Here is a 110,316-nt window from a genome sequence, read left to right as displayed (position 1 = left end):
CGTCATCGCGGATCACGTGGATGGTCTCGGAGATGTCATCGGTATCCAGCAGCTCGTTGCGCTGCTCGTAGACCACCTTGCGCTGGTCGTTGGCCACATCGTCAAACTCGAGCAGGCTCTTGCGGATGTCAAAGTTGCGACCTTCCACCTTGCGCTGGGCGTTCTCGATGGCCTTGGTCACCCAGGGGTGCTCGATGGCTTCGCCCTGCTCCATACCCAGCTTCTTCATCATGCCGGTCACGCGATCGGAGGCGAAGATCCGCATCAGGGTATCTTCCATGGAGAGATAGAAGCGGGAGGAGCCCGGGTCACCCTGACGACCGGAACGGCCGCGCAGCTGGTTGTCGATACGGCGGGACTCGTGGCGCTCGGTGCCGATGATGTGCAGACCACCAGCGGCCAGTACCGCGTCGTGACGCGCCTGCCAGGCTGCCTTGATCTCACGGATCTGTTCGTCGGTCGGGTTCTCCAGCGCGGCGATCTCAGCCTGCCAGTTGCCACCCAGCACGATGTCGGTACCACGACCGGCCATGTTGGTGGCGATAGTCACGGCGCCGGACTGGCCAGCCTGGGCAACGATCTCCGCCTCCATGGCGTGGAACTTGGCGTTCAGCACCTTGTGCGGGATCTTCTCCTTGGTCAGGATACCGGAGAGCAGCTCGGAGTTCTCGATGGAGACGGTACCCACCAGTACCGGTTGACCCCGTTCGACACAGCCACGGATGTCGTCGATGATGGCAGCGTATTTCTCATTGGCGGTCAGGTAGACCAGATCGCCCATGTCCTTGCGCACCATCGGCTTGTTGGTCGGGATTACCACGGTATCCAGGCCATAAATCTGCTGGAATTCAAAGGCTTCGGTATCGGCGGTACCCGTCATGCCCGCCAGCTTGTTGTAGAGGCGGAAGTAGTTCTGGAAGGTGATGGAGGCCAGGGTCTGGTTCTCGTTCTGGATCTTGACCCCTTCCTTCGCCTCGACGGCCTGGTGCAGGCCATCGGACCAGCGACGACCCGGCATGGTACGGCCGGTATGCTCGTCGACGATGACGATCTCGTCCTTCTGGACGATGTAATCCACGTTGCGCTCAAACAGGGTATGGGCACGCAGACCGGCGTTGACGTGGTGCAGCAGGCTGATGTTGGAGGCGGAGAACAGGGAGTCGTTTTCGTCGAGCAGCCCCTCTTTCTTGAGCAGCTCTTCCACGAAGATCTGGCCGTTCTCGGTCAGCAGCGCCTGGCGGTTCTTCTCGTCCACCGTATAGTGGCCGTCGCCTGTGTACTCTTCGGTGTCTTCCTTGTCCTGCTTGACCAGCAGCGGGATCAGCTTGTTGACGCGGATGTAGAGTTCGGAGCTGTCTTCGGCCGGGCCGGAGATGATCAGCGGGGTGCGGGCTTCATCAATGAGCACGGAGTCCACTTCGTCCACCAGGGCGTAGTTGAGCGGACGCTGCACGCGCTGTTCCGGCGAGAAGGCCATGTTGTCGCGCAGGTAGTCGAAACCGAATTCATTGTTGGTACCGTAGGTGATGTCGGCAGCGTAGGCATCGCGCTTCTGGGATGCATCCATGCCCGGCACGTTGCAATCCACCGTCATGCCGAGGAAGGTGAACAGCGGGCGGTTCGCCTCCGCGTCACGCTTGGCCAGATAGTCGTTCACCGTCACCACGTGCACGCCGCGACCGGAGAGTGCGTTCAGATAAGCCGGCAGGGTGGCGGTCAGGGTTTTACCTTCACCCGTCTTCATTTCGGCGATGCGGTTGGAGTTCAGCACCATGCCGCCGATCAGCTGTACGTCGAAGTGGCGCATGCCAAATACCCGCTTGGAGGCTTCGCGCACGGTGGCAAACGCTTCCGGCAACAGCTGCTCCAGGGTCTCGCCCTGCTCCAGACGCTGACGGTACTCGGCGGTCTTTGCCTGCAGTTCGGCGTCGGACAGCGCCTCGAACTGCGGCTCCATCGCATTGATCTGTTTTACAATTTTGCGCAAAGCCTTGAGCGTTCTGTCGTTCCGGCTGCCGATAATCTTGGTAAGCAGTGTGCTAATCATGGGTACCAACTATTTCTGGTTATAAAAGCGTTCCGTCACTGGAACCTGAAGAAAAAAACCTAACCCCGGCTGGCACTCAGAAAGCGTGCGGGGTTGACCTGACGACCGTCTTTCAACACTTCGTAATGCAGATGGACGCCGGTCGCGCGACCGGTACGCCCCATCAAGGCAATCTTCTGACCCTGATCGACCAGGGTACCAACTTCGACCAGCAACTTGGAGTTGTGGGCATAGCGGGTCACCAGGCCATTGCCGTGGTTGATCTCCACCATGTTGCCAAACTCCGGATGACGACCGGCCCATCTCACCACACCCGGGCCCGTGGCCAGGATGGGGGTGCCCACCTTGCCACGATAATCCACCCCTTTGTGCATCTTGGCCCGACCGTTGAACGGGTCGACCCGTCCCCCGAAGCCGGACGACACCCAGACCCGCTCCTGCTGGACCGGCGTGCCGGAGATGAAACCGGCATCGGTTATATGGTGATTCATGATGAAAGATTCAAGTACCGACAGCTGCTCTTCACGACTGCTGAGCTGCTGGCTGAGGTGTTTCATGGAGTCCTGCAGCTCATTGAGGCTGACTTCCAGATCTTCATCGTAGGAAGGACCGCCCATGGGGGGCAGTTCCTTGAAATTGAACTCCTCGGGATCGAGGTCTGCCTGCTCGGTCAGACGTTCACCGAGGGCATTGAGGCGCCCCAGCTGCCCCTGCATGGTGCCCACTTGGGCCGCCAGCATGGCAAGTTGTTCACGGGCTTCGTCGCCACTCTGTTTGGCGGATTGCTGCTCGGCCATGGCCAGCGCCAGTTCCAGCGCGTCCATTTTCTGCTGCCAGCTCTGCCAGAGCCAGCCGCCACCAAGGGCCAACAGGGAGAAAATGATACCGCCGACCCAGGCCAGACGCTGTTTGGGTACGTGCAACTTGCGTCGCTGCTTGCCGTGGAGGATCAGGGTAATGCTCATAGAAATCTGTCTGCTCGGTCAGGTACGGTCCAGGGACTGCACGGGAAATAAAACCGGGAGATAATCGGTATTGAAGGATGGAGTAAACAAATGACGGAACGTCGGTGCGGAGAGAGGACCGACGTTCCGTTGCACAGCTATCAGGCCAGAACCAGACCGTTGTCGTAGTAAGCGATAGGCGCTTTGTCGCCCTCGCCTTCGAAGGTCACCAGTTCCCACGCCTCCTGCTCGGCCAGCAAGGCGCGCAGCAGCTTGTTGTTCAGGGCATGGCCGGTCTTGTAGGCACGGAATTCGCCGATGATGCTGCGGTTGCACATGTAGAGGTCACCGATCGCATCCAGCATCTTGTGCTTCACGAACTCGTCCTCGTAGCGCAGACCATCTTCGTTCAGCACCCGGTAGTCATCCAGTACCACGGCGTTTTCCAAGCTTCCGCCCAGCGCCAGGTTCTGGGAACGCAGGTACTCGATATCACGCATGAACCCGAAAGTACGGGCACGGCTGATCTCTTTCACGAAGGAGGCTCCGGAGAAGTCCAGTACGCAACGCTGGTTGCGCCCTTCAAACACCGGGTGCTGGAAATCGATCTCGAGATCCATCTTGAAGCCGTTGCGATAGGGGTGGAATTCCGCCCACTTGTCGCCGTCTTCAACCCGGATGCTCTTCTTGATCCGCACAAACTGCTTGGCCGCATTCTGTTCACGGACCCCGACTTCCTGCAACAGGTAGATAAAGGGGTGTGCACTGCCGTCCATCACCGGGATCTCGGGTGCGTCAACTTCGACGTAGAGGTTGTCGATCCCCATCCCGGCAAGGGCTGCGGAGAGGTGCTCAATAGTAGAGACACGGACACCGGCTTCGTTGACCAGTGCGGTACAGAGTACGGTATCGCGCACCTGATCGGCATTGGCTGGCAGCTCCACCACAGGATTCAGGTCGGTACGCAAGTAAACGATCCCTGTGTTCACAGGAGCCGGACGGAATGTCATGGTGACTTTCCGGCCCGAATGCAGGCCGACGCCAGTCGCCTGTACACTCGTTTTCAAGGTTCTTTGTCTAATCATGGGTGTACCCTAAACAGCTTAAAATCCGGACCAGATGGTCGTTGGCAGGCCATCTTAGCACATTCCTTAAGCAACAAACAAACCAGCCCCATAAGAGGCTTAGTCAGCCTGCTTGCGCAGGAACGCCGGAATATCCAGATAATCCGGTTCGCGACGAGCCTGCGGCTCGGCGTTGACCACCTTGGCCGGCGCCTCTTCCATCACGCGGCCCTGCATCATGTCGCTGACCAACGGCTGGCGCACCGGGCGCTCTTGCACCTGGCTGCTCTTGACCAGGGTGATGTCCGGCTTGCGCTCGGCACCGATACCGGTGGCCACCACGGTCACACGCAGCTCGTCGTGCATTTCCGGGTCGATTACGGTACCCACCACCACGGTGGCGTTCTCGGAGGCGAAGGCCTTGACCGCATTACCCACGGTCTCGAACTCTTCGATGGTCATGTCCATGCCGGCGGTGATGTTGACCAGGATGCCACGGGCACCGGCCAGATCCACGTCTTCCAGCAGCGGGCTGGAGATGGCTTTCTCTGCCGCTTCTTCGGCACGATCGTCACCGGAGGCGGAACCGGTACCCATCATGGCGGTACCCATTTCGCGCATGACGGTACGGACGTCCGCGAAGTCGACGTTGATCAGGCCCGGACGGGTGATCAGCTCGGCGATGCCCTGTACCGCGCCCAGCAGCACGTCGTTGGCAGCCTTGAAGGCGTCCAGCAGGGAGATACCGCGGCCCAGCACCTTCAGCAACTTGTCGTTGGGGATGGTGATCAGGGAGTCGACATTCTTGGACAGCTCTTCGATACCATGCTGGGCAAAGCCCATCCGCTTCTTCCCTTCGAAGGAGAACGGCTTGGTAACCACCGCCACGGTCAGGATGCCCATCTCGCGAGCCACTTCGGCCACGATCGGCGCAGCACCGGTACCGGTACCGCCGCCCATGCCGGCCGCGATGAAGACCATGTCGGAACCGGTCAGCAGCTCACGCAGCGCTTCCCTGTCTTCCATGGCGGCGTCACGACCCACTTCCGGGTTGGCGCCAGCGCCCAGACCCTTGGTGATGCCACCGCCGATCTGCAGGGTGGTGTTGGCACTGGAGTTGCGCAGTGCCTGGGCGTCGGTGTTCACCGTGATGAACTCTACGCCCTCGATGTTCTGACGCACCATGTGCTCGACGGCGTTGCCACCGCCGCCACCGACACCGATCACCTTGATGACGGCTTCGTCAGTATGGCTATCCATGAATTCAAACATATCGTCTCTCCGCTTTATTTGCTGACTTCAGCAAAATTCTTAGAACTCGCCACGCAGCCAGTTGCTGACCCGTTTGACCAGACCACCGACACTTGCCTTGGCGGCATATTCTTTGTTGCTACCTGTCGCCTGATGAGTACGGCCGTACTGCAACAACCCGACCGCAGTCGAGTAGACAGGCGCCTGCACGTAATCGCTCAAACCACGTATATTCATGGGCTCACCCACCCGGACCTGGCACTGGAAGATCTGCTCTGCGCACTCCACCACGCCTTCGATCTGGGCCGCACCACCGGTCAGAACCACACCGGCAGCCAGCTGATGCTTGACCCCTTGCGCTTTCAATTCGCTTTGTACCCGCACCAGCTCGTCATTCACCATGGAGAGCAACTCGGTGTAACGGGGTTCGATCACTTCAGCCAGTGTCTGCCGCTGCAGGCTGCGCGCCGGACGGCCGCCGACACTGGGTACTTCAATATTGTCTTCCTTGCTGACCAGTCGGCCGAGGGCGCAGCCGTAGCGCACCTTGATCGCCTCGGCGTCCAGCGGCGGTGTGCCGAAGGCGTAAGCGATGTCGCTGGTGACAGTGCTGCCGGCATACGGGATCACCTTGGTGTGACGCAGGGCACCGCCGGTAAACAGCGACATGTCCATGGTGCCACCGCCGATGTCCACCACGCAGACACCAAGCTCCTTCTCGTCTTCGGTCAGCACCGCATAGCTGGAGGCCAGGGCGGAGAAGATCAGCTGATCTACCCGCAGACCTACCTTCTCCACGCATTTTTCGATGTTGCGAGCCATGTCGTTGTGGCAGGTCACCAGATGAACCTTGGCCGCCATCCGCACGCCGGAGAGGCCGACCGGGTTCTTGATCCCTTCCTGGTAATCGATGGCGAACTCCTGGGGCAGCACGTGCAGCACCCGCAGCTCGTCAGACAGACGCACCGATTTGGCGGTGTGGATCACGTTGTCCACATCCTCCTGGGTCACCTCCTCGTCGGAGATGGGCACCATGCCGGTCTCGTTGCGACAATCGATATGCTTGCCGGACAGACCGAGGTAAACCGAGCTGATCTGGCAGTCGGCCATCATCTCGGCCTCTTCCACGGCACGACGCAGAGACTTGACCACGGAGTCGAGATCGTTGACCCCGCCCTTCTCCATGCCGCGGGATGCGTGACTGCCCATGCCGATGACGTTCAGTTCGCCGTCCGGCAATACTTCCCCGACCAGAACCGCCACCTTGGTAGTGCCGATATCCAGTCCGACAATCAAATTCCTATCTGCGGTGTTGGTCATGCACTTTCTCTTCGCTCTTCTTCCAGCCAACCGCCATTCCGGTGTCGTATCGAAGATCCACGTACGCAACCTGCGAACGGGGTTCGATCACCGGGAAGGCATCGATAAACCGCTGCAACCGGAGCGCGATGTCGTTGCGTCCGAGGAACAGCTTGATATTGCCATCCAGGGTCAGTTCCCAGGCATGGCGGGGAGTCAGATTCACTCCCAGCAACTTGTATCCTTTGGCAGCCAGTTGCGACTCGTACTGCCGGCTCTCTTTCAATACCCGGGCCGCCTGGTCATCCGGTCCTGACAGCTGCATCAGCGCTACCTTGACCCGATCCGGAGCACTGAACACCTTGCCTTGGATATTGACGAAGCGGTTGCCATTCCAGCGCGCCGCCACATCCTGTTCGGTGAGGTAGACCTTGATCTTGTTCGGCCACTTCTTGCGGACCGACACCGAGGCCACCCACGGCAGGGCATTCAACCGCCCCTGCAATTCGTTCACATCCAGCTCGAAGAAGTTGCGCGACTCGGCACCATCCAGCACGGCCTGCCGCAACTCCTCTGTCTGCAAATACTGATGTTGCCCCTGCAGCAACAACTCGCTCATGGGCAACCGATTGGCGTCAGTCAGCCAACCTTTAACATCCAGCGCCGTCCGGTAGCAGCCCCATATCACCAGCAGGAAAAACGCCACTCCTGCGATGAAGCCACCCTTGGTGCGCCCCTGTGCCCTTGACTCCACCCGATCGATCCCCGTGTAACGCGCTAAACCGGCCTTTTGGCAGACCGGTTCGCCATTATATAGGCCCCGGCTTGGCGGTCAAAATACTCATTGGGCCCTCAAGCACCAGATTTCATGCTCTCTATGCTCAATTTCATCTCACCGAGACGACGTGCCAGGGCACCGACGTTGCCGGCCCCCTGGGTCAGCACCAGATCCCCCTCGCCAACCAGGTCGGCCAGCACCGCCGGCACGTCATCCGGCGTGGCCACAAAGATGGGTTCCAGGTTGCCACGAGAGCGGATGGAACGGCACAGGGCTCGGCCATCGGCGCCGGGGATCGGCTCCTCGCCGGCAGCATAAACCTCCAGCATCACCAGCACATCGACCTTGGAGAGCACATCGGCAAAGTCTTCGTAGAGATCGCGGGTGCGGGTATAGCGGTGTGGCTGGAACACCATCACCAGTCGCTTCTCGGGCCAGCCGGCACGAGCCGCGTTAATGGTCACCTTCACTTCGCTCGGATGGTGACCGTAATCGTCCACCAACATCGCCTTGCCACGACCGGTCTCGAACTCGCCATATTGCTGGAAGCGGCGGCCCACCCCCTCGAATTTGGCCAGCGCCCGGATGATGGCCTCGTCGCTCACCCCGTCCTCGGTCGCGACAGCTATCGCCGCCGCAGCGTTCAGGGCGTTGTGGATCCCCGGCAGATTGAGGGTGACATGCAGCTCACCCGCCTCTTTGCGGCGTACCCGGAAGCAGCTGTGATTGGTGGTCTGGACAAAATCCAGCACCTGGACGTCGGCATCGTCCGACAGGCCATAGGTCAGGGTCGGACGGGCAATCTCCGGCAGCAGGCCGCGGATCACCGGATCATCGATGCAAACCACCGCCAGTCCGTAGAAAGGCAGGTTGTGGAGAAACTCGATGAAGGTGGCCTTCAGCTTGGCGAAGTCGCCGCCGTAGGTGTCCATGTGATCCGCTTCGATGTTGGTCACGATGGACACCATGGGTTGCAGATGCAGGAAGGAGGCGTCGCTCTCGTCCGCTTCGGCGATCAGGTAACGGCTGCTGCCCAGGCGTGCATTGGTGCCGGCGCTGTTGAGCAGGCCGCCGATGACGAAGGTCGGATCCCGGTCCGCCTCGGCATAAATGCTCGCCACCAGGCTGGTGGTGGTGGTCTTGCCGTGGGTACCGGCGATGGCGATGCCATGGCGGAAACGCATCAGCTCGGCCAGCATCTCGGCACGGCGCACGACGGGGATGCGCAGCTCGCGGGCCGCCAGGAGCTCGGGGTTGTCCTGCTTGATGGCGGTGGAGACCACCACCACGCTCGCTCCGGCGACGTGCTCGGCGCTGTGGCCGACGAAGATGTGGGCACCCAGCGACGCCAGCCGCTCGGTCACTGCATTGCGTGCCAGGTCGGAACCCGTGACCTGATAGCCCTCATTGGCCAGCACCTCGGCAATCCCCCCCATGCCGGCACCACCGATGCCGATGAAGTGGATGCGACGCACGCGGCGCATTTCGGGGATAACGGTACGCAGTTTTGCCAGTTCAACCTTGGTCATAATCGTCTCTTTATTCTGCCGCAAGCCACTTGCATTCACCGGCAACCCGCCCGGCGGCATCGCTATATTCGGGGATCGCACGGCACGACTCGGTCCGTGCAATCTTGTTCATCACGCGTGCTCGCCCTGTTTGGTGGCGAGCCGTTTGCATTCATCCGCAACCCGCTCTGCCGCATCGGTAATGGCGACGCGACGGGCGGCCTGGGCCATGTTAAACAGGGTTTCCCTGCGCCCTGCCAGCCAGGAGAGGCGCGCAGCCAGCGAGGCCGTGGTCAGCTCGGACTGGGGCAGGAATTCAGCCGCACCGCCGTCGACCAGGGTCAGGGCGTTGCGGGTCTGGTGATCGTCCACCGCATGGGGCAGCGGCACGAAAATGGCGGCTACACCGGCAGCAGCCACTTCGGAGACGGTCAGGGCCCCCGCCCGGCAGACCACCAGGTCGGCCCAGGCATAGGCACCCGCCATGTCCTTGATAAATTCACTCACGTCGGCGGTCAGGCCCTCTTTGGCGTAGGCCGCGCTCACCGCCTCGCCATTGCCCTTGCCACACTGATGGCGCACCGCAATGGGGATGCCGGCAGCTGCCACCGCGGCGGGCACCTGCTCGTTCAGCACCCGGGCCCCCAGGCTGCCGCCAACCACCAGCAGGTGCAGCGGTTCGCTGTCACTGCGCAGTTCGGGATCCGGCAGCGCCACTACTTCGGGGCGCACCGGATTGCCGACCACGGCGGTGCGCCGGTTCGGTGCAAAAGCCCCGGGGAAGGCCATCAAGACGCGTCTGGCGATGCGGGCAAGCAGCTTGTTGGTCATGCCGGCAGCGGCGTTCTGTTCGTGCAGCAGCAGCGGAATGCCGGCGAGCCAGGCCGCCACACCACCCGGGCCGGAGGCAAAACCGCCCATGCCGAGCACCACGTCAGGGCGCACCGTCTTGAGCACCCGGCGCGCCTGCAGGATGGATTTGATGATGCGATAGGGCGCCACCAGCAGCCGCTTGATGCCGTTGCCACGTACCCCCTGAATATCGATGAAGGAGATGGGGTAGCCATGGGCGGGCACCAGCTCGGCCTCCATCCGGTCGGCGGTACCGAGCCAGTGGATGGTCCAGCCCTGTTCCTTCAATCGATCGGCCACGGCCAGACCGGGGAACACATGGCCCCCGGTACCACCTGCCATCACCAACAGCGTCTTGCTCACTAAACCTCCCGCACGCGCGCCTGGGCAGTCGCCTGGCGCAATTCAAAATCGATTCTTATCAGCATGCTCACCGCCACCGTCATGATGATGAGACTGGAGCCGCCGTAACTGACCAGCGGCAGGGTTAACCCCTTGGTCGGCATCATGCCGCTGGCGGCGCCGACGTTGACGAAGGTCTGGAAGCTGAACCAGATACCGATGCCGATGGCCAGATAGCCGTCATAGAGGCGGTCGGCCTGCAGGGCGCGATGACCCAGCTTGAGCGCCTTGACCGCCAGGGCAAAGATGAGGAACAGGGCGCCCAGCACGCCGATATAGCCCAGCTCTTCACCCAGAATCGCAAACACAAAGTCGGTGTGGGCCTCCGGCAGGTACTCCATCTTCTGGATGGAGTTGCCAAGCCCCTCGCCGAGCCAGCTGCCACGGCCAAACGCCATCAGAGACTGGGTCAGCTGGTAGCCGCTGCCGAACGGATCGGCCCAGGGATCCATGAAGGAGGTCACCCGGCGCATCCGGTAGGGCTCGACGATGATCAGCAGGATCACGCCCCCCAAACCGCCACCAATCAGGATCATGAACTGCCACAGCTTGGCGCCGGCCAGAAACAGCATGCCGAACGAGGTGACGAACATCACCACGGTGGAGCCCAGATCCGGCTGCAACAGCAACAGGATGGCCAGCACCCCGAACACCGCCAGCGGTTTCAAGAAGCCGAGCCAGGCCTCGCGCACTTCGTTCTGGCGACGCACCAGGTAGCCCGCCAGATAGACGAACAGCGCCAGCTTGCCGAATTCGGCAGGCTGCAGGTTGAACGGTCCGAGCGGCAGCCAGCGCACCGCACCGTTGACGTTGCGCCCCACCAGCAGCACCAGCACCAGCAACAGGATGGCCAGCAACAGCATGGGACCGTTGTGCTGTTGCCAGCGCGCCATGGGCACCTGCAACACAAACCAGGAGATACCGAGCGCCATCACCAGGAACATGCCGTGACGCTTGACGAACATGAAGGGATCATCGCCCAGGGCAATCCCCTCCGGGATCGAGGCTGAGGCCACGATCACCACCCCGACCGCCATCAGCGACAGCGCCAGCAGTACCAGCTGCCGATCGTAGAGACCGGCGGGTCGCGCCGGCAACAACCAGCGCTGGAACAGGCCTGCGACTGCGCGAAGGGCGTTCATAGGGCCATCACCATTTCGGTGAAGCGGTCGCCACGCACTTCGAAGGATTTGAACTGATCCAGGCTGGCGCAGGCGGGCGCCAGCAGCACCCAGTCACCGGGCCTGGCATCGGCGGCCGCCTTGGCGACGGCGGCTTCAAGGTCCGCCACCCGCTCGGTCTGCTCACCCAGGGCCAGCAGCACCTCGGCATCCTGACCGAAGCAGTACATGTGATCGATCTGGTTGCCGAGCAGCGCCTGGATGGGGCCGAAATCCTGCCCCTTGCCCTGGCCACCGGCCAGCAGCAGCAGACGCCCTTTTACGGATTCGCGCACCCCGGCCACAGCGGCCAGGGTCGCCCCCACGTTGGTGGCCTTGGAGTCGTTGATCCAGCGTACCCCGTTCACCTCGCGCACGAAGCGGGCACGGTGCGGCAAACCTTCGAAGCGGCGCAGCACGGCGAGCTGGGCATCGCGGGGGATGCCGACCGCATCGCACAGGGCCATGGCGGCCAGGGCGTTGGCCTGGTTGTGGGCACCGACAATCTTCATCTCGTCGACCGCCAGCAGGGGCTCACCATGGAGGGTGAGCCACTGACGGTCATCCAGCAGGCAGCGGCCGTAGCCGTTGCAGTCGAGGCCGAAACTCTGCCACACCTGACCCACATCGGGCAGGGTCTGGGCATCGTCACGGTTGACCAGAATGTGTTGGGAGTGCTGATGGATCTCCATCTTGGCGGCGCGATAGTCGGCCATCCCCTGATAGCGATCCATATGATCTTCGGAGAGGTTGAGCACCACGGAGGCCGCGGCGCGCAGGCTGTAGGTGGTCTCCAGCTGGAAGCTGGAGAGCTCCAGTACGCAGAGATCCATCGGTTGCTTGAGCAGCTCCAGTGCCGGTGTGCCGATATTACCGCCCACACCGACCTTGAGCCCGGCCTCGGCGATCATCTCGCCCACCAGGGTAGTCACCGTGCTCTTGCCGTTGGAACCGGTGATGGCGATCACCGGCACTTCGGTGTCGCGCACGAACAGCTCGATGTCGCCGATGATCTGCACGCCGCACTCGGCAGCGGCTTTCAGCTCGGGAGTCGCCAGCGCGATGCCCGGACTCGCCACTATCATGTGCGCCTGCTTGAGCCGCTCTGCATCGAGCCCCTGGACCAGCTCCACCTCGGGCGGCAGCTGATCCTTGCCCGGCGGGTTGGCGCGGGTGTCCATCACCAGCGGCGTGACGCCACGACCGAGGAAGTAATCGACGCAGGAGAGTCCGGTTTTACCCAATCCGATGATGATGACCATGGCCTTATCTCACCTTCAGGGTGGCAAGACCCAACAGCACCAGCACGAGGGTGATGATCCAGAAGCGCACGATGACGCGCGGCTCCGGCCAGCCCTTCTTCTCGTAGTGGTGATGGATCGGCGCCATGCGGAAGATCCGCACGCCGCGCAGCTTGTAGGAACCGACCTGCAGGATCACAGAGACGGTCTCCATCACGAAGACCCCGCCCATGATCACCAGCAGGAACTCCTGGCGCACCAGCACGGCGATGGTACCGAGCGCGCCACCCAGTGCCAGGGAGCCCACGTCTCCCATGAAGACCTGGGCCGGATAGGTGTTGAACCAGAGAAAGCCCAGACCGGCCCCAACGATAGCGGTACAGACGATCACCAGCTCGGAGGTGTAGGGCACATAGGGGATATGCAGATAGCTGGCGAAGTTGACGTTACCGGTCGCCCAGGCGATCAGGGCAAAGCCCCCCGCCACCATCACGGTGGGCATGATGGCCAGGCCGTCGAGACCATCGGTCAGGTTGACTGCGTTGGAGGTGCCGACGATGACGAAGTAGGTCAGCAGGATAAACATCAGGCCGAGCTGGGGCATCACATCCTTGAGGAAGGGTACTACCAGCTGGGTCTGGCCATCGTGGGTCGCCGTGGTATAGAGGACGACCGCCACGATCAGCGCGACCGCCGACTGCCAGAAGTACTTCCAGCGGGCGATCAGACCGTCGGTATTCTTGCGCACCACCTTGAGGTAGTCATCGGCAAAGCCGATGGCACCATAGGCTCCCAGCACGAACAGCACCAGCCAGACATAGGGGTTGTCGAGGCGGCACCAGAGCAGCACAGAGGTGAAGATGGCGGCCAGGATCATCAGACCGCCCATGGTGGGGGTGCCACGCTTGCTGAGGTGGGACTCGGGACCGTCGTTGCGGATCACCTGGCCGAATTTCAGGATCTGCAGGCGGCGGATGAGACGCGGCCCCAGCCAGAGCGCGACCCCCAGACCCGTGATGATCGACAGGATGGCGCGAAACGTCAGGTAGGAGAAGACGTTGAAGAAGGTGAAGTGCGGGGTGAGCAGTTCCGCCAGCCAGACTAGCATGAGGCTGACTCCTGACGGTCTTTGACCATCTCGACGATATCTTCCATACGGGAGCCGCGAGCCCCCTTGACCAGAATTGAAATTTCCTGATTTTTATCAATCATTTGCGCAAGCACTTCGAACAACGACGCCTTATTGTCAAAATGTCGGCCAGCCGCGGCATCTGCGGTATGGCGACTATGTTCCCCTACTGTCAGCACGGCATCCAGACCGCACTCGCGGGCATGACGGCCGACCCGGGCATGTTGCTCGGCAGACTCCTCACCCAGTTCCCGCATGTCACCGAACACCAGCACCTTGAAGCCACCCATGGCGGTCAGGGCATCGATGCCCGCCAGCACGGACTCCACGCTGGCGTTATAGGTATCGTCCACCAGGGTGAGGCCACCCCAGCGCAGGGCGCAGAAACGCCCCTTGACCGGCGCCATTTGCTCCAGGCCCGCCTTGACGGAGGCCAGTGATGCACCCAGCGCCAGGCAACCCACCGCCGCCGCCAGGGCATTGGCCACGTTGTGGCGGCCCGGAATGGCCAGGGTCAGTGCCACTTCACCCTGTGGTGTCACCATCACGAATTCGGCACAGCCCTGCCCGTTGATCAGCAGATCGCGGGCATGAAATGGCTGGCTCTGATCGTCGATGGAGAAGGCACAGGTAATGCCGCGCTCGCGCCACTTGGGCCAGAACTCGTTGTCGGCATTGACGATGGCGGTGCCACCCTCGCCCAGCCCCTCGAAGATCTCGCTCTTGGCGTGAAACACCCCTTCCAGGGAGCCAAAACCCTCCAGATGGGCAGCCGCCACGTTGTTGATGAGGGCGGCGTCGGGTCTGGCAAGGGACGTGGTCCAGGCGATCTCGCCCGGGTGGTTGGCGCCCAGCTCCATCACCGCAAATTGGTGTTGCGGCTCCAGGCGCAGCAAGGTGAGCGGTACCCCCACCTCGTTGTTGAAGTTGCCGGCGGTGGCCAGCACTTCCCCTTCGTGGCGCAGGATGGCGGTCGCCATCTCCTTCACCGTAGTCTTGCCACAGCTGCCGGTGATGGCCAGCACTTTCGGATTGATGCGCTCGCGCACCAGCTTGCCAAGCAGCCCCAGCCCCTTGAGGCTGTCGGCAACCACCAACTGGGGCACGGCCAGCGGCAGTTCACGCTCCACCAGCAGGGCGGATGCCCCGGCGGCAACGGCCTGCTCGCAAAAATCATGGGCATCGAAACGCTCGCCACGCAGGGCGACAAACAGGGCTCCGCTACCCAGAGTGCGGGTATCGGTACTGACTGCGGTGATCTCACTATCTTCACCAATCAGACGGGCATCGAGCGCCTGCGCCAGGTCGGCAAGCCTGAGGGTCATCATGTGAATGACTCCAATAATGTATGCAAGGCGGCGGCGACGGTTTCCCGGTCGCTGTAGTGCCGCTTGTCGGTTCCAATAATCTGATAATCCTCGTGGCCTTTGCCGGCCACCAGGATGATGTCCTGCTTGCTCGCCTGTCCAAGTGCCAGGTTGATGGCCCTGACCCTGTCGTGTTCCACCTGCACCGTCGCGGGATCGCGAAGACCCGCCACCATGTCGGCCATGATCCGGGCCGGATCCTCGGTGCGGGGATTGTCGTCGGTCAGGATCACCCGATCCGCAAACTGTTCCGCCACGGCGGCCATCATGGGACGCTTGCCGCGATCCCGGTCGCCACCACAGCCCACCAGACACCAGAGCTGGCCCTTGCAGTGCACCCGCAGGGCCTGCAACGCCTTCTCCAGGGCATCCGGGGTGTGGGCATAATCGACCACGGCCAGCGGCGCATCGCCACCGCCGAAACACTCCATGCGGCCAGTCACTGGTTGCAGTTGCGGCGCGGTGGCCAGCAGGGCATCGAAGTCGTAGCCCAGCACCAGCATGACCCCCATGGCCGCCAGCACATTGCTGACGTTGAAGCGGCCGAGCAAGGGGGCGGATAATACACCATCCCCCCAGCTGGAGTTAATCCGTGCACGGAAACCTTGCTGATGAAAATCGAGTTGCTGCGCCGTTAACTGACGGCCAGGATGGTTCTCAACCGGGCCATGGACGCTGAAGGCGACCGCATCCGGGTATTTCGCCAGCCATTGGGCACCCAGTTCATCGTCCCGGTTGATCACAGCATGACGTTCATCCACCAGTTGCAACAGCAGCTCCTTGGCGGCGCCATAGGCCTCCATGGTGCCGTGGTAATCGAGGTGATCCCGACTCAGGTTGGTGAACACGGCGGCAGCAAATGGCAGGGCCGCGACCCGGTATTGCACCAGACCGTGGCTGGAGACCTCCATCGCCGCCAGATCCGCCCCCTGCGCCTGCAGGGCGGCCAGATTGGCCTGCACCTGGACGGCGCTGCCTGTGGTGTTTTCCGCCTCAATCAGCTCGCCAAACAGGCCGTTACCTATGGTGCCCATCACCCCGGCCTTGCCCCCCAGCAGGGTGCGCCAGTTGGCGACCAGCAGCGCGGTCGTGCTCTTGCCGTTGGTGCCGGTGATCCCCACCAGTTGCAACTTGTTCGCCGGCTGATCGTAGAAATAGCCCGCCAGCTCGGAGAGACGGGCAGGCAGATCCGCCATGCCGATACAGGGGGTGGAAGTGGCAGGCGCGACGAATTCACCGTCCTCCTCATACACAACAGCGGTCGCTCCCTGAGCCACCGCTTGTTCGATAAACCGTCTGCCGTCGACCTGATGCCCGCGAATGGCGATGAAGAGAGAGCCCGGGCCGACCCGCCGACTGTCCAGCTGGATGTCGGTCAGGGGAAGCGCCGGCGCCTCGATTCCGAATGGGCGCAGCAACAGATCAAGTGCGCGGGACTGCATTGTTAGCCTCCGTACGGGCAAGTTTGGTGGGAACTGATGGCGGTACTGCATCGGGACGAATATTGAAGAGCTGCAGCACCCCTCCCATGGCCTCGGCAAAGGGCGGCGTCGCCACGGCGCCACCATAGTAGGCCTTGCCTTTGGGTTCGTTGATCACCACCACCATGACGAAGCGGGGATCGCTGGCCGGGGCAAACCCGGCAAACCAGGCCATGTAATCCTTGCCATAACCGCCAGCCACGGCGACCTTGGCGGTACCACTCTTGCCGCCGACCCGGTAACCCGGGATCTTGGCCTTGGGAATGGCGTTGTCGACCACGTATTCCAGCGCCTGCAGCATGGCGGCGGCGTTGTTGTGATCGATGACCTGCTCACCCTTGGGCGGCTTGGTCACCTTGACGATGGAGATGGGTACCCGCTTGCCCTTGTTGGCCAGGGTGGCATAGGCGGACGCCAGTTGCAGCGGAGTGACCCGCAGACCATAGCCGAACGACAGGGTCGCCCGCTCGATATCGGACCAGCGACGACGCTGGGGCAGCATGCCGCTGCTCTCCCCCATCAGGCCGCTGCCGGTATCCATGCCGAAGCCGAACATGCTGAGGGTGTTGATCATCTCCTGGGCCGGCATCCGCAGGGCGATGCGTGACATGCCGATGTTGGAGGAGTAACGCAGGATGTCGTACAGGTTGGTCGCCTTGTGGATACTCACGTCACGGATTTGCTTGGCCCCGATATAAAGCGGCCCGCCCGGAATGAAATCCTTCCAGCTGGTGACGCCTGCCTGCAAACCGCTCAGCAAGATCAATGGCTTGATAGTGGAGCCCGGCTCGTAGGTATCGGTCACCACCCGGTTGCGCACCCGGAAGCTCTGGTACTGACCGCGGTTGTTGGGGTTGTAGGAGGGGGTGTTGACCATGGCGAGCACCTCGCCGGTCTTGATGTCCAGCATCACCATGGAGCCGGAGGTCGCCTTGTTCTCGTCGGTGGCGCGCTTGAGGGCGCGATAGGCCAGCGCCTGCACCCGCTGATCGATGCTCAGCTGCAGATCGTTGGCGTTCTTGCCCTCCTTGACGATCCCCAGCCGCTCGATGACCCGGCCCTGCCTGTCCTTGCGCACCCGCATCTCGCCCGGGGTGGCGGTCAGCCACTCGTTGTAGCTGCGTTCGATCCCCTCGATGCCGCTGCCGTCGATGTTGGTTACCCCCACCAGATGGGCACTGATCTCGCCGGTCGGGTAGAAACGGCGTGACTCGGGACGCAGGTAGACGCCCCCCAGCTTGAGTCCCTTGATGTACTCGGAGACCGCCGGCGTCACCTGCCGCTGCAGGTAGACGAAACGCTTGTTGGGGTTGGCGATGCGCCGCTTGAGGGTGTTGATGTCGAGCTTGAGTACGGCGGAGAGCGCCAGCCAGGCCCGCTCGTTGTTGATGGCGCCTGACTCGTGCACCGTCTTGGGATCGGCCCAGACCGCCTCGACTGGCACGGAGACCGCCAGCTGTTCACCGTTGCGATCGGTGATCATGCCGCGCACCGCCTGGGTGGAGGTGGTACGCAGGGAGCGCATGTCCCCCTCCTGGCGCAGGCGATCCGGATTGATCACCTGGATCCACGCCAGGCGCAGGATCAGGCCGACAAACGCAATGCCGATGAAGACCACCAGAGTGCGAAAGCGCCATGGATAGATGGAGGGCGCCTTGATATTCGCTTTGGCCGATTTGGCTGTCGCCTTGCGTTTCATGGTTGGGTTATTACCTTCTCGGTGGTCACCAGCGGGCGAGCCATCTGCAACTTGTCCATGGCCAGACTCGCCACCCGGGAGTGTTCCGCCAAAGTGCCCTGTTCCAGCAGGAGGTGACGCCACTCGATGTTGAGGCGATCCTCTTCCGCCATCAGATCGTTCTGCTTGGCGGTCAGGCCGCGAGTCATGTTGGTCACCAGGATCACGGCAAAGGCGGTCACCAGCACGGCGACCGACAGAAAAATCTGCAGCTTGTGCCGCCAGAGATCGCTTGCGATCTCCTTGGCCAGATGAACGCGCACCTCACTCATGGTTTAATCCGCCAGACGCTCGGCCACCCGCAGCACCGAGCTGCGCGACCGGGTGTTTTCAGAGACTTCATGATCGGAAGGTTTGAGCGCCTTGCCGACCGACTTCAACTTGCGGCCACCCGCCAGCTGCGCCTCGGTGAGCGGGATGCCGTGCGGCACTTCCGGCCCCTTCTCGTGCTTGCGGATGAAATGCTTGACCAGCCGATCTTCCAGAGAGTGAAAGCTGATCACCGACAGGCGGCCATGAGGTGCCAGCACCTCCAGCGCGCCATTCAGTGCAGTTTCAATCTCGTCCAGCTCGCTGTTGATATAGATGCGAATGGCCTGGAAGCTGCGAGTCGCAGCGTGCTTGCCCTTCTCCTTGCTGGGATTGACCCGGGCAATCATCTCCGCCAGCTGGCGGGTGCGCACATAGGGTTCGGTGACCCGATCGTGCACGATGGCGCGGGCGATCTTCTTGGCAAAGCGCTCCTCGCCGAAGGTTTTCAATACCCAGGCGATGTCATCCACGTCGGCCTTGGCCAACCACTCAGCGGCGCTCTGGCCCGTGGTGGGATCCATCCGCATGTCGAGGGGGCCATCTTTCATGAAGCTGAAGCCGCGCTCGGCGTCATCCAGCTGGGGAGAAGAGACGCCCAGGTCAAGCAGGAAGCCGTCGACCTTGCCCAGCAGGCCACGCTCTGTCAAATAGCCGGTGATGCCGGAGAAGGGGCCATGCACGATCTCGAAGCGGGGATCCTGGATCTTGGCCGCTTCGGCGATGGCCTGGGGATCGCGGTCGATGGCGATCAACCGGCCATTGGGGCCCAGATGCTGGAGGATCAGGCGAGAATGACCACCACGGCCAAAAGTACCATCGACGTAGACACCGTCCGGCTTGATGGCCAGACCTTCGACGGCTTCGTGCAACAGCACTGTGATGTGTTCAGCGGCTTGGGTCATTTATAAAGAGAAATCCTGTAGTCGTGGCGAGCTTGCCCAATCGTCCCCGGGCAGTCCCAAGATGTCGTCATTGACCTGTTGCTGCCAGCGGGCTTCATCCCACAACTCAAACTTGTTGAGCTGGCCCACCAGCATGATCTTCTTGTCCAGCCCGGCATGGTTGCGCAGCGGCTGGCTGAGCAGCAGACGGCCATTGCCGTCCAGCTCGCATTCGGTGGCATGTCCCAGCAACAGGCGCTGCAAGCGGCGCTCCTGGGGGTGCATGCTGGAAAGGGTCCTGAGCTTGCGCTCGACCTCTTCCCATTCGGTCAGGGGATAAAGGAGCAGACAGGGGTGGGCAATATCGATGGTGCAGACCAGCTGGCCGTCGCTTTCATCGCGCAGCCAGTCACGAAATTTGGTCGGAATCGCCAATCGCCCTTTGCTGTCCAGGCTGATGGCGTGAGCGCCACGCAACAAATTGAAGTCCCTGAAAGGTAAATGAGTGGCTGGATGCCCCTCTAAAAACCACTTTGATCCACTTTTCCCCACCCTGAAGTTTAAGGACGTGCAGGGGGCTTTTCAAGCAAGGAGATGGGACAGGGGGAACATATTGACGCGGCGTTTCCGTAGTGCCGATTAAATGAGTTGATTTTTCACAAGTTATTTATTTGGAAACCGGTGAAGATTAATTTTTGCCAAGGAAGTCGCGACCACTCATGGCGCAATAATGAAGCGGAACAATACGACTGCACACAAAATAATGCTTACGCCTACGACCGGATAAATGATGTAACTATCACTGAAACGGCGGGCTCGCAGGCACACCAGCTGGCAGAGCAACAAGTTGTACACAATCAGCAGCAGGGTGAGCAGGATATTCACACCCAGAGTCAGTTCACCGGCATGCCAGATGTACAGCCCCATCAATACAAAATTGGCGAGGATCAGGTAGAGCAGGAACTTCTGGATTATTTTCCCCGCTTTGGGTGACTTTTTGACTCGTGCTATCATGTTTTACATCCTTGACTCCACATGACCTAGCGACTAAACCCATCAAAAACTGTTGAGATATATCATGTTTTTTCCATTATGCCTGCATTTCCCCGGCAACAGAAAATGACATTCCCAAGATTGTATCTGGCCCTGGGACTCTTTTTATTCTCTTCAGTTTGTCTCGCTTACGATAAATATCACTGGCAAAGCGGCTTTCCTGCCCCGATCCAGGGGGAAGGAGCTACTCTGGTTGCCCAGCAGCACGAATATCTGCTGAAGCAGAAATCCTATTTGCAGCGCCGACTGGCGGACAACCAACCCGTGATCCGCTGGATATCCGAGCGGGTCAAAAACCGCCATCTTCCCCCCTTGCTGGCGTTTGTTCCCCTGATTGAGAGCAGCTATCGCCTCGATGTCGTCTCCGCCGCCGGCGCAGCGGGCCCATGGCAGTTGATGCCGGACACGGCGACCCGTTTTTCCGTGCCCATCACCCGCGAGTTCGATGGTCGCTACTCGCTCCCGCTGGCTACCGAGGCAGCCCTCACTTATCTGGGCTGGCTCTATCGTTTCTTCGGTGAAAACTGGCTGCTGGCGCTGGCGGCCTATAACGCCGGCGAGGGGCGTGTCTTGAAAGCGGTCATGAGGGCGGAGAGCCGCAACGTCTGGGAACTGGACCTGCCGACCGAAACCCGGCTATATGTGGCGCGGTTCGTCGCGCTCGCCAATCTGCTCGACCGGGCCGAACGTTTCCAGTTGCAACTGCCGCCCTGGCAAGCAGGATCCGATGTGCAGGTATTCCAGAGAGTCGCCAATTGCTCTCTCATGGCGTGGGCTTCGGCAAAAGGCATCTCGATGAACCAGGCACTGCGCTGGAACCCGGCCTGGCAACTGCCAGAGGCCAGCGGCATCGGCAACTGTCCTGTGGTATATCGCAAGGAAGAGAAAGTCATGGTCGCCGGACAACCAGTCCGGCCGCAGGAGAGAAAGGCGGTCTCCCTCGAGAGCCTGCACGATCCCTTGTTGCTGCGGGCTGCCCGGGGATTGGACATGACCCGCAGCGAGATCAGGCTGCTCCCTTCTCCGGATCCGTTGGGGATGGGTCAGACGAGGCCTCTGTTCTGAGCGCCCTGAAGCAATGGCGCCAGTGGCTGAGCAAGGGAGCCAGATCCACCTGTTCGGGCTCGCTCCAGCGAGCACCATAGAAACGCAGGTAGCGGCCGATGCCCCGGCGATGAGTGATATGGCAGGTCAGGGTCATGGCGGGAGCCAGCTTCAGGGTCACCTGTTCGGGTAACTCGAAGCGGGCCGGTGCAAGAAATCCGACGCCTCCCGGCCCCAGATCCTTGATCACCGCCCGACCTATGCTGCGGTCAAACAACAGGCCCGACACCAGCAGACGGGCCGCGATACCGCAGCTCTGTGACTCCAGCGGCGTGGTGCCGTCGTGCAGGTACCAGCGCGGCAGCTTGCGTCTGGGATCATCACTGCTGTTTTGAAACAACAGATCAGTTTCTTGAATTTCCATGGTTAAGGGCATCCTTGGCCTGCTGGGCAGCAGCCTGGGTTTGGGAACTGAACAGTTGTTTCAGGCTGTTTTCCGCCTGGGTCGTCATGATCAACAATTCGATACGGCGATTCTGGCTGCTGTGGGGATTCGCCCGATCTTCCAGCATGGTATCCGACATGGCGCTTACCTGGCCAACCCGATCGGGTGGCATGCCGCCCGCCTGCAGTACCCGTCTCGCCATCATGGCGCGATCCGACGACAACTCCCAGTTGCTGTAGTTGTCGCCCGCAAAGGGGGTGCTGTCGGTGTGGCCCGATATCATGATCTTGTTCTCGATGCGCTGGAACACGGGTGCCAGTGCCAGCAGCATGTGGCGGAAGAAGGGGGTGATACGCGCGCTGCCGCGGCTGTACATCTCTCGCTGCTCGTCGTCCCGGATCAGGATCCGCAATCCCTGTGGCACCAGCTGCAGTTCAAGGTTGTTCTTGGCCTGCACCTCATCCGCCAGCGAGCCGATGAAACCTGCCAGCTGTTTCATCTGTGCTTCCCCTTCGATCTTGCCGACCAGCAGGCTCTCGTAGCCATTCTTGCCTTCATCCGAGAAGATGCTCCTGTTGCCCGAGATATGTCTTGGCATCGGCTGGCCTTCGGTCTGGTATTTGGGCATGACTTCGTCAAGCACGGAGGGGTTGCCCCCGAGATCGACCGGGTAGGGGCTGTTTCTGATATCGAAGGGGTTCGCCTCGCTGTCCATGATGCTGTAGTCGCGCAGACGACTGGCCACCACTTCCCGCTCCTCCTGGTTGGAGACGGCCAGGATCCAGAGCACCATGAAGAAAGCCATCATGGCCAGGGTGAAATCGGCGAAGGCAACCTTCCAGGCGCCCCCGCTCTTGGGACCGGTGTTGCGACGCTGCTGGCGCTTGACGATGATCTGTTCGTGATTGCGCATTACATCGCCCTGTTGGTCACCCAGTCTTCCAGCTCGAGGAAGCTGGGCTTGACCTCAGGCTCCAGGATCTTGCGGCCGGAATCCACCGCCAGCAGGGGAGTCTTGCCACGCAACTGGGCCAGCAGAATGGACTTGATGCACATCAGCAGGCCGATGCGACGCTTGACCATCTCTTCCATGGCGTTGCTGAGGGGTTCGAGCAGGCAGTAACAGAAGAAGATGCCGAGGAAGGTGCCGACCAGCGCGGCAGCTACATGCACGCCTATGTTGCTGAGCGGACCGTCCAGCTGCTGCATGGTGATGATGATCCCCATGACCGCGGCCAGAATGCCAAAGCCCGGGCATGCCTCACCAGTCTTGTGCAGGGCATGGGCCGGCTTGAGCATATCTTCCTCGATGGCCATGATCTCCTGCTCCAACAGGGTATCGAGCTCGTGAGGAGTGATCTTGCCCATCCCCAGCAGGCGCAGGTTTTCGACGATGAAGCCGAGCAGCTGGGGATCTTCAGAAACCTGGGGATACATCAAAAACACCGAGCTCTGCTGGGGATTCTCAATGTGTTCATCGAGGGCCTTAATCCCCTTGCTGCGGGTCTCTTCCAGCAACTGGTGCATCAGGGTCAGCAGCTCGCGGTAGACCTCTTTCTCTTCCTTGTTCGGCTTGAAGCACTGTTTGATCTGCCGCCACATCTCATGCATCACCTCCTTGGAATTGCCCAGAAACATGGAGCCAGCCGCCGCGCCAATAATGATGATGAGTTCCGAAGGCTGCCACAGCGCGATCGGGTTGCCCCCGGCCATCATGAAGCCTCCCAGCACACATATTAAAGTGACACCGATGCCGATCTGTTTTTGCATGAATGCTCCCGCACAATTGAACGAACCCCACCCGCCAGGGGGAAGAGACTACTTATATGGAGTCGACCAGTCTCTGCTTTAGCTGAAGCACGCATTGCTTGTGCAGCTGACAAACTCTGGATTCCGTGAGCCCGAGCACCAGCGCAATCTCTTTCATGTTCAGTTCGTGCTGGTAGTAGAGGGAGAGCAGCAGCTGCTCGCGCTTGTCCAGCGACTTGAGCACCTTGCTGATGGTCATGGCGAGATCCGTGTCATCCGACTCGGCGGCCGGAGCCCGGCCACCGTTTTCGAGCCAGTCCTCGAGGCTCTGCAGAGCCTCCGCCTGACTGGCATAGGCCAGCTGGCGCACCTCATCGACGGAGCAGTCGAGGGCCTGTGCCAACTCTTGTTCCGTTGGCACGCGCCCCAGGCGGTTGTGCAGCTCCCGCTGCATCTGGTTGTGGCCATGAACCTGCTGGCGCAGTTGGCGAGGGCGCCAGTCGAGCCTGCGCAACTCGTCCAGCATGGCACCACGGATCCGTTTGAACGCATAGCTCTCAAACTGGGCATCCGGCTCACTGCCGTAGCGACGCCAGGCCTCCAGCAGCCCCATCATGCCGACCTGCTCCATGTCTTCCTGGTCGAAGGCGGCCGTCACCTGACTGCGCAGGTGGCTGGCGGCACGCTTAACCAGCGGCAGATAACGGGTGAGGATGGTCTGTTCGCTCGTGGCCGGCGCACTGGTGCCGAACTCGTGCTGCATATCCCAGGCGGAGTCGATCATGAGGGGTTACTGCACCAGTACCTTGGTGATCAGCACCTCGTCGAGATAGGGCTTGTAGCCATAGCTCTGCAGGGTTGTGACCAGTTTGCCCAGCAGGGAGGTCTGCAAGGCAGTGATATCCTTGAGCTCCTTCTGGACATCGTCATTGGAGCGGTGACTGAAGTACTGCACCATGGCGTTGCGGATAAGCGGGTTGAGCACACGCAGCTCCTCCAGCTGGGCAGGATTATGGGTCACCAGCGCCAGCTCCAGCACCAGATAGTGGGACTGGGAATCCCCCTCCAGGCTTATCACGAACCGATCCAGCGGCTTGAACAGCGGCTTTTCGCTCAACTCGGGTTTGGGCTCTTCCAGCCCCAGCCAGACGGCGATCAGATCGCGCTTGAGATAAGCACCATAAGCCAGGGCGGCCAGCAAGACGATCGCCAGCACGACTATCATCAACCACTTCATCACTCGCCGAATCATATCAATCCACTCTCTCTTTGCCTGAAGGCAACGGTTACACCAGGGTATTCAACCAATCGGGACGGCTCTTGCCGCTCTGCTCCAGCTCATCAAGCCACTGTTGGCGTCCGGCCAGGATCTCGTCTCCCTGCCAGCGCTGTTTGGGGTTCTGCTCCCCCCCTTGCCCGACATTGACGTCGACGCCGCCAGAGTGGTGGGGAGCCAGGCTCATGCGCAGCCGCTCCATCGACTGGATCAGGGCATCGCGCACGGCGGGGTTGGTCGCATTGAGCTGCACGTTGAGGCGATCGCCCTCGACCCGCACGGTCAACTCCAGCCGACCCAGCTCGGGAGGATCGAGCCGGATATGCGCTTGCTTGACCTGCTGGTTCACCTGCAGCTCGACCTTGTCATGAAGCAGGCTCATCAGTTGCTGCCCCCACTGGGCCTGATTGTCCGGCAGCTTGACCGGGGCCCACTGGTATTCGGCAGGCTTGCTCGGCGCCAGCTGGCTGGCCGGCAGCACCATGAGTTTCGGATCAAGCGCCACCGGCTCCCGCTCGCCGCTCTGGGGCTGGGCATTGAGCATGGGTTGCAGGGTGCTGATCAGCCTGGCCTGCACTCCTTCCCGTACTGCCCCCTTGCCATCCCCTGCGGCGCGAGCCTGCTCGGCCACGGGGGCTGCAGAGGCATCCTGACCGGGCAAGGCACTCTCCTTGAGCTGGGGAGCAGCATTGCTGAACGCAACGCTCCCCTGTTCAGCCAGCAGGGTGCGCTGCTGCAGGCCACGAAACGAGAGCGGTGGCTGGGTCAGGGCAACCTCTTCCACCATCTGTGCCGGTGGCACGGCTCCCTGGGACGGGATCGGAGACACGGCTCCGCTTGCCGACTGCTGGACACGCTCTTCCAGCAATACGAAGGAGGGCAACATGCGGCTGAATGCCTGCAACTGTTCGCTCGCCCCCTCCAGCTGTTCCCCTTGCACTTCATCGGTCACTGGGGCCTGTACGAAGCCAGTCACCGGCTCCGCCTGCAACTCTTCCTGCACCAGGGCATCCGCCTGCAGGTAGGAGTCATCCCCCTCCTGCGACGACTGGTTCAGTCTGTGTTTCGCAAATGATTCTCGGGTCGGTGCGAGTTCACCACCCGCCAGCGGGATCATTGCCATTGTTGTACCTCGTCATAGGCTGCCAACCCCTCGCGCTGACCATTGAGCGCCTGCCACGCCCCCTTGAGGCGATCGGTCTCGTGCTGGCAAAGGGTGATGGCACTCTGATAGAGGGTTCTGACCTCTGCTCTCGTGGTGGCCATCGCCGCCCAGCTTTGCGGGTGCTTGTCCGCCATCTGGCTGGCAAAACGTGCCAGCCTGGCATCCGTCTCTTTCAGGACTTCCCATTCCCCTGCCTGCGCCTGCTGCAACAGCAGACGCGCCAGTCCGAGCACTTGCAATGACAACCGCTCCTGTTCCTGAGGGGACAGGGGTCGTGCTGTATCAAGGGACATAAATGGGTACCAAATGAGATTCTTTTGCTGACATGCCCAGAGCTAAGCAAAGAGCACGCCAGAATGATATTGCGCCCCGCATCGCGGCGGAGCGCAAGATCCGGGGAACAGGCGGGAAACTGCACTTCCGCCTTAACGGGGTTGACGGGCCATGACTTCCCATCCGTCCTTCAGTTCACCCAGAATGCTGCGCACTTCGGCAAAACCGGCCACATTGTTGGACACGCTGATCTCGAACAGCTTCTGTCCGCAATAGTCATAGAGACGATGCAGATTGGCGGCCAGCTCACCCCCCTTCTCCATGTCCAGAGCGCTGTCGAGCCCTCCCAGGATCTGCAGGCACTTGCTGATCGCCTGTCCCTTGCGCTCAAACTGCTTGGCCAGAATGTGCCCCTCAGCCCTGGCAATCTCGTCCAGCAGGCCATCCATCAGCATCAGCACCAGCTGGTGCGGATCAGCGCTGGCCGCCTTGGCCTGGGTGGCAGCAAACTGGTAAGCATCATAACCATCTTGAGGTTCAAACATCTCGGACTCGCTCGATTAAGGTTCTGCGACAAAGTGGCGACGTCAGAACGCCCCCATGCTCTGCAGCATCTGGTTCATAGTGGTGAACTGGTTGAGGTAGCGTTTATACGCGGCTTCCATCTTGCGATCCAGCGCAGCCATCCGGTCATTGACCCGTTTTTCATTGGCATCCAGACCGGCGTTGCGCGACTTGAGCACGCCATCACGCTTGACGTAAGGATCGAGATCCGTGCTCATCCGCTTGAGCAGACCATCATCCCCCAGCAGTGCCTTGCCCAGCAGCTCGGGATCCTTCTCCAGCGCCTTGTTGAAGTCGGTCTCGTTGAAGGAGAGCTTGCCGTACCGGTCGGTCTTGATCCCGAGCGAGCCCAGGGTCATGCCGTTGGGCAGATCCCGCACGCTGTTTCCCAGCATGCTCTTGAGGCTGCGGATGCCGCTGTCCGAGGCCAGCGCTCCCGGTGATTTGGGGTCGCTCGAAGTCATCTTGGCCAGCTCGTCCACCAGCTCGTTGTAGCTGTCGACAAACTTCTTGAGTGAACCGGTGACCGCCTCCTTGTCCTGGGCGACTACCACCTGCAGCGGCGCCTCCCCCGGCTTTTGCGCCTTGGTCAGCTCCAGGGTCAGGCCGTCGATGACGTTCTCCACCTTGTTGCTGGCGGAGACTATGGTCAGCGGGTTGTCCCCCCCCATCTGCAGCTTGGCATCCTGCGCCTTGGTGATGTCTCGCTTGCCGGCCAGGGCCGTGCCCAGCATGTCGCCCGCATCGCCGGAATAGTTGATGGCGATGGCGTTTTCGGTACCGGTTTCGGTGCTGGTCAATACCAGGTTGACCTTGCCATCGGAGCGTACCAAGGTGGCCTTGACCCCGGGATTGTCCTTGGCGTCATTGATTTCGGACACCAGGTCCTTGACGGTGGAACCGGCGGGCAGGCTGGCCAGATCGATCTCCAGCTTCTTGCCCTTCACCTCCAGCGAGAGGGTGCCGGTGGCGGGCAGCTGGGCGCTCTCGCTATCCAGGGAGAGGCCGACCTGATGGGCCTGGGCAAGCTGCTCGACGAAGAGGTTATACTGGCCTGAGCTGGCGGTGCCATCGCTGGTCACCTTCATGAACCCTTCTTGCGAGACCGTCCCTTTCTGGGCCTGCAGGTTGGAGGCCTTGTTGAGATCCTTGAGCATGGTCTGGAAGCTGGAGAGCTTGGTGTGCAGGGCTGTGAGCGCCTTGCGCTGACCCGTGATGCTGTCCATCTGCTTTTTCAGCAGCTTGTCCATGTTCTGCCGCTCAAGGGCGACCAGTTGCATCGCCGTGCTGGCGGGATCGATCTGCATTCTTCATACCCTTCTTGAAAGCTTGATGGCATGTCTGTGGCAAAAGGCCGGTTTCCCCTTTGCCCCAGACACGGCAAGAAAACGGGCCACCCGCAGGCGGCCCGCCACACCATTAACGCAGCAGGGAAGTTACCATGCCGGTCATCTGGTTGGAGTTGGACAGCACGGACATGCCAGCCTGCATCAGCATCTGGTTCTTGGTCATGCTGGTGGTTTCCTGGGCGAAGTCGGCATCCATGATGCGACCGTTGGCCATGTCGGTGTTCTCTTTCATGTTGGAGAGGTTGTTGATGGTGTGGTCCAGACGGTTGATGTTGGCACCGAAGGTGGAACGGGCTTCACCAATCTTCTCCAGCATGCCTTCCATCGCGGTGATCTGAGCAGAGGCAGTGCCAGCAGTCAGGTCGGCAGCGGCAGCGGTACTGATGGCGGTGTTGACGCTCTGAACCTTGGTGGAAGCGTCCATTTTCAGCACTTCATCCTTGCTGCCACCGATCTGGAAGGAAACGGCTTCTTTCTCGAACTTGCCATCTTTCTTCAGCAGAGCAGTGCCACCGAAGGTGGTGTTGTCACGGATGTTTTCCAGCTCTGCGCCCAGCTCTTTGAACTCGGCGTTCATGGCTTCGATGTCTTTGGTGCTGTTGGTGCCGTTGGCAGCCTGGGTAGCCAGATCTTTCATGCGCTGGGTGATATTGGTCATCTCGTCCATGGCGCCTTCGGCGGTCTGCATCATGGAGATGGCATCCTGGGCGTTGCGCATACCGACTTTCTGGCCATTGGACTGGGCCTGCAGACGGGTGGCGATTTGCAGACCGGCTGCGTCATCGGCGGCGGAGTTGATACGCAGACCGGTACCCAGACGCTGCATGGCGGTGCCCAGCATCTTGTTGGTGCTGTTCAGCTGGCTCTGGGTGGTCATGGATGCGAAGTTGGTATGAATGGACAAGCCCATGGTGATTTCCTCTATGTGGGGCTGCGCAGCAGCTTGTTTGGTTGACAAAGAGTAAGGACGACCATGGCCCGCCAAAAATTGAGAGTCCGGACCAGTTTTTTTTTCACCCTGCAGCCGCACACGGCCTCCCAAATAAAAATGCCGGCACCGGGCCGACATTTTCTCTTCTTTGCCAATCCGTCCCTATGACAGCTCGGCGGCCAGCCGGTCCAGCAGCACCGGCAGTTCAAACTCCAGATAGTCGCACAGGCCGAACCAGTCATGGCGCTCCTGACACTGCAGCAGCAGCTTGGAGAGGGCCAGCATCTCCTCCTGCACACCGGCAGACATCTGGGGCATGAAGGGGATCAATAGCTGCAGCATGCGACCGCACTCATAGCAGGCGGCCTCATCCTGACCGGCCCGCAGCATGCTCGCCAGCGCATCCGCCCCTGACTTGAAGCTCTCGATATCCAGCATCAGGCGAACTCCTCGTTATAGGTGGTACCCAGAATGCGGGCCCCTTCCCGGCTGCTGTTCATAAAGCGCACCCCGGGCTGCATCTTGATGTAGAGCTCCATATAGTTCAGATAGATACAGAAGCTCAGCAGGGTTTTTACCGGTGCACCATGACCGTTTGGTACGGTACGACGACCGTAATGGGACTGGGCCCCCAGCTGCCCCTCATCCCAGCCGGTGTGGCTCTTGTCTCTCGGATAGGCAAAGTCGGCCCCGAACAGGGTGATCTGCCGGGCTCCCATCTTCACCGCCAGATCGGTGGCGGGGTGGATCACGCTGCCCCCGGTAAACAGAGTGGCCCGTGGAGCGACCTTGTTGAGCTCGGCATAGCTATCCAGCTGTTCGTAGGCGCCGTAACGCGGCCCCTTCCAGCCGGAGAGTACGGCCTTGCTCACCATGGGGATGTAGACCAGGGCAATATCGTCAGACCACTCGGGGTGCAGGATCCCCTGGTGAATGTTGATATCCACGCTGACCACTATGTCGGGCCGGATCCCGTGCTCCAGCAAGGGACGCAGGGCAGTATCCACGCTGATGAACAGGGGGCGGGTCGCCTGCTCCCTAATTTGCCTGAGCTTGGGTAGATGATCCGCCAGAGTGGGGCCGGTCGCCAGGACATAGACTTCCCGTCCCTTCAGGGTGTTGAACAGGCTGGCCACATCCCGATCCTGGCGCAGCAACTCGAGGTTGTCGTGCAGGCGATTGACGATCCTGTCGCTGGCATATTCGGCGTTGAACAGCTCGCGGCGGCTCTGGATCAACACCCGATCCCGGATCTTGGAGCTCTGTTCGTCGGCCAGCTCCAGCTCGGAGGCCAGGAACAGGAAGGGGGACATCACCAGCTCGTTCTCTTCCGGCAGCATCAGCCGCACCCTGGGGTCGGCCAGCCAGTCCCCCTGATCCGTCAGGTGCAGCACCAGCGCAAAGACGGCGGAGTTCATCACCTTGATGTTGAGCCGACGCAGCCGTTTGCGGCGCAGCAACACCCTGGGCAGATCTCCGAGTCCGGTCCCGTACAGGGTCAGCTCGCCGAGATCCTCGGGAGCACCTGCGGCAATTTTTTCGGCCTCGCGTACCCTGTCATGACGGCTGGTCAGCTGGATGCCATTGATGACGAGGGTGGAGCTCAACCCTTCAATGAGTTCGGCCGGTACGGCATTGATGTCACAGCCTTGCAGATGGGCCAGCAGGCGCGGCCAGCGCCTGGCCAGCACCTCGGCGTGCTGCGGGAAGTAGTCAATCATGGTTTTGCTGCCACTTGATATGAGGTATCGGAAGAGCGTCTCTTCAGCTCAGGAGTGCCACTACGTTCTGGCGGGAAACATTGGCCTGGGCCAGCAGGCCCGACATGGTGCCGGCAAAGCCCCCTTCCCTGAGCTGGCTGGCCAGCAGCGACTGGATCTGCTCCAGCTCCGCCGGGGTGGCCGACTGGGTACGCGCCTTGACCTGGGCCAGCTGCTTGACCATCTTCTGGCGAAACTGTTTGAGATCGCGCACCGAGTGTTCGATCTCCGCCAGCATCCGTTGCAGCCGTTGCCGCTCCTGGCGCAGCTCACCCTGACTGATCCCCTCTCCCAGCCGGGTCAGCTGACCCGCTGCGGCCTTGAACTGGATTGGCACAGGGTTGCCCGCCGGGATGCGGATCCCCTCGCCACTGATCAGCACGGGTTCATCGAGCTTGCGCCGCTGGTTGTCGGCGATGGAAAGCTCCAGCTTGCCCAGTTCGTTGAGCCGGGCCTGGATATGCTCCTTGCGCAGCGCCTGATCGAGGCGACCGACGGCCTCCTTCTGGCTGGCGCCGGCCGGCAGTTGCACTTCCACCGCACTGCCGCTCTGGGGAAAGGAGAAGACCAGTCGTTCGCTGCCATTGCGGGGGGAGAGCAGATCCAGCTGATCAGCACTGTAATTAATCCGGCTTTCGCTCGCCGATGCCAGCAGGCGCGGCTTGAGTTCTGCGGTCAGCGGCCCCTGGGGCTGGATGAGCTGGGCTTCCATCTGTTTGAGACGGCTGGCGATATCGCTGCCGGCCACACTGCGCTGTGACAGCTGCTGCTCGACCCGCTTGAGCTCGCCCCAGATACGGCTGAGGGCCTGTTCGCCCCCCTGGGCATGGGCGATCCTTTGCTGGGCCACGCTCATCAGGGCCCAGCGATCCAGCTTGGTGACATCGGGGGCCCGAAAAGAAGATTTCTTGCCAGAATGAAGGGGTTGCTCAGCCTCCGTCCGCCCCTGCAATCTGGGGTGCGCGGGGGTCTCTGCTATCCCGCCGGCTCGGGTGGCCTGGATCTTCATCATGGTTTCTCACTTGTTACGGCATGTAGTTGAACAGGCTGAGCCCGTTCACTTTGACAAACGCCTGCTGCTGTACTTGCAATGCCATCAGGACATGAGCCTGCTTGGTCACCGCACTGGCATAGTCAAGGGACTCAATCTGGTTGCTGAGTTCCTTGCTGTAGATGCCCTTCTCTTCATGACCTTCATCGACCTGATCGAGCAAGTTCATGCGGGCGCCTATATTACTCACCATGTCGCTGATGTCATCCTGCAGGGTGGCACTGCGATCCAGCATGGCGCCCGCTTTCTCTCCCGCATCCGGGGCGCCGCTCTCCAGCGCCGCCACCGTCTCATCGAGCTGTTTGAAGAAGTCGCCATCATCGATGAACAGCTTGTCGGCGGTCTGGTTCAACCCTATGGTGACCCCCTTGGCGATAGTCACCTCGCGCACCAGGCCATCACCCTTGTAGCTGTAGCTGCCATCGGCCTCTTTCACTATGGTGGTGTTGTTCACCTGGCTGCCGGCAAACAGGCTGGAGCCACTCTCGTTGCGCGCGTTGGCCAGATCCAGCAGACCATCCTTGATGATGGCCATTTCGCTGGCGGCGGCCCGGCGGTCCTCATCGGACATGGAGCCGGTGGCCGCCATCTGGGTCAGATCCCGCAGGCGCATCAGCATATTGGTCATGCTGTCGAGCTGGATCTCCCCCTGGGAGAGCTGGCTCTTGGCGTTGGCGATGTTCTTCTGGTACTGCTCCATCGCACTCTGTTCCTTGTGCAACCCCAGCAGGCGCACGCTACCGACCGGATCGTCGGACGGCTGCAGAATCCGCTTGTTGCTGGCGATCTGGCGATCGAGGCGGGCATAGTCCCCCAGTCCCCGTTGCAGGTTGTCGAGCATGCCAAGCTGGATCTGGTTGGTACTCACGCGCATGACGATGCTCCTTAGAACAGGTTGAGGATGGAGCCGAACAGCTGGTCGGCGGTGCTGATCACCTTGGCATTGGCCTGGTAGAGCTGGGTGTAGGACATGATCTTCATCCCCTCTTCATCCAGGTTGACGCCGCTGACGCTGCTGAGGTTGCGGGCCAGCTGCTTCTCCATGTTGGCGTCCGCCTCCATGGTGGCCTTGGCCTGACCGCTCTTGACCGCCAGGTCCCCCAGCAGGGAGCTGTAGGCGTCATACTGGGCATCCTTGATGGTCAGCATATCCTGCAGGTTACTGTTGTCCCCCGCCCCACCGGTCTTGGCGAAGGCCAGATCCGAACCGGTGAAGCCATCGGCCAGACGCAGGGTCCCGGCAGGGTCCAGCGGGTCATAGACGAACATCGCCTTGCCCGGCTTGCCGTTCAAATCCACCCCGGCGGTCTGCACCTTGTTGAAATCATCCGCCAGCTGCTTGGCGATCTGGCCGATCTCGTCCCGCATCGGGCGCAGGGTGTTGGCACGATAATCGAGGATGCCCGCCAGGCTTCCCCCTTGCAGGGAGGGGATCTCGAAGGTTTGTCCGGCAAAATCCAGCTTGAGCTTGTCGCCGGTCAGAGCGAGGCGGCTGGCGCTGCCCCCCACCACCAGCGGCTGGCCTTGCGGCAGGCTGAGGGCATAGGAGCCATCACCCTGGCGGTTGACCCGCACTTCCACCAGACCGGAGAGTTCGCGCACCACCTGATCCCGGCTGTCTTCGAGGGCCGAGGTGTTGACCCCCTTGCTCTGCTGATCGGCGATCTGCTGGTTGAGCTCGGCAACCTGGTTCAGGTAGCTGTTGACCTGCTTGACCGAGCTGCCCAGCTGGTCGTCGATCTGCTTCTCCTGGGTCAGCAGACTCTCGTTGAGCTGGCCGAAGCGGTTGATCAGGGCACCCGCCGAACTGACAATCTGGCTGCGCTGCGCCGGGGTTTCCGGGCTGTCCACCGCGGCACTCAGGGCCGAGAAGAAGCTGTCCAGCCCCTTGGAGATATTCATCGACTCGCTGCCCAGCAACTGCTCGGCGGTGTTGATGTACTGATAATGAGAAAGAGAGGAACCGACGGCAGACATGCCGCGCCAGTGCTGGGTCACCATGTAGGCATCGGTTATCCGGCGAACACCGTTGACCGCCACTCCCATGCCGTTGTCCATGCGGCCGAAACCGGCCAGGGTGCCCATGGTGGCCTCCTGGCGGCTGTAGCCGGCGGTATCGACGTTGGCAATATTCTGGGCGGAAACGTTGAGGGCTATTTGGGCCGCGCTCAAACCGCTAAAACCGATATTGATCAGTGACATCAGTCAACCTTCTTCATTTTTGCCGAATTCAGAGGCTGGCTGAATGCAGCCAGGGTCTGGGAGTCTGAAGCGACCACGGGCTCGACATTCTTTAGCGCGCCCCCCAACTGGCTGACCATATGTTCCTTGAGCCCCAGACCGCCGCGCTTGACCATGCTCATGGCCAGCTGGCTGTCGTACATGTCGCGGTAGAGGCTCTCCCCCTTGATCAGCTTGTCCTCTTCATCCTGCAGGGCATCACTGGCCGAGCGCATGTGCTTGAGCACGGTTTGCAGAAAGCTCACCTCGAATTGGCCTGCGGCCGCCTCGAGGGCGGCCCGCTGGTCCGGATTGCTTTTGATCTGCTGAAGTTCGTTGAGATCCTGATAGAAGCCAGGCTCGCTCGTAATTCTGGTCATATGAATCCTTAAATAACCACCAACTCCCCTTCGAGAGCACCCGCTTCGTCCAGCGCCTGCAGAATTGCCATGATGTCATCCGGCGTGGCGCCAAGGGAGTTGACTGCCTTCACGATCACCTCGAGGGAGGTGCCTTCCGGCCAGACAAACATGTTTTTGCGTTCCCGATCGACCTGCACCCGGGAGTTGGGCGTCGTAGTAGTCTGGCCGTTGGAGAAGGCATTGGGCTGGCTGACCGTCTTGCTCTCGCCTATGGTCACCGTCAGGCTGCCATGGCTGACCGCCGCCTTGCGCACCTTGACCCCCTGCCCCATCACCACGGTACCGGTACGGCTGTTGAACACCACCCGGGGACGTTCTTTGCCCGTATCGACCTGGATATCCTGCAGCAGGGCCATGAAGGAGACCCGCTGGCTCTCGTCCTTGGGGGCCATAACCTGGATGCGCCCCGCACTCACCGCCCGGGCGACCTGCCCTAGCTGCTGGTTGATGGCACGCTCGACGTTACGGGCCGTCTTGAAGTTCGGCTGATGCAGGTTGAGGGTCACCTCCGGCTTCTCGGTGAAGCTGCTCTTTACCTCCCGCTCTATGGTGGCCCCGTTGGGGATGATACCGGCGGTCGGCACATTGATGGTCACCGACGAGCCGGACTGGCCTTCCGCCTTGACCCCGGCCACCACCAGGTTGCCCTGGGCGACCGCATAGACTTCGCCGTCAATGCCCCGCAGCGGCGTCAGCAGCAGGGAGCCCCCGCGCAGGCTCTTGGCATCCCCGATGGACGTGACGGTCACGTCCACCAGCTGCCCCTTGCCCGCCAGCGCTGGCAGGGTGGCCTGTACCGAGACCGCCGCCACGTTCTTGAGCTTGGGATCTATGTCTTCCGGCAGCTGAACCCCGAACTGCTTGAGCATGTTGGTCATCGACTGGCCAGTAAACTTGACCTGCCCCTTGTCACCGGTACCGGACAGGCCGACCACCAGGCCGTAACCCACCAGCTGGTTGGTGCGCATCCCCTGCACATCGGCGATGTCCAGCAACGGCCGCTTGGCCGGCGCCGGTGCAGCCGCCTGGGCCAGCCAGGGCAGGCAGAGACAAATCAGGGGAATAAACCACTTTTTCATGTCAAACCTCAAAATGGCGCGAAGGCCGAGCTGAAGAACCTCGCCAGCCAGCCCATCTGGTTGCTGTCGGCCAAGGCGCCGCGCCCGGCATAGGTGATCCTGGCGTCGGCGATGCGCTGGGAAGAGATGCGGTTGCTCTGGTCGATGTCTTCCACCCGCACCATGCCCCCGAGGCGGATATATTCATCCCCCTGGTTGAGGCGGATCCACTTCTCGCCGCGGATTTCGAGCACCCCGTTGGGGTAGACATCCGCCACCGTCACCGTGATGGCCCCCGCCAGGGTATTCTGCTGGCTGGAGGTGGCGCCGCCGTCGAAATCCCGATCGGCACTGACGCTGGCCCCCCAATCCGGCCGCAAGGTACCACCGATGGAAGGGGCAGGCACATTCATGCTGCTGTTCTTGCTCATGCTGGTGTTGGCCTTCTTGCTGGACTGGGTCCGCTCCTCCAGCATCACGGTCAGGATGTCGCCCACCCGGTAAGCGCGGCGATCCTGGAACAGGGTCATCATGTAGTCGCCACGGTAGAGCCCGCCGTCTTCACCCTGGACGTTGGCGATCATCTTGGATCGGGAAGGAGCCCACTTCTCGTCACCGGGCTCGGGCGCCTTCAGTTCATAGGTGGCACAGCCCCCCAGCAGCAGTACCAGCCAGATATAACGCAGCAACGCCATCATCAGAGCGCCTGGGTCACGAACTTGAGCATCTGATCGGCCGCAGAGACCACCTTGGCGTTCATCTCGTAGGCACGCTGGGTAGTGATCATGTCGACCATCTCCTCCACCACGTTGACGTTGGAGCTCTCCAGGGTGAACTGCTTGATGGCTCCCATTGCCTCCTCGCCCGGCACCCCTTCGATGGCCTCGCCGGAAGCACCGGTGGCACGGTACAGGTTGCCCCCGAGGGCTTCCAGACCCGCCGGGTTGGCGAAGTTGGTCAGGGTGATGCGACCCAGTTCGACGTTCTCCTGCTGGCCCGGCAGGGTGGCGCTGACGGTACCGTCCGTACCGATCGACACCTTGGTGGCGTTGTCCGGGATCTCGATCTGCGGCACCATCGGCAGGCCGTCGGCGTTGACCAGCAGGCCGTCGGCATTGCGGTGCCACTGGCCGTTACGGGTATAGGCAGTCTCGCCGTCCGGGCGCTCAACGCCGAAGAAGCCAGCCCCCACGACCGCCATGTCCAGCTCCTGGTTGGTGTTCTGGAACTGACCGGAGGTGAAGACCTTCTGGGTGCCAACCACCCGCACACCATTGCCCATCTGGATACCGATCGGGGCCTCGTTCTGCTGATCCTGCTGGGCACCCGGTTGGCGCTGAACCTGATAGAACAGATCTTCAAACGCCACGCGATCGCGCTTGAAGCCGACCGTGTTGACGTTGGCCAGGTTGTTGGAAATGCTGGCCATCTTGGTATCTTGCGCGGCCAGACCCGTCTTGCCGACCCACAGTGCTGCGTGCATCTTGTCTCTCCATTCGTTTGCTGGCCGCCAGACCCTTGCCCGGCGACCGGAATAATCCGGCTATCAGCCTTGACCCGAGATGAGGCGTGCCCCCTGGCGGGCCTGATCATCGGCGCTCTTCATCAACTTGACCTGCAACTCGAAGTTGCGAGTCAGCGCCATGCTGCTGACCAGTTCGTCCACGGCATTGACGTTGGCCCCTTCCAGAAATCCGGAGGCCATCACCACCTCGTCACTCATCTCGGCATCCTCGCCCTGACGCTGGCGGAACAAGCCGTCCGGCCCCTTCACCAGTTCACGGGTGTCCGGATTGACCAGCTTGAGCCGGCCGACTTCGAGGCGGGCACCGCCCCCCGGCGGGGTGACGCTGAGGGTACCGTCCTTGCCGAAGTGGATGTCGCGGTAGGCGGGCAACACCAACTCACCGCCATCACCCAGCACGGGGCGACCGTTGAGGGTGAGCAGGCCGTCGGCATCCTGGGTCAGATTGCCGGCCCGGGTGTAGGACTCCTTGCCATCGGCGGACTGTACGGTGAAGAAGCCATCGCCACGGATCGCCACGTCCAGCGGACGACCGGTCTGCATCAGGACACCGGCCTTGAAGTCGGTGCCGGCCAGCTCTTCCCGCGCCATCACGCGACTCTGGTAGCCGTCGCCTGTCAGGGCCAGGGCCGAGACGCGCTCGAAGTCGGCCCGAAAGCCGGCCGTGTTGACGTTGGCCAGGTTGTTGGCCCTGATCTGCTGTGCCATCAGGGTGTGTTGCGCCCCCGACATGGCGGTATAGATAAGCTTTTCCACGGTTCAGCCTTAGAAGGAGTTGAACAGGACCTGGGTCATCTTGTCAGCGGAGCTGATGGTCTTGGCGTTGGCCTGATAGTTGCGCTGGGACGTCATCAGGCTGACCAGTTCACCGGTCAGATCCACGTTGGAACCTTCATAGGCACCGGCGGTCAGGTTGCCCAGGGTGCCCGAGCCGGGAACCCCCAGCACCGGCTGGCCGGAGCTGAAAGACTGCTGCCAGGTAGTGTTGTTGGTCTGCAGCAGGCCGTTGGGGTTGGCGAAGTTGGCCATCACCACCTGCCCCTGCAACAGGCTCTGCCCGTTGGTGAAGGTGGCATACACGCCGCCATCGGCATCCACCCGCACGCCGGTCAGGTCCCCGGCGGTGTAGCCGTTGGACTGGTTGCGGGTCGCGTTGAAGTCGGATGCGTACTGGCTCACCTTGCTGATGTCGACGGTGAGTTCAAGGGGGTTGGCACCCGGCGGGGTCAGGGCCAGCTTGGGCATGGCGGTAGGCGTGGCCAGGGTACCATCCTTGTTGAAGGTCAGCGCGACCGGCGCCTTCAGATCGGTGCCATTGAAGGTGTAATGCACGGTCCAGCTGTTGTCGCCTGTTTTGACGAAATACTGGGTCACGCTGTGTTCGCTGCCGAGGGAGTCGTAGACCTTGCTGGTCTGGGAGTAGCTGTAGCTCTCGCTCTTGGCCGGATCGAACGGGTTGGCAGTCGGGTCGATGACGCTGGCATCAGCCTTCAGGTTGGCGACGAACTCCAGGGTATCGGAGGCCTTGGCAGGCAGGCTGCCGGCCTGAACCTGAATATCCCCGATCACCCCGGCCTGCAGCTCGCCTGCCGCGTTGGTGGAGTAACCCTGCAGGCGGGCACCGTTGGCAGCCACCAGATGGTTGCTGGCATCACGCTGGAACATGCCGGCGCGGGTGTAGGAGCTCTGGCCGTTGGCCTCTTTCAATACGAAAAAACCGCTGCCGGAGATGGCCAGATCCAGCCCGCGTCCGGTGCGCATCAGGTCGCCGTTGCGCTCGAAGTTCTGGGAGACGTTGTTCATCTCCACCCCGCCCGCTTGGCCACCGCCATAAATGGCGGCGAATTCGGCACGGCTGGATTTGAAGCCGGCGGTGCTGGCGTTGGCCACGTTGTTGCTGATGACGCTCAGCTCCTGGTTTACGGCGCGCAGGCCGCTCAATCCGATATTGAAAGACACGGGTTCAATCCTCTGTTAGTTACGCCGACTTGCCAAACTGAACTGCGCTGAAGAGGGGAACTTCACCCACCCCGGCGACCTGCAACATGATCTCGCCCGTTCCCGGTAGCGACACGCGTTCCACTGTGCTGGCAACATAATTCTTGGTAGTGACCGCGGCCCCATCCATGGATGCCTTGACCTCGAAGCTGTACTTTCCGGGCGGCAGCGCGGGCAGTTCATAGTCGATCGCCCCCGGTTTGCTCTCGCCCCAGCTCTGGCTGGCCACCTGCTGGCCATGCTCGTCGAACACCTTGAGCTCGATCTGGTTGGCAGTGCTGGGCAGCTCGATCTGGCCGCGGATCGCCTGCTCTTCGGAGAGCTCCAGCGTACCGCTGGGTACCATCACTTCCTTGTCGATAAGGTCGGTGCTCTGCAGTACCTGCTGGGTGTCCATCATGGCGATGGACTGCTGCTGCAGGATCTTCAACCCTTCGACCCCCTCCACCATGCTGAACTGGGCCAGCTGGGTGACGTACTGGGCGCCGTCGAGGGGATTGGTCGGATCCTGGTTCTGGATCTGGGCCACCATCATCTGGAGAAATTCATTGCGCAGCTGAACGCCCTGGCTGCCTTGGGAACCCTGATTTCCCTCGGTTTGTCCCGCATTGTTTGAGGCTATCTCCGGGGTGGCGCCAGCGCGCTGGCTGCCCCGAGCACTGTCCAGATTGCTGACTTGTGGCAGGCTCATCGGTTAGACCCCCTGACCAAGACGCAGCAGCCCCTGCTGCATGCTGTTGACCCGGTTGATCACCTCGACCGAGGTCTCGAAGCCACGGGAGGCGCTCATCATGTCGGCCATCTCTTCCACCACGTTGACGTTGGAGTAGTAGACATAGCCATCTTCATCGGCGAGCGGGTTGGTGGGCTCCATGCGCTTCTCGACCATGCGGTCGGACTGCACTATGCCGGCGACCTGTACCTGGGCCGCGCCCAGTCCTTCAGCGTCCTGAACGCGCTGGTAGAGGGTGGAGAAGACAGGTTTGATCGCACGAAAGGCGCTCTCTTCGCTGCTCGCGGCGCTGTCGACGTTGGCCAGGTTGGAGGCAACGGTGTCGAGTCGTACCGTCTGAGCCCGCATGGAGCTGCCCGCGATGTCATAGATCTTGTTGAATGACATGATTAACGTCCCTCGATCGCCTTGGCGATCCCGGTGATTTTCATATTGAGAAAGGTCAGGCTGGTCTGGAAATCGGTGGCGTTGTTGGCAAACTTGCTCTGCTCAACGCTCAGTTCGGCCGTGTTGCCATCCATGGATGGCTGATAGGGAATGCGGTATAGCGGGTGACGCATCTCGTCGGCCATGCTGCCCTGAGTGATGGCGGCGCTTTCGTCACCGCGCGCAACTTGCCGTGCGACCCCGTTCAAAATCGTCTTATAATCCACATCCCGCGCCAGATACCCAGGGGTATCCACGTTGGCCAGGTTGCCAGCCAGAATACGGGCGCGATCCGCTCTGACTTCAAGCGCATAGGGGTGCACGCCAAGGGCGCGGTCAAACGAGAGGCTCATGTTTTATCCTTTTCCATCAATCGGACCGATGCGGGTGTTATCAAGAGTCATGCCAATCCTGACAATCCACGCCAAGGGCGGCCTCGCGCCGGTCCGGGGGCAAACCGGCAACCAAGAGGTGGAAGCCAGACTTCCTGCATGGAAATCCGGGCTCGCTCTCTTCCTGCTGCTCGGCAGCGTTCATGCACACGCGGCCCAGACTCTGGCCGACGAGCTGGAGGATGCCCTGATCCGGGACGCCCGTACCACGCTGGAGGAGTACGTCACGCAGCAAGGCTGGCCCACCCCGACCGCTGACTATCAGGTCTGGCTCTCGTCGGCGGTGGCCCACCTCCCCCCCTGCGAGCAGCAGGTGCAGTTGCAGGCGGGTGGTCAGTATCGCCAGCCCTGGGGACGCCGCCCCTATCTCATCACCTGCCTGAGCCCGAGCTGGCAGTTGCGGGGCCGGGTGGAGGTCAATCTGACCCTGCCGGTCTGGGTGGCCGCACAGGATATCCAGCGCGACGTCCCGATCGCTGCGGCGGACGTGCTGGTGCAGGAGCTGGACGTCAGCCGTCTGCAGCGGGGCTTCATCCCCGCCAACCAGTCGCTGCAGGGTTACAAGAGCAGTCGCCACCTCAGGGCCGGCCATCTGCTGGGGGAACTGGATTTGCAGAAACCCTGGGCCATCGAGAAGAATCAAGGGGTACTGATCCGGGCCAGCGATGGCTCCTTCTCCGCCACAACCCGGGGCGAGGCGCTGGAAAACGGGGCCATCGGGGATGCCATCAAGGTCAGAAACAGCCGCTCGGGCAAGGTGATCCAGGCCTGGGTCGTCGGCCGGGGGGAAGTGGAAACCCGTTTTTGACCTTCCGCCACGATTCGATTCAAGTTCAGCGTGACTTGGGTCGCCTATTTCAGGGTAAGACCATCAGGAAGCCAGATTATGAAGATTACTCGCACCGATCCGCTCTATAGCCAGCCCCAAGCGGCCCGCAAGCAGGAAGCACCGGCGACCCAGGCACCGGCCAGCCAGCCCCGGAGCGATGCCAAAATCAGCGCCACCGCGCAATCCGTGACCCAGGCCAGCGCGCTCCTGAGTACCACCTCGGATGTGGACATGGACAAGGTGAACCAGATCCGCCAGGCCATCAGCGAAGGTCGGCTGGAACTGGACATGGACGCCCTGAGCCAGGCCATTGTGGACATGCACCGCCGATGAGCCTGACAGCCAAGGAGCGGGTACGTGAGCTGATCGTCGGCATCCAGCAGGATACCGGACGCTATCAGGAGCTGGAGCAGGTGTTGCAGCGCCAGCACGCCCTGTTGGCCGCCCATGACGTGGACAGCCTTGCCACCCACAACCAGCAGCAGAACCGGCTGATGGCCCAGGTGCAGTTGCAGGCCCAGCAGCGCTGCCAACATCTGCTGGCACTGGGGCTCAAACCGGATGAAAAGGGGATGGCCAAACTGATCGCCAAGCTGCCCGACAACCTGCAGCGCCAGGTCGGCGCGCAGTGGCAGCAGCTGGAGCACTCCCTGAAACGCTGCCTGCACCAGAATGAACTCAACGGCCGCCTGCTGGCCGGACAGATAGAGACGATCCAGACCCTGCTCGGCCAGGAGCCCGGCTACGGTCAACCGGACGATTTTCGCGACTGAGCAACCCTTCCTGATGTGAGTGCTCAGCCTCCCCTGGCGAGATAACGCAGGCTGGCCAGCTCGTCGAGCTGATGCTGATCCCGTTTCTCCTGCTGTTGCTGTCCCTGTGCCGCCCGGCGCGCCAGCAGCAGCTCAAGGCCCTTGACCCGGCCCACCTGCTGTCGCATCACCCCTTCATGATGATCCAGGTCCATCCTGGCCAGAGTCGACTGCTGCACCTGATGGGAGAGCATCTTGCGCAGCTGGCCATCCATCTGCTGACGGTTCTGCCACAGCAGGGGATGAAACGGCTCGGCACCGGGACGCAGGGCGGCGATCACCTCCTGCAGCTTGTGCGCCCGTTGCTCTTCCTGCAACGCAATCTCGCGCAGCCGCCGCCGCTCCTGACCCAGCTTCTCCAGCTCATCCTGTTGCAATCCAAGATACGACTTGAGCATGACGACTTACCCCTGTCCCAACACCTGCTTGAGGCCCGCCATCACCTGCTGGAAGGGCACTTCCTCATGAAGCCCCTGTTGCAGGAAGGCGGCGATGGCCGGATAGCGCTGCACCGCCTCATCCATCTGCGGATCGGCGCCGGGCTGGTAGCCGCCCAGAGGCAGCAGTTCGCGCACCTGCTGATAGCGCCCCCACAGCTGGCGCAGCGTCACCGCCAGTTGCTGCCACTCGCCCGGCACCACCTGGGGCATCACCCGGCTGACCGAGGCGCCGATATCGATGGCCGGATAGTGCCCCTCCTCCGCCAGACGGCGGGTCAGCACTATATGACCATCCAGGATGGCCCGGGCGGCATCCACCACGGGATCCTGCTGATCGTCCCCTTCCGCCAGCACCGTATAGAAGGCGCTGAGGCTGCCATCCGGGTGGGTGCCGTTGCCGGCCCGCTCCACCAGCTGGGTCAGCATGCCGAAAACTGAGGGGGGATAGCCGCGGGTCGCGGGGGGTTCCCCGACCGCCAGCGCGATCTCGCGCTGGGCCTGGGCGTAACGGGTCAGGGAGTCCATCAGCAGCAGCACGTCCTGCCCCTGCTCCCGGAAGTATTCGGCGATCCGGTGACAGAGTTGGGCAGCCCGCAGCCGCATCAGGGGAGACTGATCGGCCGGAGCGGCGATCACCACGGCCCTGGCCAGCCCTTCGGCCCCTAGGCTGTGCTCGATGAACTCGCGCACCTCCCGGCCCCGCTCCCCAATCAACCCCACCACCACGATCTGCGCCGCCGTGTTGCGGGTCATCATGCCGAGCAGCATGCTCTTGCCCACCCCGGAGCCGGCAAACAGGCCGAGGCGCTGGCCCTTGCCCACCGTCAGCAGGCCATTGATGGCACGGATCCCCACATCGAGGGGCTCGCGCACCGGCACCCGCAACAGCGGGTTCGGAGGCATGGCAAACAGGGGAACCGGCTCCCCCGCCTCGGGCAGGGGACGACCGTCGAGTGGCTGGAGCAGACCGTCGAGCACCCGCCCCAGCAGATGGGAACCGATGCGTACCGTCTCCTCCCCCTCGACCGGTTCGACCCGGGCACCGGAATAGAGACCGCTAATAGGCTGAAGAGGCATCAGGAAAGAGACGTCGCGGTTGAAGCCGACTACTTCGGCCAGCAAGGGAGCCCCGCCGGCCGTGCTGACCCGGCAACGCTGCCCCATCACCAGCTGGCAGCCCACTACTTCAAGGGTCAGCCCGGTGACTCGCACCAGGCGACCATAGCGACGAAAGGAGGGCAGCTCATCGAGGTTGTCGAGCGCCGAGGTCAGCGCCCGCTGCAGAGCGTCATGCATCCTGGGTGACGCTCAGCGAGCTGTTGACCTGCTCGATGCAGGCCGTCAGACGGGTGCTGGTACTGACTTCCACCACGGCAGCCCGGGTCTCGATGCGGGCGTCGCCCACCGCCAGGGCCGGATCCACCTGCAGGGGCCACCCTTCGCAACGGGTCACGCCCTGCTCCAGCAGACGTTCGCGATCCCCTTCGTTAAGGTAGATCACCAGCTCTTCGGGATCGGCTGGCAGGGTCGCCAGCGCCTGTTCCACCTGATGCAACACCTGTTGCGGGTTGAGGGTGAACTCGGCCATGATGACCCGCCTCGCCACCTGCTCCACCAGCTGGGCGATCAACGCCTTCTGCTGCTGCATCTTCTCCTGGGTCAGGGCGCTCCACTGCTCCTGCAGTTTGGCAAAGGGGGCCATCGCCTTCTCGAACTCGGCACGCCCCTCCGCCAGCCCCTGGGCAAAGCCCCGGGTCTGTCCCTGTTGCAGTCCCCGACTCTCCCCCTCCTGCAGGCCGCTGGTCAGGCCCTGCTGATAGCCGGTCTGATAACCTTCATCATGACCCTGCTCCAGCCCCTGCTGATAGCCGTATTCGAACTGTTCCTGCTGGTTCTGGGCCTCTTCGCCACTCTGGCCCAGGGCCGGAAAGCGGTACAGACGGGTCGCCCCAGGCTGCAACTTGCGCAGATGGTGACTCATGGTTGCCTCCTGTTAGCTGACCGTGGGCTCTTCGAACAACATGAACTCGATCTCGCCCTGTTCGACCAGTTCGCGCACCAGTTGCATGACCTCGGTGCGGGCCTGTTCGACCTTGCGCAGGGAGACGCTGCCCTGATTCTGGATCTGGTCGTCGAGCGCCTGGGCCATCCGCTTGGGCATGGCCCCCAGCACCACCTTGCGGAAGCTGGCCTCGGTATTCTTGAGCGCCAGGGCCAGCAGCTCGCTTGGCAGCTCCTGCACCAGACGCTGCAGGGTTTCGTCGCTCTGGCGACGCAACGCCATGAAGTCGAACATGTTCTTCTCGATCTCGATGGCCATCTCGCCATCGTGTTCGCGCAGCAGGGAGAGCATCTGCTCCTTGTTCCCCTGATAACGGTTGAGAATATCGGCGACCTGGCGAACCCCGTTGACCTTGGCACCGGCCTGATCGGCTACATAGGCCAGGCAGCGCTCCAGAGTCAGACGCAGCTCGCCCAGCACATGCTCGCTCACCGTGCTGAGGCCGGCGACCCTGACCAGCAGGTCGTCGTGAACCGAGCCCGGCAGGGCATCGAGTACGGCCGAGGCGGTCTGGGGTGGCAGGAAGGCCAGCAGTACCGCCTGCATCTGGGGGTGCTCGTTGCGAAAGAAGCGGGCCAGCACGTCGGCCGGCACCCACTGCAGACGCTGGATATCCTGGCTCATCACGTCGCCATACAGGCTGTCGAGCAGGCTGCGGGAGAGAGACTGGCCGAGGGCCAGATCCAGGGTCTGTTCCAGATACTCCCGCGATGCACTGCCGATGCCGCTCTGCTCGCGGTACTGGTTGAAAAACTGCTGCAGGGTCCAGCGCGCCTCCATCGAGCTGACGCCGGGCAGCCCCGCCATCTTGGAGATGAGGCGCTGCACCTCGTCCCGGGAGAGCTTCTGCATCACCTTGGCGGCCGCCTCCGTGCCCATGCTCAGCAGCAGGATGGCGGCCTTCTCGAGGTCGTCGATGTCAACATCGACCGCATTCTGGTTCAGGTTAACGTTGTTCATTGCCACTCACCCATGTTCTGATCACTTCCGCCACTCTGGCGGTGTCCTTCTCAACCAGCAGCTGGAGGTGCTTGAGCTGGACCTCCAGCTCCGAGCCAGGCTCGGGCAGCGAATCCATGTCGACGGCGGCGAAGTGCGGCTGGCCGGCACCTTCCGAGCGGATCAGGCTGTTGGACATGGCCGTCGCCGCCTCATCCTCTTCATCGCCGCTGCGGCGCATGGCGAGACCGACGGTCGGTTCCTGCTCCTCTTCCTGTTCCACCGTCTCATCGACCGGCTGCTGGGTACGCACCAGATGCTTGACCAGAGGACGGATGCCGAAGAAGACCAGTGTCAGGCCCAGCAGACCGCCAACCAGATAGCGCAGGGAATCCTGCCAATAGGGGGTTTCCCACCAGCTGGACTCGGGGATGGTGACCGCCGGGGCGCCGGTGAAGCTGAACACCTGCAGGCTGATCTGATCGCCGCGCGTCTGATCGAAACCGACGGCGCGTTCCACCATCTGGCGGATCTGCTCGAGCTGATCGGCATTCCAGCCCTCCTTGGGGGCAATCTGCTGGTTGAGCAGCACGGAGACGTTGATCTTCTCCAGCCGGCCCTGCTGATAGCGGGTATGTACTATGGTGCGGCTGTTCTCGTACTGCTTGGTGACTTCCTGACGCTCGGTACGCGCATCCCCCTTGGAGGGCGCCTCCTTCTCCTTGCCATCCTCGGCCGCATTGGCGGTCGTCTCCGGCGGACGATTGGAGAGGGCCCCCGGAATGCCGAGTGCCAGGGAGTCGATGGTCTTGTCGGACTTGCTGGACTCACGGGTCAGCACGCCGGACGGATCGAGCTGCTGCTGGGTCTCTTCCACCGCATTGAAATTCACATCCGCGGCGATCTGCACCCGGAAGTTGCCGTTGCCCAGCATGGGGATCAGCATGTCGTTGGCCCGCTGACGGATGTATTGCTCCAGCTTGCGGGTGTACTCCATCTGCTGCACGCTCTGCTTGCCGAACGTGGCCTTGTCGCCCACCTCGGCACTGAGCAGCTGACCGGCCTGGTCGACCACGGTCACGGCGCCGGGCTTCATGCCGGAGATGCTGCCCGCCACCAGGTTGGCGATGGCCTCGACCTGACCGGGCTCGAGGGACTGGCCCGGCTGCAGATCCAGCATCACGGAGGCGCTGGGCTTCTCTTCATCCCGACCGACGAACAGGGTCCGCTTCGGGATCGCCAGATGTACCCGGGCACTGCGGATCGCATCGAGAGAGATAATGGTTCTGGCCAGCTCCCCTTCCAGGGCATGGCGATAGCGTGCCCCTTCCATGAATTCACTGGTGCCGAGACCCGTCACCGCATTGAGCCCTTCCAGCCCGGCAGGCATGGCGGCACGCACCCCGCGCGCGGCCAGCGCCATGCGCACAGGAGCCAGCTGGTGTTCAGGCACCAGGATCTGCCCTGAGCTCTTCTCCAGCCGGAACGGTATCTGCTCCTTTTCCAGCATCTCCATGATGTTGGCAGTGTCGTACAGTTCCTGCTTGCCGTAGAGCGGGACGTAATTCTTGCTGGAGGTCCAGAGGATCACCACTATGGTGCCGGCGACGATGGCCGCCAGCAGCGCGATGGTCAAAATGGATTTGTTGTCGCGGGATAGATTGCGCCAATGCCGCAATCCCTCTTGCAACCTGTCTTTCAGCGAGCCGTCCTGTTCCCCCGGCCTGGATGTCACGAGTTCAGTCATCTGTTACCTCAGAGCGGCATGCGCATGATGTCGTCAAACCCGGTCATCAACTTGTTGCGCACCTGCATAAGGGCGGAAAAGCTGAGGCCGGCCTTTTGACTCGCCACCATGGCACCCACCAGATCATCGCTCTGGCCGGTATCGACGGCAGCCATCAAGCGGGACGAGACATTCTGCTGCTCGTTGACACGACCGATGACATCCTGCATGGCGTTGCTGAAGGAGACTTCCGGCGTGCCGTTTGACTCGATGGAAGGCGCCTGGCTGGCGACACGCTGCATCTCCTGCATCTGCTGCAGTAGTGTTACTTGTGATGACATCATTTCAATCTTCACTCTTTATCCCTCTGCTTGAATCTGCCGTTCGATATCAATGCCTTGCTCACGCATTGCCGCCAGCTTGTATCGCAATGCCCTGGTCGTCATCCCGAGCGCATCCGCGGTACGGGTACGATGGCCACGAAAGCGACGCAAGGTTTCCAGTACGAATTGAAATTCCGCATTGCGGCGGGTCTCGCTCAACCCGTCGCATGACCCCACCAGGTCAACAGGCGCACTCTCGTCATCCTGCTGATCGATGGGCAACATCAAATCGATCGCCTGTATATGCAAACCCCGAGCCATGATCAACGAACGCTGGATGACATTGTCGAGCTCGCGCACATTGCCAGGCCATTGATAAGTAACCAGTTGCCGGGCGGCGGCCTCGCTCAGACGGTAGCCCTGAGCGGGGGCATGTTGCTCGATGAAAAAGCGGGCCAGCGGCAGAATATCTTCCGGCCGCTCACGCAGGGCGGGCCAGCTGATGGGCAGCACATCCAGCCGATAGAAGAGGTCTTCGCGGAACTGTCCTTCCGCCACCAGGGTGCGCAGTTCCTTGTTGCTGGCGGCGATGATCCGCACGTCGAGGGAAATGGTCTGGTGGCTACCGAGACGCTCCACCTCTTTCTCCTGCAGGACGCGCAGCAGCTTGGTTTGCAGGGGCAGGGAGAGTTCGGAGATCTCGTCCAGCAGCAGGGTCCCCCCCTGGGCCAGCTCGAACTTGCCGGGCTGGGCACTGGTGGCGCCGGTGAAGGCCCCCTTGTTGTGACCAAACAGGATGGATTCCAGCATGGCTTCGGGGATTGCCGCACAGTTGATGGCGACGAAGGGCTTGCCCGCCCGGCAGGACATGTCGTGGATATAGCGGGCGAGGCACTCCTTGCCTGTGCCCGACTCGCCGCCGATCAGGATGGTGGCACAGGTCTTGGCCGCTCGCCGTGCCAGCTGGAGTACCTGCAGGCTCTTGTTCGAGACGGCGACCAGGTTCGGGATCTTCTGGCGCAGGCGCAGGCCACACTGGATGGTTTCCAGCAGTTGTTGGGCACTGAAGGGTTTGACAATGTAGTCGATCGCGCCGGCACACATGGCTTCGGCGGCCAGATTGGCCTGATTTTCGTTGACCAGAATAATAGAATCAACACCGGCAAACGATTTCAATATTCCGGGGCCAGCTTCCGTCATGGCATCCATGTCAAATAAGATGAGACCCGTGCGATTTTTATTAACAAAATCGCCAACCTTATTTACTGAATTAACCCTGACTACCGGATATCCATGCCCTGACAATATGTCTGCAGTGTGACAAGTTGCAGCAAATTCCGGCTGCACTAACAAAATAGGCAGGTTCGAGACATGATGTTCCCGTATTTCATCAAATACGGGCATATTATTATCATTCATTAATGTCAGACACCCTTGCTGATGGATTTAGCAATAAACCAAGCATGAGTCGTCAAAACGCGCACCCACAGTCCAAAAAAGGACCGTGTTATTAAAGTAAAACCATGATAACCAAGATGATTGGCTGTCTGGCAACCCCGCTGTCATAAGCATTACTGCTGTTAGACCGGTAGCTTTGCGTCCTGACTTTTCAGTTCAGTTTGCCCTTGTCCTGTGACAACCCTTTCAGGGATGAGGCGCCTGGAAGAGGCGAATCCATTCAGTGTCGGACACTAATGATATATTAGTGTTCAACACGACGAAAATTGTCAAAAGCTGTCACATAATAACTTCTTTAAATTGCATAGCAAGTAAGCATGCGGAAAAAAAACTTCCCACAGGAATCCCTTCCTGAACATAAATTATCCAAGAGTGCCTATTACTTCGACTCTTAAATCTTCGGGAACCTCATTATATGAGAGTACTTTGAGGCCTTTGGCGAAAGAACGGGCATATCTGGCCATTAATGGCCTCAATTGCGGCATGACTACCAATACGGGGGCATGACCCAGCTGCTGCAACTGCTCCTTCACCAACGGCATGTTTTGCTGCAACTGGCCAAGCAGCTGGGGATCGACCGGGAAGCTGTCCAGCTGGATCTTGCCCTGCTGCTGGGCCTGGTTCATGGCGGCCAGCAGGGTCTGCTCCAGCCGATCGTCGAGGGTGAAGGTTGCCAGCACGTCCCGCGTGCCGATCGACTGGCGGACGATCTGCCGTTTCAGGGCGCAGCGCACATCGGAGGCGAGCAGAACCGGATCCTTGGTCAGCTCGCTGGCGTCGAGCAGGGTGGTCGCTATGGTCCGGATATCGCACAGGCTGACCTGATCCTTGAGCAACTGGCGGAAAACCCGCAGCTGCTGCATCTGGGTCAGCGCCTGATTCAGCTCCTCGGCGAGACGGGGAGACTGGTTGGCCAGGAACTGGCCCAGCTTGCCCACCTCGTCATGACCAAACAGGGTATCGAGCTGCTCGCGCAGCAGCTTGCTGGCGTGGGTCGCGATCACGGTGGCCGAGTCCACCACCGAATAACCCAGGTTGAGGGCCTTGGCCTTCTGTTCCGGCGAGATCCAGACCGCACTCATGCCATAGGCAGGATCCTGGGTCAGCTCACCATCCAGAGAGCCGTAGGTCTCACCGCTGCTGATGGCCATCAGTCGGTGGCAATCCACATTGCCCCCGGCCAGCGACACGCCGGAGAGCTTGATGCGGTATTGATCCGGCTGGAGCTGCAGGTTGTCCCGCACCCGGATCTCCGGCAGCAGGAAGCCATACTGCTCGGAGAGGGTCTTGCGAATGCCTCTCACCCGGGCCAGCAGCTCGGCCCCCTTGTCCTGCTCGGCCAATGGCACCAGGCGATAACCCAGCTCGATGGCCACCGCATCCACGGTCGGCAGATCGCTCCAGTCCAGTACCTGCTGTTCAGGCTGGGTCAGCTGGCGGCTCAGTTCCTGGACGGCGTCCAGATCCGGTTGCTGCACACGGCGCTTGCTGACGCTCCAGCCTGTCCAGGCCAGCACGGCGGCAAAGCTGAGGAAGGCCAGCATCGGCATGCCCGGCACCAGACCCAGGATCAGCATGATAGCGGCGGCGGTATAGATGACGCGGGGGGACGCCAGCACCTGCTGTCCCACCTGCTCCGACATCTCACCCTCATCGCTCACCCGGGTCACTATGATGGCGGCAGCCGTCGACATCAACAGGGACGGGATCTGCGCCACCAGACCATCACCAATGGTCAGCAGGGCGAAGCGCTGGAACGCCTCTCCCACCGGCAGCGCATGCTGGAAGATACCGATGGCCAGACCGCCCACCAGGTTGATGATGAGTACCAGCAGGCCGGCGATGGCATCGCCGCGCACGAACTTGGAAGCACCGTCCATCGCACCATAGAAGTCCGCCTCGCGGGCGATCTCCTCGCGGCGGATCCTGGCCTGATGCTGATCCAGAATGCCGGCATTGAGATCCGCATCGATGGCCATCTGCTTGCCGGGCATGGCATCCAGGGTGAAACGGGCCGACACCTCCGAGATCCGCTCGCCCCCCTTGGTGATCACCACGAAGTTGATGATCATCAGGATAACGAACACCACCAGACCGACCACATAGTTGCCGCCGATCACCACTTCACCGAAGGCCTGGATGACCTTACCGGCGGCATCTCCCCCCTCGTGGCCATGGAGCAGCACGACACGGGTAGAGGCCACGTTGAGGGACAGCCGCATCAGGGTCGCCACCAGCAGCACGGTCGGGAAGACCGAGAAGTCCAGCGGACGGCGGGCAGATACCGAGACCAGCAGCACCAGCACAGCCAACACTATGTTGAACGTGAACAGGGCGTCCAGCAGCCAGCCCGGCAGAGGCAGGATCATCATGGCCAGGATGGCCAACAGCATCAGCGGGATGGCTGTGTAGGATTGGGTCAAGATACGCCAGTTCAAAACTTACCTCTCAGGTTGACGTAATTCGGGCGGCACATGCAGGGGAGCAAGAGGCCTTGGCTTCTTGCCCTTGCCTGCCTGATAGGCCCGCAGCTGCAATACATGGTTCAATACATAGGCCACGGCGGTGAACAGGCCGGCCGGAACCTCCTGATCCACCCGGGTGGAGTAATAGATGGCCCGGGTCAGGTCCGGCAGGCTCATCACCGTCTTGTCGTGTTGTTTGGCCACTTCCCGGATCCGCGCCGCCATGCTGTCGACCCCCTTGGCAATCACGAAGGGGGCATTGGCCCTGGCGGGATCATATTTGATGGCGACCGCATAGTGGGTCGGGTTGACGATCACCACGTCGGCCTCGGGCACCCGCTGCTCGATGCGCGCGCGCGCCAGCATCCCCTGCACCTGACGGATCTTGGCCTTGATCTCGGGCCGCCCCTCGCTGTTGCGGTGTTCGTCCTTCACCTCCTGCTTGGTCATCCGCAACTGCTTGTTGAGGGACCAGCTCTGGTAGGGGACATCCAGCACCGCGATCAGCAGTTGCACACTGCCGAGCAGGATAAAGGCCTGGGAGAGGATCCGCAGTGCCTGCTCCATCGCCAGCTGGGGCGGCATCCGGTTCATCATCAACAAATGGGGCCACTGGTGTTCCAACATCATGGCCAGGGTGCCGCCGATGAGCAGCATCTTGAGCAAGGATTTGACCAGCTCCATCAGGCTGTGATGGGAGAACATCCTGCCCAATCCTTTGATCGGATTTAGCTTTTCGCCACTTGGCAGCAGTTTTTTCCAGGTCAGCACCAGGCCGCCAGGCACTATGCTGAGCAGGATCAGCATCAGGGCAAGAAACCCGAACAGCGGCAGCAACACCCAGAGCATGTTCAGCAAAGCCTGTGCCAGCCACTCAGTCATCATCGCCGGGCTACGCTCCCCCTGCCAGTCGAAGCGAATGGGCTGACGCATCAGCTGTGCGAAAAACTGGCCAAAGGCAGGCACCATCCACTGCATGACCAGACCGCCAAGCAGCAGCAAGCCTGCCGAGCTCAGCTCCTTGGAGCGGGCGATCTGCCCCTCTTCCCGTGCTTTCTGCCGTTTCTGGCCGGAGGCCTCTTCGGTTTTGTCCTGGGCACTGCTCTGGCTCATGAGGGAGTCAACGCCTTCAGTTGTTCCAGTACATAGGTCACCAGATCAAGGTAACGGGCGGGGACGCCGCCAATGGAGAGCGCCATGGTCAGCAGCCCCAGCAACAGGGTCATGGGAAAACCGAGCGAAAATATATTGAGAGAAGGAGCGGTACGGTTCATCACCCCGAAGGTGAGGTTGACCATCAACATGGCGACCACAGCGGGCAGGGTGAGAATGAGCGCCGCCCCGATCGACCAGCCAAGCAGGCCAACGACCCCCTTGATGTCGAGCAAATCCAGGGAAGAGCCGGGCGGCCAGCTGCGCAACCCCTGCACCAGGATATCCAGTGTCACCAGATGACCATTGAGCCCGAGAAACAGCAGGGTACAGAAGATCAGCATCAGCTGGCTGACGATGGGGGCCGTATCCCCGTTACTGGGGTCATTCATCACCGCCATCGCCAACCCCATCTGCATGGAGAGGATCTGCCCCGCCATGGTCAGGATCATGAACAGCATCTGGACACAGAGTCCGAACAGCAGGCCAAACATCAGTTGCTCGATGGTCAGCACGATTGCCCCTGCACTGAAGGGATCGATCACCGGCAGGTCGTGCATCATGGGGGCCACCAGCAGGCTGAGAATAAAGGCGAGCAGCAGACGCACCTGGGGCGGGACGCGGCCATCTCCGAAGAAGGGCATCACCCAGAAGGCGGTCGCGATGCGGATGAAGGGCCACCACCACTGCCCCAACCAAGCCGTCAGCTCGGCCGCACTGAGGGACAGCAGCGAGTTCATCCTATCAGCCCGGGGATCTTGAGGAAGAGTTCATGAAACAGAGTGGTGATCTGCGACAACAGCCAGTTGCCGGTAAACATCAGGGTCATCAGGGTCACGATGAAGCGGGGCAGGAAGCTGAGGGTCTGCTCCTGGATCTGGGTAGCGGCTTGAAAGATGCTGACCACCAAGCCGACGATAAGGCCGGGCACGATCAGCACAGACACCATGGTCACCACCAGATTGACGGCCCCGCCTACCAGGGCAACGCTCTGCTCCGCCGTCATCTCAACCCCCTCCCCCGAAACTGGCAGCCAGGGTGCCCACCGTCATGGACCAGCCATCCACCAGAACGAATACCATCAGCTTGAATGGCAACGAGATGATGAGAGGAGAGAGCATCATCATCCCCATCGCCATCAACACGCTGGCCACCACCAGATCGATCACCAGAAACGGAATAAACAGCATGAACCCGATCTGGAACGCCGTATTGAGTTCGCTGAGCACGAAGGCGGGCAGCAGTATGCTGAAGGGCACCTCGGATTTCGCCATCTTGGTCGGCTCACCGGCGATCCGCATCATCTGCTCCAGGTCCGGCTCGCGGGTCTGGGCCAGCATGAAGCGGCGCAGTGGCTTCTCGGCGCGGGCGACCCCCTCAGACAGGGTGATCTCGTTCTGATCGAAGGGAACGAAGGCATCCTGGTAAATCTCGGTCCAGACCGGCCGCATGATGAGCAGGGTCAGGATCAGGCTGATGCCGATCAGCACCCGGTTCGGTGGACTCTGCTGCAGACCCAGCGCCTGACGCAAAATGGCCAGCACTATGATGATCCGGGTAAAGCTGGTCATCATCAGCAACAGCGTCGGCAACAACCCGAGCAGGGTCATGAAGAAGAGGATCTGCAACTTGATGTTGTAGTCCTCCCCCCCGCTGGCGCTCGGCGAGACCGAGAACAGCGTCATGTCGGCACCCCATCCGGGCAGTGCAAACAGCAGCAGGGTCAGCGGCAGATAGCGCATCAGTCGTCGACGCCACCCAGCAGGTTGGTGTCGATTACGTCGACCAGACGCAGGCCATACTTGCCGTTGACCACCACGACTTCGCCCTTGGCCAGCAGGCGGCCATTGACCCGCACATCCAGCGGTTCGCCCGCCAGCTTGTCCAGCTCAATCACGGCCCCTTCCTCGACTTTCATCAGATCCCCCAGCGGTACTTCGGTGCTGGCCACTTCCAGGGTGACCTTGACCGGGATCTGCCGGAAGAAGGAGAGATCCCGCTGCTTGCTGTTGCTGGTCGGCGCCATGTAATCCGCCGCGCTCGGCATGCTGATATCGTCGCCAAACAGCTGATCCAGTCCATCCAGGTCCAACGGGTCATTCATCGTTTGCTCGCTCATGATTCGGTTTACTCCTCTACCACCGATGCAACCTGGTAGACCAGGCTGCCTTTATGTTCTGCAATCCGCCCGCTGAAACAGGGACGAGCACCAATCAGGGCCGGAACGACCTCGGGCAATTCCAGTGACAAGACATCTCCCACCTGGAGACACTCCAGATCGGCCAAAGTCATAGAGAGCTGCCCCATCACCACCCGCAGTTGCACGGGAACATGAGGCAGGACGCGGGACAGCTGCCCCTCCGGCAAGCTGGAAGTCGCCGGCTGCACCGACTCTTCGGCGGGCAACAGCCACATCTGCCATTCGTGCGCCATGTTGCCGGCCTGCATGGAGGCTCTGGTCACCAGCAACGGATGGGAAGGCAGCGCGTCCGGCTGTACTACGTTCAACTGCCACTTCAGATCTCCCAACCCCAGGCACGCGGACCAGATATCGGTCTGGTATTGGCACAGGCGCAGCAGCAGGCGTTGTTCGGTATCTGTCACCCCTCGCGTGGCTGACAGGGGAGTCTCTTCTTTTTGCGGTTGCAGGGTACCGCCAAAAAACAGCACCGCCAGGCGGTAGAGCACCTGATGGGAAATGGAGAAATAGACGATGCGTTTCGAATCCAGCGGCGTCTTCGCCTCGACCCAGATCAATGGCGCTGCGCCGCGGGCCGGCGCCTCGGCCGCAAACTCGCTGTACGCCAGCTCGCAGTCGGCACTGTTGAACAGCTGGGCCATGCAGCTCGCCGCCTGGAGCGAGAAAGTGCTCAAGGGGGCATTGACCTGTTTCAGCCGGGCCTGATTGACCCGCTCTATGCCCAGCAAATCATAACGAGGAAGGGCTCTCCCCTGCTCCGCACTGAGCAGGCGGGAAGGTGTGTGCGCTACGCCGCTTGATGTCATTGAAAATCCACCTTAACCATTTCATCTCGCTTCACAGATCCCGGCTCGTTCATCAAACCAGCCCACGATAGATACTTGTTCGTTCACGCGGATCATTACGACTAAAAAAAGTTGGAACTTTAATCGAAAGTTCAAAAATTCCGCTATGACAGGAGACAAATTTTTAAGCAATAAAAAATCCCGATGCCGCAGGCATCGGGATTGTCGTGACGCATCACGGGAATTGGGTCGGAGTCGGCCTGTAAGCCGGGTTCTGTACCGGGTTGCCCCGGTGGCAATCATTCCTCTAGGCCAGCAATCGCTCGCTGGCTCAAGCAACCTACCCGCCCCCAACGCGGGCCGCGCCAATGGGGGCCTATTTGGTCTTGCTTCGGGTGGAGTTTACCGTGCCACGAACTGTTGCCAGTCGCGCGGTGCGCTCTTACCGCACCCTTTCACCCTTACCTGATCCCTTGCGGGCCATCGGCGGTCTGCTCTCTGTTGCACTGGTCGTAGGCTCGCGCCCCCCAGGCGTTACCTGGCACCCTGCCCTGTGAAGCCCGGACTTTCCTCCCCTCCGCCCGTCTGTCCCGAGGGACACAACGACGAAGCAGCGACTGCCCGGCCAACTCCGAGGCGCGGATTATAGCCTCGTGACGGAGTCGGGTAAACCGGCAATTCCCCTTAACCGGAATTAATAGTGTTCGAGACCGTATTTGTAGAGGGCGTTCTTCTTCACCCCGTGGATCTCGGCGGTGAGGGCCGCCGCCTTCTTGAGCGGCAGCTCGGCCACCAGCAGCCCCAGGGTACGGATCGCCTCGGCCGGCAGTTCCTCTTCTTCTTTATTGGCACCTGCCACCACCAGCACAATTTCGCCACGACAGCGGTTCTCGTCTTCGCCGAGCCAGGTCAGCATCTCGGAAGCAGGCAGGCCGTGGATCGATTCGAAGGTCTTGGTCAGCTCGCGGCACACCACCACCTGGCGTTCACCGAGGATACGGGCGATCGCCTCCACCGTGTCCTGCACCCGGCGCGGGGATTCGTAGAACACCAGGGAGCGGGTGTCTTCGATGACCGCCTGCAGCCGATCATCACGCCCCTTGCTCTTGGCTGGCAGGAAACCCTCGAAGGCGAAGCGGTCGGTGGGCAGGCCGGCGGCGCTCAGGGCCGTGATGGCGGCGCAGGGGCCAGGCAGCGGCACTACCTTGACACCCGCTTCGCGACAGCGGGTGACGAGATGGTAACCGGGATCGCTGATAAGCGGGGTGCCGGCATCGGAGACCAGGGCGACGCTCTTGCCCTCCTTGATACGACCGATCAGCACATCGGCCTTCTGCTGCTCGTTGTGGTCGTGCAGGGCGAAGGTCGGTACCGAGATTTGGTAGTGGCTGAGCAGGATGCCGGTATGGCGGGTATCCTCGGCGGCCACCAGATCGACACTGCGCAGGGTATCGAGGGCCCGCTGGGTGATATCCGCCAGATTGCCGATCGGGGTGGGGACTATATACAGGGTTGGGATGTCACTCATGGGATCTCCGAGTGCCCCGACAATTGTGTCGTCATATTGGCCCGTTTACACTAGGGGGAATTTCAACACTGGTCGGGGAATGAACTTGAACCGGGTTACAAAGCAGCTAAGTGTATCACGACTCTTCGGCATCATACTCGCGGCAGTCCTGCTTGCCGCCTGTGCGTCGGAGCCCAATCAATCTTCCGGACAGCCGGGCATGCCGTCCGCCTTCTCGGAAATCACCAAGAACGCCCAGTGGTATCTGGAGCAGGTGGACCCGGCCAAGCCGGCTGAAGCCTTCACCTGGCAGATGCTGGCGGCGCGCAGCTATCTGGCGCTCGGCCAGAGCAAGCCGGCTGCCGCCCTGTTCCAGCAGTTGCAGAAACAGGCGCAGAGTCCGGAGCAGAAGGCGCAGCTGCAACTGCTGCAGGCTCATCTGTTGCTGGCCCAGGGGCACGCCAATCAGGCGCTGATCCTGCTGGAAGGCAAACCGGATGTCACGCTGGATGCCGATACCCAGAAGAACTGGTATCGCCAGCGGGTCGTGCTGCAACTGGACATCAACAACAAGTTTGGTGCCGCCAAGTCCTTGATCGCCATGGAGCCCTACCTGGCCCAGAGCGAGCTGGCCACCAACCACCAGCAGATCTGGTCGTTGCTGAAAAGCATGACCCCCTCCACCCTGCAGGCGCTGGAAGAGGCCCCGGCCCCCGACGTGACCACAGGCTGGCTGCGACTGGCGGCCCTGGTCAACGAATTTGGCGCCCAGCCGAACCTGCTGGCCCGCCAGCTGGATGGGTGGAAGCGTGACTTCCCGAACCACCCTGCCCAGAGTGACATGCCCGCCGGCCTTGGCGATCTGGCCTCCACCAGTGGCACCACCGTGCAGCAGATTGCAGTGCTGCTCCCTCTCTCCGGCAATCTGGAGCCGCAAGGGGCCGCCATTCGCAACGGCATGTTGATGTCCTACAAGGAGAACCAGGGTCAGTTCACCCTGAACTTCTACGACACCCAGCTCAAATCGACCGCAGAGCTCTACAAGCAGGCGATCCAGGAAGGGGCCGACATGATCATAGGCCCGCTTCTCAAGGACAGGGTCGGGGAACTGCTCAAGGCCAACCCGACCGTGCCCGTGCTGGCGCTCAACGAGCTGGATCAGCCGATCGTCAATGACAGCACCTACTACTTCTCCCTCTCGGCCGCTGCCGATGCCGCCCAGGCCGCCCAGTACCTCTATGGCCAGGGCTACCGCAAGCCGTTGCTGATCGCCGCCCAGGGGCGGATCGGCTACAGCAGCATCAAGGCGTTCGAGCAGACCTGGGCCACCCTGAGCCAGGACAAGCCCGTGGTCGCCACCTTTGGCGCCCGCAACGAGGTGCAGGGCATGGTGAAAAACGCCCTGAGCGGCCGTTCCACCGCCCGCGCCGGCGAAGTGGTGCAGCTCTCCGATGCGGCCCCGCGCAGCATCGATGCCGTCTATGTTGTGGCCAACAGCTTGGAAACCCGGATGATCAAGCCCTACGTGGACATCTCGGTCAATCCGATGGGCAGCCTGCCCATCTATACCGGTTCCCGTGGCTATGACAGCGCCGCCACCGAGGTCGCCTCCGAACTCAACGGCCTGCATATCGGCGAGATGCCGCTGCTACTGGGCGGTTTCGAGAAGGAACGCGAGCAGATCGCCCTGCTCTGGCCACAGACCCAGGGAGACCTGCTGCGCCTGTTTGCCATGGGCTATGATGCCATCAGCCTGGCCGAAAACCTGCCGCAGATGCGCAAGCTCGGCACCATGCAGCAAGCAGGCATGAGCGGCCAGCTGAGCGTGGATGCCAAGGGCAACATCATCAGAACGCTGAACTGGGGCACTTACCGGAATGGCAAGCTGGTCGATGACAACGCAGCCCCGCAACTGGAGGCCCCTTCCAATGAAGAGAGCATTGGCGTGGATGAACCAGCAGTGGCAGAACCTGTTCCCGTCAGTGACGAGCAAGGGACAGTACTTTGAACAGCAGGCCGAGCGCTGGCTGACCGCGCGCGGCCTGCAACTTGCCGCGCGCAACTACCGCTGCCGTGGCGGCGAGATCGATCTCATCATGCACCAGGGCCAGACCCTGGTGTTTGTTGAGGTAAGATACCGCGCCACCACCAGCCATGGCGGGGCCGCCAGCTCGGTCACCCGCACCAAGCAACAGAAGATCAAGCTGGCCGCGCGTCACTATTTGAAGCAACATGCCATCAACGAGGCCAACCAGGCCTGCCGATTCGATGTGATTGCGTTTGAGGGCGACCAGCCCGACTGGTTCCAGAACGCATTTTAAGAGGACCCTATGACTGACCGCATCAAAGAGAACTACACCGAAAGCATCCAGACCAAGATTGCCGCCGCCGAGGCGCTGCCGGATGCCATCCATACGGCAGCCCAGATGATCACCATCTGTCTGCTCAATGGCCACAAGGTGCTGGCATGCGGTAATGGTCCCTCTGCCGCCCTGGCCCAGCTGTTCATCTCTGAGCTGGTCAACTGCTACGAAACCCAGCGCCCTTCTCTACCTGGCATGGCGCTCACCCCCGACATGGCCACCATCAGCGCCATCGCGACCGACCACGGCTTCGAAGAGGTGTATGCCAAGCAGATCCGCGCCCTGGGCCAACCGGGCGACATCTTGGTCGCCATTACCACTTCGGGCCACAGCCGCAGCCTGATCAAGGCTGCCGAAGCCGCCCTGTCACGGGACATGACCATAGTGGTGCTGAGCGGGGGCGATGGCGGCGAGATGGCCGGTCTGCTGGGACCCAATGACGTGGAGATCCGGGTGCCATCTGCCCGCCGTCCTCGCATTCTGGAGGTGAACCTGTTGACCCTGCACTGCCTGTGTGATCTCATCGACCAGACTCTTTTCCCGCAACAGGAAGATTGAAACCATGAACAAGAAGCTCCTCATGCTCGGTCTGCTGACCGGCTCCCTGCTGCTGCAAGGTTGCGCTGCCGTTGTCGTCGGTGGTGCCGCGGGTACCGCCAAGATGTCCGGCGACCGGCGCACCCTGGGAGCCCAGTGGGATGATCAGACCATAGAGCTGAAAGCGGCCAACCTGCTGGCTGACAACAAGCCACTGAGTGCAGCCAGCAAGATCAGCGTCTACAGCAACAATGCCCGGGTGCTGCTGGTTGGTCAGACTCCTTCCGAAGCCTACAAGCTGGAAGCCGGCAAGATCGTCGGGCGCATTGACGGCGTACGCCATGTCTACAACGAACTGCGTCTAGGGGAGCCCGCCAGCTTCACTACCCGCAGCAACGACTCCTGGATCACCTCAAAGGTGAAGGCCGACATGTTTGCCGCCAAGAACTTCGACAGCACCAAGGTCAAGGTAGTCACCGAGAATGGCGAGGTGTTCCTCATCGGTCTGGTGACCCGCGAGGAGGGAGAGCAGGCGGTCAATATCGCTCGCCATGTCAGCGGCGTGAAGCGCGTCATCAAGGCATTCGAATACGCCCAGAACTGATATCCTCGCCCATAAAAAACGCAGCCCACTGGCTGCGTTTTTTTATTTGATGACTTTCAGGGTCGGCTTGCCACTCGGGCGCGGCGGTTCAGGATCCGGCTCTACCGGCTCCTCTGCCTGCTCCAGCCAGAGGTCATAGCCAGGTTCCGGCGGGAACAGAGTCCCCACGCCGTTTTCCCGGGCATGAATGGCCAGTACGGCCGCCATCGGGATGTAGACCTGCTGGGCTACGCCACCGAAGCGGGCACTAAAGCTGATGGCATCATTATCCATGTGGAACTGCATCACGGCACGAGGCGCGATATTCAACACAATCTGGCCATCCTGGGCAAACTGCATCGGCACCATCACATGGGGAATATTGACGTTGACCACCAGATGAGGGGTCAGATCGTTGTCCAGCAACCAGTCATAGAACGCCCGTAACAGGTACGGGCGGCTCGGCGTCATTGTCGGTTCCATACTCATACGCCGGCACGGATCTCGCGCTCGGCTTCGGTCAGGGAGGCCTGGAAGGACTCACGCTCAAACAGGCGGACCATGTAGGCTTTCAGCTCCTTGGCGCCACGACCGGTCAGATCGATACCCAGGCTCGGCAGACGCCACAACAGCGGGGCCATGTAGCAATCCACCAGACCGAACTCTTCGCTCATGAAATAGGGCATTTCACCGAAGATGGGCGCGATGGCCAGCAGGTTGTCCCGCAGTTCGTTGCGCGCAGCATCGGCATCGGTACCGGCCATGATCTTGTCGGCCAGAGAGTACCAGTCCAGCTCGATGCGGTGCATCATCAGACGGCTGTTACCGCGGGCAACCGGGTAGACGGGCATCAAGGGCGGATGCGGGAAACGCTCGTCCAGATACTCCATGATGATGCGCGAGGTATAGAGCGCCAGCTCACGGTCTACCAGAGTCGGTACTGAGTTGTACGGGTTCAGCTCGGCCAGCTCATCCGGCAGATTGTTTGGGTCAACCTGGCAAATATCCACGCTAACCCCCTTCTCCGCCAGGACAATACGCACCTGATGGCTGAACATATCGTTGGCACCGGAAAACAGCGTCATAACCGAACGCTTATTGGCAGCTACAGCCATTGAACCCTCCCCTCATTTAAAAGCAGAAACGGCAATGAAGCATCTTGGACTTCATTGCCGTGCATTATATTACCCGTATCTGGTCGCTTAGTGAACGTCGCGCCAGAATTCCTTCTTCAACAGCACAGTGAAGATGAAGAAGATTACGATGAATCCAAGCACCCAGAAGCCCATGCGTTCACGCTCCTGTTGTACCGGTTCAGCCGAGTAGACCAAGAAGTTTACCAGATCCAGCACCGTCTGATCATACTCTTCGTTATCCATTTCACCATTGCCGTCAGATTTGATGCTGACAACCTGCTGGGTTTCGACGCCATCGACAGTATGTGTCGTAAACTCGGCGCGCGGTGTGCCCTGCAGCGGCTCCAGCACATGGGGCATGCCCACGGACGGGAAAACTGCGTTGTTCACCCCGAACGGACGGGTCGGATCGACGTAGAAGGAGCGCAGATAGGTGTAAATCCAGTCTGCCCCGCGAACACGGGCCACCAGCGTCAGATCGGGGGGCGGCGCACCAAACCACTTGGCAGCATCCTTCTCGAACATGGCGCTCTTCATCAGATCACCGACCTTGGCATCGGTAAAGATGAGGTTGGCTTTCATCAGATCCTCGGGGATCCCGAGATCCGCGGCAACCCGGTTGTAACGCTGGTACTGGGTAGAGTGGCACCCAGCACAGTAGTTCATGAAGGTGGCGGCACCACGCTGCAACGAGGTCTTGTCATCCAGTTCGTAATGGGCCTTGTCCAGCGGGAAATTGCCCCCTGCCGCGACCGCCAGGCAGGGTAACAGGGCCAGCACTGCAAATATTATTTTTTTCATTTGAATGTCACCCTTTCCGGCAGCGGCTTGGTTTGTTCGTTTTTGCTGTAGAAGAACAACAGGACGAAGAACCCGAAGTAACCCAGGGTACAGATCTGGGCAACCAGTGTCAGAGTCGGAGTCGACGGCAGCACACCCAGTACACCCAGGATAATGAAGCAGACCACGAACTGGGCAATGTTCAGCTTGTGCAGCTTGCTGCGGTAACGCACCGAGCGCACCTTGCAGCGATCCAGCCAGGGCAACAGGAACAGTACCACGATGGAAAGACCCATCATGATGACCCCGAACAGCTTGTCAGGAACCGCACGCAGAATGGCGTAGAAGGGGGTGAAATACCACACCGGAGCGATATGCGCCGGGGTCTTCAGACCATTCGCCACTTCAAAGTTCGGCTTCTCGAGGAAGTAACCCCACATATCCGGCTTGAAGAAGATGATGGCGCAGAAGAAGAACAGGAATCCCGCGACACCGATCATGTCCTTGACGGTGAAGTAGGGGTGGAACGCCACCGCATCCAGCGGCCAACCGTTGGCATCCTTGTGCTTCTTGATGTCGATGCCATCCGGGTTGTTGGAACCCACTTCGTGTAACGCCAGGATGTGCATCGCCACCAGCATCACCAGTACCAGCGGCAAGGCGATGACGTGCAGCGCAAAGAAGCGGTTCAGGGTGGCACCTGAGATGACGTAGTCACCACGGATCCACAGGGTCAGGTCGTCGCCGATGACCGGAATGGCACCAAACAGCGAGATGATGACCTGAGCCCCCCAGAAGGACATCTGGCCCCACGGCAGCAGATAGCCCATGAAGGCTTCGGCCATCAGTACCAGGAAGATCAGCATGCCGAAGATCCACAGCAGCTCGCGCGGCTTCTGGTAGGAGCCGTAGATCATGCCACGGAACATGTGCAGATAGACTACCACGAAGAAGGCGGAAGCCCCGGTGGAGTGCATGTAACGCAGCAACCAGCCATATTCCACATCCCGCATGATGTACTCAACGGAGGCAAAAGCACCTTCCGCCGAGGGGTTGTAGTTCATGGTCAGCCAGATGCCGGTGATGATCTGGTTGACCAGCACCAACATGGCGAGGGAGCCGAAGAAGTACCAGAAGTTCAGGTTCTTCGGTGCCGGGTACTTGGCCATGTGATCGTTGTACATGGCAGTGAGCGGGAATCGATAGTCGATCCAGCCCATCAGTTTACTCAACATGATCAGGCCTCCTTGCCATCGGCACCGACCAGGATGGTGGTGTCATTAATGAATTGATAGGGCGGCACGACCAGGTTGAGCGGTGCGGGTACCCCTTGGAACACACGACCGGCCATATCGAACTTGGAGCCGTGGCACGGGCAGAAGAACCCGGAGGTGACGCCCTGCACCTGTTCGCCAAAGCTGTCAGGCAAGTAGGTCGGTGAGCAGCCGAGGTGAGTACAGATCCCGACGGCCACGAAGATCTCGGGTTTGATGGATCTGTAACCGTTGTGGGCATAATCGGGCTGCTGAGGTTCATCAGAAGCGGGATCGCGCAACTTGTCATCATGAGCGGCCAGGGCATCCAGCGTCTGCTTGGTGCGGTTGACCACCCAGACCGGTTTGCCACGCCACTCGACACGGATGAGCTGGCCCGGTTCCAACTTGCTGATATCGACTTCGACCGGAGCACCGGCGGCTTTGGCCTTGGCACTCGGGTTCCATGATTTTATAAACGGCACTGCGGTAAAAGCAGCTCCTACCCCACCAACGGCAACCGTTGACCAGGTAAGAAATCTGCGGCGACCGGTATCAACTGGCGCATTGCTCATCCAAAAACTCTCCCATGTGGACTCCGCGCATTCTTATAGTGTCCCTGTTCCCCATTTCTCCGTGACAACAGCGGCGGAAGCTGGAGTTACAATTGCCACAGAAAACAGGGGAAATTTTAAAGAAAAGATAACAACTTGACAAGAAAGAGCGGTGAGCAATGAAAACAATAAAGAAACAATTTTTTGTCTTTTGTGACCTGTGGTTAGCATTGATATCGGTAATATTACCAATAAAAAAAGCCTGGCAATCGCCAGGCTTTTTTGACACTCGAAAGAGTGAGTACCAGAAGCGAATTAACGCTTGGAGTACTGCGGACGCTTACGAGCTTTGTGCAGACCAACTTTCTTACGCTCAACCTTACGGGCATCACGAGTAACAAAGCCAGCTTTACGCAGTTCGGAACGCAGGGTTTCGTCGTACTGCATCAGAGCACGAGTGATACCGTGGCGGATCGCACCAGCTTGACCGGAGATGCCACCACCGTTAACGGTGATGTACAGATCCAGTTTCTCGGTCATCTCAACCAGTTCCAGCGGCTGACGAACTACCATGCGGGCAGTCGGACGGCCGAAGTACTGCTCCAGGGAGCGCTGGTTGATTACGATCTTACCGCTGCCCGCTTTGATGAATACGCGAGCAGTGGAGCTTTTGCGACGGCCGGTACCGTAGTATTGATTTTCTGCCATGTTGCCAGTTCCCGATTAGATATCCAGTACTTGAGGTTGCTGAGCAGCATGAGCGTGCTCGGCGCCTGCGTAAACTTTCAGTTTACGGAACATGGCACGGCCCAGAGGACCTTTCGGCAGCATGCCTTTAACAGCAGCTTCGATTACCATTTCCGGTTTACGCTGAATCAGCTTGTCGAAGCTGATGGACTTGATACCACCCGGGAAACCGGAGTGAGCGTGGTACATTTTATCGGTAGTTTTGTTACCGGTTACACGTACCTTCTCGGCGTTTACAACGATGATGTAGTCACCGGTGTCAACGTGCGGAGTGTACTCAGCTTTGTGCTTACCACGCAGACGAGCAGCGATCTCGGTTGCGATACGACCCAGAGTTTTACCTTCTGCGTCCACAATGTACCAGTCACGTTTTACGGTTTCTGGCTTGGCAACGAAAGTTTTCATTAAGTTAAACCCAATTACCTGTTACAGACCCAATTGCTTATGGGGGCTCTCCCACAAACAACAAACGATGGCCTACCTGTACCCCTTCGAATACAAGTAAAGCTTAAAGTGTTGCTGTCTTATCGACAGCTGTAACGTGGGCCGGGCGATTATAAGTGAAGTTGCCTTAAATATCACCTGCTAATTTCACTGCCATGAAGCTAGCAAATGTCGCCCGGCCCTACCTGCCGCAGATGCCCATCCGACTGGCAGGCGCGGTATTGTGACTAAGGAAGGTGCACTCTTGCAAGGTATTCGTGCGATTGCATTTCCTGAAGCCGTGAAAGACAGCGTTGGAATTCGAAATTCAGCAGCCCTTCACCATAGAGATCCGCCATGGGAACAGCTGCCGAAATGATGAGCTTGACGTGCCGTTCATAGAATTCATCTACCATGGCGATGAAGCGGCGAGCCGCGTCATCCGTGCCTGCTCCCATTGGCTGAACGTTGGCCAGCAAGACGGTGTGAAACAACTTGGCCAGTTCTATGTAGTCGTTCTGGGAGCGGGGAGTACAGCAAAGTTGCTCGAACTCCATGTAAAGCACCCCTTCCCCCATCCCCAGCGACACCAGCTGGCGATGATTGATCTCAAGATCCCCCACCCGGGCCTCGTGACCACCTGTTAATTGCTGGAAATAACGCTCAAGGTTCGATTTTGCCTGTAGATCCAGCGGACAGTGATAGATCTCGGCCTGCTCCAGGGTTCGCAAGCGATAGTCGATGCCGCCATCCACATTAAGTATCTCGCAATGACGCTCGATCAGCGCGATGGCAGGCAGAAAACGGGCTCGTTGCAGTCCATTGCGATATAACTCTTGCGGAGGAATATTAGACGTAGCGACCAGCACTACGCCGTGGCCAAACAGTTCCTGAAACAGAGTGCCCAGCAACATGGCGTCTGTAATGTCGGAGACGAAAAACTCATCGAAACAGATGATATCCGTCTCGCTGGCGAGCTTGCTGGCAATCTGCTTGAGTGGATCGGTCTGGCCGTTCAATGCATTAAGTTCATCGTGGATGCGGTGCATGAAACGGTGAAAATGGCAGCGCAGTTTACGCTCACCCGGCAGGCTCTCGAAAAAAGTATCCATCAGCCAGGTCTTGCCTCTGCCGACACCGCCCCACATATAGATACCCTGGATGGGCTCGGGCGGTTTCGGCTTTTGCAGCCAGCCCAACAGTCCGCCGGATCTGGTCGGAGTCGGGCGCCGCTGCAAATCCTGATACAGTCGCTCCAGCCTGCTGATCGCCATACGCTGGGCGGGGTCGGCCTGAAAACCCGGACGCAGCAGATCCTGCTGATATTTTTGCTGCGGTGTCATCCTTGATGTGCCTCTCCAAGTCCCTGAATAGAGGACAAAATGGTATCACGGCCTCGGGACGCACGGTATAGTGCCAACCAGGCATGGCGGTTTGTTCAACCGAATCAACACACTGTTTTAGCTGTAACAAGGAGCATCTATGAGTCTGTTAACTGGGATCCTGCTGGCTGTCGCGGCCCTGATCATCGGTATCATCATCGGCCGTTTCTCGGTACGTAGCCGTGATGCCGGCCGTCTGGAACAGGAACTGAAGAAGGCCCACAAAGAGCTCGAAAGTTATCAGGGCCAAATCAATACCCACTTCGCCGACAGTGCGGCGCTGATGGAGCAACTGGCCGAGCAATATCAGACCCTCTACCGCCACATGGCAGAGCAGAGCAAGTTCCTGGCCAAGGCTCAAGAACCCCTGTTCCGTGAGCCGCCGGTAGAAGAAACGCAAATCAGCACCGAGACTGAACCCGGCATTCCTCCCCGTGACTATGCCGGAGCCTCTTCCGGTTTGCTCAAGCAAACAAGCTAGTGCCTCGCGGAACTAATCCGCCAGCCCTGTGGTCTGACCTTGACGATTGCAATGCAACTTTTTCTGGGAGCTGTTTTTCATATGCGTAAACCTCTTTCCATGCTCAGTGTGCTAGCCCTCAGTGTCGGTATCGCCATGTCTGCGGCCCCTGCACAGGCTGCAATGCCTTCCCTGTTCGAATCTAACCAGGAGATGCCGAGCCTGGCACCGGTTCTTGAGCAAGTTACCCCTGCCGTGGTCAATATCTCCGTCTCCGGCAAGAAAGTGACCCGTCAGCGTCTGCCGGAACAGTTCCGTTTCTTCTTTGGCCCCAACATGCCTGACGAGCAAGTGAGCGAGCAGCCGTTCCAAGCGCTGGGCTCCGGCGTCATCATCGATGCCAAGAAAGGCTATGTCATCACCAATGCTCACGTGGTACACGAAGCGGACGAGATCAAGGTCAACTTGAAGGATGGCCGCGAGTACGCCGCCAAGAAGATTGGTGAAGACAAGCAGTCCGATATCGCTCTGCTGCAAATCAAGGCCGACGATCTGGTGCAGATCAAGTTCGCCGACTCCGACGAGCTGCGAGTCGGCGACTATGCGCTGGCCATCGGCAACCCGTTTGGGCTGGGCCAGACCGTGACCTCGGGTATTGTCAGCGCCCTGGGCCGTAGCGGCCTCAACATCGAAAATCTGGAGAACTTCATCCAGACCGATGCGGCCATCAACTCCGGCAACTCGGGTGGAGCCCTGCTCAACCTGCGTGGCGAGCTTATCGGCATCAACACCGCCATCCTGGGCCCCAACGGTGGCAACATCGGCATCGGCTTTGCCATTCCGTCCAACATGGTGCGCAACCTCTCCGAGCAGATCATCAAATATGGTGAAGTGCGTCGTGGCCAGCTGGGGATCACCGGCACTGAGCTCACTTCGGAGATTGCCAAGACTTTCGGCTACAACAAGAAAGATGGTGCCTTCGTCAACCAGGTCATGCCTGACTCTGCCGCAGCCAAGGCTGGTATCAAGGCTGGCGACATCATCGTCAGCATCGATGGCAAAGCCATCCGTTCGTTTGGTGAGCTGCGTGCCAAGATCGCGACCATGGGTGCCGACAAGCAGGTTGCCCTCGGCCTTATCCGAGATGGCAAGGAGCAGACCGTCAAGGTGACCCTGAAAAAGGCGGATGATAGCGAGATCCTAGCCAGCGCCCTGCATCCGGCACTGGAAGGGGCCAAGCTGAGCACCACTACAGAACCTGTTTCCGGCGTCGCCGTGGCCGATATCGACCCGCGCTCGCCTGCTGCGGCCTCCGGTTTGCAGAAAGGTGACATTATCATTGGCGTCAACCGCCTGCGGATCAACACGCTGGGCGAGCTGACCAAAGCACTCAAGAACAAACCTGACGTGCTGGCACTCAATATCCAGCGGGGTGACTCTTCACTCTATCTGGTGATCCGCTAATCCCTCCCCCACCCGCGGCATTCGCTGCGGGTGATTTTTATCCACCGATGATGTTATTCTCTGCCCGCAGCCTGTACGGATGAGAATGACATGAAAATCCCCCCTTTAGTCAGTTACTTGGGCAAGTCCATCGGCTTCGGTTTGACCGTCGCGGCGCTGCTGCTTGTGTTGTTTCCCAATTTTCGTGGGGGGGCCCAGCTACCCGGTCTCATCACCAATGCCCGCGAGTTGAGCTTCTCCTACGCCGCTCATCGCGCCGGCCCTGCCGTCGTGAATATCTACACCCGCAGCTTTGCCGCCAATCAGGGGAATCAGGGGGAACTGCGCCCACAGGGGCTGGGCTCCGGCGTCATCATGACTTCCCGCGGTTACGTGCTGACCAATTATCACGTCATTGCCGATGCCGACCAGATCATCGTCGCATTGCAGGATGGGCGGGTGTTCAGCGCCGAGCTGGTCGGTACCGATCAGCTGACCGATCTCGCTGTACTCTATATCGAAGCGGACAATCTGCCGGTCATCCCCCAGGATCCGGAACGACAACCCGAAGTGGGTGATGTGGTGCTTGCCATCGGCAACCCCTACAACGTTGGCCAAACCATCACTCAAGGCATCATCAGCGCGACCGGGCGCGCCGGGCTCTCCAGCATGGGACCCGACAGCAATGGCCGCCAGGATCTGCTGCAGACCGATGCCGCCATCAATGAGGGCAACTCGGGCGGGGCTCTGGTCAATGGTCGTGGCGATCTGGTGGGGATCAACACCGCTACTTATCACCTCAACGGCAATCAGGAGACTTACGGCATCAGCTTCGCCATCCCCTACCGGCTGGCCAAGCGGATCATGGATGAGCTGATCGCCAACGGTCGGGTCATCCGTGGCTACCTCGGCGTCTCCAGCGTCGAGATCAACCCCATCGTCGCTCGCATGATGAACCTGGGTGATCTGCGCGGTCTGGTGGTGGAGAGCCTGGATCCCAACGGCCCGGCCAGCAAGGGAGGTCTGAAGCGGGGAGATGTACTGCTCAAGATCAACGGCGAGGCCATCAGCGGCGTTCGGGCTGCCATGGACAAGATTGTCGAGAGTCGCCCGGGCACCAAGCTCACCATCTCGGTATTTCGTGAGGGCAAACCGCTCGAAGTCGTGGTCACCATAGAAGAGGATCTGCGCTACCAGAAGCGGGCAACCCGCTAGGGTGCTGTACACGCAGGACGTCGACGGCAGGAGATAGCGAAGTGGGAAGGAGAGCGAATACCTGAGAAGCCGCAGGTATTCTCCTTATGCGTGGCGTCTCATACGCCAGAAGGCTGAGCGACTACTCTTCGTTGAAACCGGACGTAAACAACGCGACAACGGCAGCCAGGGCTTCCACCTCGTCGGGCCCCTCCACCTGAACTTCCACCTGACGGCCCTGGGCAGAGTCCAGCATCAGCAAGCCAATCACACTGTCGGCATCAGCCTCAACACCATCCTCATTGCGCAGCAGCACATGAGCATCAAAACCCTGTACCAGCTCGAACAGCATCATGGCTGGCCGAGCGTGGATACCCAGCTTGTTCTTCACTTCAACCGAGGCGGAAACTGTCATCAGGTCGTCCTATTGGGGTATCACGCTTGGGAACTGCTCTTGTCGAGGGTACGGTGGCGAATTTGCACGTTCTTGCCGAGCTGCCGGAAGGAGTTGGCCAGGCGTTCGGCGATGAATACCGATCTGTGCTGGCCCCCGGTACAGCCGATGCCGACCGTGAGATAGCTGCGGTTATTGCGCTCCAGATGGGGGAGCCAGGTCATCAGCATGTGTTCGATTTGCTGGGTGAACAGCATCACGTCCGCCTGGGCCGAGAGGTAGCTGGCCACCGGCTCATCCTTGCCGGTAAAAGGCTTGAGCTCGGGGATCCAGTGCGGATTGGGCAGGAAGCGAGCGTCGAACACGAAATCGGCATCCTTGGGTATGCCATATTTGAAACCGAACGACTCGAACACCAGCACCAACTCGTTCTCTTTCTTGCCGAGCACCCGAGTCTTGATGAGCTCGCTCAAGTCGTGAATGCTGAGGCTGGTAGTATCGATGCGCAGATCGGCAGTTGAGGAGATTGGCGCCAGCAGATGGGTCTCTTCCCGGATCGCCTCGTCCAACGACAGTTTGTTGCGCGACAAAGGGTGCAGACGGCGGCTCTCGCCATATCGTTTGAGCAGCGTGGTGTTGTCGGCATCGAAGAAGAAGCTGGCAAACTCGACCCTGCCCTCGTTGCGCACCTGAGCCAGCAGATTCTCCAGTTTTTCCGAATCATTCGGCAAGTTGCGCACGTCTATGCTGACTGCCAGCTTGTCGTACTGGCTCTCGACCGAAACGATCAGCTGGGGCAACAGGTTGACCGGCAGGTTGTCCACACAGTAATAACCCAGATCTTCCAATACCCTCAGGGCTACGGTTTTACCGGAGCCCGAGCGTCCACTTACCACGATTAACTGCATCTTGTTCCCTCACGCCAAAACGGGTGTGTGATCCTGGCCTGTATATCAGGCTGAGGTCATGATCTGATAGAGCTCTTCATCGCTGGTTGCCTGGCGTAACTGGCGGCATACCGCCTTGTCACCCAGCTTGGAGGCCATCAGGGAAAGGGTCTTGAGATGCTGTTTGCACTCGCTTTCCGGTACCAGCAGAGCAAACAGCAGGTCAACCGGTTGATTGTCGATGGAGTCGAAAGGGATGGGATCGGCAAACGTCATCAGAATAGCGGTGGGCGGAAATTCATCGTCGATACGACCATGAGGGATCGCGATACCGGCACCGATCCCGGTACTGCCCATTTTTTCGCGGGCCAGCAAGCATTCAAACAGCGCCTGGCGTGAGGTACCCAGGCGCTCGGCGGCCAGCTCGCTGATGATTTCGAGGGCCCGTTTCTTGCTAGTACAAGGGACTGCACTCTTGGTGCAGTCCCGACTCAGTATGTGTTCAAGTTGCATGGTTATTTTTTATTTAACTTGTCTTTATGCTTGATGATCTGCCTGTCCAGCTTGTCGAGCAGGGTATCTATCGCGGCATACATATCGGCATGCTCGGAGTTGGCGAAGACCTCGCCGCCACTGACATGCAGTTTGGCTTCGGCGATCTGGTTCAGTTTTTCCACGCTCAGCACCACATGCACGTTGTTGATGTGGTCGAAGTGACGCTCGAGTTTGGCAAATTTGTTATTCACATAATCACGCAGAGCTTCGGTAATCTCGACATGGTGTCCGGTCAGGTTAATTTGCATAACGTCATCCTTTTGTTTTGCCTAAACCAGGCGTTTGCGCTGATTGGAAGGTGGGATAAACAGGGATTCGCGGTACTTAGCGATCGTGCGTCTAGCCACCATAATACCCTGTTCGGCCAGCAAATCCGCGATCTTGCTATCACTTAGCGGCTTGGCGGGGTTCTCCGCCGTCACCAGCTTCTTGATGAGCGCACGGATTGCGGTCGATGAGCACTCTCCTCCTCCTTCTGTATTCACATGGCTGGAGAAAAAAAACTTCAGTTCGAAAATACCGCGGGGGGTATGCATGTATTTCTGGGTTGTTACACGGGAGATGGTCGACTCGTGCATCTCCACCGCTTCGGCGATATCGTTGAGCACCATCGGCTTCATCGCCTCTTCACCATATTCGAAAAAACCCTGTTGCTGCTCGACGATGCAGCTGGCCACTTTCAACAGGGTGTCGTTGCGGCTCTCAAGGCTCTTAATGAACCACTTTGCTTCCTGCAAGTGGGAACGGATAAACTGGGTATCCGTGCTGCTACGGGCGTTACGTGCCATAGCGGCATAGGTCTCGTTGACCCGGATGCGCGGGGATGAATCAGGATTGAGTTCCACCACCCAGCGATTCTGCCGTTTGACTACGGAGACGTCCGGGATCACGTACTGGGAGTCGCTCTGGATGATGCCGTTGCCCGGCCGTGGCTCCAACAGCTGGATCAGATCCAGCACCTCCTTGAGGTCGCTCTCCTTGAGTCGAGTCTTACGGGCCAGGGTGCGGTAATCGCGGTTGCCAAGCAGATCCATGTGCTCCTGGATCACCTCCTTGGCCTCACTGATCCAGGGAGTCTCGGGGTCGTACTGCTCCAGCTGGATCAGCAGGCACTCCTGCACCGAACGGGCGGCAATTCCCACCGGATCGAAGTGTTGCACCCGCTTGAGCACGACCTCGATTTCGTCGAGTTCGACTTCCACCTCGTCGCTGCTCACCGCCGCCTGGATATCTTCCAGCGACACAGTCAGATAACCGGATTCGTCGATGGCATCTATGATGGCAAGTGCGATGGCAGCATCCACATCGCTGAATGGGGTGAGGCGCATCTGCCATAACAGGTAGTCCTGCAGGTTCTCGGTGGTCTCCCCCTGGTAGACGGTGTCATCCCCATCATGGATGGGTCCGGCACTCTGGGCCGTCCCCGCGGAATACACCTCGTCCCAGGTCGTATCCACCGGCAACTCGTCCGGCATCTGATCCTGGGCCATGGCATCGCTGGAATCCAGCTGGCTGGCATCAACCTGATCTTGTGGGGATGTCTCCTGCACCTCGCTCTCTTCCTGCTCCAGCAGGGGATTGTTTTCGAGCGCTTGCTGAATTTCCTGCTGAAGTTCCAGAGAGGAGAGCTGGAGCAGACGAATCGCTTGTTGTAATTGCGGCGTCATGGTCAGGGATTGACCGAGACGCAACTGTAATGTCGGCTTCATCTACGTCGAGATATCCTTATGTTCAGCGAGGCACGCGGCAAAGGAAATGAAGGCATGCCCCCTTACTATAGACTGAATTGATCGCCCAAATAGACGCGCTTGACCTGCTCATCGGCGAGGATATCAGCCGGCGCACCTTCAGCAATCATCTGGCCGTGGCTGACGATATAGGCCTTCTCACATACGTCCAGAGTCTCTCTGACGTTGTGGTCGGTGATCAAGACGCCCAGCCCCCTATCTTTCAGGTGCTGGATGATCTTCTTGATGTCTATCACAGAAATGGGATCCACACCGGCAAACGGCTCATCCAGCAGGATAAAGCGCGGCTCCGCCGCCAGGGCGCGGGCAATTTCGACCCGGCGCCGCTCGCCACCGGACAAACTCTGACCCAGGTTGTCGCGGATGTGGGTGATGTTGAACTCTTCCAGCAACTGTTCGACCTTGTCTTCCCGCTCCTCGCGACTCAACCCCTTGCGAGTCTGCATGACTCCCATCAGGTTGTCGAACACCGAGAGACGGCGGAAAATAGAGGCTTCCTGCGGCAGATAGCCGATGCCGTTGCGGGCACGCACGTGCATGGGCTGCAGGCTGATATCCTGATCATCGATGGTTATGAGACCGGCATCACGCTGCACCAGGCCGACGATCATGTAAAACGAGGTCGTCTTGCCGGCGCCGTTGGGTCCGAGCAAGCCGACGATCTGGCCTGTGCCAACCTCCAGACTCACATCACTGACCACCATGCGGCGCTTGTAGCTCTTCTGCAGGCCCACTGCTTTCAATACTGCCATGGCTTATTTTCCCTGGGTCTGCTGATCGGCCGGCTTGTCGAAATTCTCTACCTGATCCGGCAGGAAGACGGTTTTGACCCGCTGATTCGGTGTCTTGCTCTCGGCGATCATCTTCTGTTTAACGATGTCGTAGCGGATCAGGTCACCATTGACCTGACTATCTTCCTGCTTGAGCTGGCCATTGCCGGTGATGGTCACCAGGCGCTTCTTCAACTCGTAGCGAATGCTGTTGCCGTGGGCGTTGACCGGCTTGCCGTTGTCCAGGATCTGGAAGAAAGTAGCGGGCTTGCCATAAGCGGTCATCACCTCGGCCCCTTTCTCGCCGGAGCGGGTCACAACTACTTTGTCGGCCTTAATCTTGATAGTGCCCTGAGTGATGATCACATCCTGCTCGAAGGTGACGCGATTATCCTGCATCTCTGCGACCTGCTTGATGGCATCGACATAGACCTTCTCGGCAAAGTCGGACTCTTTGGCGGTCACAACACCGCAGAACAACAAGGCTGCGAGGGCCAGATTAACGTTTTTCATTGAAATAGATGGCATGACCTTGATCCAGTAACTCAAAATATTTGCGGTCCAGATGGCCTTTCAGGCCAACCCCTTCGGTCTGGAAATCCTGACCCAAAATCTTCACTTCCCGATTGCTGCGCACATCCTGGGTCACCAGGTCCAGCTCCAGATAGGGAGTATCGAGCGTGGAGATGAAGGAGGTGGGCAGCAGACCGTCCAGATGCACCTTGTCCCGCATGATCACGTTGTCATCGGTGTTGAGCACACCAGTGTCGGCCGTGACTTTCCATTCAGCCTCCCCCTTGTCATCGAACATGTAGACGATGGGCTTGTCGAATGTCGCCTGCTCGATGATCTGGTAGTACTCGGCATAGGCCGACTCCAACCGTTCGGTACGCTTGCCGTTCACATCAAAACGGGTGGTCACCAACTCTTTGGCGACAAAATCCGGCTGATAATGCTCGGTTTTTACCGTGCTCTCCGGCACCAGCTCCACCTTGCTCAACTGCCAGGCGACCAGAGCAACCAGAAACAACAGGGCAAACAACAGGGTCTGTCTGTTCATACCGATGCCTCAGGCTGGTAATCTCCGTACCCTTGGGCCTGCAGGATCAAATCGCATACCTCGCGCACCGCGCCTGTGCCGCCAGCCAGGCGAGTCACCATATCGGCTCGGCGCAAGACCAGAGGATGGGCATCGGCCACCGCAATACCAAGGCCACAAGCCTCCATCACCGGCAGGTCTATGGTGTCATCGCCCATGTAGGCGGCCTGCGACGCATCTAGGCCCAGCTTGGCCAGCAATGCCTCGAAGTGGGGCAATTTCTTGTCCGCCCCCTGCACCACGTGATTCACTCCGAGACTCTTCATTCGATCACTGACGATGCGGGAGTTGCGCCCCGTGATGATGGCGATCTCGATGCCCGCATTGAGCAGGGCCCGCATCCCCGCGCCATCGCGGGTGCAGAAGGTCTTCAGCTCCTCGCCGTTGTTGCCCATATAGATGAAGCCATTGGAGAGTACCCCATCCACATCGCACACCAGCAGGCGGATTTGCGCCGCCTTGTCATACTGGCTGCGCGTCACCGGACCATAAAGGGTCGGTACGTTTTGCATTAAATTACTCCGGCTTTCAGCAGATCGTGCATGTTGAAGGCACCCAGCGGGCGCTTGTCTCCATCCACCACCAGTAATCCGTTGATCTTTCTGGTTTCCATCAGTTTGACGGCTTCTGCCGCCATCATCTCCGGCCCTACGGTAACACAGTTGGCGGTCATTACGCGGCTGATCGGGGTGTGATGGATGTCCACCTGCTGATCGAGAATGCGGCGCAGGTCGCCATCGGTAAAGAGTCCCGCCAGCAGGCCGTGCTGATCGACGACCGCCGTCATGCCAAGCCCTTTGCGGCTCACTTCCAGCAGTGCCTCGCTGATGGTGGCATCAATAGAAACCAGGGGCAACAGGTCACCACTGTGCATCAGATCGCCGACCCGCAGCAACAGGCGCTTGCCAAGCGACCCGCCCGGGTGGGAGAGCGCGAAGTCATCGGCGGTGAAGCCGCGCGCCTCCAGCAGGGCTACCGCCAGCGCATCCCCCATCACCAGAGTTGCCGTGGTGCTCGACGTGGGCGCGAGTCCCAGCGGGCAGGCCTCTTTTTCCACCTTGATGCACAGATGCACATTGGCCTCCTTGGCCATGGTGGAAGCGGGGTTGCCGGTCATGCAGATGAGCGGTATGCCGCGGCGCTTGAGCACCGGCAGCAGGGCCAGGATCTCGTCGCTCTCGCCCGAGTTGGAGATGGCGATAATGAGATCGCCTGCGGAAATCATCCCCAGATCCCCATGGCTGGCTTCCCCCGGATGGAGGAAGAAGGCGGGAGTGCCGGTGCTGGCCAGGGTCGCGGCAATCTTGCTGCCGATATGGCCAGACTTGCCCATCCCTGTGACCACTATCTTGCCACCACAACGCAGCACCATCTCGCACGCCTTGTCGAAGGCGTCATTCAGATACTGGTAGAGTCCATCAATCGCTTGCTTTTCCGTGTCCAGCACCGCGCGGGCACTGCGACGAAAATCGAACAGGTCAGACACTTTCTCAGGCTTTACAGACATAAAGACACAGCTCCGGGCCGAAATTAGCTGCGGGATTATAAAAAAGTCTGTCCGGATAAGCGAATCGGATGGTGGATCCCCGGCAGGATGACGCACTTTGTTACACAAATTTGGCGTACAAGCGGGCTGCCAGCCTGTTCAATAGTTGTTCCTTGATGTTGCTTAGACCTAGACTAGCCCATAAAATTCGCTCCTCATTTGCACCGGATGGACAATTGTTTGAACAATGACCTGATCACCATCTCCGACCTGACCTTCAGTCACGGAGATAGGCTGTTGTATGACGGGATCAACCTGACCATTCCCCGTGGCCAGGTCACCGCCGTCATGGGCCCGAGCGGCATCGGCAAGACCACCTTGCTGCGGCTGATCGGTGGCCAGCTCAAGCCCGAGTCCGGTCACATCCTGTTTGACGGGGAAGATATCCCCAGCCTCTCCCGTTCGCGCCTCTACGAGGTGCGCAAGCGGATGAGCATGTTGTTCCAGAGCGGCGCCCTGTTCACCGGCATGACGGTCTACGACAACGTGGCCTTCCCGCTGCGGGAGCACTCAGGCCTGCCGGAAGATCTGATCCACACCATCGTCATGATGAAGCTGCAGGCCGTGGGGCTGCGCGGGGCGGCGAAGCTGATGCCATCCGAGCTCTCCGGCGGCATGGCACGGCGCGCGGCGCTGGCACGGGCCATCGCGCTCGACCCCGACCTCATCATGTATGACGAACCCTTCGTCGGTCAGGATCCCATCACCATGGCGGTACTGGTGAAGCTGATCAAGGAGTTGAACAATGCCCTCGGCATCACCTCCGTCATCGTCACCCACGATGTGAAGGAGGTGCTCGGCATCGCCGATTACGCCTACATCATTGCCAACCGCCAAGTAGTGGCCCACGGTACGCCGGCGCAACTGCGCGAGGAGCACAACCCCGAAGTCGAGCAGTTCCTGAAAGGATTGCCCGATGGTCCTGTTCCGTTTCATTTTCCGGCAGGCGACCTGCTACAGGATCTCTGATGTTGACAAGCCAAATAAGCAAGCTGGGACGACACGGCGTACGTTTCATTACCGCCATCGGCCGGGCGACCATCATGCTGTTCCATGCGCTGGCGGGCAAACCCGAGCCGCGCAAGCACTTCCCGCTGCTGGTGCAGCAACTCTATGTGGTCGGGGTGCAGTCGGTAGCCATCATTCTGGTGTCGGGTCTGTTCATCGGCATGGTGCTCTCCTTGCAGGGTTACAACGTGCTGAAAGACTTTGGCGCCGAGCAGAGCCTGGGCCCTCTGGTCTCCCTCTCCCTGCTGCGGGAACTGGGTCCTGTGGTGACCGCCCTGCTGTTTGCCGGCCGCGCGGGCTCCGCCCTGACCGCGGAAATCGGCCTGATGAAGGCCACCGAACAACTCTCCAGCCTTGAGATGATGGCGGTAGACCCCCTGCGCCGGGTGGTGGCGCCCCGCTTCTGGGCCGGGGTCATCAGCATGCCGCTGCTGGCCTTCATGTTCAGCCTGATCGGCATCTTTGGTGGCAAGCTGGTCGGCGTGGACTGGCTGGGAGTGGATGAAGGGGGCTTCTGGTCCGCCATGCAGGCCTCCGTCGACTGGCAGGATGACATCATGCAAGGTGCCATCAAGAGCCTGATCTTCGCCCTTGTGGTCACCTGGATTGCCCTTTTCAACGGTTATGATGCCAAGCCGACCTCGGCCGGGATCAGCCAGGCCACGACCCGCACCGTGGTTCACTCATCCCTGGCCGTGCTCGGTCTGGATTTTATACTCACCGCAGTCATGTTTGGATAAGGTAAAGATGAAGTTCAGCAAAGTAGAATTCCTGGTCGGCCTCTTCATGCTGGCTGGCATCGGTGCCATTCTGGCACTGGCTCTGCAAGTGGCCGGTTTGAGCTTCAAACCGGAGGGAGAAACCTATACCCTGCACGCGCATTTCGATAATATCGGCGGCCTGAAAGTACGCTCTCCGGTCAAGGTCGGTGGCGTGGTGGTCGGTCGGGTGAGCGACATTACACTCGACCCGCAAACCCAGGTTCCCGAAATCACCCTGCAGATGCAAAAGAGTGCAGGTGAGTTTTCCGAAACCAGCTCTCTCTCCATCCTCACCTCCGGCCTGCTCGGCGAGCAGTACATAGGTCTGACCCCGGGCTTCACCGATGAGGATATGGGCACCGGCATGCTCAAGGATGGTGACATGATTGAAGACACCAAATCCGCCATCGTGCTGGAAGATCTGATTGGCAAGTTCCTCTACAGCCAATCCTCCGATAGCAAATCAGACAGCAAGTAAGGAGTAACCATGTTCAAGAAGATCGCCCTGCTGCTGGGCCTGATGACCAGCATGCTCTTTTCCCTGTCCGCCCAGGCCGCGGTGGACGCCACCGATCCCAATGCGCTGGTCGACATGGCCGCCAAGCAGACCTTTGCTCGTCTGAAGGCCGATCAGGCACAGATCAAAAGCAACCCTGACCACCTGCGCGTCATCATCCGCGAGGAGCTGCTGCCCTACGTAGACAACCGCTTCGCCGCCTACAAGGTGCTTGGCAACCAAATCAAGCAGACCACCCCGGCCCAGCGCGATGCCTTCGTCGAGGTCTTCACCGAGTACATGGTGAGCTCCTACGCCGATGCCCTGGCCCACTTCGACAAGCAGACCGTCAAAGTCGAGCCGGGCAAGGCCCCCAACGGCAACATCACTGCCGTCAACGTCAGCGTGAAAGAGGCCGGCAAGCCGGATATCTTCCTCGAGTTCAAGCTGCGCAAGAACAACAAGACCGGCGAATGGAAAGCCTTCGACATGGTCGCCGAGGGGATCAGCCTGCTCTCCGCCAAACAGAGCGAGCTCGGTGGCCTCATTCGCCAGGACGGCATCGATGCAGTGATCGCCCAGCTGCGTGAGCACAACGCCAAGCCGCTGGTGATCAAGTCATGATCTTCAGGGGCGAGCTGCAGGCGCCACAGGTCAATGACCTGTGGCAACGCCGCGCCGACTGGTGGCAGGATGACAAGCTGGAGCTGAGCCAGGTCACCACCCTGGACTCCGCCGGCCTGGCTCTGCTGGTCAAATGGGCCAAAGCCGCCCTGGCACGAGGCGCCACACCGCAACTGGTGGGCGCCTCCACTGATTTCTATACCCTGGCCAACCTCTACGGGGTGGCCAGTCTGTTTCAATCAACCCCGCTCACAACTGAGGACGCATAATGCAAGTCTCTGAAATTGAAGCGATACTCCTTGAGGCTCTGCCATTGTCCGAAGTCCATGTCAAAGGGGATGGCAGCCACTACCAGGTGATTGCCGTCGGCGACATGTTTGACGGTATGAGCCGAGTCAAGAAACAGCAGGCCATCTATGCCCCGCTGATGGACAAGATCGCCAGCAACGCCATTCACGCCCTCTCCATCAAGGCCTTTACCGAAGCCGAGTGGAAGCGCGAACGTAAATTCCTATTGCCCTCCTGATTTGGTAACGAAGTAACCATGGACAAATTCAAGATCACCGGCCCCTGCACCCTCTCCGGTGAAGTGACCATTTCCGGCGCCAAAAACGCCGCCCTGCCGATCCTGTTCGCCACCCTGCTGTGCGACGAAGAGGTTCAGCTCTCCAACGTGCCGCGCCTCAAAGACGTGGGCACCACCATCAAGCTGCTGGAGATGCTGGGCGCGACCACCAAGGTGAACGGCAACGTCACCGTGCTGGCCGGTGCCGTGAACAACCACGTGGCCCCGTACGAGCTGGTCAAAACCATGCGCGCCTCCATCCTGGCGCTGGGCCCGCTGGCTGCCCGCTACGGCGCGGCCGACGTCTCCCTGCCCGGTGGCTGCGCCATCGGTGCCCGCCCGGTCAACCTGCATGTACATGGCCTGGAGCTGATGGGTGCCAAGATCGCCATCGAAGATGGCTACATCAAGGCCCGCGTCGACGGTCGTCTGAAAGGTGCTCACATCCTGATGGACATGGTTTCCGTCACCGGTACCGAGAACCTGATGATGGCCGCCACCCTGGCTGACGGTCGCACCGTGATCGAAAACGCCGCGCGCGAGCCGGAAGTGGTCGATCTCGCCAACTTCCTCAATACCCTGGGCGCCAAGATCCAGGGGGCGGGCACCGACACTCTGGTCATCGATGGCGTCGAGCGTCTGCACGGTGGCAGCTACAGCGTGCAGCCTGACCGCATCGAGACCGGAACCTTCCTGGTGGGCGCAGCCGTGACCGGCGGCAAGATCACCTGCCGCAAGACAGACCCGACCCTGCTGGAAGCAGTACTGGTCAAGCTGGAAGAGGCCGGCGCCCTGATTGAGAAGGGTGAAGACTGGATCACCCTGGACATGACCGGTCGCACCCTCAAGCCGGTCACCATCAAGACTGCCCCCTACCCTGCGTTCCCGACCGACATGCAGGCCCAGTTCACCGTGCTGAACGCGGTAGCCAAAGGTACAGGCATGGTCACCGAGACCATCTTCGAGAACCGCTTCATGCACGTGCCTGAGCTGGTACGGATGGGTGCCGACATCGAACTGCAGGGCAACGTCGCCATCTGCCGCGACGCCCAGCAGCTCAAGGGTGCCCAGGTGATGGCCACCGATCTGCGCGCCTCCGCCAGCCTGGTGCTGGCCGGCTTCGTGGCCGAAGGGGCCACCATTGTCGATCGCATCTACCACATCGACCGTGGCTACGAAGACATCGAGCATAAGCTGCAAGGCCTGGGCGGTTGCATCGAGCGCATCAAGGGCTGACTGCCGCCCCTGATCACCGGCTGACAAAAAGGCCCCCTCGCGTTGGCGTGGGGGCCTTTTTCATGCCGGCAGATTGGGCCAAACGGGCGGAGGATTAATGCCCCGCCAGCTTCATGTTCTCGACCAGCACTGAGCCGGTCTTGAGGCTGGAGCGCTCATCCTCGTCGCAACCCACCGCCACTATATGGCTGAACATCTCAGCCAGATTGCCGGCGATGGTGATCTCCTCGACCGGGTAGGCGATTTCGCCATTTTCAACCCAGAAACCGGCGGCGCCGCGGGAGTAGTCACCATTGACGATGTTGACCCCCTGCCCCATCAGCTCGGTCACCAGCAGGCCGGTACCCATCTCCTTGAGCATGCCCTGGAAATCCTGACCGGTATTGGACACCTGCCAGTTGTGGATGCCGCCGGCGTGGCCGGTGGTGGTGAGCCCCAGCTTGCGGGCGGAGTAGGAGGTGAGCAACCAGCTCATCAGCTCGCCGTTACGCACTATATCCATGTCGCGGGTCAGCACCCCTTCCCCGTCAAAAGGGGTACTGGCCAGGCCGCCCAACAGGTGGGGGAACTCCTGGATGGTGAGCCAATCGGGCAGGATCTGCTTGCCCAGTTTATCGAGCAGGAAGCTCGACTTGCGGTAAAGATTGCCACCGCTGATAGCCATCACCAGATGACCCCAGAGACCGGCCGCCGTATCGGGATGAAACAGCACGGGAGCATGGCGAGTGGCGATCTTGCGGGCGCCGAGACGGGAGACGGTGCGCTCCACCGCCTCGTCGGCGATGCGCTGCGGGCTCCACAGCCCCTCGAGGGTACGGCTGGAGGAGTAGCCGTAATCCCGCTGCATGTCACCATCCTGCTCGCCGATCAGCACGCAGCTCAGGGAGTTGCGCGACGCCGCATAGCCTTTGACGAAGCCGTGACTGTTGCCATAGACCTTGATGCCGAGGTGGCTGGAGAAGCCAGCGCCATCGGAGTGCTTGATGCGCGCATCGCGCCCCAGCGCCAGCCGCTCGCACTCGATGGCCAGTTCGATGCCATGCTGGGGATCGAGGGCCACCGGATGGCACAGCTGCAGATCCGGGGCATCCCAGGCCAGCAGTTCGGCAGGCGCCAGGCCGGCACAGTCGTCGGGGGAGGTGTGACGGGCAATTTCCATCGCCGCCTCGACGGCGGCGCGGATGGCCGGCTTGCTCAGGTCCGTGGTGGACGAGGATCCCTTGCAACCGTCGCGATAGACGGCGATGCCGAGCGCACCATCCTTGTTGAATTCGATGCTTTCCAGTTCACAGCCCCGGGTGTTCACCGACAGCCCGGTCTGCTTGCTGATGGAGACTTCGGCCAGCGAGGCGCCCAGTCCTTTGGCTATCTCTAGGGCCTCGGCAACCACGGCCTCGAGATGGGCTTGATCCTGGCGGATTTGGTCTTGCTGATCCATAACTCACATCTGTATGAAGGAAGGAAAGGGGCTAAGCATATCAGACCCCTGCGCCCAGCGGGAGAAGCTGGTAACATATCCGCCAAACGTGAAAGACAGGAATCAAGAGACCGATGAGTCACTATCAAGACGACAACGAGTGGGAAGACTGGGGCCCCAGCAAGAGTCAGCTCAAGCGCGATGCCGAGGCCTTGCAGAAGATGGGTGAGGAGATCGTCTCTCTCAGTCACAGCGAACTGGAAAAGATCCCGCTGGATGAAGAGCTGGCCGAGGCTGTCGAGCTGGGCCGCAAACTCAAGCCGAAGAAGGATGAATCCTTCCGCCGCCATCTGCAGTTCATCGGCCGCCTGATGCGCAGCCGGGATGTGGAGCCCATCGCCGAAGCGCTCTCCATCATCAAGAATCGCCACTCCACCGTGAATGCTCGCCTGCATCGTCTGGAGCAGTGGCGGGAACGGCTGATCAGCGAAGGGGACAGCGCCCTCAACGAACTGATGGCCCAGTTCCACGAGCTGGACCGCCAGAAACTGCGCCAGCTGATCCGCAACGCCAACAAGGAGCGGGAGCTGAACAAACCGCCGGTTGCCTTCCGCGAGATTTACCAGTATCTGCGCGGCGAGATCGAAGATCTGCTGTGATCCCCGCAACACGCCTCCCCTGCGGAGGCGTGTTTGTCATTGCCCCTTAACATCCCCCCTTCTTCTCTTCGTTTAATATATCCACCACGGATTCTACTGGGTAGGCTACCCATACACACTAAACGCCCATAAAAAGGGGCACTCAAGCGATACCATTTTTATTTCGTTAACAATATTGCATCATTTTGTTTGACATATTGAACGGCATTGGCAGACTGGAAAGAAGATCCCGGCTGTTGCTGTCCGCTCCGATCGACGATGCTGACCCCATGCAACACGGGATTGCGAGATCATGCCTTCGGCATGCCTTTGCCAAACATGGAGTTGCAAGGGCTTGCCCAAGGCACAGGACGAGACTTCACCGCCAAGGATAGCCAAGGTGCCCTATGCCCAATCCTACAACCTTTACCAATCGCAAACCTGTCGTACTGATGACCATGGGCGCCCAGCCCCGCAACGGTCATGCCTATCAGGTCATGACCCACAAATACATTGCCCCGCTGGTGGAGATCAGCGGTTGCGTCCCGCTGCTGGTACCCACCTGCTGCGGCACCGCCGATCTGGAGCAGTATCTGGATCTGGCCGACGGGATCTACCTGAGCGGGGCTGGCTCCAACATAGATCCGGCGCTCTACGGTCAGGAGAACCTCACCCCGGAGAAGCAGCAGGATCGGGAGCGCGACCTGTTCGATCTGCCGCTGATCAAGGCCGCGCTCCGGCGGGGGCTGCCGATCCTCGGGATCTGCCGCGGCATGCAGGAGATCAACGTGGCACTGGGGGGGAATATTCATCAGAAGGTGTACTGCGAGCCTGGCTACGACGATCACCGGGAAGATGCCGACGATCCGGTCGATGAGCAGTATGGCGAGAGCCACCCCATCAATCTGGTGCCAGGCAGCTGGTTTGCCCAACTGATGGGGGAGGAAAGCATCCCGGTCAACTCGCTCCATGGGCAGGGGATCGACCGGCTGGGTGAAGGTCTGGAGCCGCTGGCTCACGCGGAAGACGGGTTGATAGAGGCAATCCACGCCCCGACCATTTCCCCCTTCCTGTTGGCGGTGCAGTGGCATCCGGAGTGGAAGGCCAGCGAAAACCCCCACTCCATCAAGATATTCCAGGCCTTCGGCGATGCCTGCCGCCAACGCAGCGCCCGCCTCGCGGCCTAAGGAAAGTTACTCGTCGAAACCACGCGCCTTGAGCTTGGGCAGCGCGCCCCGCTGAAGGCGCATTTCGCGGCAGCTATCCAGCCCCTTAAGCCCGCGCTGGATATAGTCCGGGGAGTGGCCAAATACCATGCCGTTGCTGCGATACAGCTTGTTGTCGTCGAGCTCGAACCGCTCGCCGCCTATCAGCAACTGCTCCCGGCCATTGACGACGTCCCCCCGTTTGAGCGGCAGCGCCATGTCGCTCAACACCTCGCCGGTGGCGCACCCTTCACGCCAGTGAACCTCGTTGGAAAAGGGCGTGATGGCGATCTCGCGCCAGGAACCGTCCCTGAACTCGACCCTGTATCTGTCCACCAGCAAATCACAACCCGCCAATGGCCATGCCGCCATCAAGCAGATGATTTTCTTTGATAATTGCACAAGATTGCACTCCATTGACTTGTTCGGCACAGCATAAATAAATTGCCCCGCCGCTGCACCATTTACCCTCACAACTCCAACTATGCTGGATGTAAATAGTCACAAGGGGCTGTTATGTCTGGCGATAATCTCATCATGCTGCCGACCCTGATCTGGATCCTGGAACACCCGTTCTGGATCCTGCTCACCCTGTCACTCCTGCTGATCCACTTCTGGCGCAACCCGGGGCAACGGCGAGAGAAACTCTCCGAACTCGGGTTCGTGATCATCAGCCTGGTCATCATACTGCTGATCCAGGTGGAGGGAGGCTGGTTTCGCCTGCCACTGCCACGCCACTGGCTGATCGAGATCTCCACCTTGCTGGCAGGTCTGGTGCTGGTCAAACTCTGGGGGATCCTGCTGTTCGAGCTGCTGCTCCCCCTCTGCCATGTGAAGATCCCGCGCATCATTGCCGACATCGTCATCACCATCGGCTACATCGGCTGGGGGCTGTTCAGGCTCTATGCCTCCGGCATGGCGCTGGGAGAGATAGTCACCACCTCGGCGGTGATCACCGCCGTCATCGCCTTTGCCATGCAGGACACATTGGGCAACCTGCTGGCCGGCGTCTCGATTCAGCTCGACAACTCCATCGCCATCGGTGACTGGTTGCAAGTGGACACCATCCAGGGCCGGGTGGTGGAGATCAACTGGCGCGCCACCACCATAGAGACCCGCAACTGGGAAACCGTGGTGATCCCCAACAGTCATCTGCTCAAGCAGCGCTTTACCGTGCTCGGGCGTCGGCGCGGCCAGCCCCTGCAACTACGGCGCTGGGTCTGGTTCGATCTCACCCTGGATACCCTGCCGACCCAGATCATTGCACTGATCGAGAAGGCATTAAGGGAAACCAAGCTGCCCTGCGTCGCCAAATCACCGCCCCCCGACTGCCTGCTGATGAACGTGGAAGGGGGAATAGCCCGCTATGCAGTGCGCTACTGGCTGACCGATCTGGCGCGTGACGATCCGACCGACTCCATGGTGCGCAGCCTGGTCGATGCAGCCCTGCGCCGCAACGATCGCCGCCTCACGCCCCCCATCTTTAACGTCTTCATGAGCAAGGAGAAACAGCATCAGGATGCGCGCCACAAGCGGCATACCGCCGAACGCACCGCCACCCTGCGCAAGCTGCCGCTGTTTGCCATGCTGCAGGAGGAGGAGCTGATCCAGCTGGCGGATCAGGTGAAGTTCGCCCCCTTCGTCAGCGGCGACATCATGCTGGAGCAGGGGGAGGTCTCGGGCTGGCTGTTCGTGCTGGTACGGGGCGAGGCCGAGATGCTGGTCAATCTGGAAGGACGGGAGCTGCGGCTCGGCGCCCTGCAGGCGGGGGACTTCTTCGGCGAGCTGAGCATGCTCACCGGCGAGCCCAGCTCTTTTACCGTGCGCGCCCAGGGGGCCGTCGAAACCTACCGCATCAATCAGGCCATGTTCCAGGCACTGGTGCTGCAGCGCGAATCCCTGGTCGAGCCGCTCTACCAGGTGTTGAGCGACCGCCAGCAAGAGCAGCAGGCCTTGCTGGCACGGGAGGCAGAGTCAATGAAACAGCTGACCCCGCCGCGCGACCTGCTGGACAAGCTGATGACCCTGTTCAGGGGCCGCTAGCCGCACACCGGTCCTCTTTTTAAAGCGAGCCCCGCATATGGCGGGGCTCGTGATCCGCATCAGAGCAGCAGCTCGCCCAGCTCATCCAGGGTCGCCAGCTCCACATCCGGCAATAGCTTCAACTGCCGCCAGGGCAGCTGTCGCTCGTTGAGCCAGGCGGCGCGAAAACCGTGCAGGCGCGCCCCCAGCACATCGGTTTCCGGATGATCCCCGACGTGCAGTATCTGCTCGGGAGCAAGACCGAGGCTCTCCTGTACCAGCCTGAACATGTCCGGCGCCGGCTTCATCCTCGCGCCCTCCCCGGCCTTGCAGACCAGGGTGAAGTAATCGGCCAGCCCGGCCTGCGCCAGGTCCAGATTGCCATTGGTGATGACAGCCAACGGATAACGCTCCGCCAGACGGGCCAGCAGGGCGTGGGTCGATGTGCTCACCTCGATCCGCGAGCGCTCGGCAAGAAAAGCGGCAAAGACCCGGGCAGCCTCTTCTGAGGCTTGAGATTCCGCCATTCCCCCCGCCATCATAGCTTCACGAATGCAGTGTTCACGGGTCAGGCTGACGTCGTGGCGCAGCTCGGGAGATGCGAGCAGCACCTCGCGCTTGAGTGCCTGCCAGCGCTCTTGGTCAAGCATGGCGGTGGCCAAGTATTCACTGCGCAAGTGAGCCAGCATCCACTGTTCGGCCCGCTCGATGGCGGGACCGTTGTCATAGAGGGTATCGTCGAGATCGAACGAGATGGCAGCAACCGGCTGCCAGCGGCGATAAAAATGCATGCACACTCCTCAATCAGGGCCGGTGTGGACTCACGCCCTGCCGGCTGGCCAGACGGCAAGAGGCGCCCGGCAACACGTCATTCATCATCCCCTGACCCGGATCCACGTTTGGCCCTGGGATGGGCACTGTCATAGACCTTGGCCAGATGCTGGAAGTCGAGGTGGGTATAGATCTGGGTGGTGGAGAGATCGGCGTGCCCCAGCAGCTCCTGCACCGCCCGCAGATCGCCGGATGACTCCAGCATGTGGGTGGCGAAGCTGTGACGCAGTTTGTGGGGATGGACATGGGCATTGAGCGCCTGCTTGTTACCCCAACCATCGAGCCGCTCCTGCACCGAGCGGGCCGACAGTCGCTGCTTGCGCTTGGAGACGAACAGCGCCTCGGCCTCGTCGCCAGCCAGCATGGGACGTATCTTGAGCCATTTGTGCAGCCACTCCACCGCCATCCGCCCCATGGGCAGTACCCGCTCCCGCGATCCCTTGCCGGTCACCCTGAGCTGGCGCTCGTCAAGCTTCACATCCGCCAGATTGAGCCCCACCAGCTCGGCAAGGCGCAGGCCGGAGGAGTACATCAGCTCCATGATGGCGCGATCCCGCACCGCCAGTGGATCCTGCTCGTCAGTGATGTTGAGCAGCTGATACATCTCGTCCACGTCCAGGTTCTTGGGCAGCGGCCTTCCCTGCTTGGGGGTCACTATGCCGCGAGCCGGGTTGGCGACGAGTCGTCCCTGGCGCACCTGCCAGTCGCAGAAGCTGCGCAGGGCGGAGACCTTGGTGGCAAGTGATCGGGGCGCAAGACCAGCCTTGTGCATCCGGGTCACCAGGCTGCGCACCTGGCTGGCCTCAAGCCGACACCAGTCATCAAGCCCCAGTTTCACCAGCTCGGCCGTCATGGCCTCCAGATGGGCCTGATAGTTGCTTCGGGTGTGAGGGCTGAGCTGGCGCTCGACCCTCAGGTATTCGATAAAGGCCGCCAGCTCCTCCGCCAGCGCGGGAGGCAGTGGCTCGCTGGCGGAAACAGGCCCCTTAGCCATGCGCCAGCTCGGGCAGCCGCAGCTGCAACAGGCGGCCCAGCTGGCCCAGCAGCAGGGTATCGTTATGGGGAGTGAAGTGGCTGGGATCCGAGCTGGCGAAGGCCAGCACGCCGAGATCGCCGATCCGCATCAGGGCCACCGAGTTGACCAGCACGTCGTGGCCAAACAGCGTCTGTTTCTCGCTCTGGCTCAAACGGCCGAAGTAGTAATCCTGCCCCGGCAGGCGCTGACCCAGCAGTTGCTCCAGCTGTTTGCCCTCGGCCAGAAAACGTGCCTCCGGGCCGCTCAGGAGGAACTTCTTGGGATTGAGCCAGAGGCGCAACCCGGTCAGGCGCAGGCGCTGCACGAATGTCTTGCCCATCACGGCGCTCATTTCAAACAGGGTCTGACAACCATAGAGGTCGCCATACAGATCGGCATAAATCCGGAAGATCCGCTCATTTTCGCTGGCGATCCCCATCAGTTCGGTGATCTCCTGCTCCAATTGCTCGATCCGCTCGCGCTGCCGGTCAAGCTGGCGTTCCACCAGCGAAACCGAGCCCTTGCGCTCGTGGGGAATGCGGATCCGGTCCAGCACGGTGGCGTGACGTTGGAAAAACTCGGGGTAACGGGCCAGGTACTCCAGCACACAGGCTTCGTCCACCAGTGGCTCCTGCCGTTTGAGTTCACTCATAAATTGTTCGATCCATTGCAAAACAGGGCCTCTGGCCCCGATATCATGGGCAAAGGAGGACATAGCCCCCACATCCCAACCGCATCTGCCAAAAACTGGCAACTGCCTACACCTCTATCTGACCGTCAAACACATGCTCGGCTGGCCCCGTCATATAGACAGGCTGACCCGGCCCCTTCCAGGCGATGGTCAGCTTGCCCCCCGGCAGGGTAACGGTGACCCTCTCCTTGAGCTTGCCCTGGCTCATGCCAATCACCGCCGCCGCACAGGCGCCGGTGCCGCAGGCGAGGGTCTCCCCCACGCCACGCTCGAATACCCGAAGCTTGATCTCGGTGGCGTCGACCATCTCCATGAAGCCGACGTTGACCCGCTCCGGGAAGCGTTCATGCCGCTCCATGATGGCTCCCAGGGTCATCACCGGCGCATCGGCCACAGAGGGCACCTCGATGACGCAGTGGGGGTTACCCATGGAGACGGCGCCGCACATCACTGTGTGTTCCTGTGCCCGCAGCAGATAAGTCTTCTCCGCCTTTTGGGCGCGAAACGGGATCTTGCCCGGCTCGAACTGGGGGACCCCCATGTTGACCGTGACCTGGTTCTCCCCCTCCAGTTGCAGCACGATGCGGCCACGGGCCGTGCTCACCGCGATGCGATCCCGGTTGATCAACCCCTTGAGACGCACGAAACGGGCAAAACAGCGGGCGCCATTGCCGCACTGCTCCACCTCGCTGCCATCGGCATTGAAGATGCGATAGTGAAAGTCGAGTTCAGGGTCATAGGGTGGCTCCACCAGCAGCAACTGGTCAAAGCCGATCCCGAAGTGGCGATCCGCCAGCTTCTTGATGACGTCATTGCTGAAAAACACCTTCTGGGTGACGCCGTCCACCACCATGAAGTCGTTACCCAAGCCATGCATCTTGGAAAAATCTATCAACATCGTGCATTCCTGTGCCGTTAGGGCGTAAATGCTCACCGAACCCAAGCTCGACAAACACAGTGAAGTCGTTATCCAAAGCCCCGGCATCCCGAAGAGCGCGATCAGGATCGCGCTCTCCTGTTCAGGGCTCGGCGTCAGGGCACCAGGTGCTCACCACGCCAGAGATCGGCCAACTGTTCACGCTCCCTGATGAGGAACGATTGGGTGCCATCCACCAGCACCTCGGCCGCACGGGGACGGGTGTTGTAGTTGGATGACATGGTAAAGCCATAGGCACCGGCCGAACGCACCGCCAGCAGGGAACCCTCGGCGATCGCCAGGGTGCGCTCCTTGCCGAGAAAGTCGCCGGTCTCGCACACCGGGCCCACCACGTCGTACAGCGCGGGGGCATGGCCGGCGCGGCTATCCACCTCGATGATGTTCATCCAGGCGCCGTAGAGGGACGGACGCAGCATGTCATTCATGCCTGCATCGATCAGGGCAAAGTTGCGGGTCTCCCCCGGCTTGAGGTACTCGACCCGGGTCAGCAGCACGCCGGCATTGGCCACGATGGCACGGCCCGGCTCGAACAGCAGGGTCAGGTCGCGACCCGCCAGCTTCTGCTTGAGCGCCTCGGCATACTCGGTGGGATGAGGTGGCTGCTCGGCGCCATAGTTGACCCCAAGGCCGCCACCCACATCCAGATGGTGGATATGAATACCTTCCGCCGCCAGACCATCGATCAGCCGCAGCAGCTTGTCCGCAGCCTCCATAAAGGGATTCAATTCAGTGAGTTGCGAGCCGATATGGCAATCCACCCCGACGATCTCGATGTTGGCCATGGCCGCCGCCTTGCGGTAGATGGCGGGGGCCTGTTCGATAGGAATGCCGAACTTGTTCTGCTTGAGGCCGGTGGAGATATAGGGATGAGTGCCGGCATCGATATCCGGATTGACCCGCACCGACACCCGGGCCTTCTTGCCCATGCTGCCCGCCACCCGGTTCAGACGCTCCAGCTCGGCTTCCGATTCCAGATTAAAACAGAGGATCTCTTTATCCAGCGCGAGGCGCATCTCGGCTTCGCTCTTGGCCACCCCGGAGAAGACCACCTTGGCCGGATCGCCCCCCGCCGCCAGCACCCGCGACAACTCGCCGCCGGAGACGATGTCAAACCCTGAGCCCAGGCGGGCCAGCAGGTTGAGCAGCGCCAGGTTGGAGTTGGCCTTGACCGCATAACAGATCAGGTGGGGAATATCGCCGGCCGCCTTGTCGAAGGCGTGCCAGTGACGCTCGAGGGTCGCGCGGGAGTATACGTAAAGCGGTGTGCCGTACTGCTCGGCAAGGTGTTGCAGCGAGGTTTGTTCGGCCTGAAGCTGGCCGTCGGCGTCGTAGTTAAAGTGATCCAAGGGGCGGTTCCTTCCTGAATTTAGTGCGGTGCGGCCTCGGTGGCAGCCTCTGAGGTCGCAGGCGGTGCCGTTTGCGGTGTACTCTGGCTCTGGGGCTGCTCGGGGGGCGGCATGTAGAGCGGCCCTTTCAGACCGCAGGCGGCCAACCCGAGAGAGAGAAGAGTGGCAAGCAGACACTTGGTGAACTGGGTAATCATAATGGTTCGCTGCGAAAAAATTTTTGGCCCTCTATAATCGCACTCACATTGTTAAAAGCAACAGGATAAACCGATGAAGGATCACGAGTATCACGCCCTGACCGACGCCTTTTTCCAGTATGTGGAAGACACACTCGACGAGGGGTATCCGGATATCGACTGCGAACGCAACGGGGGCGTCTTGACCCTGTCGTTCGAGAACAAGACCAAGGTCATCATCAACAAGCAGGAGCCGCTGCACCAGATCTGGGTGGCCACCCGCGAGAACGGCTTCCACTTCGAGCTGCAAGGTGAAACCTGGATCGACAACCGCTTCGGTCACGAGCTCAAGGCCCTGCTGAGCCAGGCCTGCAGCGCCCAGGCAGGCGAACCCGTCCAGTTCCCATGATGGCGCAACCTGCCATGATCGATCTCCACCCCGAGGGGGCCCGTCATGCGGTGATCTGGCTGCATGGTCTGGGGGATTCCGGCGCCGGGCTCGCCCCGCTGGTGGACGCCCTGGATCTGCCCGCCGATCTGCCGGTACGTCACCTGCTGCCCGATGCGCCCGAACGCCCCATCACCATCAACATGGGGTACAAGATGCGCGGCTGGTATGACATCAGGAGCTTCGAGGATCCGGCCGAGCGGGCCGTGGAGTCTCATGTACGCGAGTCTGCCGCCCAGATCACGGCCCTGCTGGATCGGCTGGTGGCCGAGGGGTTTGCTCCCGAGCGGATCGTGCTGGCCGGCTTCTCCCAGGGCGGGGTGATCGCCTCCTTCACCGCCTTGCGTTATCCGGCGACGCTGGCGGGCTTGCTCTGCATGTCCACCTATCTGGCGGTGCCCGATGCACTGGCCGGCGAGATGAGCGAGGCCGCTCGTACCTTGCCGATTTGCTACATGCACGGCATCTACGACGATGTGGTGAGCCTGTCGCTGGGTTGGGATGCCAAGAACCGGCTGGAGGCGGCGGGGCTCTCCCCCGAGTGGCACGAGTACCCCATGCGCCACGAGATCTGCCGACCGCAGCTCGATGACACCCGGTACTGGCTGCTGGCCCGTCTCGGCGCCTGATGGCGAGACACGCCCAATAAAAACGGCCTGCATCAGCAGGCCGTTTTTATTGGTGTCGTGCGATGGGACACTCGCCCATATCAACCCACATCCCGGGTTGGCGGGGTCTGTTCCCTTCCCGTTCCCTGGCTGCGATAGGGGATCACAGCAAGCTCGCCACCCTGCTGCACTATCTCGTAATACTGGGGCAGGTTGAAGTTGATGAACTGGCCATCGTCGCTGAAGCGCTCGTGGCTGGAGGTATAGAAACGGTTGACCCCGGTCACCAGCTCATCCTTGTTGCCGGCAAAGTGCTGGTACACCTCCACCCGGTTCGCCTCATCCAGGATGTAGATGTTGGTGCCCGCATCCCGGGTATCGAAGAAAAATTGTACCAACCCTTCGCTGGCATAGGCATCGACAATGCTTGGCAGATGCTGGCTGTGGGTCTTGTCGAGCCGCAGCGGCAGGTGATCCAGCTTGTTGTGGGAGATGTGGCGGTAGAAGTCGATGGCGTTTTCCAGCTTCTTGACCGACACCCCGCGCCGCTCGAAGAAGATGCCGTACTTCTCCTTGCCCAGCGCCATGGTCTTGACCAGTTGCTGCTTGTCGCGGGCGAGGCGCAGTTCGATGCACTCCGCCACCAGACTCTGGAAGCGGGAGCGAACAAGGGAGCGGAAATGCTGGCTGTAGCAGAACACCTCGATCATCTCGGGGGCGGCGGCATCTTGGTGCATCTTGCCGAGGATAGTGGTGAGAGCGTCCACCACGGCCTCGTCGCCCTGGAAATGCAGGGTACGGATCTCGCTCCAGGAGTTGCGATAGACCAGATCCACCGAGCCCACCAGACACTCCTGATTGCGGCCAAAGGAGAAGACATCCACCGTATTGGCGTCGAACTCGATCACCTGTCCCACCCAGTGACTGGAGGGATCCACCTCCAGGTTCAGGAAGATGGAGAGCTGGCGGATCTCGCAGGGGCGACTGAGGGCTAGGTTAGTGGCGAGCGGATACTTCTCGGGGAAGCAGCCGGACAGGTCGCGACAGAACTGGTGCAGATTGTCGATGTGCAGATCCGAACCCTGATTGAACAGGTGCACCCGGGATTGCGGCGTCAGCAGATCGTTGAAATAGGCCCAGGCCACCAGCTTGCTGATGTAGCTGTTGAACTCAAGCGGCGCCCGCCCGATGATGTCCACCGGCTCCAGCGAATGCTTGTAGAGATACCAGCCGGCGCGATTGAGGCGGCCGTGGGGCACCTGCACGAAGCTGAGATCCTGCTCGCTGAGATCCGGCGCTATCTTGAGGTTCACCCGCTGCACCTTGCCCGGCAGGCTCTCGAACGCGGCATAGAGCTTGCGCGACAGTATGCCGATGTCTTCCGGGTTGATCGACTCGCTGATGTTGTTGCGCCGGGCGAACTGGATCAGGTTGCGGTAGCTCAGCATCAGGGCTTCCAGCAACTCGGCATGGGCTATCTTGACCTCTTCGACCTTCCACTCATGACGATGGTCCAGCTGATACAGCTTCTCGTGGCTCCAACCCCAGTAGGCCACCAGCTGGTTCATCTGCTCGCGGCGCCAGTCCGGCGAATGCTCATCCTTGGGATGGCTGAGGCCATCGCACACCTTGAGGTAGAAGCAACGGCGCACCAGATCGAGCCGGGTCATGTCGCCGATGGACTTGAGGTAGTTGGTCACCTTGTCCAGCATCAGGCAGTAGTTGTCGAGCCGGTAGTGCATCCCCTCGTTGTGCTGGAACCAGTCGCGACCGATCACCGACAACAAACGGGTATTGGGATACTCGTGGGAGTAGGCCTCCATCAGTACCGACTTGAGCACCGCCTTGTAGGGGGAATCGATCCCCTTGTAGAGCTGCCACAGGGCCGAGCCGAAGTACTCTTCGGCCGGAATCCGATTGAAACTGCCCAAATCGAGCCAGTCATCCTGATTGAGCTGACCGCTTTCAAACAGACCGTTGACGTACTCGTCGTAGTGATCGTCGTATTCGGCAGGCACCAGATACCAGAGCAACCGCTTGCCCGCGATCATCATGGCACTGCGATAGAACTCGTCGAGCAGCAGCAGGTGCTGGGCACTGCCGCAGCTCTCCCCCTGCACCTGGGCATCGTTGCGCTGGCGGAACTTGTCTTCGGGGATCAGGAAGAAGTTGAGATCGACCCCCCGCTGCTCCGCCCATTTCGACAGGTGCTGACACTTGAGCTCCAGCAGAGCGAGTCGCTCACTCGACAGACCGGCCACATGGCAGACCCAGATATCGAGGTCCGAGTGACAACACTGGCCGATGGACGAGGTACTACCCATGGAATAGAGCCCCTGGATCGACTTGTCATGGGTGGCGAGGCCATTCTGGCAATTGGCGTTTTGGCAGAGATCCTGGATGAAGGCTTGCTGGGCCTCGTTGGCAGTAAAACTCCAGATGCCATGGGGCACATCACCCGCCACATAACCGGGCAGCAGGGGGTGATTGAAGTGCAGCATGACGGGTAACAGCTGGAAGACCTGCTGTCCGTAGCGACTCATGAGACCTAACGCCCGTTGCGTCTTGAGACGATTGAGTTCGTCATAACGCGCCACCAGCGTATCGAGTTTTGCCAGCAATGACCTGCCTATATCGAGATGGGAAATGACGCACCAAAATGGGGAGACGTCAAAAAAGTGTGATCATGTTAACAATGCAAACAGCAGTGGTAAACAAGCCCGCATGTAATCCCGGGATTATTTATTAGATGTCGCTAAACAGTATCAGGAGAAAACAATAAATTAATTAATATTCAAATATTTAGAATGCACAACCAACTTAATGAAAATCATTTTCAGCGGTCCTTTTTGAGCTTGCCCCCGCTTTTGGCGGCTCCGCCATGAAAGCCCGGGCAAAGGGTGGTAATATCGATTTCTTTCATAAAGATAAAACAACTGATTGATATGGCAGCCCGAACCCTGAAAATTGCCACTCGCAAGAGCCCATTGGCCCTGTGGCAGGCCAACTTCGTCAAAGACCGGCTGGAAGCCCTCTATCCCGAGCTAAGGGTCGAGCTGGTTCCCATGAGCACCCAGGGCGACAAGATCCTGGATACCCCGCTCGCCAAAGTCGGCGGCAAAGGGTTGTTCGTCAAGGAGCTGGAGACTGCCATGCTGGAAGGACGTGCCGACATCGCCGTCCACTCCATGAAAGACGTGCCGGTGGAGTTCCCGGAGGGGCTCGGCCTGCACACCATCTGCGAACGGGAAGATCCCCGCGATGCGTTTGTCTCCAACCGTTTTCAGGCCATCGACGAGCTGCCGCAGGGTGCCGTGGTCGGTACCTCCAGCCTGCGCCGCCAGTGCCAGTTGCGCGCCGCCCGCCCGGATCTGGTGATCCGCGACCTGCGTGGCAACGTCAACACCCGCCTCGCCAAGCTGGATGCCGGCGAATACGACGCCATCATCCTGGCCGCCGCCGGCTTGAAACGGCTTGAGATGGATCACCGTATCACCGCCTTCATCGAGCCGGAGCAGAGCCTGCCGGCCAATGGCCAGGGCGCGGTCGGCATCGAGTGCCGCCTCGACGATCATGAACTGCACGCCCTGCTGGCACCGCTTGAGCACAGTGAGACCCGCGCCCGGGTGCTGACTGAGCGCGCCATGAACCGCGCCCTGCAAGGGGGCTGTCAGGTGCCTATCGGTGCCTATGCGCTGGTGGAAGGAAAGCAGATCTGGCTGCGGGGCCTGGTGGGCAGCCCGGATGGTACCCGGGTGATCCGCGACGAGATCCGTGGCGCCGTGAGCGATGGAGAAATCCTGGGCGAACAGCTGGCCCAGCGCCTGCTGGCTGCCGGTGCCGACGTCATACTGGCCGAGGTCTACCGTACATGATCCCGCTGGTGGTGCGCCCGGCCGCTCAGGCCACCGAGCTGGAGCAGTTGCTGCGTCAGCACGGTCACGCACCGCTCCGCTGCCCGCTGCTGGAAACCGTGGCGGGCAGCGACCTCCCTCGCCTGCCCGAACTGCTGGCACAGGCAGACATCGTTATCGCCGTCAGCATTCATGCCGTTCATTTTGCTCACGATTTTTTGTTGCAAACTGGTCTGACCTGGCCACATATTGAGTACTTTGCGGTCGGGCAGGCCAGTGCGGATGCGTTCACCGAGGCGGGCATCAGCGCAAGTTGCCCGCACGATCCCCGCAGCGAGGGGCTGCTGGCCCTCCCTGCCCTGCAGCAGGTGAGCGGCAAGCGGGTGCTGATCCTGCGTGGCAATGGCGGGCGGGATCTCATCGCCAGCACGCTAGCCTCACGCGGTGCTCTGGTGCACTATTGTGCAACCTATGAACGGCATTACCCCGACTTTGATGGGGAAACATTGACGCGCCACTGGCAGGCAGCCGGGCTGGACAGCCTGCTCATCACCAGTGGCGAATTGTTGCAACGGCTGCTGGCGCTGGTTCCCGAGCGTCAGCACCCCTGGCTTTTTGACCGCCATCTGGTGGTCCCCAGCCCCCGCGTGGCCGAGATGGCCAGTGCTGCGGGCTTCATCCATATCACGATTGCCCAAGGTGCATCCAACCAGGCCCTGATGGCCGCACTGGAACTGAGGAAGATGGAATGACAGAACAACAAGAATCCCAGGTGACCCCACAGCCGGCCGCTGCGGCCAATGGCAGCAAGAACCGCTCCGGTGCCGTGCTGGGTAGTGTTGCCATCCTGCTGGCGCTTGGCCTGACCGGCGGCCTCTATCTGCACGGCCACAAGAATGCGGTCGCCCAGCAAGCCGAGCTGGCCCAGCTCAAACAGCAGCTGGCCAGTGCCATCAGCAAAATTGACCAGAGCAGCAACAAGGATGCCGAACAGCTGACCGCCCTTGAACAGACCCAGCAGCGCTTGCAGGGCGAAATGCAGGGGCTGCAGAACCGGGTGCTGGATCTCAACGACAAGCGCCCCAACGACTGGATGCTGGCCGAATCGGAATACCTGGTGCGCATGGCCGGCCGCAAGCTGTGGCTGGAACATGACCTCGTCTCCGCCATCACCCTGCTGGGCAACGCCGACGAGCGCATCGCTGCCCTCAACGATCCCAGCCTGATGCCGATCCGCAAGGCGCTGGCCGAAGACATCGCCAAGCTCAAGGGGATGCCGCGCATCGACCGCGAGGGGCTGACTCTCAAGCTGGCCGCTCTCTCCGATCAGATCGAGCTGCTGCCCCTCTCCACCGTCAGCATGCCGGAAGCGAAAGCCGAGCCCGACCAGGCGGTCAGCACCAATCCGGACGAGTGGGAAAGCAACCTGAAAAAGAACTGGGTCAAGTTCACCGAGAATTTCATCACCATCCGCCGTCGTGACGGTGCCGTGGAGGCCCTGCTCTCCCCGCAACAGGAGATCTTCCTGCGGGAAAACCTCAAGACCAAGCTGCTGCAGGCCCAGCTCGCCGTTTACCGCGAGCAGCAGGCACTCTATGAAGACAGCCTGGACAAGGCCCAGCGCTGGCTGAACCAGTATTTCGACACCGAAAACAGCGCCACCCATTACATGCTGGGCGAGATCGACAAGCTCAAGGGTGAGCAGATCCAGTTCGACTATCCGGATCAGTTCAAGACCCAGGCCATGCTGGAACAGGTGCTGACCGAGCGTCTGCAACGCATTCTGGCCGGCAACTGAGGAGGGCACCATGATCCGTATAATCATTCTGGTTGCCGTGATGGTCGCAGGGCTGATGTTTGGCCCGGAAGCCTCGGGTAACAAGGGCTACGTGCTGATTGCCCTTGGCAACTACACCATCGAATCCTCCGTCACCAGCGCGGTGATCCTGGCGATCCTCTTCTACGGCGCCCTGCTGCTGGTGGAGTGGATCCTGGGCCGGGTGTTCGGTCTGCGCCGCAAGACGCTGGGCTGGTATGGCTCCCGTCGCCGTCGCAAGGCCAACCAGCAAACGATAGCCGCCACCCTGGCGATGGCCGAGGGCCAATACAGCCAGGCCGAGAAGCTGCTCATCAAAGGCGCCAGCAACAGCGACACCCCGCTGCTCAACTACCTGAGCGCCGCCAAGGCGGCCCAGGCCAGGGGTGACGATGCCCGCCGCGACCAGTATCTGCAAAAGGCTCAGGAGGAGAACCCCAAGGCCGAGCTGGCACTGACCCTGACCCAGACCCAGCTACAGATCGAACAGGGCCAGTACGACACCGCGCTGGCGACCCTGGAGTCCGTCTATGCCCTCAACCCGCGCCACCCCATGGTGCTGGATCAGCTGCGTCAGGTACACCAGGCGCGCCAGGACTGGAGCGCTCTGTGCGACCTGATCCCGGTACTTCACAAAGTCGGCAAACTGACGCCCAAGCAGGAAGAAGATTTGCTGCAACAGGCCTGGAGTGGCCGCCTGCAGCAGGCCGCCGAGTCCCTCGATACCTTGAAGGCGACCTGGCAGGAGCTGCCCCGCAAACTGCGCCTGGAGCCCGAGCTGCTGGTGCGCTACGGCGACATGCTGTGCCAGCTGGGTGCCGATGGCGAGGCAGCCACCCTGTGGCAGGAGGCACTGCGCAAACAGGCCATGCCGCAGCTGCTGGCTCGACTGCCCAGGCTCAAGCTCGACAACTACCAGCCGCTGCTGGCGCAACTGCAGAAAATGCAGGGCCAGCCCGAGGTCGACACCGCGCTGGCCCAGCTATACCTGCTGTCCGGCCAACTGGACGAGGCCCAGAAGCTGCTGGAACAGGAGGTGGCCCGGGCGCCGAGCGCTGCCGCCTACCATGCCCTGGGTCAACTGATGGACAAACGTCGCCTCACCAACAAGGCCAACGAGTACTACCGTCAGGCCCTGGCACTGGCCGGGATCTGATCAGCAAAGAGCAATGCAAGAGGCCGCATGATGCGGCCTCTTTTTTTATCTGCGACTCTGTTCGGCACTCAGCTCGTCAGCCGCTCCAGCTCGCCGATCAGCCAGATGGCCTCGGCCCTGTGGCTGCCGCACACATCCGCCATCGGGCGAAAGCCACCGCACACGGCAGGGCGCTCCGGCGACTCGAAGATCTTGCAACCCAGATGCTCGTCGAGCTGCACACAAGGCACCCCGGCTGGCTTGCCGTCAGGCATGCCCGGAATCGCGCTGCTGATGCTGGGGGCGATGCAACAGGCAGCGCAACCGGCACGACACTCCATATCACCACCTCCCGTGGCCGTTAACCCGGCACCATGCCAACTGGTCCGTGCCGCCACCATAGCCCAAGCAGATCGACAAGAGTAGCGGGCAGACATGAAAAAGCCCGATCGTTCGACGATCGGGCTTGCAGCAAACCAGTCGGCTCAATGCATCGGCATCACAGAATGATGTCACGCACCACGCTGTCTTTACGCTCCAGATAGTGGATCGACTTGATACGACGGATGGTACGGGACTTGCCGCGGATCAGCAGGGTCTCGGTGGTCGCCATGATGCCGTCGCTGGTGATGCCTTCCAGCAGATCCCCCTTGGTGATGCCGGTGGCGGAGAAGATGACGTTGTCATTCTTCGCCATGTCTTCCAGCTTGAGCACCTTGTTCACATCGATGCCCAAGGCTTCGCAGCGGGCAATCTCCTGCTCGCCCAGCTCGCGCACGTCCGGGCTGTCGCCCTTGACCCGGTGACGGGGCACCAGGCGAGCCTGCATGTCACCATCCAGGGCACGGATCACCGCTGCGGAGATCACCCCTTCCGGCGCGCCACCGATGCCGTACAGCATGTCGACTTCGCTATCCGGCAGGCAGGTGAGGATGGAGGCGGCCACGTCGCCGTCGGGGATGGCGAACACCCGCACGCCCAGCCCCTGCATCTCCTTGATGGCCTTGTCGTGACGCGGCTTGGCCAGGGTAATGACGGTCAGGCGGGAGAGCGGCTTGCCCAGCGCCTTGGCGACCGCTTTCAGGTTCAGCTCGAGGGCCTGATCCAGATCGATCACTCCCTTGGCCTTGGGCCCGACGATCAGCTTTTCCATGTACATGTCGGGGGCCTTGAGGAAGGATCCCTTGTCACCGACCGCTAGCACCGCCATCGCATTGGCCTGCCCCATGGCGGTCATGCGGGTGCCCTCGATGGGGTCGACCGCAATGTCCACCGCGTCACCGTGACCCGTGCCCACCTTCTCGCCGATGTAGAGCATGGGCGCTTCATCGATCTCGCCTTCGCCGATCACAATCTCACCATCGATCTCGATCTGGTTGAGAATGTGGCGCATGGCCGCAACGGCCGCCCCGTCAGCGATATTCTTGTCACCACGTCCGAGCCACTTGTAGCCAGCCAGTGCTGCCGCTTCCGTCACTCGGGAAAACTCGATTGCCAGTTCACGTCTCATCGCATATCCAACCTATGGAGCTCGAAAAACGGGCGGCATTCTACCACAAGGGCAAACCTTTGCGCATAAAAGTGGCGTCTACGCTACGAAATGAGGGTGATTCATCCAGGTGACATCAAACTGACACCACCTCTTCATCTCTTCGTCACCTCGCTGTCACGCCACCTCCCTAGCATGGCCCCGTCTTTAAAACAAAAGCTTGCAACACAAGGGATTAAGATGAAAAAGCTGACTGTAGTGGCCATGGTGCTGACCGCCGCGTTCCAGGCTCAAGCCGTTGAAGTGTACAAAAACGACACCACCATGGTGGATCTGTATGGCCGCATCTATGCCGGCCACTTCTTCGGGGACAAGAAGGAAGGTGTCGACGCCGCCAACCCGAACGGCACCAAGGATTACAGTGCCAAGCAGGGCGCCAACCAGTTCGTGCGCTTCGGCGCCAAGGCCGAGACCCAGATCAACACGGGCCTGAAGGCGCTGGCCCAGTACGAAGTGCAGATGTATATCAACGACAGCGAGAAGACCATCAGCGAAAACTCGGACAACCTGCGTACCCGTCTGGCCTTTGCCGGGGTGGGGGCTGACTGGGGCAGCGTCACCTTCGGTCGCCAGAAGGGGGCACCTGGCTTCCTGGCCGACTGGACTGACGTCTCCCTCTCCGATGGCTATGGCAACGATGCGCTGGGCGCCAAGACCGATACCTTCGCCACCAACCGCGCCGGCTCGGTGTTGAAATACTCCGGTCTGTTCAACGGCTTCCAGATCGATACCAGCTACAAGTTCGATGGCGGTGACACCGAAGAGACCACCAGCAAGGATAGCGATGCCGCCTATGGCGCTGCCCTGGCCTACACCTTCCCGTTCAATCTGTCGCTGGGTACCGCCTACAACGTCGGCCTGCGCGACAAGAGCGGTGAAGAGGATGCCAAGCTGTGGCTGATCTCCGCCAAATTCGACAACAAGGCCGCCTATGCCGCCCTGAGCTATGCCGATGGCAGCGACTTCCTGGCCACCGGCACTGACCACACCGGCTGGGAAGCCGCACTGGGCTACAACTTCGAGAACGGCTTCGGTCTGATGGCCCTGTGGAACAAGCAGGAGCAGGACAAGGCCGGCACCAAGAAGGACAATGTGGACTACTACACCCTGGGCGCCCAGTACAAGTTCAACAAAAACCTGCGGGTGATCGGCGAGTACCGCATCAACAACCTGGATAGCGTGGCCAACAAGGCGACCGCCAACCAGGATGACTTCCAGCTGGCGGCCCGCTACGACTTCTGATCGAGCCTCCCGGTAACAAGCGCGATGGCCTGCCATCGCGCTTTTTTATTGCGCGGCATTTATCTCAACTCCCTCTCGTCCCTCTATCCGGAACCTTGCCAAAAACTCTTCCTTTTCAGCAATACCGCCAGTGACCGCAAGAGCATCATTAGGTCCCTTTTTCGCATCATTTCCGCCCAAAAAAGACTCACTAAAATCCGCCCAAACCCTGAACGAACGGCTTAAAGCAGTAAATTGTCAGGATCAAGGCAAGAAGCATTGTGAAGCGTCAATTCGCGACATATAACTTAGCGAGTTATCCCTGAATTTCGTCCGGTAGAGCAGATCATGATGATGCGTTCCCTCCTCCCCCTGTTGCTTGGCGCAGCGATGCTGCCGGCCACTATGGACAGTGCCCATGCCAACCCTTTTTCCGCCAGCGGTCACGGTAGCGGCGGTTTTCTCGAACGACGGGACATTCCCAACCTCAGTTCGGCCGCCTTCGTGGTGGCCAACCACAGAACCGGCGAGGTGATCTCCGAGCGCAATGGCAACCGGGTCATGCCCATCGCCTCCCTCACCAAGCTGATGACCGCGCTGGTGGTGCTGGATGCGAACCAACGGCTCAACGAGACGTTGACGGTCACCAATGCCGACATAGACCGCATCAAGGGCACGGGCTCACGACTGGCCATCGGTACTCGCCTCAGCCGGGCCGAAATGCTGCACATCGCCCTGATGTCGTCGGAAAACCGCGCCGCCTCGGCCCTCGCCCGCCACTATCCGGGAGGGCAGCGCGCCTTTATCGAGGCGATGAATGCCAAGGCCCGCATGCTGGGGATGTGGAACACCCGCTACGCCGACAGCACAGGCCTCAATCCGCGCAATGTTTCCACCGCTCAGGATCTCGCCAAGCTGGCCGTCGCCGCCTCAGCCTATCCACTGATCCGCCAGTACTCCACCGACGATCAGAGCTATGTGCGTACCAACAAGCGCCAGCTGCACTACCTCAATTCCAACCGACTGATCCGCGAAGGGCAGTGGGAATTCACCCTCTCCAAGACCGGTTATATCCGCGAGGCGGGCCGCTGCCTGGTGCTGGGGACCAGGGTCAATCATGAACCCGTGATCATGGTGTTGCTCAATGCCGAAACCACCAATGACAGGGTTGCCGATGCCAAGCGGATCAGAACCTGGCTGGAGACCTCGGGCCGCACCACGCTGGCCTCCAACAGCAATGCCATGTTGAGCAACCAATAAGATCCCCATGACGACATCAGGAAGCGAGGCGAATGCCTCGCTTTTTTATGCCTGACGCTCGCTCCCAGACGGGAGCCGGGTCTCGTCACGGGGGACACCAGCCCCCTTCAGGTTACAAAACGTAACGACTCAACAACGGGACTCACACTAGTAAAATCAACTGGTTGAAAATATGGAGCGGCTCTTTTAGCGTACTGGCACAACCCTGTGACGCCGAGCAAACATGCGAATATCCAGTATCGAGTGCGGGCGGGTGCTGGCCATCCTGGCCGTGATGACCATCCATGTCTCTCCCTTCGCTCATCCGTTCAACCCCGACTTGTGGGGGAGCGCCCCCTATCCCTGGCTCAGCGCACTCATCAACCAGTTGTGCCGCTTCGCCGTGCCCCTGTTCTTCCTCTGCGCCGGTTATTTCCTGCAACCCAAGCTCACTGGCGCCGCACTGCTGAACGTGGCCTGGCGCTACTGCCGCCCCCTGCTGCTGCTCTGGCTGGCCTGGAGCCTTCTCTATCTGCTGCTGCCGTTCAATCCTGTGGAGGCCGTCAATCAGGGCTATCTGGCGTCCCTGCGCGGGCAGTGGCAATTCCAGCTCGGCGATCCCCTCAACGACTGGCTAGTCGGCGGCATGATCCATCTCTGGTTCCTGCCCGCCTTGGTGCTGGCCGTGGGCATTCTGGCGCTGTGCCAGTGGCTGGGCAAACCGGCGCTGGCACTCTATTTAGGCGCCCTGATCTATCTGCTGGCGCTGCTGGGCGGTTCCTATGCCAAGCCCTTGCTGGGGGCCGAGTGGCCCATCCTGACCCGCAACGGCCCCTTCTTCTCCCTGCTGTTCGTCGCTCTGGGGGCCAGGCTGCGCGCGCGAGCCTGGCAACCCACGACACGGATGAGCTGCCGACTGGTGGTCATGGGGCTGGGGCTCTATGCGCTGGAGGCTATCGCCCTCAATCAGCTGGCGCAGGTACCGCTCACTCGCCACGATTTTCTGCTCGGTTCCGTGCCCTGGGCTCTCGGTCTGTTTGGCCTGCTGCTGGCCAACCCGGATTGGGGACGTGGCAGTTGGCTGGAACGCCAGGCCCCCAAGGTGCTCGGGCTCTATTGCCTGCACATGATCCTGGTGGTGTGGCTGTTCGTATTCGGCCCGCAGGAGGCGTCCCTCCTGTGGGAGATCACCAAGGTGCCGCTGCTGCTCGGCGCTTCTCTGCTGGCCTATGGACTGTTATCCAGCAACGTCTTCACCGCCCGCTTGCTGCATATCCGTTGACCCTCGGCATCCGGCCTCCTGCGCAGGGGCTGGATGCACCTTTCCTTTTTATCCACTCATCTCGTCCTTCGTCGAACGCCCCCGCTATCTCCCCAAATTCACTTGCCACATAAATGAAAATCAATATCATTGCGATCCAATTTATGTGGTTCAAAATTAATTACAACTAAATCAACAAGTTCAGGCCGTTCGGTCGACATTTAGAGAATCAACATTGAACATGCAGCACCCACATTTTCGCAGAACCCTGGTTTCGCTGGCTCTGTTTGGCTCGGCGTTTCAGGCTCAGGCCGCCGATGAAACCCTGACAGTGGTAGGCAAACGCACTCAACATCAAGAGGTAGCCACCGCCACCCGTACCAACACCCCGGCCAAGCTGGTCCCCCAGACCATCGACAGCGTCTCGGCCAGCGAGCTGACTGCCTTTGGCCAGCCCACCCTGAGCGAGGCCCTGAGCGGCGTTCCCGGGGTCAACGCCAGCGGCGACACCCGCTTCGACAGCGTCAATATCCGTGGCTTCAGTGCCAGCAACGACTTCTATCTCGACGGTTTTCGCGATGACATGCAGTACACCCGGGATCTCGGCAACATAGAGCGGGTAGAGGTCCTCAAGGGGCCGGCGGCCGTGCTCTACGGCCGTGGCAGCACGGGGGGCATCATCAACCGGGTCAGCAAGACGCCGCAGAAGGGACAGGCATCCAGCGTCACCGCCAGGGTGGGCAGCTTTGACAGCCAGCGTCTGGCCGCTGACCTCAACGGAGAAGCGAGCGAGCGGGTGCAGCTGCGCCTCAACCTGGCCCAGGAAGATACCGACAGCTTCCGCGATGGTGTGGAGGGTAAACGCACCCTGCTGGCCCCCTCCGTCAACTGGGAGATCAGCGACAACCTGAACTGGCTGGTGCAATACGAGCGCAACGAGCACGATCGCACCCCGGATCGCGGCATCCCCGGCGTCAACGGCCGCCCGGCCGATGTACCGCGGGAGTTCGTCTACAGCGACACCAGCCGCGACTTCATCGACGACGTGGCGCAATCCACCCGCTCCCGCCTCACCTGGGATATCAACGAGCAGTGGCAGCTGCGCCAGCAACTCGGCTACAGCACCCTCGACAGCCAGTTTGACAACACCTATGTCACCAGCGTGAAAGGGGACAAGGTGACTCGCGCCCGCTGGCAGCAGGATCTGCAGGCCAGGAGCCTCATCAGCAACACCGAAGCGGAAGGCCAGCTGCAGACTGGTCCCGTCGGCCATCGTCTGCTGGTCGGCCTGGAGCAGAGCTGGCAGGAGCGCACCCCCAAGCTCTACCAGAATGCGACCCCCATCTCGGCGGGCAGCCTCTACCATCCATCGGCCCTGCCCCGCCATGATGGCGCCATGAAGCTCGCCAGCGATGCCAGCCACAAGGTGCGCGGAGTCGGCCTTTATTTGCAGGATCAACTCACCCTGGGCGACTGGCATCTGGTCGGTGGCCTGCGCCGTGACGACTTTACCGTCACCAGCCGCCGCAACGACCTCAACAAGGAAGAGACCCGCTCGGTCACCAGCCTGAGCCCGCGCTTGGGACTGGTATGGAATCCTCTCGAGGAGCACGCCTTCTACGCCTCCTACAGCAAGACGTTCACCCCTGTGGGTGGCGAACTGATTGGGCTGACGCCGGGAGACCAGAACAACAACCTGGATCCCCAGAACACCCGCCTCTATGAGGGTGGCGTGAAGAGCGACTGGCTGAATGGCCGCCTGGCAACCACCCTCTCCCTCTACCGGCTGGAGATGTACAACAAGCGCAGCAAGGATCCGCTGGATCCCACCAGGGTGATCCTCACCGGTCTGCAGCGCACCGAAGGTGTCGAACTGAGCGCCCATGCCCGCCTGACGGACGAGCTCTATCTGCGCGGCGGCGTCGCCATCCAGGATGCCGAGCAGGTCAAGGCGGACGCGGATCTGCAAGGCAAGCGCCCGAGCAACGTCTCACGCCAGAATGGCCAACTGTTTGTCGGCTATCAAAGCGGCAAGCTGGGCTGGTTCGGCGAAACCGGGGTGACGGCCGTGGGTGATCGCTTCGCCGACAACGCCAATACCACCACCCTGCCCGGCTATGCCCGCTTCGATGCCCGCGTTGGCTATCGCTGGCAGCAGTGGGAGGCCCAGCTGAGTGCCGAAAACCTGACCGACCACGACTACTTCGTCAGCTCCACCAGTGCCAGCCAGATCATGCCGGGCACGCCGCGCCAGCTGCACCTGACCGGCAGCTATCGCTTCTGATCCCATCACCCAGACCCACTGGCCGGCGTATGCTGGCCAGTTTTTTATGACGCGCCACACCATGAAACGACACCGACTTCCCCTTCACAACAACAAATGGGTGCGCCGCCTGCATGCCTGGGCTGGCTTTTTCACCCTCACCCTGATGCTGATCTACGGTCTCACCGGCCTCTGGTTGCAACACAGGGCCGTCCTGCCCATTCCGGGCCCCCATACCGAGAAGTCGAGCGAAGAGATAGCACTGGACGCGCCGCTGACCAGCCCGGAGGCGTTGCAATCCCTGCTGCGCCAGCGTTATCCGGACGGCTTTGACGAAGGGCACGCCATGATCACGCCGGCCCAGACCCTGCCCACCCCAACCGGCTCGCTCACCCTGCCCGCTCGCTGGGAGATGCGCGCGGTCACCCTCACCCAAAGCGTCGCCGCCAGCTATGTGGAAGGTACCCTGTTGGTGCGCACCGAATTGCAGCAGGCCAACTTTGCCGCCAGCCTCAACCGACTGCATCGGGGCATGGGCACCGGCCTCGGTTGGCAGCTGTTTGGCGATCTGGCCGCACTGGCCCTGCTGCTGCTCGCCCTCACCAGCCTGTTTATGTGGACCAAGCTCCATGGCAAGCCTGGGATCCTCGTCCTGATGACGCTGGCCGGCACACTCGGTACCCTGCTGTTTGCTCTGCTGGGGTGATAGTTGTGAAAAAAGATAAAGTGACGGGATATTGCGGGTAAATGTCGCTATTTATCGGCTATTCGAGGAGCGATGCAGGAGACACGAAAGGTGGGGATAACGGGATAACGGGATAACGGGATAACGGGATAACGGGATAACTCACCATGGTGCTGGCGGCATGGAACAAACGCGGAGCACAAAAAAACAAAAGGCCATCATTGCTGATGGCCTTTTGTCATGAATTTGATGGTGCCCGGGGTCGGACTCGAACCGACACGGTTATTCACCGGCGGATTTTGAATCCGCTGCGTCTACCGATTTCGCCACCCGGGCAACTGCGGGGAATTATACGAATGGCGCGATACCATGCAAGGTGTTTTTCTATTGCCCACGCCTATTTGTTCATTTATTCAACGCCTTGCCGATGCAGGATCAGTTACATAGAATGCCGCCATCATCTTAATGGAATAAAAACGATGGCCAAGCGCAAACAAGTCCAACAAACGCCCCCCTCTTCCACTACACCAAGCTACCCGTCTGCCGGGCTGCTGCGCCGTCTCGGCGCCCTGATCTATGACTCCCTGGTGGTGACCTCCCTGCTCATCATTGCCGGCTTTATCGGCATGGCAGTGGCCAAATTGTTGCTGGTGACCGGCATGGCCAGCGTGCCGGCAGGGGAAGATTCCCTCTGGTTGCTGACCCGCCACCGCTACAGCCTGATCTACACCCTCTGGCTCGCCTTCGTCATCTGCGGCTTCTACACCTGGTTCTGGACCCGCGCCGGCCAGACCATCGGCATGCGCGCCTGGCGTCTGCGCATCCAGAATGAAGATGGCAGCAACATTCGCATCACCCAGGCGCTGATCCGCCTCGCCACAGCCGCCTTCGGTCTTGGCAACCTGATGTGCCTGTTCAACCGCAAGGAGCCGCGTGCCTTCCAGGATATCTGGGCCGAATGCAGGGTCGTGGTGCTGGACAAACAGGCCAACCTGGAGCTGCTGAACAAGTAATTCACACCGGCAGCAACGAAAGAGGGCACCCGATGGGTGCCCTCTTTGCATTTCAAACAGCGCGTTACTGCTTGCGACTGAGGATGTAGAAGGAGATGCTGCCAAACAGCAGGCTGGGGGCCACGGCCGCCAGAATGGGGGGCACCGAATAGACCAGGCTGACGGGGCCAAACACCCGATCGCTCACGTAGACGGCGAAGCCGGTCATGATCCCCATCAGCATCCGTGCCCCCATGCTCACCGAGCGTAGCGGGCCGAAAATGAAAGAGGAGGCCAGCAGGATCATCGCCACCACGGAGAGGGGTGACAGCAGCTTGCGCCACAGCTCCAGTTTGTAGCGACCGGCATCCTGCTTGTTGGCATCCAGATAGCCGATATAGTCCTGCAAACCGGAGACCGAGAGATTCTCCGGATCGACACTCACCACCCCCAGCTGCTTGGGCGTGAGTTCGGAGCGCCACTCCATCTTCTCATGCTGCTCGCTCTGGACCCGGGTCGGGTCATCGAAACGAGTCACCTGCGTTTGCTTGAGCAGCCAGTGGTGTTGCTCGAACACCCCTTCCTGCGCCTGGATGACGTCGATGAGCTTGCGATCCGGAGTGAAGCGATAGAGGGTGATGCCGGTCAGGGCGCCATCGTTGCGCACCCCGTTGATATTGACGAAGTTGTTGCCATCGCGAGCCCAGACGCCATAGGCCGAAACCGTCAGGCGCCCTTCCGACAGGGCTCCCGCCTTGATGTCATCCGCCATCCGCTTGGCGATGGGCGCCACGTATTCGCCCATCAGGCCCACCACTATCATCAGGGGAATGGCCG

General features: G+C 60.6%; 120 protein-coding genes, 1 tRNA gene, 1 other RNA gene and 1 riboswitch (2 of these 123 running past the window's edge). Of the genes, 33 read left to right on the top strand and 89 right to left on the bottom strand.

Translation table 11 applies throughout. The annotated features are described in order from the left end of the window. The 18 genes from secA to ACB028_RS13230 form a co-directional block, all read right to left on the bottom strand. A protein-coding gene (gene secA, locus ACB028_RS13315) for a preprotein translocase subunit SecA (protein WP_042070818.1) crosses the window boundary here: on the bottom strand, window positions 1-2,047 show its 5' portion. It extends 674 nt beyond the left edge of the window; the window shows 2,047 of its 2,721 coding nt (coding positions 1-2,047); it begins with the start codon at window positions 2,045-2,047; its stop codon lies beyond the left edge, outside the window. A gap of 59 nt (window positions 2,048-2,106) precedes the next feature. Further along, window positions 2,107-3,012, bottom strand: a complete 906-nt coding sequence (locus tag ACB028_RS13310) for a M23 family metallopeptidase (RefSeq protein WP_042025086.1) — start codon at window positions 3,010-3,012, stop codon at window positions 2,107-2,109. Window positions 3,013-3,152: 140 nt separating this feature from the next. Next, window positions 3,153-4,076: a UDP-3-O-acyl-N-acetylglucosamine deacetylase gene (lpxC, locus tag ACB028_RS13305; RefSeq protein ID WP_026456701.1), complete on the bottom strand. Its 924-nt coding sequence runs from the start codon at window positions 4,074-4,076 to the stop codon at window positions 3,153-3,155. 99 nt (window positions 4,077-4,175) lie between these two features. Continuing rightward, on the bottom strand, window positions 4,176-5,327 hold the full coding sequence (ftsZ, locus tag ACB028_RS13300; RefSeq protein ID WP_026456700.1) for a cell division protein FtsZ: 1,152 nt from the start codon (window positions 5,325-5,327) through the stop codon (window positions 4,176-4,178). Window positions 5,328-5,366: 39 nt separating this feature from the next. Continuing rightward, window positions 5,367-6,626, bottom strand: a complete 1,260-nt coding sequence (ftsA, locus tag ACB028_RS13295) for a cell division protein FtsA (RefSeq protein WP_026456699.1) — start codon at window positions 6,624-6,626, stop codon at window positions 5,367-5,369. After that, window positions 6,607-7,359, bottom strand: a complete 753-nt coding sequence (locus ACB028_RS13290; protein ID WP_371144476.1) for a cell division protein FtsQ/DivIB — start codon at window positions 7,357-7,359, stop codon at window positions 6,607-6,609. The genes ftsA and ACB028_RS13290 overlap by 20 nt, the downstream gene beginning before the upstream one ends. Window positions 7,360-7,457: 98 nt before the next feature. Continuing rightward, complete coding sequence (gene murC, locus ACB028_RS13285) at window positions 7,458-8,912, bottom strand: UDP-N-acetylmuramate--L-alanine ligase (protein WP_371144475.1); 1,455 nt, start codon at window positions 8,910-8,912, stop codon at window positions 7,458-7,460. A 111-nt stretch (window positions 8,913-9,023) separates the two neighbouring features. Continuing rightward, entirely contained in the window at window positions 9,024-10,106 is a 1,083-nt protein-coding gene (gene murG / locus ACB028_RS13280) for an undecaprenyldiphospho-muramoylpentapeptide beta-N-acetylglucosaminyltransferase (protein ID WP_371144474.1), read from the bottom strand. Continuing rightward, on the bottom strand, window positions 10,106-11,287 hold the full coding sequence (ftsW, locus tag ACB028_RS13275) for a cell division protein FtsW (protein ID WP_371144473.1): 1,182 nt from the start codon (window positions 11,285-11,287) through the stop codon (window positions 10,106-10,108). Before ftsW ends, murG begins: the two co-directional genes overlap by 1 nt. Next, complete coding sequence (gene murD / locus ACB028_RS13270) at window positions 11,284-12,567, bottom strand: UDP-N-acetylmuramoyl-L-alanine--D-glutamate ligase (protein WP_371144472.1); 1,284 nt, start codon at window positions 12,565-12,567, stop codon at window positions 11,284-11,286. The genes ftsW and murD overlap by 4 nt, the downstream gene beginning before the upstream one ends. A gap of 4 nt (window positions 12,568-12,571) precedes the next feature. Then, entirely contained in the window at window positions 12,572-13,654 is a 1,083-nt protein-coding gene (mraY, locus tag ACB028_RS13265) for a phospho-N-acetylmuramoyl-pentapeptide-transferase (RefSeq protein ID WP_026456764.1), read from the bottom strand. Continuing rightward, window positions 13,648-15,003, bottom strand: a complete 1,356-nt coding sequence (gene murF / locus ACB028_RS13260; protein ID WP_371144471.1) for a UDP-N-acetylmuramoyl-tripeptide--D-alanyl-D-alanine ligase — start codon at window positions 15,001-15,003, stop codon at window positions 13,648-13,650. The genes mraY and murF overlap by 7 nt, the downstream gene beginning before the upstream one ends. Next, window positions 15,000-16,484, bottom strand: coding sequence for a UDP-N-acetylmuramoyl-L-alanyl-D-glutamate--2,6-diaminopimelate ligase (gene murE / locus ACB028_RS13255; RefSeq protein WP_371144470.1), 1,485 nt, complete (start codon window positions 16,482-16,484; stop codon window positions 15,000-15,002). Before murE ends, murF begins: the two co-directional genes overlap by 4 nt. Then, window positions 16,465-18,222 carry a penicillin-binding transpeptidase domain-containing protein gene (locus tag ACB028_RS13250; RefSeq protein WP_042025075.1) on the bottom strand — a complete coding sequence of 586 codons (1,758 nt, stop codon included), beginning with the start codon at window positions 18,220-18,222 and terminating at the stop codon, window positions 16,465-16,467. Before ACB028_RS13250 ends, murE begins: the two co-directional genes overlap by 20 nt. Continuing rightward, on the bottom strand, window positions 18,219-18,533 hold the full coding sequence (gene ftsL / locus ACB028_RS13245; protein WP_026458062.1) for a cell division protein FtsL: 315 nt from the start codon (window positions 18,531-18,533) through the stop codon (window positions 18,219-18,221). Before ftsL ends, ACB028_RS13250 begins: the two co-directional genes overlap by 4 nt. A gap of 3 nt (window positions 18,534-18,536) precedes the next feature. Further along, window positions 18,537-19,475, bottom strand: coding sequence for a 16S rRNA (cytosine(1402)-N(4))-methyltransferase RsmH (gene rsmH, locus ACB028_RS13240; RefSeq protein ID WP_026458063.1), 939 nt, complete (start codon window positions 19,473-19,475; stop codon window positions 18,537-18,539). After that, window positions 19,476-19,934 carry a division/cell wall cluster transcriptional repressor MraZ gene (mraZ, locus tag ACB028_RS13235; RefSeq protein ID WP_124238848.1) on the bottom strand — a complete coding sequence of 153 codons (459 nt, stop codon included), beginning with the start codon at window positions 19,932-19,934 and terminating at the stop codon, window positions 19,476-19,478. It abuts the gene before it with no gap. A 237-nt stretch (window positions 19,935-20,171) separates the two neighbouring features. Continuing rightward, window positions 20,172-20,468 (bottom strand): hypothetical protein, encoded by a 297-nt coding sequence (locus ACB028_RS13230; RefSeq protein WP_026458065.1) that lies wholly within the window; start codon window positions 20,466-20,468, stop codon window positions 20,172-20,174. 105 nt (window positions 20,469-20,573) lie between these two features. On the opposite strand from ACB028_RS13230, the gene ACB028_RS13225 reads away from it, so the two are divergent. Then, entirely contained in the window at window positions 20,574-21,572 is a 999-nt protein-coding gene (locus ACB028_RS13225) for a lytic transglycosylase domain-containing protein (RefSeq protein WP_371144469.1), read from the top strand. Here ACB028_RS13225 and ACB028_RS13220 read toward each other — a convergent pair. From ACB028_RS13220 to lfgB, 24 genes are all read right to left on the bottom strand, one after another. Then, window positions 21,514-21,975, bottom strand: coding sequence for a hypothetical protein (locus ACB028_RS13220; protein ID WP_342013415.1), 462 nt, complete (start codon window positions 21,973-21,975; stop codon window positions 21,514-21,516). The two genes, ACB028_RS13225 and ACB028_RS13220, sit on opposite strands and share 59 nt — an antisense overlap. After that, a complete protein-coding gene (lafU, locus tag ACB028_RS13215; RefSeq protein ID WP_026456515.1) occupies window positions 21,956-22,909 on the bottom strand; it encodes a lateral flagellar motor protein LafU in 954 nt (317 codons plus the stop codon). The genes ACB028_RS13220 and lafU overlap by 20 nt, the downstream gene beginning before the upstream one ends. Next, window positions 22,909-23,766: a lateral flagellar motor stator protein LafT gene (lafT, locus tag ACB028_RS13210; RefSeq protein ID WP_371144468.1), complete on the bottom strand. Its 858-nt coding sequence runs from the start codon at window positions 23,764-23,766 to the stop codon at window positions 22,909-22,911. The genes lafU and lafT overlap by 1 nt, the downstream gene beginning before the upstream one ends. Before the next feature lie 52 nt (window positions 23,767-23,818). Continuing rightward, a complete protein-coding gene (lafS, locus tag ACB028_RS13205) occupies window positions 23,819-24,508 on the bottom strand; it encodes a lateral flagellar system RNA polymerase sigma factor LafS (protein ID WP_371144517.1) in 690 nt (229 codons plus the stop codon). A 27-nt stretch (window positions 24,509-24,535) separates the two neighbouring features. Continuing rightward, window positions 24,536-24,982: a lateral flagellar basal body-associated protein LafF gene (lafF, locus tag ACB028_RS13200; RefSeq protein ID WP_371144516.1), complete on the bottom strand. Its 447-nt coding sequence runs from the start codon at window positions 24,980-24,982 to the stop codon at window positions 24,536-24,538. Window positions 24,983-25,031: 49 nt separating this feature from the next. After that, entirely contained in the window at window positions 25,032-26,144 is a 1,113-nt protein-coding gene (locus ACB028_RS13195; RefSeq protein WP_371144467.1) for a flagellar hook-length control protein FliK, read from the bottom strand. Next, a complete protein-coding gene (locus tag ACB028_RS13190; protein WP_156140985.1) occupies window positions 26,135-26,431 on the bottom strand; it encodes a LafX in 297 nt (98 codons plus the stop codon). The genes ACB028_RS13195 and ACB028_RS13190 overlap by 10 nt, the downstream gene beginning before the upstream one ends. A 180-nt stretch (window positions 26,432-26,611) precedes the next feature. Then, window positions 26,612-27,004 carry a lateral flagellar export chaperone LafC gene (gene lafC, locus ACB028_RS13185; RefSeq protein ID WP_042025072.1) on the bottom strand — a complete coding sequence of 131 codons (393 nt, stop codon included), beginning with the start codon at window positions 27,002-27,004 and terminating at the stop codon, window positions 26,612-26,614. A 42-nt stretch (window positions 27,005-27,046) separates the two neighbouring features. Then, a complete protein-coding gene (lafB, locus tag ACB028_RS13180; RefSeq protein WP_026456510.1) occupies window positions 27,047-28,330 on the bottom strand; it encodes a lateral flagellar capping protein LafB in 1,284 nt (427 codons plus the stop codon). A 112-nt stretch (window positions 28,331-28,442) separates the two neighbouring features. Beyond that, window positions 28,443-29,282, bottom strand: coding sequence for a lateral flagellin LafA (gene lafA, locus ACB028_RS13175; protein ID WP_026456509.1), 840 nt, complete (start codon window positions 29,280-29,282; stop codon window positions 28,443-28,445). A 183-nt stretch (window positions 29,283-29,465) separates the two neighbouring features. Beyond that, entirely contained in the window at window positions 29,466-29,741 is a 276-nt protein-coding gene (locus ACB028_RS13170) for a hypothetical protein (protein ID WP_371144466.1), read from the bottom strand. Then, the gene (locus ACB028_RS13165; RefSeq protein ID WP_371144465.1) at window positions 29,741-31,024 is read right to left on the bottom strand and encodes a motility associated factor glycosyltransferase family protein; all 1,284 of its coding nucleotides are present in this window, start codon (window positions 31,022-31,024) and stop codon (window positions 29,741-29,743) included. The genes ACB028_RS13170 and ACB028_RS13165 overlap by 1 nt, the downstream gene beginning before the upstream one ends. A gap of 43 nt (window positions 31,025-31,067) precedes the next feature. Next, a complete protein-coding gene (locus ACB028_RS13160; protein WP_224212338.1) occupies window positions 31,068-32,075 on the bottom strand; it encodes a hypothetical protein in 1,008 nt (335 codons plus the stop codon). Between the two features lie 13 nt (window positions 32,076-32,088). Beyond that, window positions 32,089-32,988 (bottom strand): lateral flagellar hook-associated protein LfgL, encoded by a 900-nt coding sequence (gene lfgL / locus ACB028_RS13155; protein ID WP_026456963.1) that lies wholly within the window; start codon window positions 32,986-32,988, stop codon window positions 32,089-32,091. 11 nt (window positions 32,989-32,999) lie between these two features. Continuing rightward, window positions 33,000-34,316: a flagellar hook-associated protein FlgK gene (flgK, locus tag ACB028_RS13150; protein WP_026456964.1), complete on the bottom strand. Its 1,317-nt coding sequence runs from the start codon at window positions 34,314-34,316 to the stop codon at window positions 33,000-33,002. Then, window positions 34,316-34,714, bottom strand: coding sequence for a rod-binding protein (locus tag ACB028_RS13145; RefSeq protein WP_026456965.1), 399 nt, complete (start codon window positions 34,712-34,714; stop codon window positions 34,316-34,318). The genes flgK and ACB028_RS13145 overlap by 1 nt, the downstream gene beginning before the upstream one ends. An 8-nt stretch (window positions 34,715-34,722) precedes the next feature. Then, entirely contained in the window at window positions 34,723-35,835 is a 1,113-nt protein-coding gene (fgIL, locus tag ACB028_RS13140) for a lateral flagellar basal body P-ring FlgIL (protein WP_026456966.1), read from the bottom strand. An 8-nt stretch (window positions 35,836-35,843) separates the two neighbouring features. Further along, window positions 35,844-36,512 carry a flagellar basal body L-ring protein FlgH gene (gene flgH / locus ACB028_RS13135; RefSeq protein ID WP_042025065.1) on the bottom strand — a complete coding sequence of 223 codons (669 nt, stop codon included), beginning with the start codon at window positions 36,510-36,512 and terminating at the stop codon, window positions 35,844-35,846. Then, window positions 36,512-37,297, bottom strand: coding sequence for a lateral flagellar basal-body rod protein LfgG (gene lfgG, locus ACB028_RS13130; protein ID WP_026456968.1), 786 nt, complete (start codon window positions 37,295-37,297; stop codon window positions 36,512-36,514). The genes flgH and lfgG overlap by 1 nt, the downstream gene beginning before the upstream one ends. A 63-nt stretch (window positions 37,298-37,360) precedes the next feature. Then, window positions 37,361-38,095, bottom strand: a complete 735-nt coding sequence (lfgF, locus tag ACB028_RS13125) for a lateral flagellar basal-body rod protein LfgF (RefSeq protein WP_042025064.1) — start codon at window positions 38,093-38,095, stop codon at window positions 37,361-37,363. 9 nt (window positions 38,096-38,104) lie between these two features. Then, on the bottom strand, window positions 38,105-39,298 hold the full coding sequence (gene flgEL / locus ACB028_RS13120; protein WP_026457768.1) for a lateral flagellar hook protein FlgEL: 1,194 nt from the start codon (window positions 39,296-39,298) through the stop codon (window positions 38,105-38,107). A gap of 19 nt (window positions 39,299-39,317) precedes the next feature. Beyond that, window positions 39,318-40,028 (bottom strand): flagellar hook assembly protein FlgD, encoded by a 711-nt coding sequence (locus tag ACB028_RS13115; RefSeq protein ID WP_042070859.1) that lies wholly within the window; start codon window positions 40,026-40,028, stop codon window positions 39,318-39,320. Window positions 40,029-40,031: 3 nt separating this feature from the next. Further along, a complete protein-coding gene (gene flgCL / locus ACB028_RS13110; RefSeq protein WP_026457766.1) occupies window positions 40,032-40,457 on the bottom strand; it encodes a lateral flagellar basal body rod protein FlgCL in 426 nt (141 codons plus the stop codon). A 2-nt stretch (window positions 40,458-40,459) separates the two neighbouring features. Beyond that, window positions 40,460-40,849, bottom strand: coding sequence for a lateral flagellar basal body rod protein LfgB (lfgB, locus tag ACB028_RS13105; RefSeq protein ID WP_026457765.1), 390 nt, complete (start codon window positions 40,847-40,849; stop codon window positions 40,460-40,462). Window positions 40,850-40,898: 49 nt separating this feature from the next. Between lfgB and flgA the strand changes: the two genes are divergently transcribed. From flgA to lfgN, 3 genes are all read left to right on the top strand, one after another. Then, complete coding sequence (gene flgA, locus ACB028_RS13100) at window positions 40,899-41,696, top strand: flagellar basal body P-ring formation chaperone FlgA (protein ID WP_354688559.1); 798 nt, start codon at window positions 40,899-40,901, stop codon at window positions 41,694-41,696. Window positions 41,697-41,774: 78 nt separating this feature from the next. Further along, on the top strand, window positions 41,775-42,050 hold the full coding sequence (gene flgM, locus ACB028_RS13095) for a flagellar biosynthesis anti-sigma factor FlgM (protein ID WP_026458467.1): 276 nt from the start codon (window positions 41,775-41,777) through the stop codon (window positions 42,048-42,050). Continuing rightward, a complete protein-coding gene (lfgN, locus tag ACB028_RS13090) occupies window positions 42,047-42,490 on the top strand; it encodes a lateral flagellar protein LfgN (RefSeq protein WP_026458466.1) in 444 nt (147 codons plus the stop codon). The genes flgM and lfgN overlap by 4 nt, the downstream gene beginning before the upstream one ends. Window positions 42,491-42,513: 23 nt before the next feature. Here the strand turns inward: lfgN and lfiJ are convergent, their stop codons facing one another. From lfiJ to rsmI, 16 genes are all read right to left on the bottom strand, one after another. Next, a complete protein-coding gene (gene lfiJ, locus ACB028_RS13085) occupies window positions 42,514-42,927 on the bottom strand; it encodes a lateral flagellar protein LfiJ (protein WP_026458465.1) in 414 nt (137 codons plus the stop codon). Between the two features lie 6 nt (window positions 42,928-42,933). Next, window positions 42,934-44,265 (bottom strand): lateral flagellar FliI-like assembly ATPase LfiI, encoded by a 1,332-nt coding sequence (lfiI, locus tag ACB028_RS13080; protein ID WP_042025061.1) that lies wholly within the window; start codon window positions 44,263-44,265, stop codon window positions 42,934-42,936. Continuing rightward, window positions 44,258-44,950, bottom strand: a complete 693-nt coding sequence (gene lfiH, locus ACB028_RS13075) for a lateral flagellar assembly protein FliH (protein ID WP_026458388.1) — start codon at window positions 44,948-44,950, stop codon at window positions 44,258-44,260. Before lfiH ends, lfiI begins: the two co-directional genes overlap by 8 nt. A 12-nt stretch (window positions 44,951-44,962) precedes the next feature. After that, the gene (fliGL, locus tag ACB028_RS13070) at window positions 44,963-45,991 is read right to left on the bottom strand and encodes a lateral flagellar motor switch protein FliGL (RefSeq protein WP_042070863.1); all 1,029 of its coding nucleotides are present in this window, start codon (window positions 45,989-45,991) and stop codon (window positions 44,963-44,965) included. Beyond that, window positions 45,978-47,648, bottom strand: coding sequence for a lateral flagellar M-ring protein FliFL (gene fliFL, locus ACB028_RS13065; protein ID WP_042025058.1), 1,671 nt, complete (start codon window positions 47,646-47,648; stop codon window positions 45,978-45,980). The genes fliGL and fliFL overlap by 14 nt, the downstream gene beginning before the upstream one ends. Before the next feature lie 77 nt (window positions 47,649-47,725). Then, complete coding sequence (gene lfiE / locus ACB028_RS13060) at window positions 47,726-48,052, bottom strand: lateral flagellar hook-basal body complex protein LfiE (RefSeq protein WP_026457266.1); 327 nt, start codon at window positions 48,050-48,052, stop codon at window positions 47,726-47,728. A gap of 3 nt (window positions 48,053-48,055) precedes the next feature. Then, window positions 48,056-49,423, bottom strand: a complete 1,368-nt coding sequence (locus ACB028_RS13055) for a sigma-54 dependent transcriptional regulator (RefSeq protein WP_216993554.1) — start codon at window positions 49,421-49,423, stop codon at window positions 48,056-48,058. Window positions 49,424-49,565: 142 nt separating this feature from the next. Then, a riboswitch (cyclic di-GMP riboswitch) is annotated at window positions 49,566-49,653 on the bottom strand. A 186-nt stretch (window positions 49,654-49,839) separates the two neighbouring features. Continuing rightward, a complete protein-coding gene (lfhA, locus tag ACB028_RS13050) occupies window positions 49,840-51,915 on the bottom strand; it encodes a lateral flagellar biosynthesis protein LfhA (RefSeq protein ID WP_216993553.1) in 2,076 nt (691 codons plus the stop codon). Between the two features lie 3 nt (window positions 51,916-51,918). Further along, on the bottom strand, window positions 51,919-53,055 hold the full coding sequence (gene flhB / locus ACB028_RS13045; protein ID WP_216993552.1) for a flagellar biosynthesis protein FlhB: 1,137 nt from the start codon (window positions 53,053-53,055) through the stop codon (window positions 51,919-51,921). Then, complete coding sequence (gene lfiR, locus ACB028_RS13040) at window positions 53,052-53,834, bottom strand: lateral flagellar biosynthetic protein LfiR (protein ID WP_026456146.1); 783 nt, start codon at window positions 53,832-53,834, stop codon at window positions 53,052-53,054. The genes flhB and lfiR overlap by 4 nt, the downstream gene beginning before the upstream one ends. Further along, entirely contained in the window at window positions 53,831-54,100 is a 270-nt protein-coding gene (gene fliQ / locus ACB028_RS13035; RefSeq protein WP_042025053.1) for a flagellar biosynthesis protein FliQ, read from the bottom strand. The genes lfiR and fliQ overlap by 4 nt, the downstream gene beginning before the upstream one ends. 1 nt (window position 54,101) lies before the next feature. Then, window positions 54,102-54,836, bottom strand: a complete 735-nt coding sequence (gene fliP, locus ACB028_RS13030) for a flagellar type III secretion system pore protein FliP (protein WP_042025052.1) — start codon at window positions 54,834-54,836, stop codon at window positions 54,102-54,104. Beyond that, window positions 54,836-55,213: a lateral flagellar motor switch protein LfiN gene (gene lfiN, locus ACB028_RS13025; RefSeq protein ID WP_026456147.1), complete on the bottom strand. Its 378-nt coding sequence runs from the start codon at window positions 55,211-55,213 to the stop codon at window positions 54,836-54,838. The genes fliP and lfiN overlap by 1 nt, the downstream gene beginning before the upstream one ends. Window positions 55,214-55,221: 8 nt before the next feature. After that, window positions 55,222-56,100: a lateral flagellar motor switch protein LfiM gene (lfiM, locus tag ACB028_RS13020; protein ID WP_026456148.1), complete on the bottom strand. Its 879-nt coding sequence runs from the start codon at window positions 56,098-56,100 to the stop codon at window positions 55,222-55,224. 226 nt (window positions 56,101-56,326) lie between these two features. Then, window positions 56,327-56,712: RNase P RNA component class A (rnpB, locus tag ACB028_RS13015), an RNA gene on the bottom strand. A gap of 61 nt (window positions 56,713-56,773) precedes the next feature. Further along, window positions 56,774-57,607, bottom strand: coding sequence for a 16S rRNA (cytidine(1402)-2'-O)-methyltransferase (gene rsmI, locus ACB028_RS13010; protein WP_041210140.1), 834 nt, complete (start codon window positions 57,605-57,607; stop codon window positions 56,774-56,776). A 199-nt stretch (window positions 57,608-57,806) separates the two neighbouring features. Between rsmI and ACB028_RS13005 the strand changes: the two genes are divergently transcribed. From ACB028_RS13005 to dolP, 4 genes are read left to right on the top strand one after another with little or no spacing between them, the layout of a single operon-like run. Then, window positions 57,807-59,594, top strand: a complete 1,788-nt coding sequence (locus tag ACB028_RS13005; RefSeq protein ID WP_371144464.1) for a penicillin-binding protein activator — start codon at window positions 57,807-57,809, stop codon at window positions 59,592-59,594. Then, complete coding sequence (locus tag ACB028_RS13000; protein WP_371144515.1) at window positions 59,536-59,907, top strand: YraN family protein; 372 nt, start codon at window positions 59,536-59,538, stop codon at window positions 59,905-59,907. Before ACB028_RS13005 ends, ACB028_RS13000 begins: the two co-directional genes overlap by 59 nt. Window positions 59,908-59,916: 9 nt before the next feature. Continuing rightward, the gene (locus ACB028_RS12995; RefSeq protein ID WP_026456151.1) at window positions 59,917-60,507 is read left to right on the top strand and encodes an SIS domain-containing protein; all 591 of its coding nucleotides are present in this window, start codon (window positions 59,917-59,919) and stop codon (window positions 60,505-60,507) included. A gap of 4 nt (window positions 60,508-60,511) precedes the next feature. After that, a complete protein-coding gene (gene dolP, locus ACB028_RS12990) occupies window positions 60,512-61,090 on the top strand; it encodes a division/outer membrane stress-associated lipid-binding lipoprotein (RefSeq protein ID WP_371144463.1) in 579 nt (192 codons plus the stop codon). Window positions 61,091-61,132: 42 nt separating this feature from the next. Here dolP and ACB028_RS12985 read toward each other — a convergent pair whose 3' ends face one another. The 8 genes from ACB028_RS12985 to zapE all read right to left on the bottom strand — a co-directional run bounded on the left by ACB028_RS12985 (window position 61,133) and on the right by zapE (window position 67,305). Further along, window positions 61,133-61,558: a ClpXP protease specificity-enhancing factor gene (locus ACB028_RS12985; protein WP_042025050.1), complete on the bottom strand. Its 426-nt coding sequence runs from the start codon at window positions 61,556-61,558 to the stop codon at window positions 61,133-61,135. Continuing rightward, complete coding sequence (gene sspA / locus ACB028_RS12980; protein ID WP_026456153.1) at window positions 61,555-62,184, bottom strand: stringent starvation protein SspA; 630 nt, start codon at window positions 62,182-62,184, stop codon at window positions 61,555-61,557. Before sspA ends, ACB028_RS12985 begins: the two co-directional genes overlap by 4 nt. A gap of 87 nt (window positions 62,185-62,271) precedes the next feature. Beyond that, window positions 62,272-63,006 (bottom strand): cytochrome c1, encoded by a 735-nt coding sequence (locus ACB028_RS12975; protein ID WP_371144462.1) that lies wholly within the window; start codon window positions 63,004-63,006, stop codon window positions 62,272-62,274. Continuing rightward, window positions 63,003-64,220 (bottom strand): cytochrome bc complex cytochrome b subunit, encoded by a 1,218-nt coding sequence (locus tag ACB028_RS12970; protein WP_026456155.1) that lies wholly within the window; start codon window positions 64,218-64,220, stop codon window positions 63,003-63,005. Before ACB028_RS12970 ends, ACB028_RS12975 begins: the two co-directional genes overlap by 4 nt. A gap of 2 nt (window positions 64,221-64,222) precedes the next feature. Then, window positions 64,223-64,813, bottom strand: coding sequence for a ubiquinol-cytochrome c reductase iron-sulfur subunit (gene petA / locus ACB028_RS12965; RefSeq protein ID WP_042025048.1), 591 nt, complete (start codon window positions 64,811-64,813; stop codon window positions 64,223-64,225). A 294-nt stretch (window positions 64,814-65,107) separates the two neighbouring features. After that, entirely contained in the window at window positions 65,108-65,500 is a 393-nt protein-coding gene (gene rpsI / locus ACB028_RS12960) for a 30S ribosomal protein S9 (RefSeq protein WP_005336286.1), read from the bottom strand. Between the two features lie 15 nt (window positions 65,501-65,515). After that, on the bottom strand, window positions 65,516-65,944 hold the full coding sequence (gene rplM / locus ACB028_RS12955) for a 50S ribosomal protein L13 (RefSeq protein WP_026456103.1): 429 nt from the start codon (window positions 65,942-65,944) through the stop codon (window positions 65,516-65,518). A 266-nt stretch (window positions 65,945-66,210) separates the two neighbouring features. Beyond that, window positions 66,211-67,305 (bottom strand): cell division protein ZapE, encoded by a 1,095-nt coding sequence (gene zapE, locus ACB028_RS12950; RefSeq protein WP_268855548.1) that lies wholly within the window; start codon window positions 67,303-67,305, stop codon window positions 66,211-66,213. A gap of 139 nt (window positions 67,306-67,444) precedes the next feature. On the opposite strand from zapE, the gene ACB028_RS12945 reads away from it, so the two are divergent. The 3 genes from ACB028_RS12945 (at window position 67,445) to degS (ending at window position 70,462) form a co-directional block, all read left to right on the top strand. Continuing rightward, window positions 67,445-67,825 carry a YhcB family protein gene (locus ACB028_RS12945; protein ID WP_371144461.1) on the top strand — a complete coding sequence of 127 codons (381 nt, stop codon included), beginning with the start codon at window positions 67,445-67,447 and terminating at the stop codon, window positions 67,823-67,825. 81 nt (window positions 67,826-67,906) lie between these two features. After that, window positions 67,907-69,268 (top strand): Do family serine endopeptidase, encoded by a 1,362-nt coding sequence (locus tag ACB028_RS12940; RefSeq protein WP_026456105.1) that lies wholly within the window; start codon window positions 67,907-67,909, stop codon window positions 69,266-69,268. A gap of 90 nt (window positions 69,269-69,358) precedes the next feature. Continuing rightward, entirely contained in the window at window positions 69,359-70,462 is a 1,104-nt protein-coding gene (gene degS / locus ACB028_RS12935) for an outer membrane-stress sensor serine endopeptidase DegS (RefSeq protein WP_026456106.1), read from the top strand. 121 nt (window positions 70,463-70,583) lie between these two features. Here the strand turns inward: degS and npr are convergent, their stop codons facing one another. The 10 genes from npr to ACB028_RS12885 form a co-directional block, all read right to left on the bottom strand. Further along, the gene (gene npr / locus ACB028_RS12930) at window positions 70,584-70,856 is read right to left on the bottom strand and encodes a PTS phosphocarrier protein NPr (protein ID WP_026456107.1); all 273 of its coding nucleotides are present in this window, start codon (window positions 70,854-70,856) and stop codon (window positions 70,584-70,586) included. Between the two features lie 20 nt (window positions 70,857-70,876). Beyond that, window positions 70,877-71,743 (bottom strand): RNase adapter RapZ, encoded by an 867-nt coding sequence (rapZ, locus tag ACB028_RS12925; protein ID WP_026456108.1) that lies wholly within the window; start codon window positions 71,741-71,743, stop codon window positions 70,877-70,879. 45 nt (window positions 71,744-71,788) lie between these two features. Next, window positions 71,789-72,235, bottom strand: coding sequence for a PTS IIA-like nitrogen regulatory protein PtsN (gene ptsN, locus ACB028_RS12920; RefSeq protein ID WP_005336322.1), 447 nt, complete (start codon window positions 72,233-72,235; stop codon window positions 71,789-71,791). A 2-nt stretch (window positions 72,236-72,237) separates the two neighbouring features. Continuing rightward, on the bottom strand, window positions 72,238-72,525 hold the full coding sequence (gene hpf / locus ACB028_RS12915; RefSeq protein ID WP_005336323.1) for a ribosome hibernation promoting factor: 288 nt from the start codon (window positions 72,523-72,525) through the stop codon (window positions 72,238-72,240). A gap of 21 nt (window positions 72,526-72,546) precedes the next feature. Then, entirely contained in the window at window positions 72,547-73,986 is a 1,440-nt protein-coding gene (locus tag ACB028_RS12910; protein ID WP_042070883.1) for an RNA polymerase factor sigma-54, read from the bottom strand. Window positions 73,987-74,051: 65 nt separating this feature from the next. Further along, window positions 74,052-74,777, bottom strand: coding sequence for an LPS export ABC transporter ATP-binding protein (gene lptB / locus ACB028_RS12905; protein ID WP_026456111.1), 726 nt, complete (start codon window positions 74,775-74,777; stop codon window positions 74,052-74,054). Between the two features lie 3 nt (window positions 74,778-74,780). Then, window positions 74,781-75,308 (bottom strand): lipopolysaccharide transport periplasmic protein LptA, encoded by a 528-nt coding sequence (gene lptA / locus ACB028_RS12900; protein WP_026456112.1) that lies wholly within the window; start codon window positions 75,306-75,308, stop codon window positions 74,781-74,783. Continuing rightward, a complete protein-coding gene (lptC, locus tag ACB028_RS12895) occupies window positions 75,295-75,855 on the bottom strand; it encodes an LPS export ABC transporter periplasmic protein LptC (protein ID WP_371144460.1) in 561 nt (186 codons plus the stop codon). The genes lptA and lptC overlap by 14 nt, the downstream gene beginning before the upstream one ends. Next, window positions 75,852-76,406, bottom strand: coding sequence for a 3-deoxy-manno-octulosonate-8-phosphatase KdsC (gene kdsC, locus ACB028_RS12890; protein ID WP_371144459.1), 555 nt, complete (start codon window positions 76,404-76,406; stop codon window positions 75,852-75,854). Before kdsC ends, lptC begins: the two co-directional genes overlap by 4 nt. Next, window positions 76,406-77,401 (bottom strand): KpsF/GutQ family sugar-phosphate isomerase, encoded by a 996-nt coding sequence (locus ACB028_RS12885; RefSeq protein ID WP_216993544.1) that lies wholly within the window; start codon window positions 77,399-77,401, stop codon window positions 76,406-76,408. The genes kdsC and ACB028_RS12885 overlap by 1 nt, the downstream gene beginning before the upstream one ends. 207 nt (window positions 77,402-77,608) lie before the next feature. On the opposite strand from ACB028_RS12885, the gene mlaF reads away from it, so the two are divergent. Genes mlaF through murA form a run of 7 tightly spaced genes read left to right on the top strand, consistent with a single transcriptional unit; the run spans window position 77,609 to window position 82,130 of the window. Next, entirely contained in the window at window positions 77,609-78,409 is an 801-nt protein-coding gene (mlaF, locus tag ACB028_RS12880; RefSeq protein ID WP_371144458.1) for a phospholipid ABC transporter ATP-binding protein MlaF, read from the top strand. Next, window positions 78,409-79,188 (top strand): lipid asymmetry maintenance ABC transporter permease subunit MlaE, encoded by a 780-nt coding sequence (gene mlaE / locus ACB028_RS12875; RefSeq protein ID WP_371144457.1) that lies wholly within the window; start codon window positions 78,409-78,411, stop codon window positions 79,186-79,188. The genes mlaF and mlaE overlap by 1 nt, the downstream gene beginning before the upstream one ends. A 7-nt stretch (window positions 79,189-79,195) precedes the next feature. Beyond that, window positions 79,196-79,687 (top strand): outer membrane lipid asymmetry maintenance protein MlaD, encoded by a 492-nt coding sequence (gene mlaD / locus ACB028_RS12870; RefSeq protein WP_026456359.1) that lies wholly within the window; start codon window positions 79,196-79,198, stop codon window positions 79,685-79,687. Window positions 79,688-79,696: 9 nt separating this feature from the next. Beyond that, window positions 79,697-80,329, top strand: coding sequence for a phospholipid-binding protein MlaC (mlaC, locus tag ACB028_RS12865; protein WP_026456360.1), 633 nt, complete (start codon window positions 79,697-79,699; stop codon window positions 80,327-80,329). Beyond that, window positions 80,326-80,598: a lipid asymmetry maintenance protein MlaB gene (locus ACB028_RS12860; protein WP_026456361.1), complete on the top strand. Its 273-nt coding sequence runs from the start codon at window positions 80,326-80,328 to the stop codon at window positions 80,596-80,598. The genes mlaC and ACB028_RS12860 overlap by 4 nt, the downstream gene beginning before the upstream one ends. Then, window positions 80,598-80,855 (top strand): BolA family iron metabolism protein IbaG, encoded by a 258-nt coding sequence (gene ibaG / locus ACB028_RS12855; protein WP_026456362.1) that lies wholly within the window; start codon window positions 80,598-80,600, stop codon window positions 80,853-80,855. Before ACB028_RS12860 ends, ibaG begins: the two co-directional genes overlap by 1 nt. An 18-nt stretch (window positions 80,856-80,873) precedes the next feature. After that, window positions 80,874-82,130: a UDP-N-acetylglucosamine 1-carboxyvinyltransferase gene (gene murA, locus ACB028_RS12850; RefSeq protein ID WP_371144456.1), complete on the top strand. Its 1,257-nt coding sequence runs from the start codon at window positions 80,874-80,876 to the stop codon at window positions 82,128-82,130. Between the two features lie 94 nt (window positions 82,131-82,224). Here the strand turns inward: murA and pmbA are convergent, their stop codons facing one another. Next, window positions 82,225-83,568: a metalloprotease PmbA gene (pmbA, locus tag ACB028_RS12845; protein WP_342010678.1), complete on the bottom strand. Its 1,344-nt coding sequence runs from the start codon at window positions 83,566-83,568 to the stop codon at window positions 82,225-82,227. A 113-nt stretch (window positions 83,569-83,681) separates the two neighbouring features. Between pmbA and yjgA the strand changes: the two genes are divergently transcribed. Further along, a complete protein-coding gene (gene yjgA, locus ACB028_RS12840; RefSeq protein WP_026456364.1) occupies window positions 83,682-84,206 on the top strand; it encodes a ribosome biogenesis factor YjgA in 525 nt (174 codons plus the stop codon). 386 nt (window positions 84,207-84,592) lie between these two features. Next, window positions 84,593-85,372 (top strand): gamma-glutamyl-gamma-aminobutyrate hydrolase family protein, encoded by a 780-nt coding sequence (locus ACB028_RS12835; RefSeq protein ID WP_124239988.1) that lies wholly within the window; start codon window positions 84,593-84,595, stop codon window positions 85,370-85,372. A 6-nt stretch (window positions 85,373-85,378) separates the two neighbouring features. Here ACB028_RS12835 and ACB028_RS12830 read toward each other — a convergent pair whose 3' ends face one another. Continuing rightward, a complete protein-coding gene (locus tag ACB028_RS12830; RefSeq protein WP_124239987.1) occupies window positions 85,379-85,807 on the bottom strand; it encodes a hypothetical protein in 429 nt (142 codons plus the stop codon). A 99-nt stretch (window positions 85,808-85,906) separates the two neighbouring features. Between ACB028_RS12830 and ACB028_RS12825 the strand changes: the two genes are divergently transcribed. After that, the gene (locus tag ACB028_RS12825) at window positions 85,907-87,433 is read left to right on the top strand and encodes a mechanosensitive ion channel domain-containing protein (protein WP_371144455.1); all 1,527 of its coding nucleotides are present in this window, start codon (window positions 85,907-85,909) and stop codon (window positions 87,431-87,433) included. Between the two features lie 59 nt (window positions 87,434-87,492). Here the strand turns inward: ACB028_RS12825 and ACB028_RS12820 are convergent, their stop codons facing one another. The 6 genes from ACB028_RS12820 to ACB028_RS12795 all read right to left on the bottom strand — a co-directional run bounded on the left by ACB028_RS12820 (window position 87,493) and on the right by ACB028_RS12795 (window position 92,429). Then, on the bottom strand, window positions 87,493-88,203 hold the full coding sequence (locus ACB028_RS12820) for an HAD-IA family hydrolase (RefSeq protein ID WP_371144454.1): 711 nt from the start codon (window positions 88,201-88,203) through the stop codon (window positions 87,493-87,495). 77 nt (window positions 88,204-88,280) lie between these two features. Continuing rightward, window positions 88,281-89,237 carry a tyrosine recombinase XerC gene (xerC, locus tag ACB028_RS12815; protein ID WP_371144453.1) on the bottom strand — a complete coding sequence of 319 codons (957 nt, stop codon included), beginning with the start codon at window positions 89,235-89,237 and terminating at the stop codon, window positions 88,281-88,283. Beyond that, the gene (locus ACB028_RS12810; RefSeq protein ID WP_042070902.1) at window positions 89,230-89,910 is read right to left on the bottom strand and encodes a DUF484 family protein; all 681 of its coding nucleotides are present in this window, start codon (window positions 89,908-89,910) and stop codon (window positions 89,230-89,232) included. Before ACB028_RS12810 ends, xerC begins: the two co-directional genes overlap by 8 nt. Window positions 89,911-90,016: 106 nt before the next feature. Further along, entirely contained in the window at window positions 90,017-90,847 is an 831-nt protein-coding gene (gene dapF / locus ACB028_RS12805) for a diaminopimelate epimerase (RefSeq protein ID WP_371144452.1), read from the bottom strand. Window positions 90,848-90,981: 134 nt separating this feature from the next. Beyond that, complete coding sequence (gene lysA, locus ACB028_RS12800) at window positions 90,982-92,232, bottom strand: diaminopimelate decarboxylase (RefSeq protein ID WP_371144451.1); 1,251 nt, start codon at window positions 92,230-92,232, stop codon at window positions 90,982-90,984. A 20-nt stretch (window positions 92,233-92,252) separates the two neighbouring features. Further along, complete coding sequence (locus ACB028_RS12795) at window positions 92,253-92,429, bottom strand: lipoprotein (RefSeq protein ID WP_082791909.1); 177 nt, start codon at window positions 92,427-92,429, stop codon at window positions 92,253-92,255. A 73-nt stretch (window positions 92,430-92,502) separates the two neighbouring features. Between ACB028_RS12795 and cyaY the strand changes: the two genes are divergently transcribed. Together cyaY and ACB028_RS12785 are read left to right on the top strand one after the other, a co-directional pair. Continuing rightward, a complete protein-coding gene (cyaY, locus tag ACB028_RS12790; protein WP_026457068.1) occupies window positions 92,503-92,817 on the top strand; it encodes an iron donor protein CyaY in 315 nt (104 codons plus the stop codon). 14 nt (window positions 92,818-92,831) lie between these two features. Beyond that, window positions 92,832-93,485 carry an alpha/beta hydrolase gene (locus tag ACB028_RS12785; RefSeq protein WP_061476635.1) on the top strand — a complete coding sequence of 218 codons (654 nt, stop codon included), beginning with the start codon at window positions 92,832-92,834 and terminating at the stop codon, window positions 93,483-93,485. An 80-nt stretch (window positions 93,486-93,565) separates the two neighbouring features. Here the strand turns inward: ACB028_RS12785 and ACB028_RS12780 are convergent, their stop codons facing one another. Then, complete coding sequence (locus tag ACB028_RS12780; RefSeq protein ID WP_268855538.1) at window positions 93,566-96,085, bottom strand: class I adenylate cyclase; 2,520 nt, start codon at window positions 96,083-96,085, stop codon at window positions 93,566-93,568. Window positions 96,086-96,409: 324 nt separating this feature from the next. Here ACB028_RS12780 and hemC point away from each other — a divergent pair, with 324 nt between their 5' ends. From hemC to ACB028_RS12760, 4 genes are read left to right on the top strand one after another with little or no spacing between them, the layout of a single operon-like run. Further along, window positions 96,410-97,339 (top strand): hydroxymethylbilane synthase, encoded by a 930-nt coding sequence (gene hemC, locus ACB028_RS12775; protein WP_371144450.1) that lies wholly within the window; start codon window positions 96,410-96,412, stop codon window positions 97,337-97,339. Next, entirely contained in the window at window positions 97,336-98,070 is a 735-nt protein-coding gene (locus tag ACB028_RS12770) for a uroporphyrinogen-III synthase (RefSeq protein ID WP_342017491.1), read from the top strand. The genes hemC and ACB028_RS12770 overlap by 4 nt, the downstream gene beginning before the upstream one ends. Further along, window positions 98,067-99,116 carry a uroporphyrinogen-III C-methyltransferase gene (locus ACB028_RS12765; protein WP_042025021.1) on the top strand — a complete coding sequence of 350 codons (1,050 nt, stop codon included), beginning with the start codon at window positions 98,067-98,069 and terminating at the stop codon, window positions 99,114-99,116. The genes ACB028_RS12770 and ACB028_RS12765 overlap by 4 nt, the downstream gene beginning before the upstream one ends. A 10-nt stretch (window positions 99,117-99,126) precedes the next feature. Continuing rightward, a complete protein-coding gene (locus ACB028_RS12760) occupies window positions 99,127-100,290 on the top strand; it encodes a heme biosynthesis HemY N-terminal domain-containing protein (RefSeq protein ID WP_225633861.1) in 1,164 nt (387 codons plus the stop codon). A 68-nt stretch (window positions 100,291-100,358) separates the two neighbouring features. Here the strand turns inward: ACB028_RS12760 and ACB028_RS12755 are convergent, their stop codons facing one another. Both ACB028_RS12755 and glpX read right to left on the bottom strand, forming a co-directional pair. Continuing rightward, entirely contained in the window at window positions 100,359-100,610 is a 252-nt protein-coding gene (locus ACB028_RS12755; RefSeq protein ID WP_042025019.1) for a YkgJ family cysteine cluster protein, read from the bottom strand. 158 nt (window positions 100,611-100,768) lie between these two features. Next, window positions 100,769-101,779: a class II fructose-bisphosphatase gene (gene glpX / locus ACB028_RS12750; protein ID WP_371144449.1), complete on the bottom strand. Its 1,011-nt coding sequence runs from the start codon at window positions 101,777-101,779 to the stop codon at window positions 100,769-100,771. 219 nt (window positions 101,780-101,998) lie between these two features. Between glpX and ACB028_RS12745 the strand changes: the two genes are divergently transcribed. The 5 genes from ACB028_RS12745 (at window position 101,999) to ACB028_RS12725 (ending at window position 108,508) form a co-directional block, all read left to right on the top strand. Continuing rightward, complete coding sequence (locus ACB028_RS12745) at window positions 101,999-103,060, top strand: porin (RefSeq protein WP_338611388.1); 1,062 nt, start codon at window positions 101,999-102,001, stop codon at window positions 103,058-103,060. Between the two features lie 327 nt (window positions 103,061-103,387). Beyond that, on the top strand, window positions 103,388-104,299 hold the full coding sequence (gene pbpG, locus ACB028_RS12740) for a D-alanyl-D-alanine endopeptidase (RefSeq protein WP_042070919.1): 912 nt from the start codon (window positions 103,388-103,390) through the stop codon (window positions 104,297-104,299). Between the two features lie 223 nt (window positions 104,300-104,522). Next, window positions 104,523-105,560 (top strand): acyltransferase family protein, encoded by a 1,038-nt coding sequence (locus ACB028_RS12735; RefSeq protein ID WP_371144448.1) that lies wholly within the window; start codon window positions 104,523-104,525, stop codon window positions 105,558-105,560. 220 nt (window positions 105,561-105,780) lie between these two features. Further along, entirely contained in the window at window positions 105,781-107,823 is a 2,043-nt protein-coding gene (locus ACB028_RS12730) for a TonB-dependent receptor (RefSeq protein WP_371144447.1), read from the top strand. A 4-nt stretch (window positions 107,824-107,827) separates the two neighbouring features. Further along, the gene (locus tag ACB028_RS12725) at window positions 107,828-108,508 is read left to right on the top strand and encodes a PepSY-associated TM helix domain-containing protein (RefSeq protein ID WP_224212428.1); all 681 of its coding nucleotides are present in this window, start codon (window positions 107,828-107,830) and stop codon (window positions 108,506-108,508) included. Window positions 108,509-108,737: 229 nt separating this feature from the next. On the opposite strand, the gene ACB028_RS12720 is transcribed toward ACB028_RS12725, so the two are convergent. Further along, window positions 108,738-108,823 (bottom strand) — tRNA-Leu (locus ACB028_RS12720). A gap of 143 nt (window positions 108,824-108,966) precedes the next feature. On the opposite strand from ACB028_RS12720, the gene ACB028_RS12715 reads away from it, so the two are divergent. Next, the gene (locus tag ACB028_RS12715; protein ID WP_042025013.1) at window positions 108,967-109,500 is read left to right on the top strand and encodes an RDD family protein; all 534 of its coding nucleotides are present in this window, start codon (window positions 108,967-108,969) and stop codon (window positions 109,498-109,500) included. Between the two features lie 64 nt (window positions 109,501-109,564). On the opposite strand, the gene lptG is transcribed toward ACB028_RS12715, so the two are convergent. Beyond that, on the bottom strand, window positions 109,565-110,316 hold the 3' portion of the coding sequence (lptG, locus tag ACB028_RS12710; protein ID WP_371144446.1) for an LPS export ABC transporter permease LptG. It continues 319 nt past the right edge of the window; 752 of the gene's 1,071 nt are visible here — the last part of the coding sequence; its start codon lies beyond the right edge, outside the window — the gene reads right to left on this strand; it ends in the stop codon at window positions 109,565-109,567.

The organism is Aeromonas sp. S9(2024) (genome assembly GCF_041403185.1).
Taxonomy (GTDB): domain Bacteria; phylum Pseudomonadota; class Gammaproteobacteria; order Enterobacterales; family Aeromonadaceae; genus Aeromonas; species Aeromonas enteropelogenes.
Note: the sequence above shows the minus strand (reverse complement) of the source record. Positions and strands in the feature narration are given on the sequence as shown.

Coding starts and splice junctions, on each gene's coding strand:
- ACB028_RS13310 (WP_042025086.1), bottom strand. CDS start 3,012: ATGAGCATTACCCTGATCCTCCACGGCAAGCAGCGACGCAAGTTGCAC.
- lpxC (WP_026456701.1), bottom strand. CDS start 4,076: ATGATTAGACAAAGAACCTTGAAAACGAGTGTACAGGCGACTGGCGTC.
- ftsZ (WP_026456700.1), bottom strand. CDS start 5,327: ATGTTTGAATTCATGGATAGCCATACTGACGAAGCCGTCATCAAGGTG.
- ftsA (WP_026456699.1), bottom strand. CDS start 6,626: ATGACCAACACCGCAGATAGGAATTTGATTGTCGGACTGGATATCGGC.
- murC (WP_371144475.1), bottom strand. CDS start 8,912: ATGACCAAGGTTGAACTGGCAAAACTGCGTACCGTTATCCCCGAAATG.
- ftsW (WP_371144473.1), bottom strand. CDS start 11,287: ATGAACGCCCTTCGCGCAGTCGCAGGCCTGTTCCAGCGCTGGTTGTTG.
- murD (WP_371144472.1), bottom strand. CDS start 12,567: ATGGTCATCATCATCGGATTGGGTAAAACCGGACTCTCCTGCGTCGAT.
- mraY (WP_026456764.1), bottom strand. CDS start 13,654: ATGCTAGTCTGGCTGGCGGAACTGCTCACCCCGCACTTCACCTTCTTC.
- murF (WP_371144471.1), bottom strand. CDS start 15,003: ATGATGACCCTCAGGCTTGCCGACCTGGCGCAGGCGCTCGATGCCCGT.
- murE (WP_371144470.1), bottom strand. CDS start 16,484: ATGCAGTCCCGCGCACTTGATCTGTTGCTGCGCCCATTCGGAATCGAG.
- ACB028_RS13250 (WP_042025075.1), bottom strand. CDS start 18,222: ATGAAACGCAAGGCGACAGCCAAATCGGCCAAAGCGAATATCAAGGCG.
- ftsL (WP_026458062.1), bottom strand. CDS start 18,533: ATGAGTGAGGTGCGCGTTCATCTGGCCAAGGAGATCGCAAGCGATCTC.
- rsmH (WP_026458063.1), bottom strand. CDS start 19,475: ATGACCCAAGCCGCTGAACACATCACAGTGCTGTTGCACGAAGCCGTC.
- ACB028_RS13230 (WP_026458065.1), bottom strand. CDS start 20,468: ATGATAGCACGAGTCAAAAAGTCACCCAAAGCGGGGAAAATAATCCAG.
- ACB028_RS13225 (WP_371144469.1), top strand. CDS start 20,574: ATGACATTCCCAAGATTGTATCTGGCCCTGGGACTCTTTTTATTCTCT.
- ACB028_RS13220 (WP_342013415.1), bottom strand. CDS start 21,975: ATGGAAATTCAAGAAACTGATCTGTTGTTTCAAAACAGCAGTGATGAT.
- lafU (WP_026456515.1), bottom strand. CDS start 22,909: ATGCGCAATCACGAACAGATCATCGTCAAGCGCCAGCAGCGTCGCAAC.
- lafT (WP_371144468.1), bottom strand. CDS start 23,766: ATGCAAAAACAGATCGGCATCGGTGTCACTTTAATATGTGTGCTGGGA.
- lafS (WP_371144517.1), bottom strand. CDS start 24,508: ATGCAGCACGAGTTCGGCACCAGTGCGCCGGCCACGAGCGAACAGACC.
- lafF (WP_371144516.1), bottom strand. CDS start 24,982: ATGAAGTGGTTGATGATAGTCGTGCTGGCGATCGTCTTGCTGGCCGCC.
- ACB028_RS13195 (WP_371144467.1), bottom strand. CDS start 26,144: ATGGCAATGATCCCGCTGGCGGGTGGTGAACTCGCACCGACCCGAGAA.
- lafC (WP_042025072.1), bottom strand. CDS start 27,004: ATGTTTGAACCTCAAGATGGTTATGATGCTTACCAGTTTGCTGCCACC.
- lafB (WP_026456510.1), bottom strand. CDS start 28,330: ATGCAGATCGATCCCGCCAGCACGGCGATGCAACTGGTCGCCCTTGAG.
- lafA (WP_026456509.1), bottom strand. CDS start 29,282: ATGGGCTTGTCCATTCATACCAACTTCGCATCCATGACCACCCAGAGC.
- ACB028_RS13170 (WP_371144466.1), bottom strand. CDS start 29,741: ATGCTGGATATCGAGAGCTTCAAGTCAGGGGCGGATGCGCTGGCGAGC.
- ACB028_RS13165 (WP_371144465.1), bottom strand. CDS start 31,024: ATGATTGACTACTTCCCGCAGCACGCCGAGGTGCTGGCCAGGCGCTGG.
- ACB028_RS13160 (WP_224212338.1), bottom strand. CDS start 32,075: ATGATGAAGATCCAGGCCACCCGAGCCGGCGGGATAGCAGAGACCCCC.
- lfgL (WP_026456963.1), bottom strand. CDS start 32,988: ATGCGCGTGAGTACCAACCAGATCCAGCTTGGCATGCTCGACAACCTG.
- flgK (WP_026456964.1), bottom strand. CDS start 34,316: ATGTCACTGATCAATATCGGTTTTAGCGGTTTGAGCGCGGCCCAAATA.
- ACB028_RS13145 (WP_026456965.1), bottom strand. CDS start 34,714: ATGACCAGAATTACGAGCGAGCCTGGCTTCTATCAGGATCTCAACGAA.
- fgIL (WP_026456966.1), bottom strand. CDS start 35,835: ATGAAAAAGTGGTTTATTCCCCTGATTTGTCTCTGCCTGCCCTGGCTG.
- flgH (WP_042025065.1), bottom strand. CDS start 36,512: ATGATGGCGTTGCTGCGTTATATCTGGCTGGTACTGCTGCTGGGGGGC.
- lfgG (WP_026456968.1), bottom strand. CDS start 37,297: ATGCACGCAGCACTGTGGGTCGGCAAGACGGGTCTGGCCGCGCAAGAT.
- ACB028_RS13115 (WP_042070859.1), bottom strand. CDS start 40,028: ATGAGCCTGCCACAAGTCAGCAATCTGGACAGTGCTCGGGGCAGCCAG.
- flgCL (WP_026457766.1), bottom strand. CDS start 40,457: ATGTCATTCAACAAGATCTATGACATCGCGGGCAGCTCCATGCGGGCT.
- lfgB (WP_026457765.1), bottom strand. CDS start 40,849: ATGAGCCTCTCGTTTGACCGCGCCCTTGGCGTGCACCCCTATGCGCTT.
- flgA (WP_354688559.1), top strand. CDS start 40,899: ATGCCAATCCTGACAATCCACGCCAAGGGCGGCCTCGCGCCGGTCCGG.
- flgM (WP_026458467.1), top strand. CDS start 41,775: ATGAAGATTACTCGCACCGATCCGCTCTATAGCCAGCCCCAAGCGGCC.
- lfgN (WP_026458466.1), top strand. CDS start 42,047: ATGAGCCTGACAGCCAAGGAGCGGGTACGTGAGCTGATCGTCGGCATC.
- lfiJ (WP_026458465.1), bottom strand. CDS start 42,927: ATGCTCAAGTCGTATCTTGGATTGCAACAGGATGAGCTGGAGAAGCTG.
- lfiI (WP_042025061.1), bottom strand. CDS start 44,265: ATGCATGACGCTCTGCAGCGGGCGCTGACCTCGGCGCTCGACAACCTC.
- lfiH (WP_026458388.1), bottom strand. CDS start 44,950: ATGAGTCACCATCTGCGCAAGTTGCAGCCTGGGGCGACCCGTCTGTAC.
- fliGL (WP_042070863.1), bottom strand. CDS start 45,991: ATGAACAACGTTAACCTGAACCAGAATGCGGTCGATGTTGACATCGAC.
- ACB028_RS13055 (WP_216993554.1), bottom strand. CDS start 49,423: ATGCCCGTATTTGATGAAATACGGGAACATCATGTCTCGAACCTGCCT.
- flhB (WP_216993552.1), bottom strand. CDS start 53,055: ATGAGCCAGAGCAGTGCCCAGGACAAAACCGAAGAGGCCTCCGGCCAG.
- lfiR (WP_026456146.1), bottom strand. CDS start 53,834: ATGAACTCGCTGCTGTCCCTCAGTGCGGCCGAGCTGACGGCTTGGTTG.
- fliQ (WP_042025053.1), bottom strand. CDS start 54,100: ATGACGGCGGAGCAGAGCGTTGCCCTGGTAGGCGGGGCCGTCAATCTG.
- fliP (WP_042025052.1), bottom strand. CDS start 54,836: ATGCGCTATCTGCCGCTGACCCTGCTGCTGTTTGCACTGCCCGGATGG.
- lfiN (WP_026456147.1), bottom strand. CDS start 55,213: ATGAGCGAGCAAACGATGAATGACCCGTTGGACCTGGATGGACTGGAT.
- lfiM (WP_026456148.1), bottom strand. CDS start 56,100: ATGACATCAAGCGGCGTAGCGCACACACCTTCCCGCCTGCTCAGTGCG.
- rsmI (WP_041210140.1), bottom strand. CDS start 57,607: ATGAGTGACATCCCAACCCTGTATATAGTCCCCACCCCGATCGGCAAT.
- ACB028_RS13005 (WP_371144464.1), top strand. CDS start 57,807: ATGCCGTCCGCCTTCTCGGAAATCACCAAGAACGCCCAGTGGTATCTG.
- ACB028_RS13000 (WP_371144515.1), top strand. CDS start 59,536: ATGAACCAGCAGTGGCAGAACCTGTTCCCGTCAGTGACGAGCAAGGGA.
- ACB028_RS12995 (WP_026456151.1), top strand. CDS start 59,917: ATGACTGACCGCATCAAAGAGAACTACACCGAAAGCATCCAGACCAAG.
- dolP (WP_371144463.1), top strand. CDS start 60,512: ATGAACAAGAAGCTCCTCATGCTCGGTCTGCTGACCGGCTCCCTGCTG.
- ACB028_RS12985 (WP_042025050.1), bottom strand. CDS start 61,558: ATGAGTATGGAACCGACAATGACGCCGAGCCGCCCGTACCTGTTACGG.
- sspA (WP_026456153.1), bottom strand. CDS start 62,184: ATGGCTGTAGCTGCCAATAAGCGTTCGGTTATGACGCTGTTTTCCGGT.
- ACB028_RS12975 (WP_371144462.1), bottom strand. CDS start 63,006: ATGAAAAAAATAATATTTGCAGTGCTGGCCCTGTTACCCTGCCTGGCG.
- ACB028_RS12970 (WP_026456155.1), bottom strand. CDS start 64,220: ATGTTGAGTAAACTGATGGGCTGGATCGACTATCGATTCCCGCTCACT.
- petA (WP_042025048.1), bottom strand. CDS start 64,813: ATGAGCAATGCGCCAGTTGATACCGGTCGCCGCAGATTTCTTACCTGG.
- rpsI (WP_005336286.1), bottom strand. CDS start 65,500: ATGGCAGAAAATCAATACTACGGTACCGGCCGTCGCAAAAGCTCCACT.
- rplM (WP_026456103.1), bottom strand. CDS start 65,944: ATGAAAACTTTCGTTGCCAAGCCAGAAACCGTAAAACGTGACTGGTAC.
- zapE (WP_268855548.1), bottom strand. CDS start 67,305: ATGACACCGCAGCAAAAATATCAGCAGGATCTGCTGCGTCCGGGTTTT.
- ACB028_RS12945 (WP_371144461.1), top strand. CDS start 67,445: ATGAGTCTGTTAACTGGGATCCTGCTGGCTGTCGCGGCCCTGATCATC.
- ACB028_RS12940 (WP_026456105.1), top strand. CDS start 67,907: ATGCGTAAACCTCTTTCCATGCTCAGTGTGCTAGCCCTCAGTGTCGGT.
- degS (WP_026456106.1), top strand. CDS start 69,359: ATGAAAATCCCCCCTTTAGTCAGTTACTTGGGCAAGTCCATCGGCTTC.
- npr (WP_026456107.1), bottom strand. CDS start 70,856: ATGACAGTTTCCGCCTCGGTTGAAGTGAAGAACAAGCTGGGTATCCAC.
- rapZ (WP_026456108.1), bottom strand. CDS start 71,743: ATGCAGTTAATCGTGGTAAGTGGACGCTCGGGCTCCGGTAAAACCGTA.
- ptsN (WP_005336322.1), bottom strand. CDS start 72,235: ATGCAACTTGAACACATACTGAGTCGGGACTGCACCAAGAGTGCAGTC.
- hpf (WP_005336323.1), bottom strand. CDS start 72,525: ATGCAAATTAACCTGACCGGACACCATGTCGAGATTACCGAAGCTCTG.
- ACB028_RS12910 (WP_042070883.1), bottom strand. CDS start 73,986: ATGAAGCCGACATTACAGTTGCGTCTCGGTCAATCCCTGACCATGACG.
- lptB (WP_026456111.1), bottom strand. CDS start 74,777: ATGGCAGTATTGAAAGCAGTGGGCCTGCAGAAGAGCTACAAGCGCCGC.
- lptA (WP_026456112.1), bottom strand. CDS start 75,308: ATGAAAAACGTTAATCTGGCCCTCGCAGCCTTGTTGTTCTGCGGTGTT.
- lptC (WP_371144460.1), bottom strand. CDS start 75,855: ATGAACAGACAGACCCTGTTGTTTGCCCTGTTGTTTCTGGTTGCTCTG.
- kdsC (WP_371144459.1), bottom strand. CDS start 76,406: ATGCAAAACGTACCGACCCTTTATGGTCCGGTGACGCGCAGCCAGTAT.
- ACB028_RS12885 (WP_216993544.1), bottom strand. CDS start 77,401: ATGTCTGTAAAGCCTGAGAAAGTGTCTGACCTGTTCGATTTTCGTCGC.
- mlaF (WP_371144458.1), top strand. CDS start 77,609: ATGGACAATTGTTTGAACAATGACCTGATCACCATCTCCGACCTGACC.
- mlaE (WP_371144457.1), top strand. CDS start 78,409: ATGTTGACAAGCCAAATAAGCAAGCTGGGACGACACGGCGTACGTTTC.
- mlaD (WP_026456359.1), top strand. CDS start 79,196: ATGAAGTTCAGCAAAGTAGAATTCCTGGTCGGCCTCTTCATGCTGGCT.
- mlaC (WP_026456360.1), top strand. CDS start 79,697: ATGTTCAAGAAGATCGCCCTGCTGCTGGGCCTGATGACCAGCATGCTC.
- ACB028_RS12860 (WP_026456361.1), top strand. CDS start 80,326: ATGATCTTCAGGGGCGAGCTGCAGGCGCCACAGGTCAATGACCTGTGG.
- ibaG (WP_026456362.1), top strand. CDS start 80,598: ATGCAAGTCTCTGAAATTGAAGCGATACTCCTTGAGGCTCTGCCATTG.
- murA (WP_371144456.1), top strand. CDS start 80,874: ATGGACAAATTCAAGATCACCGGCCCCTGCACCCTCTCCGGTGAAGTG.
- pmbA (WP_342010678.1), bottom strand. CDS start 83,568: ATGGATCAGCAAGACCAAATCCGCCAGGATCAAGCCCATCTCGAGGCC.
- yjgA (WP_026456364.1), top strand. CDS start 83,682: ATGAGTCACTATCAAGACGACAACGAGTGGGAAGACTGGGGCCCCAGC.
- ACB028_RS12835 (WP_124239988.1), top strand. CDS start 84,593: ATGCCCAATCCTACAACCTTTACCAATCGCAAACCTGTCGTACTGATG.
- ACB028_RS12830 (WP_124239987.1), bottom strand. CDS start 85,807: ATGGAGTGCAATCTTGTGCAATTATCAAAGAAAATCATCTGCTTGATG.
- ACB028_RS12825 (WP_371144455.1), top strand. CDS start 85,907: ATGTCTGGCGATAATCTCATCATGCTGCCGACCCTGATCTGGATCCTG.
- ACB028_RS12820 (WP_371144454.1), bottom strand. CDS start 88,203: ATGCATTTTTATCGCCGCTGGCAGCCGGTTGCTGCCATCTCGTTCGAT.
- xerC (WP_371144453.1), bottom strand. CDS start 89,237: ATGGCTAAGGGGCCTGTTTCCGCCAGCGAGCCACTGCCTCCCGCGCTG.
- ACB028_RS12810 (WP_042070902.1), bottom strand. CDS start 89,910: ATGAGTGAACTCAAACGGCAGGAGCCACTGGTGGACGAAGCCTGTGTG.
- dapF (WP_371144452.1), bottom strand. CDS start 90,847: ATGTTGATAGATTTTTCCAAGATGCATGGCTTGGGTAACGACTTCATG.
- ACB028_RS12795 (WP_082791909.1), bottom strand. CDS start 92,429: ATGATTACCCAGTTCACCAAGTGTCTGCTTGCCACTCTTCTCTCTCTC.
- cyaY (WP_026457068.1), top strand. CDS start 92,503: ATGAAGGATCACGAGTATCACGCCCTGACCGACGCCTTTTTCCAGTAT.
- ACB028_RS12785 (WP_061476635.1), top strand. CDS start 92,832: ATGATCGATCTCCACCCCGAGGGGGCCCGTCATGCGGTGATCTGGCTG.
- hemC (WP_371144450.1), top strand. CDS start 96,410: ATGGCAGCCCGAACCCTGAAAATTGCCACTCGCAAGAGCCCATTGGCC.
- ACB028_RS12770 (WP_342017491.1), top strand. CDS start 97,336: ATGATCCCGCTGGTGGTGCGCCCGGCCGCTCAGGCCACCGAGCTGGAG.
- ACB028_RS12765 (WP_042025021.1), top strand. CDS start 98,067: ATGACAGAACAACAAGAATCCCAGGTGACCCCACAGCCGGCCGCTGCG.
- ACB028_RS12760 (WP_225633861.1), top strand. CDS start 99,127: ATGATCCGTATAATCATTCTGGTTGCCGTGATGGTCGCAGGGCTGATG.
- ACB028_RS12755 (WP_042025019.1), bottom strand. CDS start 100,610: ATGGAGTGTCGTGCCGGTTGCGCTGCCTGTTGCATCGCCCCCAGCATC.
- glpX (WP_371144449.1), bottom strand. CDS start 101,779: ATGAGACGTGAACTGGCAATCGAGTTTTCCCGAGTGACGGAAGCGGCA.
- ACB028_RS12745 (WP_338611388.1), top strand. CDS start 101,999: ATGAAAAAGCTGACTGTAGTGGCCATGGTGCTGACCGCCGCGTTCCAG.
- pbpG (WP_042070919.1), top strand. CDS start 103,388: ATGATGATGCGTTCCCTCCTCCCCCTGTTGCTTGGCGCAGCGATGCTG.
- ACB028_RS12735 (WP_371144448.1), top strand. CDS start 104,523: ATGCGAATATCCAGTATCGAGTGCGGGCGGGTGCTGGCCATCCTGGCC.
- ACB028_RS12730 (WP_371144447.1), top strand. CDS start 105,781: ATGCAGCACCCACATTTTCGCAGAACCCTGGTTTCGCTGGCTCTGTTT.
- ACB028_RS12715 (WP_042025013.1), top strand. CDS start 108,967: ATGGCCAAGCGCAAACAAGTCCAACAAACGCCCCCCTCTTCCACTACA.